Raw genomic sequence first — 114,553 nt, forward strand, 5'->3', positions numbered from 1 at the left:
TTCGCCACCTTGCTGTGCAAAATCGACGATACGGTAGTCGGCATCGTCATCGAAGCCATACGTCACGAACTGCCGTTTTACTTGCTCACATAAACCGCGCACATGCGGGTCATCTATGCACAGCACGGCCAATCCATAAAAAGGCAGATTATGTAGAAATTCGATGAAGGTGCTTTTGAGCCGCTCGAAGTCACCGCCATACGTCGCCATATGGTCGGCATCGATGTTGGTCACGATCGATACCATGGGCTGCAGGTGCAAAAACGACGCGTCGGACTCGTCGGCCTCGGCCACCAGATAATCGCCCTCGCCCAAACGGGCATTGGCGCCTGCACTCGTCAGCTTGCCACCGATGACGAACGTTGGGTCCAACCCTCCTTCTGCGAGTAGCGTGGCCGTCAAGCTAGTCGTGGTGGTTTTACCATGGGTACCCGCCACGGCAATGCCGTGGCGAAAACGCATCAACTCTGCCAGCATCTCGGCACGACGCACCACCGGCACCCGGTGCTCATGGGCCCAGCGTATCTCAGGGTTGGTTTCATCGATGGCGCTGGAGACGACGACCACGTCAGCCCCTCGAACATTTGCTTCTGCATGGCCGATCGCCACCGTGACACCGCACTGGCGCAGCCGCTCTACTACGGGGGATGCTTTCATATCGCTACCGCTGACTTGGTAGCCTTGGTTCGCCAATACCTCGGCGATTCCGCACATGCCTGCCCCACCGATACCCACGAAATGCAGCCGCTGAATACGACGCATACCGGGGCCCGACGGACGGACCCCTTGCGGCGGCATGTTAGTCACTGAATCGGTCACGCAGTTTCTCCTTGCTTCGCCAAGCCCAAACAGCCTGCTGCAAGACGCTCTGTAGCGTCGAGGTGCGCGGCCTGTCGCGCCTTCGACGCCATGTCTGCCAGCCTGTCAGGGTCTAATAATTCATCGAGTAATCGAGTCAAACGCTCCGGCGTGAGGGCCGATTGCACCACGCACTGCGCCGCTCCCGCCTTGACCAACACATCGGCATTGACACGCTGATGGTCATCGACAGCAAAGGGAAAAGGCACCAACAGGGCAGGCTTGGCGGCAGCCGCCAGCTCGGCCACTGTCAACGCCCCCGCACGGCAGACCACTAGATCAGCCCATGCGTAGGCTGCTGCCATATCATCAATAAAAGGGCTAACGTCCGCGACAATGCCCCGTTCCGCATAGGCTTGAGCCGTGGCGACATCACGCTCTTTACCGGCTTGATGACGAACATCGGGACGCCGCTCTGGCGGTAGCGCAGCCAGCGCTGCGGGAAGCCGCTCATTGAGCGCAACGGCACCCAGAGAGCCACCGACTACCAATAGCCTCAGCGGACGGCCCTCCAGCTCGGTCGTCTGTCTGGGGCACTCTCCCAACGCCGCGATATCTTCGCGCACCGGGTTACCGATGACCTCGGCGCGGTGGCCGAACGCATCGTCGAAAGCCGCATAGGTTCGAGTCGCCAGCCGAGACAGCACCTTATTGGTGAGACCCGCGACGGCATTCTGTTCATGAATGACCAGCGGCACCCGTGACAACCACGCCGCTAACCCGCCAGGACCACTGGCAAACCCCCCCAGACCCACGACGACATCGGGCTTGAAACGCTGAATAACACGTCGGGCCTGCAACACCGCCTTGGAAAGATTGAGAGGGGCTTTGCACCAGCCAGCGAGCCCTTTACCGCGCAGCCCTCCGATGGCAATGGTGTGTAGTAGAATACCTGCCTTGGGCACCAACTGATTTTCGATGCCGCGCGGGCTTCCTAGCCATTCCACGTCGACACCCTTGGCCTGTAACGCATGCGCCAACGAGAGCGCAGGAATGACGTGCCCGCCGGTTCCCCCGGCCATGATCAATATCCGTCGACGTGAGTTGGTCACTACAAACGGCTCCTTGAATAATTACGATAAACGCGGCTCTCGGCGAGCGCGGTAGGGCGTCGGCGTACGACGCGGGCGATGACGGGTCTCGGCATCGACCCGAAGCAGCAGCCCAATCATCATACCGGTCACCAGTAGGCTCGAACCGCCATAACTAATCAGCGGCAACGTTAGCCCTTTGGTAGGGAGCAATCCTGAGCTCACCGCCATATTGATGAACGCCTGAGCGGCCACGATGAATCCAATGCCATAGCTGACGTAGGCACCGAATAGATGACCTGCCAGCTCTGCCCGGCGGCCTACCCACATCGCGCGTACAATGAATAGGGTAAACAGCAGGACCACGGCAATAGCGCCTAACATGCCCAACTCTTCGGCCACCACGGCAAAAATGAAGTCCGTATGCGCTTCCGGCAGGTAGTGAAGTTTTTGCACGCTATTGCCAAGGCCAGTGCCGGTGACATGGCCACGACCAAAGGCAATCAATGCCTGGGTCAACTGATAACCGGTGGCGAACTGATCGGCCCAAGGATCGAGAAAGCTGGTCCAGCGCGCCAAGCGATAAGGCTCCATGACGACCATCATGACCGCGCCAAACCCCAACACCCCGCCGCTGCCCAGTAGTAGCGTCAACGAGGCACCACTCATCATCAGCATGCCGATGACACACACGGTATAGACCACCATACCGCCGAAATCTGGGGCGAGAAACAATAGGCTAGCGGGCACGGCCAGTACGGCCAACGGCCGCCACATGGTAAATGCCCGTTGACGCAATTCGTAAGTGAAGCGGGACATGAACGCCGCCATGTAGAAAATCAGCCCCACTTTTGCCAGCTCCGAGACCTGCAGGCTCGGTAGTGGCCCCGGCAGAGAAATCCAGCGCTTACTGCCGTTCACTTCTTGACCGACGATCAGTACCACCACGAGCATGAAAATACTGACGAGCAGGATGAGCGCCGCGTTCTGACGCCATAGCTCCAGCGGCACGCACAGCATGAATAGGCAAGCCGTAATGGCCAGCACGAGAAAAATGCCGTGCTGCCGGGAATAGTGGTAGCTATTTTCTAGCAGTCCTATGGATGCAGAGCTGACCATGATCCAGCCCAGCCCAGCCAACGCTACGACGGCAAGAATCAACCAGATATCACAGGGAAGATGCTGGGTCGTCAGAGCAGCGCGCAGGCGCTGTAGCCGGCTAAGTGACTCGTCGCTCATATCGTCAACTCATTGCGTTTATGTATCACCCACTGACGAAAGGCATCACCACGGGCTTGATAGTTAGCAAATTGATCCAAGCTGGCACAGGCGGGAGACAGCAGCACACAATCACCGGGCTCGGCCATGGCAAAGGCGACTTCCATGGCCTGCGTCAAGTGCTCGACCCGCTCCACGGGCAGTGCCCCTGCCAGCGTTTCCATCAAACGAGGCGCATCGGTGCCAAACACGATCGCCGCACGGGCACACTCAGCAAGTGGAGCCGTTAGGGGCGTAAAGTCAGCGCCCTTGCCCACGCCCCCCGCCAGCAGGATGAGCTTTCCATCGAGAGTGGGACCAATACCGTTGATGGCCGCCAGCGTGGCCCCAACGTTGGTTCCTTTGGAATCATTGACCCAGCGGACCCCGTTAATATCGGCGATCCATTCGCTTCGATGGGGCAAACCCGCGAATGCTCGCAGAGCACGGCACATGTCCGCGCGGCCAAAGCCTAGCGCGTTTCCCATCGCCAGTGCAGCCAGCGCATTGGCATAATGATGCCGACCCGCCAACTGAAGCTCGTCAGCCGCCAACCAAGGCGTCTGCCCATGCATCAACCACCAGCGCCCCTGGCGCTCGTCGAGCCCCCAGGACTGGCCGATGGGTGGCTCACTGCTGAAATACTCGACATGGTTTAGCATCGACTCTGGCCACGTCTGGTCGTCGTCTGCGTTCACCACGGCGTGATCGGCCCCCAGGAAGATGCGCTGCTTGGCCTGACGGTAACCCGCCAGGTCGCCGTGCCGATCCAGATGGTCGTCGCAAAGATTCAAGAACGCTACCGACGCAGCGCCTAGCCACGGGGTCGTTTCTAGCTGAAAGCTGGATAGCTCCAAAATGAAGAGCTCAGCGTCCGGCTGCTCCGCCAACAGATCGAGCGCGGGTGTCCCTAAATTGCCCCCCACCGCGGCCTTGATTCCCGAGGCAGCGGCCATCTCGCCGAGCAGTGTGGTAACGGTGGATTTGGCATTTGACCCGGTAATCGCGGCGATGGGTGCCTTGACGGCACGCTTGAACAGCGCAATTTCCCCCACGAGCATAGGCTCTCCGGTGGTCGGGTTATGACGCTCTAACAACCCCTCCAAACCTGCCGTATAGGGATCGACACCGGGACTGACGACGACCTCGTACGCATCGCGCATATCCAACAGTGTCAAGGCACCGCAGTGTACGTGAACAGCAGGGTGCGCTTGCTGAAAGGCTTCGAGTCCCGGCGGGGTCTCGCGGGTATCCGCCACCATGAACGGCCTACCCAACTGGGTAAGATGACGGCAAATGGCCTGGCCAGAAACTCCTAGCCCGACGACCACCGTAAATCCGTTGGGTACCTGCACCATGTGGCTCCTTCTGCCTTGCGCTAAAGGCGGCCCTAACGCCGCCTATCGGGTCTAAACTTATCGCAGTTTCAGCGTGGCGAGGCCGAGTAGTACCAGCACCACCGTAATAATCCAAAAGCGCACGATGACCCGCGGCTCCGGCCACCCTTTCAACTCATAATGGTGGTGTAACGGGGCCATGCGGAAGATACGGCGACCGGTGAGTTTGTAGGAGCCCACCTGTAAGATCACGGAGACGGTTTCCAACACGAAAATACCGCCCATGATGAACAGCACGATCTCTTGACGAACGATGACCGCCACCACGCCGAGCGCCGCGCCCAGCGCCAGGGCACCGACATCCCCCATGAACACTTGGGCGGGGTACGTGTTGAACCACAGAAAGCCAAGACCGGCGCCCGCGATGGTGGCGCAGAAGACCGCCAGCTCACCGGTACCGTGAATGAAAGGAATATGGAGATAGTTCGCGAATACCGCGTTGCCGCTGGCGTAGGCAAAGACCGAGAGCCCCATGGCCACAAGCACAGTCGGCATGATCGCCAAACCATCCAAGCCATCAGTGAGGTTGACGGCATTCGAGCTACCCACGATCACAAAGTAACTCAGCACGATGTAAAAGACGCCCAGCGGAAGCGCGACGTCCTTGAACATGGGAATGAGCAGGCTGGTTTCTGCAGGCGTGGTGGCCGTTGCGTAGAGCACCACGGCCGCTCCAATACCCACGACCGACTGCCAGAAGTATTTCCAACGCGCTGGCAGGCCTCGGGGATTCTTCTCGACCACTTTACGGTAATCATCGACCCAACCAATCGCCCCAAACCCCAGTGTCACCAGTAGCACGACCCACACATAGTGGTTGGTCAAATCGCCCCAGACCAGCGTACTAATGGCAATTGCCAATAGAATCATCGCGCCCCCCATGGTCGGGGTGCCCGCTTTCGAGAGATGCGACTGGGGGCCATCATCTCTCACTGCTTGGCCAATTTGGCCTTCTACCAGTCGGCGAATGACCCACGGTCCTAACCAAAGACACAGCATCAATGCCGTTAGCGCTGCCAAAATCACGCGTAACGTCAAATAGTTAAAAACTTGAAACGTAGACTGATATTGGGCTAAGAAATTCGCCAAATGAAGTAACATGAACGGCGCTTACCTTGTTTCATCCGCGCGCAATGCCGTAATGACCGTTTCCATGCCAGCACTACGCGACCCTTTCACCAGCAATGTGGCGTGGGGTGGAAGAGAATGAATAATATGACGCACAAGCGTCTCGTGATCGTCAAAATGCTGCCCACGACCAAAGGCATCCGAGGCCGCACGGGCTGCTTCGCCGTAGGTCACCAGCATATCGATGCCCAGCGACGCAGCGTAGCGACCCACCTCGGCGTGAAGGGCTTGCGACTCGCCGCCTAACTCCCCCATCGCCCCCAACGCGCACCAGCGTGGCGCTGGAAAGCTGGCTAGCGCGTCTAGCGCGGCTTTCACTGCGCCGGGGTTGGCATTGTAGGTGTCATCGAGCAGCGTAGAATGACGTAGACCAGCCACTAGGCTTAGGCGACCTGACAGTGACGTCAATCCGCCCAACCCGGCCACCACGTCTTGCGATGACACGCCGAGCGCCAGTGCCGCTGCCGATGCAGCGAGTGCGTTGCTGACGTTATGCTTCCCAATCAGTGGCAGATTGACGTCACCGAGGCGCTGGCCGTGCGCAACAAGCGTGAAAGCATACCGCCCCTGAGGGTCGCAGGAAAGTGCCTGGGCGTGAACGTCGGCATCCTCATGTAAGCCGTAGCTGATACAACGCCTAGGGGCGGCACAAGCTGACCAAAAATCGTGGTAGCGATCGTCTCGGTTGATGACGGCCGTGCCATCGGACCCAAGCCCAGATAAGATCTCACTTTTTGCCTGAGCAATCTGCCCCATGCCGCCAAATTCGCCAACATGCGCCCCGGTCACGTTGGTTATGATCGCTACTTGCGGTGCGGTGAGCTGGCTCGTCCAAGCGATCTCGCCCAGATGATTAGCCCCCAGCTCGATCACGCCCGCTTGATGCTCGTGAGATAAACGCAACAGCGTCAGCGGCGCACCGATATCGTTATTCAAATTGCCCGAGGTCGCTAGTACGTCACCGAGCGGTGACAGCAAGGCAGCGGTGATCTCTTTTACCGTGGTCTTACCGCTATTACCGGTGACGGCGATGAGCGGGAGGTCGAACCGACGACGCCAAGCCTTGGCCAACAACCCCAGCCCAAGCCGCGTATCCGAACACACCAACTGCGGCAGAGCGCTTTCCACCGGACGCTCCACCAACGCGGCGACAGCCCCCTGCTCCCTTGCTTGCTCGACGAACGCGTGGCCATCGAAACGCGGTCCTTTTAACGCGACAAACAGGCATCCAGGAATGATTTTCCGCGTGTCGGTCACGACAGACGACACCCATTGAGCGCCGTTGATGGGCGACACGCCGACACCCAGTGCAGCGGCCACTTCTGTTAACGTCCACATCAGACGACACCTCGAGTCGCTAATGCATCTCGAACCTGCTCGTCATCTTGAAACGCATGACGCACGCCATCGATCTCTTGATAGGCTTCGTGACCTTTACCTGCCACGAGAACCACATCTTCCGGCGAGGCCTGATGTACCGCGTGGAGAATAGCTTGGCCACGATCACCGACCTCGTCGACCGTCGCACGTTCGGTAAAGCCAGTGAGAATTTGCTCACGAATACGCGCCGCCGACTCCCCGCGAGGGTTATCATCGGTCACCACGATGTGGTCGGCTAGCTGCTCAGCGACGCTGGCCATTTCGGCGCGCTTTCCCGTATCGCGCTCTCCCCCACAGCCAAACACACACCACAACTTGCCCCGGCTACCCAGATGGGCGCGCAGCGCGCCTAGCGCACTCTGTAGCGCATCTGGCGTGTGGGCGTAATCTACTACCACGCTGGGTGCACGATCACCACCGAAGCACGCCATACGTCCCGGCACTGGGGAAAGGCTAGCCGCTGCCGCGAACAGCGACTCCAATGACTCGCCCAATCCATACAGCACGGCGATAGCCAGCAACACGTTGTCCAGATTGAACCGCCCCATGAGACCTAGCTGCAGCGCTTTCTCACCTTCCGGGGTCGCAATCAGCGCCTGCTGTCCAAGGGCATGCGGCTGCCAATCCAACACCCGTAGCGTGACGGCGTCATCGCTGCCAGTCGCCAACACGCGCACGCGCTGGTCACACCCGGCCAGCATCAAGCGAGCCAAGGGGTCGTCACCGTTCACAACGGCCAATGTCAACTCGGCTCGACGGAAGAGTTTTGCCTTTGCCGCTGCGTAAGCGGCCATACTGCCGTGATAATCCAAATGATCCCGGGTCAGATTGGTAAATACCCCGACGTTCACATCCACCGCGTCCAAGCGCTGCTGATCCAGCGCGTGGGAAGAGGCCTCCAGCGCAACCCGCTTGACGCCCTGGCGCGCCAACTCACCCAGCGTCGATTGCAGGGCAAGGGGACCAGGCGTCGTCAACCCGCTTTCTAACAGCTGACCCGGTCGTCCTACGCCCAAGGTCCCAATCACACCGGCAGGTGTCCCCAAGCGTTCGCTGAGCTCGGCAATGTAGTGGGTCACCGAGCTCTTGCCGTTGGTTCCCGTGACTGCAATGATCTCAAGCCCACTCGGCACGTCAAACAACGCCCGACCCAGCTCCCCCAGACGCAGCGACAAATGCGGCAAAAACAGCACGCGTTCGTCCAGGCTCACGTCACTCTCTTTGGTATGCGCCAGCACGAGGGCGGCTCCACTTGCCAACGCTTGTTCGATATACGCTCGGCCATCACTCTGGCTGCCGGGCACGGCAACGAACACATCGCCTGCCTGGAGCTTGCGAGAATCGGTGATCAGATGAAGCTGCTGAGGTAGGTCAGGCAGCGCTGGCAGTTCGGCGCTCGGCCATACCAAGCGTAACGCTTTCCGTAACTGGTCTGGGCATAGAGTCATGCCATCTCCTTAAACACTAATCGACCTCGTAATCCGGCGGCACATCCAACAGCCGCAGAGCGTTGCCGGTGACACTCGAAAACACCGGAGCGGCTACGGCGCCACCATAGAACTCGCCCGCTTTAGGGTGATCGATCATGACCACCGTCACGATACGCGGGTCCGAAATCGGAGCAATGCCAGCAAACACGCTGCGATACGCATCGGTGGCATACCCTTGCTGCCCCGTTTTACGCACGGTGCCGGTTTTACCGCCCACGCGATACCCCTCTACCCGAGCTCGTCGACCGCCGGTGTAAGCGCCCACCGACGTCTCCAAGATATCGAGTAGGTCGTTGGCAACGCTAGGCTCGATGGCAGGAATACCTGGCGGGGGCTCTGACAACCTCAACAACGAAGGAGGTAGACGCTGACCGTCATTGGCTAACGCCGTGTAGGCACTGGCCAATTGGACCGCCGTCACCGAGAGCCCATACCCATAAGAGAGCGCGGCTCGCTCGCTGCGTGACCACTGAATCCGCGCCGGTAACGTTCCCGTAGACTCTCCAGGAAACCCTGTACCTGGGCTTTGACCTAGGCCCAGTTGGTTGTATTTTTCCCAGATGGCCGTATCGCTGAGCTGAAGCGCCAAACGTGACATACCAATATTCGAGGACTTTTCGAGAATACCCGCCAGATCCAATTCGCCATAGTTACGGAAATCGCGAATCGTGAACTGGTCGAGCCGCATCCACCCCGGCGAGGTATCTACGACCGCATCGCGCCCAACGATGCCGCTTTCCAGCACAGCGGCCATAGCAAGCGGCTTCATCACCGATCCCGGTTCAAACACATCGACCAGCGCTTGATTGCGTAAGCCGCGAGGGTCTAACCCGGCGCGATTGTTGGGGTTATAAGAGGGAAAGTTGGCCATCGCCAGTACTTCACCGGTACGGGCATCCATCATCACAAGCACGCCACCGTCTGCTTGGTGCTCGGCAACGGCGGCACGCAGCTCCCGATAGGCCATGTACTGAATACGTTGATCGATCGCCAGGGTTAATTCTCCACCCGGCTGCGCTTCACGAATCACACCCAACTCTCGCACCAAGCGGCCGCGCCGGTCTTTGATGACGCGACGCTGCCCCGGGTGACCCGCTAGGTAGGGCTGATAAGCGAGCTCTAAGCCCTCCTGACCGACGTCGTCTACGTTGGTGACGCCGAGTATTTGGGCCGCCACCTCTCCAGCCGGGTAGTAGCGCTTGTATTCACGCTGGGGATAGACACCCGGCGTGCGCAGATCGAGGATGCGCTGCGCAGCGTCTGGGGTCATCTGTCGGCGCAAATACATGAATTCGCGGCTACTGTAGCGCGCCACTCGGGACTCGAAGTCATCCAGTGACATCCCCAGCGCCTGCGCCAGCATGACACGCTGGATGGCGTCTGTAGGCAACTCTTGAGGGTTCGCCCAAAGCGTCACGACCGGCGTCGAAATCGCCAGCGGCTCCCCGTTACGATCAGTGATCATCCCGCGGTGGGCGGGAATGGTTTCGTGGCGCAGCGTGCGGGCATCACCCTGGCTCTGCAAGAAGGGGCGGTCGATGACCTGAAGCAGCGTAATCCGTCCAATCAGAATCGCCGATGCCAAGCCAATGGCCAATAAGATGAAGAAAAAGCGCCCACCGGCAAGCGGCGGCGCGATGGGATATTGGCGGGACGTCCCTCCCCGACCTTCACGCCTCATGGCCGAATCACCTCGACATCGTTTACGTCAGGAATGCGCATCTCTAGCCGTTCCGTGGCAATTTGTTCAATGCGGGCCGGCGTTGACCAGGCCCCCTCCTCCAGCAATAACTGCCCCCACTCGGTTTGCAACTGATTCTTTTCCTGCTCCAACCGCTGCAACTCGGCAAACTGCGTGCGCGTCATGTGAGTCGTCGTGACCACGGCCAAACCGGTCAGCAAACAGGCCATAAACAGCCCGATCATCGTCATGGGCCACCAACGAAGACGTAGTTTGAATGGCCACTCTGCCCTTAGCGTGGAAGCCCAGAGCCCTAACCGCTCCATACTCATGATTAGCCTCGCTTACGCGCCGCCCGCATGACGGCACTTCGCGCGCGGGGGTTGGCATCGACTTCCTCGTCACTTGGACGACTGCCTTTACCCAGCGCTTCCAGACGGCGGTTCAACTGATCGTCACGGATGGGAACCCCTCGGGGTAGATGGGTATCTCCACGCACGTGATGTCGAATAAAACGCTTCACACGACGGTCTTCCAACGAATGGAAGCTGATCACCACCAAATGACCACCGGGGGCAAGCGCTTCGAGCGCTGCTTCTAAGGCGGCATCGAGCTGGTCGAGTTCCCCATTGAGATAAATGCGCAGCCCTTGGAATGCCTTGGTGGCCGGATGGCGTCCTTTTTCCCACGCAGGGTGCGCGGCTTTCAGCACCTCAGCCAAGTCCACCGTATGCGTAAAGGGCTTCTCTACTCGACGCTTTATCACGGCATTCGCTAGACGTTTGGCGTAGCGCTCTTCCCCGTAGGCTTTGAAGACATGGGCAATATCGGCTTCATTGGCGCGGGCCAAAAACTCGGCGGCGCTCTCCCCTTGGGTAGGGTCCATGCGCATATCCAGCGGACCGTTACGCATGAAGCTAAACCCGCGTTCGGGGTCATCGAGCTGGGGGGATGAGACGCCCACATCTAGCAGAATGCCGGAAAGCTTGCCATAGAGCCCTTGCTCTTTGGCAAACTCCGCCAGCTGGGCGAACTCGCGCTGAGTGATAAGAAACCGAGAATCATCTATGTCAGCGGCCGCTGCGATGGCCTGTGGGTCGCGATCCATGGCCAGCAAGCGACCTTGATGACTCAAACGGGAAAGAATCAACCGGGAGTGACCACCACGACCAAAGGTGCCATCTAGGTAAACGCCTTCTGGATCATGCACCAGGGCATCTACCGCTCCTTCCAATAAAACGCTGGTATGACGAAAACGGGTGACCTGATCAGCGTCAGCAGAAGGCATGGTACTCTCACACAAAATTTGGGAAGGCGCGCTGGGCACGCCTTTCATGGAAATGGGGAGTCGGCCGATAAGCCGGGTTCTGTCGTGGACAGTCATTCCTCTAGGCGCTGCGTCACCGCAGCGCTCAAGCAACCTACCCGGACCCAGCGCGGGCCACGCCGTTGGGTCCCTATTTGGTCTTGCTCCGAGTGGGGTTTACCATGCCACGCACTGTTGCCAGGCGCGCGGTGCGCTCTTACCGCACCCTTTCACCCTTACCGGCCCCTGAGGTTGATGTCAGAGACTTAGGCGGTCTGCTCTCTGCTGCACTTTCCGTCGGCTTACGCCGCCCAGGCGTTACCTGGCACTCTGCCCTATGGAGCCCGGACTTTCCTCCCCCGGCGGCCCTAACGGGCACACCAGCGGCGACTGTCTGGCCAACTCCGGCGGCAAGCATACCAGTGCCCCGCGTTCGCCTCAATGCTGACCTTTCATTGCCTGCAACCGGGCATACCACTCCTGCTTGCGCCCGCCTAGCATTCGTGCCGCAACCGACGCCCCCTGCTTGACGCCAATACCTTCGGCCAGCAAAGCAGCGAGCAGTTCGTCGGCCGACATCGTCTGCTCATCGCTTGGCTCCATCTTGGGTGCACCCGAAATCATGATCACGAATTCGCCACGACTCTGGTTAGGATCATCCGCGAGCCGATCGCGCAGCGATGCCGGAGAGCCCTGCAGAAACGTCTCGTACGTTTTGGTCAGCTCACGGGCCAACACCACGGATCGATCGGGCATCTGGTCGCACAACGCTTCCAGCGTGTGAACAATGCGGTGGGGCGATTCATAGAACACAAGCGTTTCCTCACGACACTGCCACTGCTCGAGCGTTTGGCGGCGAGCGCTTGGCTTGGCAGGTAAAAAACCGCCAAACGTAAAACGATCAGTAGGCAGGCCCGCAGCGGATAGCGCCGTAATCAGCGCACAGGGACCGGGCAATGGCACGACGCTTCGGCCTCTAGCGCGTAGCTCACGCACCAACACGAATCCTGGGTCGCAAATCAGCGGCGTGCCCGCATCACTAATCAACGCAATGTTTTCGCCCGCCAACAAATAGCCATCCAGGGTATCTACTCGCTGGGCTTCGTTATGTTCGTGCAACGACATCATCGGCGTATTCACACCAAGATGGCCGAGCAGGCGCGCACTATGCCGAGTATCCTCAGCCGCAATACGTGATACGTCGGCCAAGACGCGAGCGGCGCGCGGGGTCAAATCGTCCAAATTCCCAATTGGCGTGGCAACCACGTACAATGTGCCCGGATGTTGGTGTGTCATCATGACTCCCGATTTGTTGATGGCTTGCCCTGACGGTGCGCTATGCTTGTGAAAAAGCCACGCTAACCAGCTGATAGACCGCGACAGCGCAAATGGAAACTAAGGAAGGATACATGAAACAGTCACTTCGTGGCCTATTGGCCACTGCCTTCATGGCACTTCTCATCACCGGGTGCGCCATGCAGCCCCCCAGCGTGGTTGATCGAGTGCCTGATCAGGATGCAGGACGCTTGCTCAGTCAGGCCGAGCAGCAAGCGCCGGAGCAAGCTGCCCGCACCCGCTTGGAAGCGGCCAACATTCTGGCCCGCCAAGGCCAGCGTGAAAACGCCTTCGATGCCGCCAATAGCATCGACGAGGCGCAGCTCAACGATACCGACCGTGTTCGCTGGGCCATGCTGTTCTCGGAACTTGCCCGCGGCCTGAACGATCCGCGTGCCGTCCTTCGCGCCACACAGGTATTGGATGACGAGCTGCCCATGCAGGCGAACCAGCAGCAGACGCTGGCCGAGCGTCGTCAGTGGGCACAACAGGCTCTAGACCAGCAGCCGGGCTCTGTTCAAGTCGCGCTTCCTGAACTGGACGGCACCGAGGTTCGACGTATCATTGTTGCACTGCCAGAGTCCGGCCCACTGAGCAGCGTTGCCAACACTATAGCCAGCGCCATGCGCCGCCATCACGAGATTAGCGCTGACGGCGTTCAGCTAAGCTTCATCGACGCTGCGCAATTCTCCCTCGACGAGCTCTATAGCCGGGCGCAACAGATCAACGCGCAACTCATGATCGGGCCGCTCGATAAAGACCAAGTCACTCAGCTCGAACAGCGTGACAGCGTGCCACTACCTACGTTGGCACTTAACTACGGTAGCAGCGCAAACAACCAAGCCCAGCGTCTGCTGCAATATGGCTTGTCGGCGGAAGACGAGGCGCGCCAAGCGGCACGCCGCGCCTACCAGGATGGACAACGCCAAATGTCGCTCATGGTGCCCGATAACGACTGGGGCCGCCGAGTCGGTGAAGCCTTCTGGAACGAGTATCAGCGCTTAGGTGGCGAAGTCACGAATGCCGTGCGCTATAACCCCAGCAGCCCGGTATCGAATGCGGTGCAAACGGCACTCAATGTCAGCGGAGAACGCGCTCGCCTTGGCAACATTGATGCCCTTTTCCTACTGGCGCTCCCGGACTATGCACGCCAAGTGCCGCCCACGCTGGATTACTACTACGCGCCGGACCTGCCCATCTACGCTACGTCACATCTCCATGAAGGCCGCTTACAAACGCGCCTGGACCAAGATCTCAATGACGTCATGTTCATGGATATCCCGTGGCAAATTCCAGATGCCGCGGTAGGCGGTGAAGAAGTACTGCCGTTCTACCCCACTTACCAAGCGCTACGCGATGAGGCGGACGCCTCCATGTTCCGCTTGATGGCCATGGGCGTGGACGCCTACGAACTGGCTAAACGCATGTCGGATCTGTCTGACCTGAACGGTTTGAACGGCAGCACCGGCACGCTATCGCTCTCCAATGATGGGCGCATTCACCGCGAACTCCCCTGGGCCAAGTTCCAGAACGGTACGCCTTCCCCCATTTTGATCCCCGGTTTACGGGATAATGAGCAGTAGCCCACAGACCGCTCGTTCACGCGGCGCAGCCATTGAGCAAATAGCGGCTCAATGGCTGCAGCAGCGTGGCCTCAAGCTCGTGACCAGCAATCACCATGTAAAGGGCGGCGAATTGGACTTGGTGATGTACGACCGCGACACGCTGGTCTTTGTCGAAGTAAAACATCGCGCCACGACACGTCATGGGCATCCACTCGAAATGGTCAACGCGCAAAAGCGCCGCCGGTTGATTCGTGCGGCAACGCTCTATCTTGCACGACATGATCTCGCATGCCCCTGTCGCTTTGATATCCTAGCCATCACAGGCAGACCGCCCGCTCTCGAGTTCCAATGGGAGCAAGCGGCTTTCGACGCGTATTAATACTCTTAACTAGGAAGCCCTGATGGACTTTCAATCTCGTATACTCAGCCATTTCAATGCCAGCATCGATACCAAAACCTACGCCAGCGAAGTCTTGCCTCCGTTCATCGAGGTCGCCAGTCAAATGATGGTGCAGTGCTTGGTCAACGAAGGGAAAATTCTCGCTTGTGGCAACGGTGGTAGCGCTGGCGATAGCCAGCACTTTTCGTCTGAGTTACTGAATCGTTTCGAGCGCGAGCGCCCCAGCCTACCTGCCTTGGCTCTAACGACCGATACATCGACACTCACCTCCATTGCCAACGACTACAGCTACAACGAAGTCTTTTCCAAACAGATCCGCGCACTGGGCCAGCCTGGCGACGTCTTGCTGGCAATCTCCACCAGCGGCAACTCGGCTAACGTCGTTCAAGCCATCCAGGCTGCTCACGACCGTGACATGACCGTGGTGGCGCTCACCGGACGTGACGGTGGCAACATGGCCTCGCTGCTAGGCCAAGATGACTGCGAAATTCGCGTACCCGCCACCTCCACCGCGCGCATTCAAGAGGTGCATTTGCTCGTCATTCACTGTCTTTGTGATTTAATTGACGAACAACTGTTTGGCGGCGCTGACTAATCACGCGCGTTTTGCGAATCCCTACTGATCAAGGAGTCATTCTCATGGCCCTGCGCTTCTCCTCCAAAACCTTACTGGCTGCAACGCTTTGTGGTGCGATCGCACTCAGTGGTTGCGCCAACAATAGCGCCTCCAACCCGTCCAACTACGGCCAACGCAGCAATGACGTAGAAGCCGTCGATGCCACCATCGAGCGAGAAGTAGAGCGCGCCCTAGCCCGCGCAGATGCCCGCCTTGGCGATGCCCGCATCCGCGCTCACAGCTACAATGGTGCCCTACTACTCGTCGGACAAGTACCCAGCGAAGAACTAAAAAACATGGCCGGTAGCGTGGCCTCCAACCTGCGTGGCGTGCAAAAAGTCCACAACGAACTGACCGTGGCGGCCAATCTACCCGCGACTCAGCGACTGACGGACACTTGGCTCACCACCAATGTCATCAGCCAGCTCGCCACCAATGACCGCATTGACTCTTCAAAGCTGAAGGTCACCACGGAAAATGCCAGCGTCTATTTGATGGGCATGGTGACGCGTGAAGAGGCTGACCGCATCGTCAATGCTGCCTCATCGGTAGGGGGCGTTCAGCGCATCGTGAAGGTGTTCGATTACCTCGACTAGTCCCCATAAACGGAAAAACCTCGCCAGATGCCTGGCGAGGTTTTTATGTATGACGCCCCAAGAAGTTACTTAACGACACGCAACGTGGGCTTCTTCTTGGGCTTTGCAGCGCTAGTGTCAGCCTCGGAAGAGTCGCTGGACGGCGTGTCCGGCGTGGACTCCGTTAGGGTCAGCTCAGGTTTCGAAGCCTCCGAACCCGCGCTTTCCGACTCGTCAGACGAATCATCATGCTCATCGAAGCCTTCTGCATCTAGCTCAGGCTCATGACCAAACACCATACCCGCACCATTCTCACGGGCATAAATAGCAATCAGCGCAGGCGTTGGGATCATCACCTGCATGGGCTGACCGCCGAAACGCGCATTGAAACCAATCGCCTGATTTTCCATGAACAGGTCGCGAACAGCCATCGGCGCCACGTTGAGTACGATTTGTCCGTTTTGTACGAACTGCCTCGGCACCTCGACACCAGGCTGAGTAGCGTCCACCACGAGGTACGGTGTCAGCTCATTATCCAACAGCCACTCGTAAAGAGCTCGGGCGAGATAGGGACGACTCGACTTCATAAGGCTCCCTCCTCCTAACGTGAATGGCCTCTAACAGGAAGAGGCCGAATGAATTCAAGCGCGCATCTCTTTTTCACGCTCGTTCAGAGATGCTTTAAACGCTTCACGCTCGAATACCCGAGACATGTAACCCAGCAGCGGTTTGACCTGTTTTTCGGGCAGTTCGATGTTCAGCTCCGGTAAACGCCATAAAATCGGCGCCAAACAGCAATCCACCAGCGTGAATTCTTCGCTCATGAAGTAAGGCATGTCTTCGAAGATCGGTGAAATACCGATCAGACTCTCGCGCAGCTCTTTACGCGCTTTCTCGGCCTCTTTTTTACCGCCAGTGCGAATCTGCTCGAGCATCGGACACCACTCCCGCTCGATGCGATGCATCCATAGTCGGCTTTGTGCACGCGCTACCGGATAGACCGGCAGCAGCGGCGGATGAGGAAAGCGCTCATCCAAGTACTCCATCATGACCTTGGACTCGTAAAGCACCAGATCACGGTCCAGCAGCGTCGGGACGCTGTTGTACGGGTTGAGGTCTGCTAACTCTTCAGGCGGCTGCTCTTCGGTGACATCAACGATGTCGACCGCCACTCCTTTTTCAGCCAAAACAATGCGCACTCGATGACTGAAATGATCATCACTACCTGAGTAAAAGATCATTGACGACCGCTTGGCCACAACACCCATGAAAGCATCCTCGCATCAAAACAATTTTCCATAATAACATGCCAGCACCCTCTTATGGGAAGGTAGCCAGCGATACAAAGCGATACTACAGACAAGCAAAAGGCGCACGGCTCTCGCCGTGCGCCCGAACGACCTATCAGACTTTATCGATCAGTGGACGTCTCGCCAGTACTCACGCTTGAGCAGGTAAGCAATCACACCAAAAATAAAGATGAAGATGAGCACTTTAGGTGCCAGGGCTTGCGCCTGCAGCTTGGAGGGCTCACCCACGTAGGCCAGGAAGTTGGTCAAGTCATATACCGCTTCCTCGAACTCAGCTGGCTCCATCGCCCCTGGTTGAGTCACTTGCAGCACATCACAAGACTGATACTTACCTGATAGCGGGTCGGGAGACTGCCCCGCCACCGGCTGATCGGTTTCGGCACACACCAATTCCTGAACGCCTTGGAGAGGCTCCAACACGTTAGGCATCGCCACCAAATCAAAGACCGTATTGTTGACACCGGTTGGGCGGCTAGGGTCTTTGTAAAACCCTAACAGATAGGAGTAGATCCAGTCGGTGCCACGTAAACGCGCCTCCAGCGTCAAGTCAGGCGGCGGAGCGCCAAACCAAGACTCTGCATCCCCACGGTCCATGGCAATGTGCATTTGGTCATTGAATGCCAGGTCCGAGGAGAAGATCAGGTTCTCTTCCACTAGATCTTGCGGAATACCCAAATCATCCGCAGCACGTGCAAAGCGTTGATGCTCTAGTGAGTGACAGCCCATGCAGTAGTTGACGTAGAGCTTCATACCGTTTTGCAACGACGCCTGGTCGTGCAGGTCAGGCTCCATGCTGTGGGGCACGCTTGCGCCACCAGCCGCCATCGCGGTGACTGGCACGATTGCGAAGAGCAGTGCTAATAGTTGCTTTTTCATTAGCCAGTCACCCTTTCCGGAACGGGTTTGGTCTTCTCCAGCTTGGTGTAGAACGGCATCAGCAGGAAGAAGGCGAAGTAAATGGCTGTACACACTTGCGCCAAGATGGTGCGACCTGTCGTTGACGGCAACACACCTAGAACGCCCAAAATCACAAAGCTAATGCAGAACAGCAGTAGCATGACTTTGGACATCCAGCCTTTGTAGCGCATCGAGCGCACCGGGCTACGGTCGAGCCACGGCAGCACGAACAACACCGCGATGGCCGCACCCATGCAGACGACACCCAAGAACTTAGCGTCAAGACCAAACAGCGAGAAGGTAATCGCACGCAGAATGGCGTAGAACGGCGTGAAGTACCAGACCGGTGCAATGTGGTCAGGCGTTTTCAGCGGGTTAGCCGGCTCGAAGTTAGGCCGCTCGATGAAGTAGCCCCCCCCTTCCGGGAAGTAGAACACCACGACACTGAAGACAAACAAGAACACCGCAATACCCACCAAGTCCTTCACGGTGTAGTACGGGTGGAAAGCGATGCCGTCGAGCGGCTTGCCGGTCTCGTCTTTCTTCTGCTTGATGTCGATACCATCAGGGTTGTTAGAACCCACTTCATGCAGAGCAATGATGTGAAGCACGACCAATGCCAAAATCACGATGGGCAACGCAACGACGTGAAGCGCAAAGAAACGGTTCAACGTGATGCCTGAAATCAGGAAGTCACCGCGCACCCACTGCGCTAGATCAGGGCCAATACCCGGGATGGCCGAGAACAGCGAGATAATGACCTGCGCCCCCCAGTAAGACATTTGACCCCATGGGAGCAGATAGCCCATAAAGGCTTCGGCCATCAGCAGAAGATAGATGGCCATACCAAAAATCCACACCAGCTCACGTGGCGCTTTGTAGGAACCATAAAGCAAGCCGCGGAACATATGCAGATAGATGACCACGAAGAAGGCGGATGCCCCCGTCGTATGCATGTAGCGAATCAACCAGCCCCATTCGACATCACGCATGATGTACTCGACGGAGGCAAACGCGCCTTCGGCAGAGGGATTGAAACTCATGGTCAACCAAACGCCAGTCAGGATTTGGTTGACCAGCACCAGCAGCGCCAAAACGCCAAATATATAGAAGAAGTTGAAGTTCTTCGGCGCGTAGTACTTCGTCAGATGGTCTTGCATCATTTGCGTGGCGGGGAATCGGTCGTCCACCCAGCGCATGATGCCACTCTCGGCCTTCGCCTTATTTGGATTAGCCATTAGGCACTCTCCTCATCTTCGCCGACCACGATGATGTCATCGCTTTCAAAGCGGTAGGGCGGCACTTCAAGGTTCGTCGGCGCAGGAACGTTGCTAAAGACGCGACCGGCCAAGTCAAAACGAGAGCCGTGGCATGGGCAGAAGAAACCACCCGGCCAGTTATCGACGCCCACCCCTTCCGCATCCGGCTCGGGCCGATACAAGGGAGAACAGCCCAAATGGGTACAGATGCCGATCAAGACACCAATCTCAGGCTTGATCGAGCGCAGACCACCCTGGATATAGGCAGGCTGCTGTGGCACTTCGGACTCTGGATCCGCCAAGCTGTCAGCCCCTAGCGCTTCGGTCCGTTCGATCATCTCAGGCGTACGATTAATGATCCAAATCGGGCGACCACGCCACTCGACGGTCATACGCTGACCTGGCTCAAGCTTGGAAATATCCGCTTGAACCGGCGCGCCTGCCGCTCTTGCCTTGGCACTAGGCTGCCAAGATGCCACAAAGGGGACCGCAACCCCGACAGCGCCCACCGCCCCCACAACGGAGGTGGCGCCCACGAGGAAACGGCGCCGTCCCTTGTTTACGCCGTTATCTGCCATTTCTGGTTTCTCCCATCAGCTTACCCGTTCCGTCGCAAAGGCGTCTTGCGACGACGAATATCAAATACAGTCTATGTTAAAAAAACAAAACGCTCTGCACAAGAACAACCGCCCCGGACCATGGTGGTAGGAGCGTTATAATTTTTTGATATTCCAATAAAAAACGCCCAGGTCTTTGACCTGGGCGTTTTTGCCGCATAGCGTAGAATTAACGCTTGGAGAACTGCGGACGACGACGTGCTTTACGCAGACCGACTTTCTTACGCTCGACCTGACGAGCATCACGGGTGACATAACCCGCTGCGCGAAGCGTAGGACGCAAGTCCTCGTTGTAATCCATCAGGGCACGTGTAATGCCGTGACGAATAGCGCCGGCTTGTGAAGAGCCGCCACCGCCTTCAACGGTGACGTACACATCGAACTGGTTCAGCGTCTCGGTCAGCTCGAGCGGCTGACGCACAACCATACGACCCGTCACACGACCAAAGTACTGGTCGAGTTCGCGGTTGTTGACGGTAATTTTGCCGGAACCCGGCTTCAGAAACACGCGAGCGGTGGAAGTCTTGCGGCGCCCGGTACCGTAATACTGCTGTGTCATGGCGAAGATTTCCTCAGATGTTCAGTTCAAGCGGCTGCTGGGCAGCGTGCGGATGCTCGGCACCGGCGTACACTTTCAACTTGGAGTACATGGCGCGACCCAGCGGACCTTTCGGCAGCATGCCTTTGACGGCAGACTCGATGATACGCTCGGGAGCGTGATCGATCATTTTGTCGAATGTCATGGAGCGCAGACCGCCCGGGTAACCTGTGTGGCGGTAGTAAGTCTTGACTTTTGCCTTGTTACCCGTCACTTGGACTTTCTCTGCGTTAACGACAACGATGTAATCGCCGGTATCAACGTGCGGGGTAAACTCGGGCTTATGCTTGCCACGCAGGCGGCGAGCAATCTCGGTTGCCAGACGACCGAGCGTTTTGTCCGTAGCGTCGACAATGTACCAGTCGCGCTGGACGGACTGCGGCTTAGCACTGAACGTCTTCATGGATGAAATCACCAGATTAAGTGTGTTGGGTAACTCACACCGCCAAGCGGTGAAGCACCATCCCTATTTTTTTTGGTTGCCGACTAATGCCAGCAACGTGCAGCGAGGCGGCATTCTACAGTAACCATCTGCTCAAGTTAAGTGTCCCATGACTTTTTTACATCCCCCACGCTAGGGCTTGTGCGCCAGCGCCAAGTATTCGCGCGACTGCATTTCCTGCAGCCGAGATAGCGTGCGCTGGAATTCGAAGGTCAGCTTCCCGTCACTATAGAGGGATTCCACCGGCACCTCTGCCGACATCAACAGCTTTACGCCACGATCATAAAACTCGTCCACCATATTGATGAAGCGTCGTGCTTGATCGTCTGTCTTGCCGTCCATACGCGGCACGTTGGCCACCAAAACGGTATGGAACTCGCGGGCTAGTTCGATATAGTCATTTTGGCTACGCGGCCCGTCACACAGCTCAGCAAACTCAAACCACACGACATCCTCATGCAAGCGACGCGTTTTAAGCACCCGGTGATTGACCTCCAATGGCGCGTTCTCCTCACCTGACTGACCAGCAATCTCTCGAAAGCTGCGCGCCAGCTCTCTTTCGGCAGCAGCGTCGAGAGGCGCATGAAAAATTTCAGCACGCTCCAGCGCCCGCAGACGATAATCGATACCCGAGTCGACATTGACCACCTCACAATGACGATTCAGCAATTCAATGGCAGGCACGAATCTCGCACGCTGCAATCCATCTTTATACAGCTCGTCGGGAACGATATTCGAGGTCGCCACCAACACCACGCCACGCTCGAAAAGCGCTTCAAGCAAGTTGGCGAGAATCATGGCGTCGGTGATGTCCTTGACGAAGAACTCATCAAAACAAATGACACGCGCTTCGGCGGCAAACTTACCCGCAATAAGCGTGAGTGGGTTTTTCTCGCCTTTATAATGGGTCAGCTCATTGTGAACTCGCTGCATGAAGCGATGAAAGTGCGTGCGCATCTTTTCAGGAAACGGCAGCGCTTCATAAAAGGTATCGACCAAGTAGGTCTTACCACGCCCCACGCCTCCCCAGAAGTAGAGCCCTTTTACTTGGGGCAACGGCGGTTTGGCAGGCGCATGCTTCTTACCCAGCAAACCTGCCATTTTGGCTTTGATTCCTTTGCTGGCCACCACAGCCTTGGGCACCGTCGTTGGCGTCGCCAACAGCTCATCATAGAGGCGCTGTAGATGCTTGACCGCCTGCTCTTGGGCCGGGTCATACTGAAAATCGCTGCGCTTGAGGTCGGCTTGATAGCGCTCAAGCGGCGTGGGGCGACGAGTGTGGCCGGAGGCCTGACGCTCAGATACTGATGGCATGAAGGTGCTCCCGCAACGCATGGCCCTTACCTTTTTGCAGGCACCGCTAGGGGCGCCTAACAAAACGGACTCGACAAAAATGGGAGTGATTATACGTCGCTTGAAGGCTAAGCGCATGAGCGGATTGACCCAACCGACTGAGACGCGCCTATAATGGGGCGGTTTTTAAAGTTACGCCCTGTACACAGCGGCGCGCATTACTTAGGGAGAAGGACTGTGGAAGCAAGCTCGCCATTTACTTTTGCACTTATCGGCTTGGCCGTAGGGTTCGTCATCGGCTTGGTATGCTATCGGCTCTTTAGCAAAGGTGCGCGAGACGTCGCTTCACTCAAGCAGACACTGCTTGAACGTGAACACCAGATCGCCGACTTGAAGAAAAACATGAGCAGCCACCTCACGGGCATACAGCAGCGCCTTGAGAACATTCGCCATGAGGCTGATCACCTCGAACAGCACATCGAAGACGAGGCCAAACAGTGGAAATTACCCAGTGTCAAAACGCCTTCTGAGCCCATTGCGATGCCAGACAGCGACTCAAGCGTTGCCATGCCAAGAGATTACGCCGCTGGCAAAAACGGTACGCTATCGGAAGATTTCGGCTTGAAAGAGAGCAAAGCAACCGACGTCGACTCTCCTCAGCCGCCACGCTACTAACCTATTCATGAGCGCACTTTTGCATGACTCAGACGCGACCAGGACAACGTGTCAGTATCACCCTGGTCTGCGCCTGTGCGACAGCTGAAGCCTTTCGCTAGGCGGGGTTATCAATGTCGACGAAGCGATGCTCAACATCGAACTCACTGGCCAGCCACTCGCCGAGCGCTTGCACACCGTAGCGCTCGGTCGCGTGATGGCCTGCTGCCAAGTAATGAATTCCCATTTCACGCGCCAAATGGGTCGTCCGTTCAGAGATCTCTCCTGAAACGAACACCTGCGCACCGGCCTCATAGGCTTCCGTAATCATGTCTTGCGCTCCACCGGTACACCATGCGACTCGCTCGATTGGCTTCTGATACGGCGCCTCGACCAGCAGCGGCTCGCGGGCGAGAACACCCGCTACTTGGCGGGCCAACTCGCCAATCGATTGTGGAACCACCAACCGGCCCGACCAGAGCAGCCCCTCTCCCAACTCACCGTCTAGGCATCCCTCGACTTTCCAGCCCATTCGCTTGGCCAACTGCGCGTTATTGCCCATCTCTGCATGAGCATCAAGCGGCAAATGGTAAGCCAGCAAGTTGATATCGTTGGCCAGCAACGTTTTGATCCGACGCTGCTTCATACCGGTGATAGCAACAGGCTCGTTCTTCCAGAAATAGCCATGATGAACGAGCACCATATCGGCCTGCCATGCGACGGCCTCGTCGAGCAGCGCTTGGCAGGCCGTTACCCCCGACATGACGCGACGCACTTGCTCTCGTCCCTCGATTTGCAGGCCATTGACCGTGAAATCTTTGAATTGAGCAGAGCGCAACTGGTGGTCACAGGCAGCGACCAGTTGATCACGATGATTCACGTTCCCTCCTTTTCACAATTAAGACAGCCCCGTGAGGCGCAGCGTCATTCGGTGTTACCATAGCGCCATTGTAAAACTCGCTTTACGTTATCGCGAACCTCGCGACCGTTTAGACTGCCACACGCTGAGGAACTTTCGCATGCACCGTTCAGTGCTGCCTTATCTCTGGCCCGTACTTACGGGGCTTCTGTTAGCGGCCGTTATCCTGCTCGCCTTTCCTGAGCAGCTACCCAACCCGTTCCGCCACACGCCCCCCGTATCGGAGGCTCCGCCTGCTAACGCCGAGACTCCGCCCGCATTGGTGCCCACCACTAGCAGTGAATCAAGCGCGAATCGCCCGGCACCGGATATCAGGCAAGCGGCTCCGCTGACCCGACATCAAGGCCCAGCCAGTTACTCCAATGCCGTCAACCAAGCCGCTCCCGCCGTGGTGAACATCTACTCCTCACGCATCGTCGAGCGCGATCAACATCCGCTGATGTCTGATCCGTTCTTCAACCAGTTTTTTAGCGGCGACGACGCCACCACCCACCAGCGTATGCTGTCGAGCCTCGGATCGGGCGTCATCGTTAGCAATGATGGCTATGTACTGACCAACCATCACGTCATCAACGGCGCCGACCAAATCCAGGTCGCGCTTCGCGACGGTCGCGAAACCCTGGCAGAGGTCATCGGCACCGATCCAGAGAGCGATTTGGCCGTGCTGCGGATCGGTCTAGAAGACTTGCCGGTCATCGAGCTTGCTGACTCGGAGGAGGTCGCCGTCGGCGATGTGGCGCTGGCCATTGGCAACCCCTTTGGCGTGGGGCAGACCGTCACCATGGGCATCATCAGCGCCACTGGACGAAGCCATTTGGGCCTGAACGCTTACGAAGACTTCATTCAGACCGATGCAGCCATTAACCCCGGTAATTCGGGCGGGGCACTGGTCAATCCAGAGGGCGCTCTGGTGGGTATCAATACCGCCATTTTCTCTCGCTCCGGGGGCTCTCAGGGAATTGGTTTTGCGATTCCCGCCAACCTCGCACACAGCATATTGGATGAGTTGGTGACGCGCGGAAGAGTCATTCGGGGATGGCTGGGCATCGAGGCCCAAGCGCTTTCGCGCGAGCTGGCCGCGTCGTTTGGGTTGCGTACGCCCCAGGGCGTCATCGTCGCAGGCGTGGTGAGTGGCGGACCTGCCGCCCAGGCAGGCTTACAGCCAGGCGACGTACTGCTCTCCATCGATGGACAGGTCATTCTGGATGCTAGGGCGACCATGAGCGATATCGCGTCGATCCCACCAGGGACGTCGCTGCCGCTGACGATCGTACGCGGCGGCGAACGCATGGAAATGACCGTTGAGGTAGGCGAGCGTCCCGTGCCGACCAATGCCACATCGGCCGACCGGCAGAGCGGCTCCTAGCGCCGCCCTGCCCGACCGAACTGCTCATCGATTGCGAATGCGATACTCCGCTGAACGGGCATGAGCCGTAAGGTATTCGCCACGCGCCAGTACGGAGGCCACCTTACCCAGCTCGGATGCCCCTTCAGGTGAGCAATGGATGATCGAGGAGCGCTTCTGAAAGTCGTACACGCCTAGCGGGGAGGAGAACCGCGCAGTTCCCGACGTCGGCAGAACGTGGTTCGGGCCTGCACAGTAGTCGCCCAACGCTTCTGACGTGTGTCGCCCCATGAAGATCGCCCCTGCATGGCGAATATCATCCAGCCATGCGCCGGGCTCGGCCACTGACAGCTCGAGATGCTCTGGCGCAATACGATTGATCATCTCGACGGCTTCTGCCTGATCGCGACACAGAATCAATGCACCGCGGCGATTCAGCGACGCGCGTGCAATTGGCTCCCGCTCTAGCGTCGGCAGCAATCGTTCGATGGAACTCGCCACAGCATCCAAATGCTCGGCGTCCCAGCTCACGAGAATGGCTTGCGCATCTTCATCATGCTCTGCCTGAGAAAAGAGATCCATGGCGATCCAATCCGGGTCGGTTTTCCCGTCCGACACCACCATGATTTCCGAAGGCCCCGCAATCATATCGATACCGACCTGCCCAAATACGGCCCGTTTAGCCGTGGCGACGTAGATGTTACCCGGCCCCACGATCTTATCGACACGTGGAACGCTTTGTGTCCCGTAAGCCAGCGCGGCGACGGCTTGAGCGCCGCCAATGGTGAACACGTAGTCCACGCCCGCCAGATGCGCTGCCGCTAATACTAGATCATTCAACACGCCATCGGGCGTAGGTACCACCATGACGATTTCACGCACGCCCGCCACGTGGGCAGGGATGGCATTCATCAATACGGAGGACGGATAGGCAGCCTTCCCACCCGGCACATAAATACCGGCCCGATCGAGCGGCGTGACTTTCTGGCCGAGCACCGTCCCGTCAGCCTCTTCGTATTGCCAGGAGGTCGGTTTTTGCCGCTCGTGGTAGCGCTTGATGCGCTCGGCGGCAATCGCTAGCGCATCCCGTTGCTCGGCAGGCAATCCGTCATACGCTTTTTTTAACTGGTCAGGCGTGAGGCATAGCTGCTCCATGGCGTCGACGGACAAACGGTCAAAACGATTCGTTGCCTCGATGACCGCCTGATCGCCACGCTGTTTGACGTCTGCCAAGATTTCCTCAACACGAGCCTGCACCGCTTTATCAGACACGCCCTCCCAATCCAACAGCGCATCTAGGCGCTGATGAAAAGCCGCATCACGGGTCGATAGGCGGGCAATGGTGGCTGTGGTTGTATCGCTCATGATGAACCTCTTGTCATTCAATAGGCTGCGCCTGACGCGATTTTACGGCGCTTTCCAGACGCGCTAGCAGCGGCTTGATACGGTCGTGCTTCATGGTCATAGCGGCTTTGTTGACCACCAAACGCGTGCTGATGTGGGCAATGAGCTCGCGCGGCTCCATACCATTGGCGCGCAGCGTGTTACCGGTATCGACGATATCGACGATCTCATCGGCCAAATTCATCAGCGGTGCGAGCTCCATGGCACCATAAAGCTTGATGACTTCTGCTTGGATACCCTGCTCTGCGTAGTAGCGACGTGCCACGTTGACGAATTTGGTCGCTACTCGGCGTCGCGCTTTGGCGGGCGGCTGCCCCGTCACGCCTGCCGTCATCAGCTTGCACCGCGCAATATCCAGGTCGAGCGGCTCGTAAAGACCTTCCGCGCCGTGCTCCAGCAGCACGTCTTTACCGGCGATACCTACATCCGCCGCGCCTAGCTGCACGTAGGTTGGCACGTCAGTGGCACGAATAATCACCAGTTTGACGTCCGGCAAGTTGGTATCGAACAAAAGCTTGCGGCTTTTACTCAGATCCTCGGCAGGTGTAATGCCCGCATCTGCCAGTAGCGGAAGGGTTTCTTCCAAGATACGCCCTTTCGAAAGGGCCAAAATCAGTTGCTTACTCATGGTCAAAGGCCAGTGTTGTCCGCGTGGCTTAGCCGGGGATACGGCGAATCTTCGCCCCCAGCAGCTGTAATTTTTCCTCGATACACTCATAGCCGCGATCGATGTGATAGATCCGATCGACCAAGGTTTCCCCTTCGGCCATCATGGCAGCAATGACGAGAGACGCTGACGCACGAAGATCCGTCGCCATGACGGGAGCGCCCGAGAGTTTATCAACGCCATTGATCAACGCGGCGTTACCCTCCAGGACGATGTTGGCGCCCATGCGGTTCAGCTCTTGAACATGCATGAAGCGATTCTCGAAGATGGTCTCCACGACCCTTGAATGCCCCTCGGCAACGGCATTCATGGCAACGAACTGGGCCTGCATGTCAGTAGGAAATGCGGGATACGGCGCCGTACGAATATTGACGGCCTTCGGGCGTTTACCGTGCATATCCAATGATATCCAATCGTCGCCACTCTCGATCGTCGCGCCCGCCTCTTCCAATTTGGCAAGCACGGCTTCCAGGATATCGGCTCGCGTACGCTTCACTTTGACTCGCCCACCCGTCATGGCGGCGGCCACTAAAAACGTGCCAGTCTCGATACGATCGGGCATGACATCGTGCTCGCAGCCATGCAGCGACGCAACACCGTCGATGACGATGGTGTCGGTGCCGTGACCTCGAATCTGCGCGCCCATTTTGATCAGGCACTCGGCGAGATCGACGACCTCGGGCTCTCGGGCGGCGTTCTCGAGAACGGTCCGCCCGTCTGCCAGGGTCGCTGCCATCAGCAGGTTTTCCGTGCCGGTCACGGTCACGGTGTCGAAAAAGATCGTAGCGCCTTTTAAACGCCCATCAACACGGGCACGGATATAGCCTGCTTCGACATGGATCTCCGCCCCCATGGCCTCCAGGCCACGCAGGTGCAGATCCACCGGGCGCGAACCAATGGCGCAACCACCAGGCAGCGACACGTCCGCCTTACCGAAGTGCGCCAGCAGCGGCCCTAACACCAAAATGGAGGCGCGCATTTTTTTCACTAGCTCGTAGGGCGCATGGCACTGGGACACTTGGGAGCCATCAAGCTGAATGCTCAACTTCTCACCCATGACCGGCTCAACGCCCATCCGCCCAAGCAGCTCTAGCGTGGTCGTAATATCTTGAAGATGCGGCAAATTACCGATGACTACCGGCCCATCTGCCAAAAGGCTCGCACATAAAATGGGCAGCGCCGCGTTTTTGGCACCGCTTGCCCACACTTCTCCATCGACCGAGCCATTACCCGTAATAATGAGTTTATCCATGGGGCGACCGTTACTGAGCGTTTTCCGACGCAGTTTGCCACTGCGTCGGTGTAAACGTTTTGATGCTGATCGCGTGTAGGGCACCCGATGCGATTTCGTCGCTGAGCGCGGCGTAAACGAGCTGCTGGCGCTTAACGGGAGAAAGACCTTCAAAGGCTTCACCAACCGCAATCACCTGAAAATTGCAGCCTTCACCCTGGATGTGAAACTCACACCCATCGATGCGGGATTCAAGCAGTGCTTTTACCTCGTTGGGTTGCATGAGACAGGAAACTCCTTTGGGGTCGTTGAAATAGTGAGTAATGGGCGAACATGATAAAGAAAAGCGGCTCGCTTGGCGATGCCGAGCCGTGCCCACTATGAAGAGAGCAGCCCGGGGGCTGCTCTAGAGATCACGCGATGTCTGCAAAAACGTCTTGTGAAACCAAGGTATCGAGTTCTGCCAAAGACGCCAAACGCTGCAGCGGCGGCGACAGCACGATGGATCGCACCTTGACCTGGAGCGCCTGGCAGGCACGTAGCCACTCAAACAGCACGCTCAGCGCTGCGCTGCTCGCTTTATTGATTTTCGCAAAATCCAGACAGACCTCAGAATGATCGGACTGACGCAGCCACTGAACGCCGCGAGCGGCCACGTCGGCGGCGACACTCATGGTCAAGTCGCCTGCGACCATCAGCGAATCGCCCTGTGCTGACAGCGTCACCTCTGAGCGAGAGAGGAGCGATGTCACGCATCGCCTCCCTGCTCCAGCTCATCGACACCGATTTCAGGCGCCCAACCACGTATGACTGCATCGTAATCGCGGTTATTGTCACGCATGGCTTGATCGAACTGATTACGGAAAGTCAGCCCCAGGTTGATGCCGTTGACGATGACGTTCACTACACGCCACTCACCATCCGACAGACGAAGGCTATAGCTCACTGGGTAGACCTGACCATTGTTTGCCACGACTTCCATATCCACGCTGGCCTGGTCTTCGTAGCGCTGGCCGCGCTGCTGGTTCAGCACACGTAGCTCGTTGTAATCAAACGTCACCAACCCACGCGTGTAAGTATCGATCAGCGTTTGGCGGAACACGTCGGCAAACCGGCTCCGCTGCTCGGGCGTTGCATTGCGGAAATAGCTACCCATGACGCTAGCGCCGATGTAACGAAAATCCGCCACGTCATCGAGGCTCTCGTCGACCAATGCTTTTAGCTCATCGAGGTTATCGGCATAGTACGCTTTCTTACCATCGAGTTGGCTCATAAAGGATTCGACATTGTCACGAACCACTTCTTCGGGGGACTGCGTTTGCGCTTGCGCCATTAGCGGCGCCAGCATCAGCACAGCAGCCAACGCGAAGCGCTGAATAAAAGCAGAATAAAGGTTGAACATCTTCATGACCTCTTGCAGGAAAAAACCGATGGCAATGAGTGACTGACCATCATCCGTTGCTGACCATATTGGATACGAATTGCTGAATAAGTTCTTCCAACACTAGAGCGGACTGTGTGTCGCGAATCACGTCGCCCTCTTCCAACACCTCTGGCGCTCCGCCAACACTCAACCCAATGTACTGTTCACCCAGTAAGCCAGCCGTCAAGATGGCAGCCGTGGTGTCTTGAGACAGCTGCCCTTCGAGCGCACTATCCAGCGTCATCGTTACACGGGCGTCGTACCACTGGGTATCGAGTTCGATGGCCTCTACTCGGCCTACGGTCACACCCGCCATAGTGACCCGAGCACGCGGCTTCAACCCGCCGATGTTGGCAAAATTGGCCTCAAGGCGGAACGTATCGGAGGGAGCCGACAGCGTTAAGCCGCTGACCCGCAAGCCGAGAAATACCAGCCCGACGATGCCAGCCAACATAAATAGGCCAACACCGAACTCCATGGTTTTGCTGCGTTTCATGACATTACTCCACCCTTAAAGACCGCCGAACATCACGGCAGTTAAAACGAAATCCAATCCAAGCACGGCCAGCGAGGAATATACCACCGTGCGGGTGGTGGCTCGGGAGATCCCTTCGGAAGTCGGCACGAGGTCATAGCCTTGAAACACGGCGATCCAGGTTACGACGAGGGCAAACACCACGCTTTTGATCATACCGTTACCAACATCGTCGAGAAACGACACGCTGGCCTGCATGTTGCTCCAGTACGAGCCCTCGAACACGCCCAGCCACTCGACACCGACCAAGTAGCCGCCCCAAATGCCCACGACACTGAAGCCCACGGTCAACATCGGTAACGCCACGAAACCCGCCCACAGCCTAGGCGCCACCACACGCCGCAGCGGGTCGACGCCAATCATCTCCATACTAGTGAGCTGCTCGGTGGCTTTCATCAGTCCGATTTCGGCGGTCAAAGCAGACCCGGCTCGCCCCGCAAACAGCAGCGCAGCCACCACAGGGGCAAGCTCACGCAGCAGTGAGAGCGCCACCATTTGGCCCAGCGCCTGTTCGGCACCAAAATCCACCAAAATGGTATATCCCTGTAGCGCCAGCACCATGCCAATGAACAGCCCCGACACGAGGACGATGGCCAGCGACAGCACTCCGACGAAGTGCATTTGGCGCATCCAAAGCGACCACCCTTCCCGTGACGGCACGCCTATCGCCGACTGCGCTAGAAACACCGTCGCGCGCCCCAGCGCCTCGACGACATCGCAGCTTTTTCGCCCCAGACGGGCCACGCGCGACGCATATTGTGTCAATTTGCCCTGCATCTACCCTGCCTTTGTGACTGAATCGTGACCGAAGATATCCCGGTGAAGTGGGTCTGCGGGATAGTGAAACGGCACGGGACCGTCTGGCTTGCCGTGCATGAATTGGTTGACGCGAGGATCCTGGTTCGTTTCCAGCGTGCTGGGGGTCCCGTGAGCAACGACTTGACCATCGGCGATCAAGTAGAGGTAATCCGCGATGCTCAGCGTCTCTTTGATGTCATGCGACACTACCACCGAGGTGAGTGACAGCGCCTGATTGAGCCGTTTGATCAGTTGCACCAGCACGCCCATGGAAATAGGGTCCTGGCCGACGAATGGCTCGTCGTAGAGTATTAGCTCAGGATCGAGTGCCACGGCACGCGCCAACGCCACCCGACGCGCCATCCCACCGGACAGCTCGGCGGGCGTTAGGTGCTTCGCGCCGCGCAGCCCTACCGCCTGAAGCTTCAATAGCACCAGATCGCGAATCATTGCGTCCGGCAGGTCCGTATGAACGCGCAGCGGAAACGCAACGTTTTCAAAAACGTTCAAATCCGAAAACAGGGCACCGCTCTGAAACAGCATGCCCATGCGTTTGCGCAGCGCGAATAGCGCTTTACGTGAGAGCCGATGCACGTCCTGCCCATCGATGAGGATACGTCCACGGTCGGGTGTGAGCTGGCCACCGATGAGCTTCAACAACGTCGTCTTACCGGTACCGCTTGGCCCCATGATGGCCGTCACTTGCCCGCGAGGTATGGTCATGCTGACACCGCGAAAAATCTCGCTCTCACCACGGGAAAAGTAGATGTCTTCGACCTGTATGAAGGGTACATCCGTCATATGATGTTTGACCTTCCTCGTTGATGCCAGAACGCGTCAGTATAAACCGACAAGCCACAGGGCAGTTTAAAAAACAGTGTTTTCGAAATAGTATCGAACATCATGATCCAACGCTACTCTCAACAGCAGCGACGCTAACAGTGAGCGCACCATCGTTCATGCAATGGAGCCCTCCATACCATCGACGACCTTGTCGTGATTTAGCTAAATAGCGCCGCAAGATGTTATTCTTACCAGCTACCCATTCACATCATGAAAACGAGACATGCCATGGGCCAGCCACTCTCTACACCCAGCCAACTGCGTGAAAGTGCGCTGCGCACGCTGCAAATCGAGCAAGCAGCCATCGGCGGCCTCCAAGCCAAGCTAGACGACCAATTCGACCATGCCTGCCAGCTCATTCTCGCCTGCCAAGGCCGCGTGGTGGTGACCGGCATGGGCAAGTCGGGTCATATTGCAGGCAAACTGGCTGCCACGCTGGCAAGCACCGGTACGCCCGCCTTTTTCGTACACCCAGGTGAAGCCAGCCACGGCGATCTCGGTATGATCACCCGTACCGACGTGGTGTTGGCGCTCTCTAACTCCGGCGAAACAGCTGAAGTCACGGCGCTACTCCCTCTGCTTAAAAGGCTTGGCACCCCGCTGGTGAGCATGACTGGACGTCCAGGCTCTACCCTGGCACGCCACGCCGATGCCCATTTGGACAGCGGCGTCGAGCGCGAAGCATGCCCGCTGGATCTTGCCCCTACAAGCTCGACCACCGCCGCGCTAGCACTGGGGGACGCCCTTGCCGTGGCCTTGCTTGAAGCACGTGGCTTTACAGCGGAGGATTTTGCGCTCTCTCATCCGGGCGGAAGCCTCGGCAAGCGGCTGCTACTGCGAGTCCGCGATCTCATGCACGACGGCACGCGGCTGCCTCAGGTTGCATTGGGTAGCCCGCTACGCGATGCGCTTTTAGAGATCACACGCCAAGGGCTTGGGTTCACCTGCGTCATCGATAGCGAAGGCCGTTTGGCAGGTGTATATACCGACGGTGACCTGAGACGCACATTGGACCAATTTCATGACTTGCGCGATGTGCGAGTCGACGACGTCATGACGCGCCCAGGCAAACGCATCGGTCCTGACGTGCTAGCAGCCGAAGCGGTACGTATTATGGAAGATAGCCGGATAACCGCGCTGGCCGTCGTCGACGAGCAACAGCGTCCCATCGGCGCGCTACATATGCATGACTTACTGGCCAGCGGTGTGATTTAACTGCGTGATAACGCTTTTTGCCATGGATGTTAAGGAGGCTATATGGCCCTACCCGATGCACTACTCGACCGGCTCCGCCGCGTAAAACTACTTGCACTAGACGTAGATGGCGTTTTGACGGACGGCCGACTCTACTTTCAAGCCGACGGCATCGAGATCAAAGCGTTTCACACTCAGGATGGGCATGGCTTGAAACTGCTCAAACGCGTTGGCATTCATGTGGCGCTCATCACCGGCCGCGATTCGCCGATGGTCAGCCAGCGCGCTGCGGCACTAGGTATCAGCCATGTGCATCAAGGCTGCGAAGACAAACTCACGACCCTGAGAGCCCTCTGCCAGCGGCTGGATATTACGCTCGAACAAGTCGCTTACTGCGGGGACGACCTGCCAGACTTGGCACCCATCAAGCGCGCAGGCGTTGGCATCACGGTCCCCAATGCACCCGATTATATGCATACCCACGCCGATTGGATCACCGAACGGTTGGGCGGGCACGGCGCGGTGCGTGAAATTTGCGATACGCTGCTCACCTCCCAAGGGCATTGGGATGCCGTACTCGACACCTATCTTCACAGGCACTCATGATGGGCGTAAAGCTCAGAAAACGAGTTTGGGTAACGGCACTGGTCGTCGTCCTGGGCATGCTTTTGGTTTGGCTCGACCCGCGCAGCGCCCAAGAGCGAGATATCGACGAGCAAGCGCGCGCTCAGGAGCCAGGTCATGTATTAGAGAATGCCGAAATCACCCTATTTGGGGAATCGGGGGCGATTCAGCAGTCGCTGGTCACTCCCCGGCTAGTGCATACACCTCAAACGGCCATGACAGATGTCGTGTCGCCACGTGCTACGCTGTTCGATAGCGAACAGCGGGAGTGGTTGGCGACCGCGGATACCGGCACCCTGAATACCGATACTCAGGCCTTGACGCTGCGCGGGTCTGCCCGGCTGCTCGCGCCTGAAGAGGGTTGGCAGCTCGATACACAGCAACTCAACTACGATGGCGTGACCCGCCACGCCTGGAGCACTACGCCCGTGCTGTTGCAGCAGCCCCCTCAGCGTATGGAAGCTTCCCGCATGGACGTTTGGCTGGATGACAGCCAGGTCCGCCTGACCAACAACGTGCGCGGCGTGCATCCGCCGGCCACTCGTACCCCCTAGGAGTCGCGATGAATGCCTCTCTCCGCACCACCCTCTTTGCTTTAACGCTACCGCTGGCGACGGCTGCCATGGCGCAAAGCCAAGCACCCATCGAAGTAGAAGCCGACCGCCTGGACCTCGACCAGCGCGCGGGCACCGCAGTTTACTCAGGTAACGTGGATATTCGTCAAGGCGAAATGCAATTGCGCGGCGAACGCGTAGAGATTCAGCGCAATGATGCAGGGGAACTTTCTCAAGCCATTGCCACGGGTGAGCGTGCCTACTTGCGCAATCGTCTCGACGACCAGGAGCCCCCCATGGAAGGTTGGGCGCGGCGCATCATCTATCACGTCGCCGAACGCCGCGTGGAGCTGATCGACCAAGCCGAACTGACCCAGCAAGGCGACCGCTTTCAAGGGGGCCGCCTAGAGTACTTCATCGACCAGGAAGTGGTGCAAGCTCGCTCCGACGTGAACGGTAGCGACAACCAGCGCATTCGCATGACCCTTCAGCCGGAACAATAGGGAGCGCCCACGTGGCAGCATCAACGTCTGCAGATTCCGCACCTGTCAAAACGCTCTACGCCCACCACCTAGCGAAGAGCTACAAACGCCGCCGCGTCGTCAAGGACATCAACCTGGAAATCGCCCAGGGCAGTGTCGTTGGACTGTTGGGCCCCAATGGAGCCGGTAAAACCACCTCGTTTTACATGATCGTCGGACTGGTCAAATCCGATGCGGGCAATGTGGGTATCGACGATCTGGATTTGACCCACGCGCCCATGCACGAACGCGCCATGGCAGGCATTGGGTATCTTCCCCAAGAGGCCTCGATTTTTCGCAAGCTCTCGGTAGCCGATAACATCATGGCCATCCTCGAGACGCGCAAAACGCTCGATCGCAGCGACAGAGAAGCTCGCCTGGAGTCACTGCTCGAAGATTTTCATATCACCCATATTCGTGACAACCTAGGCATGAGCCTCTCAGGAGGCGAGCGCCGTCGAGTAGAGATCGCGCGGTCGCTGGCCACCGAGCCCGCGTTCATTCTACTCGACGAACCCTTTGCCGGGGTCGACCCTATTTCGGTCGGCGAAATCAAAACCATTATCCGCGCACTCAAAAAACGCCACATCGGCGTCTTGATCACCGACCACAACGTGCGTGAAACCCTGGATATTTGCGATATCGCCTACATCGTTGGCGATGGCCACATCATCGCCAGTGGAAACGCCCAGGAGATTCTCAATAACCAAAAGGTCCGCGACGTCTATCTGGGCGCTGATTTCCGGCTCTAAACCGAGGCCTGACCAAACTTTTCTTTTAGTGGCATGCTTATTGCACTTGCACGTAGCCATAACTCGCTCTAGGGTGGAGCTTTCTGATTAACGAGTGGTTCTCAGATGGTCATGAAAGCTTCTCTCCAATTGCGTATCGGCACACAGCTGACCATGACACCCCAGCTGCAACAGGCCATTGCCTTGCTGCAGCTCTCTACGCTGGACCTCCGTCAAGAAATTCAGCAAGCGCTTGACGCCAACCCTATGCTCGAGCAAGAGGACGAGTTTGGAGAGCAGGCAGTCAGCGAGCCGCAAGAGGCCGAGTGGTCTGACAGCATTCCCAACGAACTCTCCGTCGACAGCGACTGGTCGGACACCTATCAAGACATGGGCAGTCTGAGCGGTGGTAGCGAAGGACCCGACTTCGAGCGTCAAGCCGCTGGCCAAAGCCTTCATGGCCATTTGCTGTGGCAACTGGCCATGACCGATGTCAGCTCACGGGAATATGCAATTGCGGAGAGCCTGATCGATGCGCTGGACGCCAATGGTTATCTTACCCAGCCGCTCAACGACATTCGTGAAGGGCTCAAAGCACAAGGTCATGACGGCTTGAGCCAACGGGAAGTGGAAAATACCCTACTGCGCTTGCAGCAGTTCGAGCCGACCGGCGTATTCGCTCGCGACCTGCGAGAATGTCTGATGCTTCAACTTGCTGCGTTGCCGGAAGACACCCCGCTATTGATGCCAGCCAAACGGCTGGTACGACAGTTTTTGGAGGCGCTAGGCAAAGACGATATGCGCCTCCTCAAGCGCCGTTTGAGCCTGGACGATGAGCAGCTGGATGACGTCATTCGATTAATTCGCAGCCTCGATCCCCGACCCGGCAGCGCCTACGGCGTGACCGACGATAGCTACATCACTCCCGATCTGGTCGTGCGCCATGACAACGAAGGCTGGCATTTAGAGCTCAACCCGGACGCTCTTCCACGGCTACGCATCCAACCCGACTACGCCAGCTTGATCAAACGCGCCGACAAGAGCCAGGACAACCAGTTCTTGAAAGAGCACCTTCAAGAAGCGCGCTGGCTGATCAAAAGCCTCTCTAGCCGCAATGACACCTTGCTGCGCGTGGGGCGTGAAATCATCGCTCGCCAAATTGGCTTTCTAGAGCACGGCGAAGAGGCCATGAAGCCGCTGATCTTGGCCGACATCGCCGAAGCCGTAGAGATGCATGAGTCGACCATCTCACGCGTGACGACACAGAAGTTCATTCATACACCGCGTGGCGTGTTCGAGTTGAAATACTTTTTCTCCAGTCAAGTCAGTGGCCAAGACGGCGGCGACAGCCACTCGAGCACGGCCATTCGCGCACGTATCAAAAAGCTCATTCAAGAGGAGCCCTCAGGCAAACCGCTCTCCGATAGTCGCTTGGTGACGCTTCTCGAAGAGGGCGGAATAAGCGTGGCACGACGTACCGTCGCGAAATATCGCGAGTCGATGGGCATTCCCTCTTCGAGCGAGCGCCGCCGTTTACGCTAGTTAAACGTTTGGTCGTGACAAACTCACCGCAAGGGCTTTGCAATAGCGTAAAAAGGGTTACAATCGAAGTACAGCCCGATGGATAAGGAGCACGTCAATGCAAGTAAACATCACTGGTCATCACGTTGAACTGACTGACGCCTTGCGTGACTACGTTAACGAAAAGCTGGAACGCGTCGAACGACACTACGACAATATCACCACGGTACAAGTGACCTTATCTGTCGAAAAGGAGCGCCAGCAGGCAGCGTGCACGCTACATGCCGCCGGTGCTGACCTTCATGCCGAGGCACTCGATAACGATATGTATGCCGCCATCGATGCCCTTGCGGACAAAATCGATCGTCAACTCGTCAAACACAAGGAAAAAGCACAAGCTCGCGCTCAAGGCGCAGGCGTGCGTTAACTCAATGACGTTGGAAACCATTCTCCCCCCGGAGCGCGTGCTTTATGACGTACCCGGGGGCAGCAAAAAGCGGGTGCTGGAGTTTTTCAGCACCTTCATCGCCCAAAACACGCCCAGCCTCGACAGCCAAGAAGTGTTCAGTCGTTTGATTGGGCGCGAGCGTCTTGGCAGCACGGGGATTGGCAACGGTGTTGCCATTCCCCACGCAAGAAGCCCGCACTGCAGTGCCCCCATTGCTGGCTTTTTGAAACTGGCGGAACCCGTCGATTTCGATGCCATCGATGGGGACCCGGTCGATCTCGTGTTCGTTTTGCTGGTGCCTGAAGAAGCCGATGACACGCACCTTGCTTTGCTCGGACAAGTCGCGACGATCATGAACGACGCCGATACTCGCCAACAGCTGCGCAAAGCAGGCAGTCAAAAAGAACTGTTGACGCTGATAACGGCCAAGATACGCGAACAAGCTGCGTAACAGATCTACTCCTTCAATTTGTCTTTACTTCTTACGCTCAAACGCCAAGAGAGACGCTATGCAACTGGTGATCATTAGCGGCCGTTCAGGTTCCGGTAAGTCTATCGCCTTACAAGCGCTGGAAGATCTTGGCTATTACGCGATCGATAACTTGCCTGCCATGCTGTTGGGCTCGCTTATCGACGAGTTGCGCGCCCAGGGTGAGCGCACCCGGATTGCCGTCAGTATCGACGCACGCAACTTACCTACTGCGCTGGAGCGTCTGCCAGCGCTACTTGAAGAATTGCGCCACCGGGAAATTCGTTTTCAGGTGATCTACCTGACAACCGATGCGCGTATTTTGCTGGAGCGTTACTCGGCCACCCGCCGTCGTCATCCCCTCACCCGTGATAGCGACATGACGCTGGAAGAAGCGATCAACAAAGAAGAAGAAACGCTGAATGACATTCGCGACCTCGCCGATTTATTGATCGATACGTCTCGACTCTCCGTACACGATCTGCGACGCCGCATTACCGACCAAGTAGCTCATCAGCGCCAGCATCAACTGACGCTCACCTTCGAGTCCTTTGGCTACAAACGCGGCGTTCCGCTGGATGCCGACCTCGTGTTCGACGTACGCTGCTTGCCCAATCCTTATTGGGACCCTACTCTGCGCCAATATACCGGTCGCGACGCCAACATCATCGACTTCTTGAGCGGCTACCCCGTGGTAGAGGCCATGGCAAGCGATATTGAAACGTGGCTGGAGAAGTGGCTACCGGCCTATCAAAATAGCCATCGCAGCTATATGACCGTGGCCATTGGCTGCACGGGCGGCCAACACCGGTCCGTTTATATGATCGAGCAGCTTGCACAGCGGCTCGTCAAACAAACAGGGGAAGTGCAGTTGAGGCATCGCGAGCTAGGGCTGCAGTACACGCTCAGCGAAACGCCGACAACCCAACATACGGCGGCGACGCCCAGTACTCCCTGAGCCCTCCCTAAAACCCCACTCGGCAAAAAGGAACCAGAGTGCCCGAAAGAACGTTGACCCTTACCAATCAGCGCGGCCTTCACGCCCGCGCAGCCACCAAACTGGTTCAGTGTGGCCAGCAGTTCTCTGCCCAGATTCATGTGTACAAGAAGCAGCAAAAAGCGGATGCTGCCAATATCATGTCACTGCTCATGCTCGCCGCGCCCTGCGGGACCGAGCTCACCGTCATTGCAGAAGGGGAAGACGCCGAACGAGCGCTCGATGCTATCGAGGCGCTATTCGACGCTCGGTTTGAAGAAGATCAGTAATCGATGCAGCGTACGCTTAGCTGCCCGCCACGGTCATCGCATCCACCAGCCAGCTCCCCGTGTGAATGCTGCCCCGTGTATCCGTGTCATCCCCTACGCCGCTCAGCCCGGCAAACATCTTGTTCAGGTTACTGGCGATCGTGAACTCCTCGATTGGGTACTGAACTTCACCGTTTTCAATCCAAAAGCCTGCCGCTCCCCGCGAGTAATCACCGGTCACACCGTTCACCCCCTGCCCCATGAGCTCGGTGACCCAAATACCTTGCCCCATCTGACTCAACAGCTCGGCTCGTGGCGTTAACGGAGCCAGCAGGCGTAAATTGCGCGCGCCACCTGCATTTCCAGTCGAGTGCATACCTAAACGCCGTGCGCTATAAGCAGAAAGCATGTAGCTGGCAACCTGCCCCCGATCGATGAATCGATTATTACGGGTTTGCACCCCCTCGGCATCGAACGGCGAGCTCGCCGTCGCCCCCACTTCCATGGGTCGCTCTTCCAAGCCAAACCACTCGGGGAAAAGCGGCGTTCCCAGACGGTCACACAGAAAAGAGGCTTCTCGGTATAGCGCACCGCCTGCCAAGGCGCTCATTAGATGACCGATCAGGCCGCTGGCTAGCGTAGGGTCGAACAGCACCGGAAAGGTACCGGTCGGTGGCCGACGCGCACCCAGTCGGCGAAGCGTGCGAGTTGCCGCTTCTCGACCGACCTCTTCCGGGCTGCGTAAATGGTGTGGATTACGTGCGGCGGTGTAATCATAGTCGCGCTGCATACCCTGATCGTCCTGGGCGATCAGCATGCATGAGAGCGAGTGATTGCTGCCTTTTTGAGTGCCCAAAAATCCGTGGCTGTTGGCATAAACACGGACACCCTCGCCGCTGGAGAGTGACGCACCCTCCGACTGATGAATTCCCTCCGCGCTGCGTCCAGCCTGCTCGCAGCAAAGGGCCAGGTCGATGGCCTCATCCGTGGTGAGCGTCCAAGGGTGGTGGACTTTCAAATCGGGTAGCTCGGTGGCCATCAGCGACGCGTCTGCCAAACCGGCGGCAGGATCTTCTCCGGTATAGCGCGCGATCGCGAGCGCTTTTTCGACCGTTGCGCGAATCGACGCGCTGCTGGCATCGGTAGACGAGGCGCTCCCCTTTCTCTTGCCCACGTATAGCGTTACCGCAATTCCCTGATCGCGCGACAGCTCAACGGTTTCCACATCGCCTAAACGAACGCTGACGCCCATGCCTTGATCGACGCTGGCACCCACTTCAGCAGCATCTGCTCCTAGCTGCTTTGCTAGGGCAAGCGCTTCTTCAGCGCGCTGTGTCAGTAATGCCTGCTGCGCCGATGCATCAAATGCCTGTGCCATGTGGCCTCCTTTTCGCCTGAAACGCGTTGGCGGATCAATGTTGTGGTCACAGCCTGATATAATGCTGCGAACGAATCTAATCTGTGAGTAGCTATATGCCCAAGCAACGTCCCGAGCCAATTGACATCGACGAACAGGTAGAACGCCCCAGTAAATCGCAGCTAAAGCGAGAAATGCACGCCTTACAGGCGCTTGGCGAAACCCTGATTGCCATGAACCCCACCGAACGCTCACGCTTTCCGCTGTCTGACGATATGCTGCGCGCCATCGATGAAACCGCTCGCATTCGCTCCCATGAGGGCCGCCGACGTCATATGCAGTACGTTGGCAAGCTCATCCGCAAAGAGGATCTAACGGCCATTCAAGGCGTTTTCGACGCCATCGAACAAGAAAAAGAGCAGCGCGATCATGCTTTTCATCGCCTGGAAAAGTGGCGAGACCGCATGATCGACGAGGGCGACGATGCCGTCGATCTCTTCATGGTCGATTATCCCAATGCGGATCGGCAAGCGCTGCGCCAACTCGTGCGCAACGCGCGTAAAGAACGCGAACAGGGCAAGCCCCCCACCAGCTCGCGCAAGCTGTTCAAACACCTGCGTGAGACGCTAGCGCTGTAAGCCAGTCATGAAGACTGCGTACCGCCGACGGTCAGCTCATCCAGCTTAAGCGTGGGCTGACCGACACCGACGGGCACGCCCTGCCCCTCTTTACCACACACGCCAATGCCGGTATCCATCGCCATGTCATGGCCAATCATCGACACTCTGCCCATGGCTTCGGGCCCGTTGCCTATCAGCGTCGCGCCCTTGACCGGCGCTGTGATCTTGCCATCTTCGATCATGTAAGCTTCGCTGGCCGAAAAGACGAACTTACCCGAGGTAATGTCTACTTGACCGCCGCCAAAGCTGACGGCATAGATACCCCGCTTGACGCTTTTGATGATGTCGTCAGGATCATCCTGCCCCGCCAGCATGACCGTGTTGGTCATACGTGGCATTGGCAAATGCGCAAACGACTCGCGACGCGCATTACCGGTGGGCGCCATTTTCATCAAGCGCGCATTCAGCTTATCCTGCATATAGCCCGTCAAAATACCGTCTTCGATCAACGGCGTGTACTGACCGGGCGTGCCTTCGTCGTCCACACTGAGCGCGCCACGGCTATCGGCCACCGTGGCATCGTCGACCACCGTGACGCCCTTGGCGGCGACCTGCTGCCCCATCCGCCCGGCAAACGCCGAGCTGCCTTTGCGGTTGAAATCGCCTTCCAATCCGTGCCCAACGGCTTCGTGCAAAAGAATACCAGGCCAACCCGCCCCTAACACCACCGGCATCTGCCCGGCCGGTGCGTCGACGGCCTCCAGGTTGACCAGCGCTTGACGCACCGCTTCTTTTGCGTAGCGCTCGGCCACGCCTTCATCACGCAGACGCGACATCGAGTAACGACCACCGCCGCCCGCGCCACCGCGCTCCCGGCGGCCGTTTTTGGCCGCAATCACACTGACGTTGAAACGCACGAGGGGGCGAATATCGGCGGCAAGGGTGCCGTCACTGGCGCGCACCAACACGACTTCGTAGGTGCCAGAGAGCGACGCGCTCACTTGGCTGATACTGGGATCTGCGGCTCGCGCTATGCGATCGGCCTCTTTCAACATCGCGACCTTTTCTTCCGCTGATAACCCGGCAAGCGGATCGATTCCTGAATAACGCGCGGCGGCGCTGACCGGCGTTACGTTCTGACCGGGTAACTGTTTTCCGCTGCGAACGATACCAGCCGCCGTTTGCCCGGTGTCCATCAACGCATCGGCGGTGATTTGATTGGAGTACGCAAACCCCGTTTTCTCACCCGCCAGCGAGCGCACGCCCACGCCACCATCAATGTTATAGCTGGCCTCTTTGACCTCGCCATCCTCCAGCACCCACCCTTCTTGCCAAGTTCGCTGAAAATAGAGATCGGCATAATCGATGCCCGCTCCCAGGGCATAACCAAGGCCAGTATCCAGGGCGTCAAGATCGAGACCACCAGGGGTAAGCAAAATGGAAACGGCAGACTCGATATCGCTTGTTTGTGGGGTCATTGGGGGCCTTCTAAAGTCACTTGCGGCGAGGTCCAAGGACCTCGCACGCGATAATAGAGAGTGGTTGCTTGATCCAACGCATCGCCGAATAGCTGGTCGGCAATGAATAGCGCGCCGCCAACGATGGGCGCGCCGACCGCAATGGCGGCGATGGGTAAACTTTGGCTCACAGGCAGTGTGACGCCGAGACGCTGATCGAGTTCACGCTGTAAGAGGTTAACACTTCCTGTCAGCGTCAGCGTGGTCGCAGGGGCATCAATTTGTAGGGGGCCGCGCAGCAGCAGCTGCCCCTGGGCCACGTCAGCGGTACCGTGCACACGATCGAAGGCGGTGCCTTGACCCGTCAAATCGGAAAAATCGAAGCGCAAGCGGCGCAGAATGTTATCGAAATTGAGCAGTCCAACCAGGCGGGCTGGCGTCGATTCGAGCGTCACGAAACGCCCATCACGAAGATCCGCGCTCATCTCTCCACCGGCTCGGCTCAAATCCACCTGCCAGGGTGCGCCGGGCCACGTGAGGTTGGCGGATACATCCGTCGTACGGCTTCGCATGGCCACCGGCTGCCCTAGCCGCTCTAGCGCCGTACCGACATCGCCTCCCTGAATAGAAATATCGGCGCGGGTTCGACTGTTCACCGCATTGCCCTCCCACACCAGTTCGCCTCGCGCAGAGAGCTGACCGAGTGTCAGCCCCACCGGCGCAAGCGTAAAACGATGCTCACCGGCTTGCCAAAACGCGGTAAGCGGTCCGTAGCGGCGATTACCCACACTCACTTCCGCCAGTCGCAACCGGCCATTAGGCAGCGCCGCCAAGCCGTCTGGGATTGGCACGGGATCTGCGTACTGGGTATCGACCGCCTCGATCCAGGAGTCGGGAGCAGCGACGCTAGCATCATGGGTGTTGGCGGGGAGATCGAACAATGAATCCAGCATCAGCGTGGTGATGGCGATGTCCAGCGGACGCTCGCTGGCAGGTTGGTAGTCGACCCGGCCGTTCAGCACATCACCATTGAGGGTTAAGGCTGCACGCCGAGGTTCGATCGTTCCTGAGGCCGTCATCGCGCCCAGACAGGTCTCACGATACATCAGACACTCAGTGCGCAGCCGCACGTCGAAAGGCGAACGGTCACCACGGCTGGAAGCGTTTTCCAGATTTCCTGACATCAGCGGAGCAAGGGCTGCTTGCCACGCCAACGGGTCCAGTGTGTCAAGACCTGCATCCAAGCGCCAGCCCGGCTGTCGGGGCCAGCCGGAGCGCGATACCGCGCTGCCTAGCGCTACTTGCCCTGCCTGTGCACCACCCTCTAAAGAGTGTACCTTGGCCACGAGCTTATCGGCCAACTCAACGGAAGTACGCCCAGAGGCCAACTCAGCGCGTAACTGTAACGGCCAGGCCTCTTCGCTGCGCTTGGCAAATGGCTCGGGCAGCTCGCTCGTCACGCCGAGAAGGCGACTTTGCAACGTCACCACGGGGCTAGGCGTCAGCGTGACCTCCCCTTGCCACGGCGTGCTACCGTCGATGATTTGACGAGCTTGTTCGGCAGGCACGCTCGCCAGCGACCAGAGCGCTGAGGTCGCTACGCTCCCTTCAAGGGCGATGCGCTCATCGGCCAAGAATGTCGCCCGCAGATCCCCTCCCTGCCACTGACTACTCAAGTCGCCGGTCAGGGTATGCGCCTGCCCCACTTGTTGCCAGTGAAGTTCCCCCCCCAGTTCACGCAGCGTAATAGGCAGCGGCGCATAGCCGACAGCCGATAGCACCGGGCGGACATTGATCTCGAGCTGAAGCGTCTCTGGGGATTCGAGTGGCAGCTCCAGCGCGACGTCACCGTCAAGATGTCCCTGCGCCGACAGCGCGTCGAGGGGTAGCGTATCCATGTCGGGCATGGCGCGAAGGAAACTCAGCAACGCAGCGCCATGACTATGTACGTCTGCCGACAGCGTCAGTGGCTGCTTCTCTTCCATACGTACCACACCATTGGCGACTTCCACACCCTGACTCTGCGCATGCGCCACTTCGGCTTGCAATACGCCTCCTTGCCAGAGCAAGCGTCCCTCAAGATCCTCTAGTAGGGGCCAATCAGGCGCTATCGGTAGATAGCCCTGCTCGATCGCCAGTGCCAACGTTGCCGATAGCTGATCCGATGACGCGCGCGGCCCCAGCGGCTGGCTGAGCTTCAAAGAGCCCTGAGGCACCATGCCCCCTATATCGCTGGCCAACCAATCGCGCAGCGCTGGGTCGAACGCTTTCATCGGCAGCCACTGCGAGAGCGGACGAGCGCGCGCATCCACGTCGGCAAAGGCGATGTCGAGACCGAACTGGCCGTTTTGCTGCCCAGTGATCAGGCCAAAGCCACCGCTGACACGAGCTCCCTCCCAATCGACGTTCAGATCGCGACCGCTGATCATGGTATTGGGGCCGTCGTAAACCCACTCGACGACCCCTTCTGCATGGCCAAGCTGCATCGGCGCATCAAACAGTTCAGGGAAGTAAAGCGCGCTATCGCCCGCGCTATTAAAGGTCACACGCCCACGCAAATCGCGCGCCTGAACCCAGGCATCCAGCGGCCCGCCGCCCGGTGCCTGCTGCCATGGCAAAACGGCAACGTTGGTCAGGGCTGCATCGACCCCCCAACGGCCGTCACGCTGGCCTAGACGTAAGCCCTGCACCTGCCCGCGGGGTGAAAGTGTTTGCAGAACCCGCGTCACCGACTCAGGCAATAGTGCATACTCACGCCACGCCGCCAAAGAGGCGAGCTCGAATGCGCTGGTGCGCAATTCCCACTGTCCGGGTTGATGCGATAGATACCAGTGACGTGGTAGTGCCGGGCCAGCGCTGCCCCCCTCGGGTTGTGCCCACTCGACGGTCTCGGCACTGCCGCTGAGCCATGCCTCCCCCCCATCGCCATCACGCAGCCACTGTCCGCTGGCCTGAATATTGCGAAGCACGGCGTATTCGACATCCTGACGCAGGGTGAGCTCAGGAACATCCAGTGCCAGCCGCGCATCGGCCAAGGCACCCTCTTGCCAACGGCCCCAAAGCTGTACCTGGCCACCCACCTGCTCCAAAAAGGGCATCCGATCCGGCCGAAACAGGGCGGCCAGTACCACCAAGTGGTCAAGCTGCATGTCCAGCTGAAGAGCCGCCGAAAAGTCGCTAAACCCCTGCTTTCCTGGCTGCATTTCGGCACGAAGGGTCATAGCCGGAAGCTCGGCATTCGCCGCATCAGGCGTATCGACGATGGTCAGTGCGCCCTCTAGACGCGTCCGTCGCCGATCACCGCTCAACAAGAGCGTGGGCGCGTGTAGCATCACGGTTTGCTCCTCGCCATGCAGGGTGACACGACTATCATCCACCCAGACGCGCTGGCGCAGTAACAGGCCCGCCCAAGCATCTAAGGCGTCGAGGTCGACGTCGGGCTGGGGCGTCACGCCCAGGGGGAGTTCGGCCGGAGAGGGCCACCCCCATCCGCTATCCTGCTGTTGGTAAAGATGAAAGCGCAGCCCAAACATACGCGCATCGCTGAAGATGGGTGCCAACCGACGCAAGCTCTCCCAGACATCGAGACGTAGCGACAGGCGGTCGACCTCCACCAAGGCCGGTCCCTCAGGGGTTTGCGCCTTAAGTTCATCGAGCGCTAGGTGCAGAACATTACGTTCTAACGAGAGTGCTAGCCGGTCGACGTGTACCGGCACCCCGATGCGCGCTTCGAGCATTGCTTCGATACGTGGGGTCAAGGCATCCGCCTGGCTGGCCAATAGACGAAACGCCAGCATCACCACAGCCAGCGTCGCCAGCACGGCAGCGACGCTGATCCAACAGCCGCGAACGAGAGAGCGTGATGACATCATTACATCAGTACGATGTCGTACTGCTCTTGAGAGTAGTGCTGCTCGACCTGGAAACGGATCGTTTTATTGATGAAGGTCTCCAGATCGGCGACAGCGGCAGACTCTTCATCCAGCAGGCGATCCACCACCGGCTGCGACGCCAGCACCATATAGGTCTCTGCGCTATAGGCACGCTCTTCGCGGAGGATCTCCCGGAAGATTTCGTAACAGATGGTTTCTGGAGTTTTGAGGGTCCCGCGGCCGCTACAGGTCGGACATGCTTCGCAGAGAGTCTGCTCTAAGCTTTCCCGAGTACGCTTACGCGTTAACTGCACCAGTCCAAGCTCGGTAACACCGGTGCATTTGGTTTTGGCGTGATCACGCTCTAACGCTTTCTCTAACACGCGCAACACTTGACGCTGGTGCTCGACATCCACCATATCGATGAAGTCGATGATGATGATACCGCCCAGATTGCGTAAACGAAGCTGGCGCGCAATGGCAGTGGCGGCTTCCAAATTGGTCTTGAAAATCGTCTCTTCGAGATTGCGATGCCCCACGTAGCCACCGGTATTCACATCGATGGTCGTCATGGCCTCGGTCGGGTCGATGACCAAATACCCGCCCGATTTGAGTTGCACCTTGCGCCCCAGCGCTTTCTGAATCTCGTCTTCGACACTATAGAGATCGAAGATCGGACGCTCACCGGGATAGTACTCTATACGGTCGACCGCATCGGGCATGAACTCTTCTGCGAACTCCACGAGCTTGACGAAGTTTTCCCGGGAATCGATGCGCACCTTCTCGATGTCATCGCGCATCACGTCTCGGAGCGTGCGCATGAACAGCGGCAGGTCGTCATAAATGACGCTGGGCGGTGCAGCAGTGATTTTGCGCTCGCTGACTTTTCGCCAAATGCGCAACAGGAAGTACATATCGCTGGCCAGTTCTTCATCGCCCACGCCCTCTGCGGCAGTCCGCACGATGAAGCCGCCTGTCACCTCGAGGGTTTGCTCCTCGATGCTCTTGTCTAGCAGCATCTTCAAGCGTTCACGCTCACGCTCGTCCTCGATGCGCTGCGACACGCCGTGGTGTGGCGAGTCAGGCATGTAAACCAAGTACCGCGAGGGGATCGATAAGTGCGTGGTTAGACGTGCCCCTTTGGTGCCGATGGGATCTTTGGTGACCTGAACGACCAGGGCTTGGCCTTCGTGGAGCAGTTGCCCAATGGTTTGCTGCTCCTCGCTAGGAGTGCCGGGCGGCATGACTTCGTGTGCATGGATGAACGCCGCACGCTCCAAGCCAATATCGACAAAAGCAGCCTGCATGCCAGGCAGTACGCGAACGACTTTGCCTTTGTAGATATTGCCTACGATACCGCGCCTGCGAGAGCGCTCGATGAGCGCCTCTTGCAATACGCCGTTTTCTACCAGCGCAACGCGGGTCTCCATGGGCGTTAAATTGATGAGGACTTCACCGCTCATGCAAAATTCCTTATTGGGTGTCCAATTCCTTGCCAGCGCAGCGGGCGATGAGTCGGTGGTTACGTAAGATAACGGCCCGCCCAAATGGGAACCCCTTGCTGGCGAAGCAAGCGCGTGGTTTCAAAAAGAGGCAGTCCTACCACGGCGGAATGACTGCCCTGAATTCGTTCGATAAAAATAGCGGCTAGCCCCTGGATGGCATACCCGCCCGCTTTATCGACAGGTTCACCGGTATGCCAATAGCATTCGATCTCGTCTGCCGTTAACGCGCGCATGATGACCTCGGTGGTCACACAGCAGGAGAGTATACCCCGCGACCCGCTGACCGCTACTGCCGTGAGTACTCGGTGCGACCGCCCTGCTAACAGCGATAACATATCAGCCGCGTGCTGCTGGTCGCGCGGCTTGCCCAGAATCGTATCGTCGACGACCACTGCCGTGTCCGACCCTAGCACGGGCAGCGTGGTTTTCCCCGTCGCTGCCTCTGCCTTGGCAATGGCCAGCCGCTCTACATAAGCGGCGGGGGATTCTCCCTCGATGGGCGTTTCGTCGACGTTACTGGGCATGACGGTGACGGGCACGCCGATCGACGCGAGCAGCGCCTGGCGTCGCGGTGAAGCAGACGCCAAGCAGAGCACGGGAGTCGTGGCAACGTCACGCATTGGCCATGCGCCGTTCGATGGCGTGGAACATCGTCGCCAGCCACGGCCACAGCAGCGCGCTCACCAGCGAAGGAATCAAGAAAGAGAGGTGGATCGAGAAGTCGCCGGTCAACGTGCGCAGCCACTGCTCGATGAGCTGAACCAACCCCAGCAGCACCAGCACCAGCACCGATTGCTGTACCAACGAGTAAGCGCGAAAACGGGGATAGACCAGCGCCGCTAAAAACGCCAGTAACGACAGGATGAGCGCGTGCTGCCCTAGTGCCGTCCCCTCGATGAGATCCATCAATAGGCCAAATACGAAGCCATGAAAGACACCGACTCTATCAGGGGCACGCATGCACCAGTAGATGAGCATGAGCCCCACCCATTCGGGGCGAAACACTTGCCAACCATCAGCAAGTGGCATGACCTGCAGGCACAGCGCCAATACGAGACTGAGCCAGACCACCACGAGCGGTACCATCGGCGCACGTGCCATTAGCGCGCCTCCTCTTCGGACGGGGGGGCTGGTTGCCCAAGCCGCTGAGCAGCATGGAGCGCGTCGGCTGAAATCTCCATGGACTCATCCCAAATAGACGGATCCAACTCTTCGCGGGGAGGTGGAAAAAGCAGCAAAAAATGTCGCGAACGCTGGAGCTGGGCAGATGGTTCAGCGACCACACGAGCAAACGGCTGGCCAGGATCGTGATAAACCTCAGTTACCCTCGCCACGGGGTAGCCCGGCGGAAAGCGCCCCGCCAATCCGGACGTGGTCAGCAGATCACCTTCACGGATATCGGCCGTATCCGGTACGTGAAGCACGTTCACACTGCCGTAGCGGCCAGTGCCCTGAACGATGAAGCGCAGACCGTTGCGATTGACCTGGACCGGCAGCGCGTGGCTGGCATCGGCCAGCAACAAGACCCGACTCGAGTATGCCGAGACGGCCGTCACCTGGCCGACGAGTCCTGATGCATCGATCACCGGCTGCCCCACGTAGGCACCGTTACGATGCCCACGGTCGACCACCATCTGATGGCTAAAAGGGTCGTTGTCCAACGACAGCAGTTCCGCCGTCATATAGGGAATGTCCCGCCGCTCGGCGGCGCCCAGCAGTTGGCGCAGCTCCGCGTTCTCAGCAGTCAAATTCGCCAAGCGTTGACCACGGTGGGAAAGTGTCAATATTTGCTCGCGCAAGCGTCGATTTTCATCCACCAGCGCCTGCTGGTCGGAGAGCGCCAGCGCCCCCCAGTTCAGCAGGTCGCTGGGCACACTAACCGCCCACTGAATGGGTGCAACGATCGTGGTCATTTGGGCGCGCAGATCTTCCATGCGAGTGAAACGGTGGTCGACAAACATCAATGCGCTTGCCGCCACAACACAGAAGAATAGCCGGTAACCGGGTAGCGGCCCGTGTGAAAACAGCGGTTTGATAGGCAATCCCCCGCGATAAACCGCTGCGATCAGTCGCTCGACAGCAACTCAAACGTGTGCTGATCGATCATCTCCAATGCCTTGCCGCCACCCCGTGCAACGCAGGTCAGCGGATCTTCCGCCACGATCACCGGCAAGCCGGTCTCTTCGGCGATCAACTTATCCAGGTCACGCAGCAGCGCGCCACCGCCGGTCAGCACCAAGCCGCGCTCGGCGATATCCGAGGCCAGCTCGGGTGGAGACTGCTCCAGCGCGCTCTTGACGGCGGCTACGATAGAGCCCAGCGTCTCTTGCAGTGCTTCGAGAATTTCGTGGGAGTTCAAGGTAAAGCTGCGTGGAATACCCTCGGCAAGGTTACGGCCACGCACATCGATCTCGCGCAGCTCGCCACCTGGATAAGCACAGCCAATCTCTTCTTTGATACGCTCGGCCGTCGCTTCACCAATCAGGCTGCCATAGTGACGGCGCACGTACGCGGTGATCGCCTCATCAAAACGGTCACCGCCTACGCGGATCGATTCTGAATATACGACGCCGTTGAGCGATATGATCGCGATTTCCGTGGTGCCCCCACCGATATCCACGACCATCGAGCCCTGCGCTTCTTCCACCGGCAAGCCAGCACCGATCGCTGCCGCCATGGGCTCTTCGATCAGGAACACTTCACGCGCGCCGGCGCCTTCCGCCGATTCACGAATGGCGCGTCGCTCCACCTGCGTCGACATGCAGGGCACGCAGACTAGAACGCGCGGACTGGGGGTGAGGAACGTACTTTGATGCACTTTGCGGATGAAGTGCTGAAGCATCTGCTCGGTAACGGTGAAGTCGGCGATGACACCGTCTTTCATCGGACGAATGGCCGTAATATTGCCAGGCGTGCGACCAAGCATGCGCTTGGCATCGGCACCCACCGAGGCGACGCTGCGCATGTTGCCAGACTGGCGGATGGCGACTACGGACGGTTCATCGAGCACGATGCCACGACCGCGTACATAAATCAGTGTGTTGGCCGTACCCAAGTCGATCGACAGATCGCTGGAAAACAGCCCCCTCAAACGTTTGAACATGGATGTTGTTACCTAGTGCAGACCGGGAACCCTGTGCGGATGCAAACGGTATCACCGCAACCCCTTGGCAGCAAGCACGAGTCGTCCCGAACACTGCCCGCCAAGGCCAATATGTGGTACCTTTTGCGGCTATTTTCCACGTCTGCTCCGTCAGACGAATTTAAGATGACCGTACGTATACCGCTCAAAGCGAAATATGTTCCATCACCATTGCGAGGAAACCTCGATCATGGCGCTTGAAGAATCTCATGTGCGCCGGGCCGCACACTTGGCCCGACTCGCCGTTAGCGACGACCAAGCCAGCGGCTTCGTCGACGATCTTAGCCGCATTCTGGACATGGTCGACCAGCTCCAGAGCCTGGACACCGAAGGCGTCGCGCCGCTGTCCCATCCGCTCGATGCGACCCAGCGCCTTCGCGCCGACGAAGTCACCGAAACGAATCAGCGCGATACGTTCCAACACTGCGCCCCGGCAGTGGAAAACGGCCTTTATCTGGTCCCGCGCGTGGTCGAATAAGCCGCGCTCATCGTTCGTTTCCACTCCTTCCATCCGCCTCTGAACGGAGCTTCCGGGTCATGCATGACAAAACCGTAACGCAGCTCGCCGCCGCCTTAGACAGTGGTGAACTCTCCTGCCGAGAGCTGACGTCTGATTTTTTACAGCGCATCGAGAAAACCGACGACCAGCTGAATAGCTTCATTACCGTGACCGCCGAGCAGGCGCTCATTAAAGCCGACGCCGCTGATAAAGCACGAGCCAGCGGTAAAGCAGGCAAGCTCACCGGAATTCCTCTAGCGCTAAAAGATATTTTTTGTACCCAAGGCGTGAAAACTAGCTGCGGCTCCAAAATGCTCGATAACTTTATCGCGCCTTACGATGCCACCGTGGTCGAAAAACTGAGCGCTGCAGGCACCATTAGCCTGGGTAAAACCAATATGGATGAGTTCGCCATGGGCTCTTCCAACGAAAACAGCCACTACGGTGCCGTCAAAAATCCTTGGGATCTCTCAGCCGTGCCCGGTGGAAGCTCGGGCGGTAGCGCTGCTGCCGTGGCTGCCGGGCTCGTACCCGCGGCGATGGGCACCGACACTGGCGGCTCCATACGCCAGCCAGCAGCATTTTGTGGCATTACCGGTCTGAAGCCCACTTACGGACGTGTCTCTCGTTACGGCATGATTGCCTACGCCTCCAGTCTCGACCAAGCAGGCCCCATGGCACGCACTGCCGAAGATTGTGCGCACCTGATGAACGTGATTGCCGGTCACGATGTACGCGACTCCACCAGCGTCGCCCGTGGCGTGCCGGACTACACCGAGACGCTCAACGCCCCGCTCTCTGGCCTCAAAATCGGCCTACCGACGGAGTATTTTGGTGACGGCCTGGACCCCGAGGTCGAGAAGGCCGTTCGTGACGCGGTGAAAGTGTATGAATCGCTGGGCGCTTCGGTGCGCGACGTCAGCCTGCCGCACACCCACTACGCGATTCCGGCTTACTACGTCATCGCCCCTGCCGAGGCTTCGTCGAACCTATCGCGCTTCGACGGCGTGCGTTTTGGTCATCGCTGCGATGCGCCTGCGGATCTCGTCGACCTCTACACCCGCTCACGGGCGGAAGGGTTCGGTGAAGAGGTGAAACGCCGCATTCTCATTGGCACCCACACGCTATCGGAAGGCTTCTTCGACGCCTACTACACCAAAGCGCAGCAGGTTCGTCGCTTGATTCGTCAAGATTTTCTCGATGCTTTCGAGGATGTCGACGTGCTCATGGGCCCCGCCTCACCGACGCCTGCCTTCGACCTGGGTGCCAAGAAAGACCCGGTTTCCATGTATTTGCAAGACATCTACACCATCGCCGTCAACCTGGCAGGCATCCCAGGTATTAGCGTTCCCGCTGGCTTTGCTGGTGGCCGCCCGGTAGGCCTGCAGATTCTGGGCACCCACTTTGCCGAAGCGCAGCTGCTCAACGTTGCTCACCAGTTCCAGCAAGCGACCGACTGGCACCTTCAACTGCCTGCTTTTGCCGAGGAGAACGCCTAATGCAATGGGAAACCGTGATCGGGCTCGAGGTCCACGTTCAGCTCGCAACGCGCTCTAAGATCTTTTCCGGCGCCTCCACTGCGTTTGGCGCCGAGCCGAACACCCAGGCCTGCGCCGTCGACTTGGGCCTGCCGGGCGTGCTGCCGGTGCTCAATGAGCAGGCCGTCGCCATGGCCGTGCAGTTTGGCCTCGCCGTCCACGCCGAGATCCCTGAAGTCTCGGTGTTCGACCGTAAGAATTACTTCTATCCAGATTTGCCGAAGGGCTACCAAACCAGTCAGATGTACCACCCCATCGTGGGCGCGGGTGAAGTCGAGATCACGCTGGATGACGACACCACCAAACGGATTCGTATTCACCACGCCCACCTGGAAGAGGACGCCGGCAAATCGCTGCACGAAGACTTCCACGGCATGACCGGGATCGACCTGAACCGGGCGGGCACGCCGCTTTTAGAGATCGTCTCCGAGCCGGACATGCGCAGCGCCAAAGAAGCCGCCGCCTATCTAAAAGCGATTCACTCCATCGTGACCTACCTGGGTATTTCCGATGGCAACATGGCCGAGGGCTCGATGCGCTGCGACGTCAACGTGTCGGTACGTCCAAAAGGCCAAGACGCGTTTGGCACCCGGGCGGAGATCAAGAACGTCAACTCCTTCCGCTTCGTCGAGCGCGCCATTGCGTTCGAAGTCGAGCGGCAGATCGAGCTCATCGAAGATGGCGGTAAAGTCGTCCAAGAGACTCGCCTGTTCGATCCAGAGCGTGACGAGACCCGCAGCATGCGGACCAAGGAAGAAGCCAACGACTACCGCTACTTCCCCTGCCCCGACCTGCTACCGGTGGTGTTGGACCAGGCCTATCTGGACCACCTGCGCAGCCAACTGCCGGAACTGCCCGCCGACAAGCGCGCCCGTTTCCAGAGCGAACTAGGCCTCTCGGCGTACGACGCCAACGTGCTGTCGGCCAGCCGTGACATGGCGGAGTTCTTCGAAGAAGTGCATCGCGTCTGTGGCGACGCCAAGCAGGCAGCCAATTGGGTACAGGGCGAGCTCTCTGGTGCATTGAATCGGGAGAACCTGAGCATTCAACACAGTCCGGTATCCGCCCAACAGCTGGGTGAGTTGATCAGCCGCGTACTGGACGACACCATCAACGGTAAGGCAGCGAAGCAGGTCTTCCAAGCGCTTTGGAACGGCCAGGGCGAGAGCGCAGATGCCGTCATCGAGGCCAAAGGCCTAAAACAGGTCACCGACACCGGCGCCATCGAAGCAATGATCGACCAAGTCATTGCCGAAAGCCCGGCACAGGTGGCGCAGTACCGTGACTCCGAGCCGGAGAAACGCGGCAAGATGATTGGCTACTTCGTGGGCCAGGTGATGAAAGCCTCACGCGGCACCGCCAACCCCCAGCAGGTCAACGGCTTGTTGAAAGAGAAGCTGGATGCGCTGCTCTAGCCACGGCTAGTCGGCACGGCCATCAACCAAAAGCGGCTGCCTCGGCAGCCGCTTTTTTGGTCTCGAGCGTCTCGTTAAGCCAGTTGACTCGGCTGAGTAAAACGCTTGAGCTGCGCGCAGCCTGCCGCCCAGACGTCAGCCTCTAGCTCGGCAATGGCCGCCGTGGGAAAGCCAACGCCCTGGCTTGGCGCGCCTTCGACCAACAGCCCAGCCAAGTCGCCCACCAGCGGCATGTGGCTAACCAGCATGATCGGCGAGTCAACGGGATGCCTGAGCAACCAGTCGCTGACATCGCCGGGCGAATCTTCCGGGGTAATGAAGGACAGCGTATTGAGGGGTGCGCCCAGGGCATCGCTGATTCGCTGGGCGGTTTGCTGAGCACGGACGTAAGGGCTGGCGTAGAGCGTTGGCCTAGACAGCTCGCCTTGATCGATACGCGTCGCCAGCCAGCGAGCCATGGTCTCGGCCTCGTGCTCCCCCCTGGGCGTCAGCGGCCGGGCGTGGTCTGGAAAACCTGGCGCGGCTTCGCCATGACGCATGATCAATACGCTGCAACTACCTTGCTGTCGGTGGCTATTCATGGGAACCTCCGCTGCCTTGCTGATCCTGATGAGCCTGCTCGCGATGCGCCTGCTGGACCGCTTCGCGGGGCAGAATGAACTCCACGTCGCTACTCTGCTCGCCCATCATGAGCGTTCCCGCCATGTCCTCGGCAGGCACGCCTTCGAAGAGCACACGATTCAACCCTTCGGCCAACGGCATATAAACCCCCATCTCGCGCGCTTTTGCGCAGACCAGCTTGACGGTATTGACGCCTTCCGCCACTTGGCCAAGCGCAGCCACCGCTTCCTCTAACGACAGCCCCGTACCCAGTGCATGGCCCACGCGGTAATTGCGCGACAAGTTAGACGAGCAAGTGACGATCAGGTCGCCCACGCCTGCCAAACCAAGAAACGTCATGGGGTTGGCCCCCTGGGCAACGGCGAAACGGCTCATCTCGGCCAGCGCTCGGGTCATCAGCATGCTGCGGGTGTTCTCCCCCATCCCCAGCGCCGCGGCCATGCCCGCTGCAATGGCGTAAATATTCTTTAATGCGCCCCCCAGCTCCACGCCGTGACGATCATTACTGGCGTAAACGCGGAAATAGCGACAGCCCAGCACTTGCTGTACTCGAGTGCGCGTTAGCGCATCCGCACTGGCGATCACCGTGGCGGTCAACTGCTTGTCAGCAATCTCGGAGGCCAAATTAGGCCCTGCAATGACGCCAATATGGGGGAAGCCGGTCTCTTGCTCCAGCACTTGGCTCATCAGTAAAAAGCCATCTTGCTCAATCCCTTTGGTGGTGCTGACCAGGATTTGTTCGGGCGAGAGCCAAGGCTTGGCCGCTTGCACCACGCTGCGAAACGCTTTTGACGGGATGGCAATCAGCACCAGTTCGGCACCCGTCAGCACCGTTTTCAAGTCGGTCGATGCGGTGACGGCAGGGTTGATCGCATAGTCGGGAAGATAGCGGCCGTTGCGGTGCTCTCGGTTGATCTGCGCGACCAGCGCCTCGTCGCGCAACCATTGACGCACGTCAGCGCCATTGTCGGCAGCGATACTGGCCAGCGCGGTACCAAAACTCCCGCCCCCCAGCACCGCGACGTTACTTTGCTGCTCTGCCATAGCCATGTCCTGAGTTCTTTTACGTAACGGTGGGCCTCAACACCCCCCATTTTGATAAGCACTACCTTAACAAAACAAGCGGCCCGCTTGGTTGACCAAGCGGGCCGCGACTAGCGAGCTTAGGGCATTAAGCCGTCAACACACTATTGAGACGCTTCACGTAGGCAGCCGGGTCGTCCAGATGACCGCCCTCGGCAATGATCGCCTGATCCAGAAGGATGTGGGCTAACTGGCCAAATAGATCACCCTCTGCATTTTCCAAACGGGCCACTAGGGCATGGTTGGGGTTGAGCTCGAGGATGGGTTTCACATCCGGGAGTTTTTGCCCGGCCGCTTCCATGATACGGCGCATCTGATAGCCCATTTCGTGCTCGGGCAATACCACGCAAGCTGGCGAATCGGTCAGACGATGGGTGATTTTGACCTCTTGAACGCCATCGCTCAGCGCTTCTTTGACGCGCTTTACGAGATCTTCCTTCGCCTTGGCCGTCTCTTCCTGGGCTTTTTTCTCGGCTTCGTCCTCGACGTCCCCAAGATCCAGCTCACCTTTTGCCACATCGGCAAAGGACTTGCCGTCAAATTCTGTCAGATGGCTCATCAGCCACTCGTCGATCCGGTCAGAGAGCAGCAGCACTTCGATGCCTTTCTTGCGGAAAATCTCCAGGTGCGGGCTGTTCTTCGCTGCATTGAAGCTATCCGCCACCACGTAGTAGATCTTCTTCTGGCCCTCTTTCATACGTTCGACGTAATCCGCCAGAGAGTGTTCTTGCGTGGCGGTATCGGTATGGGTAGAGGCGAAACGCAGGAGGCCAGCGACTTTTTCGCGGTTAGCGAAGTCTTCACCTGGGCCCTCTTTCAGCACACTGCCAAAGGTGTTCCAGAACGTTTGATACTGCTCGCTATCTTTGGACAGTTTCTTGAGCATGTCCAGCGCACGCTTGGTGAGCGCCCCTTTGATCTTGTCGACCTTGGGATCTTGCTGCAGCAACTCACGGGAGACGTTCAATGAGAGATCGCGCGTATCCAGCACACCCTTGATGAAACGCAGGTAGAGGGGCAGGAACTGCTCGGCATCATCCATGATGAAGACACGTTGCACGTAAAGCTTCACACCGCGCGAGCCGTCACGGTCGAACATGTCGAACGGTGCGCGGCCCGGCACGTAGAGCAAGCTGGTGTACTCGAGCTTACCCTCGACTTTGTTGTGACTCCAGGTAAGCGGGTCACTGAAGTCGTGGGCAACGTGCTTGTAGAACGCCTTATACTCGTCGTCGCTGACCTCGCTCTTCGGGCGCGCCCACAGCGCGGTAGCTTCGTTGACGGTTTCCCACGTCGTCACTTCGCTACCTTCGATCTCGTTACCGTCGTCATCCTTGGCGGTTTCGACCTTGGGCATACGCACCGGCACTTCGATGTGATCAGAGTACTTGCGCACCAAGCTTTGCAGGCGGTAGTCGTCGGCGAACTCTTTTGCATCGTCTTTTAAATGCAGAGTGATTTCCGTGCCGTGAGCGTCACGCTCGATGTCGGCAACGGTAAACTCGCCTTCGCCTTTGGAGCGCCACTCGACGCCTTCCGATGCAGCGGTGCCCGCTTTACGAGTACGTACGGCCACTTCGTCGGCCACGATGAAGCCCGAATAGAAACCAACCCCGAACTGACCGATCAGCTTGGCGTCTTTTTGCTGCTCGCCGGAGAGCTGCTTCAAAAACTCTGCCGTACCGGAACGCGCGATGGTGCCCAAGTTGGCAATCACATCTTCGCGGTTCATGCCGATACCATTATCGCGCAGCGTGATGGTGTTGGCGTCGCGGTCGTGCTCGATCTCGATACGCAGCTCGCTATCGCCTTCGTATAGAGCGTCGTTATCGAGTGCGGCATAGCGCAACTTGTCACAGGCATCGGCGGCGTTGGAAATCAGCTCGCGTAGAAAAATCTCCCGATTCGAGTACAGGGAGTGGATCATCAGATTCAGGAGCTGTTTGACTTCCGTCTGAAAGCCAAGAGTTTCTTCATGGGTCGCAGTGGTCATGCGCTTAGCCCTCATTGATCACGTGTTGCTTGACGCCTCTGCCCATAGGCAGAGGCGGAAAAGGTAGTGAACTCAATATGGGGATAAGCGAAGGGATTTCAAGAAGGTGTGTGTGAAGAAGCGGTGGCTGCCTCAGTAGCCGATTTCCAAGCGCGATAGTCGGCCAACTGAGTATCGACGCGGTTTAGTAACCAGCCCACGATCAATACGTCATCGACCACACCTAGCAGCACCAAAAAGTCGGGGATCAGATCGAATGGCATGACCAGGTAGGCCAACGCCAGCGCCATGGTGCCAAACGCAGACCAGGGAATCGGTCTGAAATCTCCTTTCAGCACATCGCGGGTCATGGGTAAAAATAGCTTGAGCGCACGGGCGATACGTTTAACGGCCCATACGCGTGTTTTCAATCGACGAAACAATCCCCAAACGGATAATCGTGCCATCGTTATCGAATCCTCTTAGTGTCACGATTGTCAGAACCTTATCTGTGCGTATAGTTCACTTGTCCGTATAGTTCACTATTGCGCCTTTGACCCTACCAGCGAGCAAGAGGGAGTGCCATGCCGGCTACGCCATTACGTTCTACCCTTCGCACTCTGTGTGCAGCAGCCATCATCGGCCTACCGACGGAGAGTTGGGCAGCCACTGATGACGCTATGCGTGATGCGCTCAACGCCGCACGCCAGCAGCAGTGGCAACACATCGATGAGCGCGCCATCGAAGGACACATACTCAGAGGTTATGTCACCTATCACCGCTTACGCAACCAGTTGCCCAACGTGGCCGCCAGTCAAGTGCTGCAGTTCATCGAACAGCATGCCGACTCTCCGCTATCGGAATGGATGCGCGGCCAAGCCATTGCCAAATATGGTCATGCAGGACGTTACGGCGATCTACTCACCGTCGCCGATGGCGAGCCTGCTGGAACGGCACGTCAGTGTTACTACTACATGGCGCTCATCGACCGTGCCCCAGAAGAGTCGCGCCGCGCGGGCTTGGCGCTTTGGCGAGTAGGCAGCTCACAGCCCGATGCCTGTGACCCCCTTTTCAACCGCCTACGGGCCGATGGCACTATCGATGCGACCGCCATCTGGGAACGCAAGATGCTAGCTTGGCAAGCGGGCGAATCGCGCCTGAGTAACTACCTAGGCGGACTGCTGAGCAGCGAGTGGCAAACGGCCCTCGACACGGTGGACGCGGTCAGCAACAACGCCAGGGCCATCACCAGCGCCCCCACCTGCCTAGGCCCGGAGTGCAGGGCCACGGCGGCTTTCTACCAAGCCGCCATGCAGCGCCTGACCCGAGATGACACGCCTACCGCTTTCGCCGCTTGGCAGCAGCTCTCGCCTCGCTTGAACTTGACGGCGCAAGAGCGCCAAGTCATCGAGGAAGAGCTAGCGTTTTACACCCTCGTTCGGGAGGTGCCCGGCACGCTCGGCTGGGTCGATAGCGTGCTGCCCTCGCTAGCCAGCGAGCGCGTACTGGAGCTGCGCGTGCGTCGCGCGCTGGCCGACCGCCAGTGGACCGACGTCGTACACTGGATTGCCGAAATGCCCGCGAGCCAGCAAGCGAGCAGTCGCTGGCAGTATTGGCTGGGGCGCGCCAACGAGCAGCTTGGCAACCCCGAGGCGGCCATGGCACGTTATCAGCAAGCAGCCACTGACCGCAGCTTCTACGGCTTCGCCGCCGCCGATAGAATCGACCAGCCTTACCGACTCAACAACGAGCGCCATCACTTCGACGAGGCTACCCGCGAGCAGACGGCACGACTACCGGTCGTGCAGCGCACCGAGGCGCTGCTGCGTATCGGTGAAGACGGTTTAGCCAACAGCGAGTGGCTTTACGCCATCGAGCACGGCACGCCCCAGCAAGCCCGCGCGCTGGCCGACTATGCCGCCCAGCAGCAGTGGCACGCACGGCTAGTACAAACCACCATTGCAGGCAAAATGTGGGACGCCCTGGAGTGGCGCTTTCCTCCCGCCTACCGCGAGAGCTTCCTTCAATGGGGCGCTCAAACAGGGGTAGACCCTTACCTATTAATGGCAATTACCCGCCGAGAAAGTGCGTACAACCCGGTGGCGCTCTCACCCGCAGGCGCTAGGGGCTTGATGCAGTTGATGCCCGGCACGGCCGCCCAAGTGAGCCGTCAACTGGGGCTGAACGACCCCGGTCCCTACGGCGTGCTGGATCCTGAGCTGAACATTCGCCTTGGAAGCACCTACTTGCGCGACAAGCTCGCGCGCTACCGAGGCAATCGTCTTGCGGCCACAGCTGCCTACAATGCAGGACCTGGACGCGTCGATCAGTGGTTAGGCACTCAGAGCATGGAGTCGTTCGATCTCTTCGTGGAGAGTATTCCATTTCGCGAGACACGCGATTACGTACAGGCAGTGCTGAGCTACCGGGTGATTTTTGAGAGCTTAGCCAACGGCGGTAGCAGCGATGGGGTCTCGCTACTCAACGAAAGCGAGCAGGCCGTGCGCTACGACCGCGCCCTCGTACAGCGCTAGTCCCAGCGACGCGTATCGCGATCCCCCCACAACGCCCGGTTACACCGGGCGTTGCTCCAGCGCCAGCCGCACGCCGAAAACGACCAACACCGCGCCAGTGGCAGCATTCAAGGTTTGCGCAAAGCGTGCGCTGGCCAGCCATTTGCTCGCCCCACCAACCATTAATACGACGCTAATCTGCCAAATATTGGCAATCACGAAGTGCACGCCCGCCAACCAGAGGGATTTGACGAGTGCGGGGTCAGTGGGCGCGATGAACTGGGGTAAAAACGCCATGTAGAACACCACGGTTTTGGGGTTGAGCACGTTGGATAGCAGCCCTTCTTTGACTGGCTGCCACAGCGGAACGGGCGCCCCCTCCTTCAGGACGCCCTTCACCGGCAGCGGCGTTCCTCGGCGGGCTGCCAGCAGGCTCGTGACCCCCAGCCAAATCAAATACGCCGCCCCTGCCAACTTCAGCATGTTGAACGCCCAGGACGACTGCAGCAAAATGAACGAGATACCCAACGCCGAAACGGTGGCATGAACGAACAAACCACAGCAAATGGCTACGCTCGTGGCTATGCCGTCTCGGATACCGCCTCGCGCGGTGTTGCGAATCACCAGAAGCGTGTCGACTCCTGGGCTTATCGACAGCAGCGTGATGGCCACTAAAAAGGGAATGAACTGCGCATCGATGAGGTTGAGTTCCATCATGTACTTGGCTCGCTGAGTGATAAAGAATCTTAATCACGTGACTGGACGTGCTGATTATTTGCTTCTAAAGTGAATTTGGCAGGTTGGCAGAGCGTCGCCTGCTCAATCATTAAGCACGTTAAGGATATGAACGATGGCAACTGGCACTGTCAAGTGGTTCAACGACACCAAAGGTTACGGCTTCATCTCTCCCGATGACGGCGGTGACGATCTCTTTGCCCACTTCTCTGAAATTCAAGCTGAAGGTTTTAAGACCCTGCAAGATGGTCAGAAAGTCAGCTTCGAGGTGACTCAGGGTAAAAAAGGCCTTCAGGCTTCCAACATTCGCGTTGCTTGAACCGCACCGAATGGATAAAGGCCCGCGAATGCGGGCCTTTTTTATAGGTTGGGGTTTCCTTCTTAAGACGATGTATCCAACGTGTCGTCCGAGGAGCTTTCGGCCTCTTGCGCTTCGCTATCGTCATTGGTAGAGCGCTCTTCAACAGGGTGGTCGTCACCAACGTCGCGGTCTTGGAGTTCGTCAGACGCCAGGGGTGCACCATTGGTGGGGCGCTCACTCTCCAAGGCTTGGAACTGCTCTTCTAGGCGCTGCTGGGCCTCTTCGAATTGACGTTCGGTATCTTCGATGAGCGCATCCACATCTTGCGCTTCTAACCCTCCTTCCACGGAAGTGCCTTCGGGTAAGCTGCTTTCGCGCTCCCAGCTTGGCTCGATGGGGTCGTTCTCCATGGGCGCCAGTTCGGGCGACTGCTGCTCGATTTCTTGAAACTGTTGCTCCAACTGACGCTGTGCCTCTTCGAAACGACGCTCGGTCTCGGCAATCACGTCATCGACATCAGAACGCGTGGTTTCACCCGGCATTGCGCTAGCTTCGTCAAGGGCTTCGTCGGGGTCGGCGGCCAGCGTCTCTTCGTCCGCCTGCAGGGGCTCCGAGGTTGACTCACTGGCGGTGGAAGACGGGTCTTCCTGAGCATTGGAAGGCTCGGACGCCTCGGACGCCTGACGTTCAATGTCGTCTTCCACCTGGGAGGGCGAAGGAACATCGTCACTACCGGTGTCAGGTGCAGCGGCTGGCGTCTCACTGGGCTGCTCGGCCGCGCTCTCTTCCGGTACGACGTTTGCCTCTTCTTGACTGTCGCCGCAGGCACTCAGCAGTAGGGCCAAACTGGCCAGTAGCGGCATCCATACACGGTAGCTCATCGAGTCATGCTCCTTAATGGTTCGAATTCATTAGTGGCGGTCGTTGGCAGACAACAGCGAACAGCCTTCTGGTAAGCGTACCTTCAACGCTAGCGGGACGACTTCAGCGGTAAATCGTTGATAGCGTTTTGCCTCACCATCCAGGGTCAGCGGCCAAGGTTCATCATCGGACCGAGTGGTAACGGTCAACTGGCTGGCAGTGAAGTAGCGCACATAACGCCCTTCTGCGGGGAACTGCTGTAGCTCGCCGAGCAGCGCAGGAAGCTCCGTCACCGAATGAAAATCTTTGACTAGCAGAACGTCCAATCGCCCATCATCGAGCTTGGCACGAGGGGCCAGCACCTGCCCCCCACCCGATTGACGCCCATTGCCCAGTGCCAGCAGCAGCAGTGACGCGGCCTGCTCATGATCGCCCCAGTGCAACGTGCCGCGATAACTGCGATGACGCCACGCCTTGAGCGCACCCATCAGTGAGTAGGCTCCTCCCCCTAACATGCGTTTTAACGTTTTGGGGGTAGAGGAGGTAATTTCTGCGCCGAAACCACCGGTGGTCATATTGATGTAATAGCATACCGACGGTTCGCCACTGGCTTCCGCCGTCATACGAATCACATCGATGGGCGCAGACGGCAAGCGAACGGCATCCGCCAGTGCGCGATCCAGCTCCAAAGGTAACCCCACCGAAGTGGCAAAATCATTCGCGCTGCCCATCGGCACCACGCCCAAGCTCGGACGATGGTCATGGGGCAGCCGCATGAGTCCATTGACGACTTCGTTGACGGTGCCATCACCACCGCATGCGATGACGCATGTCGCGCCCAAATCGAGCGCTTGGGCTGCAAAATCAGCGGCATCGCCACCTTCCCACGTCGCGCGAACAATGATGGACGTCCCTGCCTTGCGCTGCGCTTCGACGGCGTCGCGCAGCGCCGGATTCCCGGCCGACTTACCGTTGATAATCAATAAATAACGCTGTTGTGGGTCTGTCACCGGTGTCTTCCCTCTCCATGGTTAATTCACTGGATGCACGTTATGCCAGCGCTTTCTCGACCACCTCGAACACGTTGGACGACAGCGGCTCGCGTTTGATTCTTTCGAGTTCTGCTCGCATCAACTGCTGTCGTGTCTCATCGAACCGCTGCCAGCGCGTCAATGGGGTAATCAGCCGCGCGGCAATTTCAGGGTTGAGGCGGTTGAGCTCGATCACCGCATCCGCCAACAGGGCATACCCTTTGCCATCCAGGCGGTGGAAATTGATACGGTTTTGCGCAAAAGCGCCAATCAACGCACGCACTTTGTTGGGGTTCTTCATCGAGAACGCAGGGTGCTGCATTAAGTACTCCACGCGCTCCAGTACATCGGGCTGAGGGCGCGTTACCTGAATCGTAAACCACTGATCCATCACGAGTGGATCGTGAGCCCAGGCTTCCCCAAAGGCTTTCAAAGCCGGTGCCGACACGTCGTCACGATCACTGTGCACGAGCAGTGTCAGCGCGTGGCGAACGTCGGTCATGTTGTGATCCGTCGCAAACTGCGCTTCACACAGCGCGACGCTCTCGTCGTCCTCAATGGACATCAAATAAGCGAGCGCTACGTTTTTGAGGCTGCGCTGAGCCATTTGTTCAGGCGTAGGCGCGTATGGGGCGTCACTGACGTTCGCCTTATAGACGGCCAAGAACTCATCACGCAGTGCCAGCGCCAGGGATTGGCGCACGAACTCGCGGGCAGCGTGAATGGCATCCACGTCGACGATTGGCTGCTGTTCGGCGATATAGGCTTCCGAGGGCAGTGTCAGCATCTCGGCCAGCACCGCTTTATCGTCCATGGAAGAGGTCAAGAGCAAGCGGAATGCCTCGATCACTCGGTTGTCCATCACTTTTTCGACGCCGTTTCGATGGGCAGCAATCAGGTCGTCCAGCGCCAGTAGCGCCAATCGCTGACCGGCATCCCAGCGGTTGAAACCATCGCTATCGTGGGTCAATAGAAAGGCCAAATCTTCGCGGGAATAAGGGAAGTGCAGCTTGACCGGTGCGGAAAAATCGCGCAGTAGCGACGGCACGGGTGCCTCGGCCACTTCCGTGAAGATGAAGGTCTGCTCATCGTCGGTCAGGTGAATGACCGCGTCTTTCCCAATCTTGTTGCCGTCGAGCGTGAGCGTTAAATCCTGACCGGATTTGGTGCCCACCAGGCCCATGCGTACCGGAATGTGCAGCGGCTGCTTGTCCGGCTGTCCGGGCGTGGCTGGCGTGCGCTGGCGAAGCGTCAAATGGTACTCGGCGTTGGCGTAGTCGTACTCACCGTGGGCATCGATTTCCGGCGTGCCCGCCTGGGAGTACCAGCGCATGAACTGGCTTAAATCGATGTCCGATACCTCGGCCATGCAGCCCACGAAGTCTTCGATCGTCACGGCCTGCCCGTCAAAGCGCTCGAAATAGAGATCCGAGCCACGGCGGAAGGCCTCCCAGCCCAGCAGGTTGCGCAGCATGCGCACCACTTCTGCCCCTTTTTCATAGATAGTCAGCGTGTAGAAGTTGGTGATCTCGATATAGTGATCCGGACGAATCGGATGCGCCGTGGGACCTGCGTCTTCGGCAAATTGCGCGGTGCGGAAAAACGAGACGTCTTGAATGCGCTTGACGGGGGCTGAATTGGTATCCGCAGAAAAACACTGATCGCGGAATACCGTAAAACCTTCCTTTAGCGAGAGCTGGAACCAATCGCGGCACGTCACGCGATTCCCCGACCAGTTGTGGAAATACTCGTGGGCAACGATCCCTTCGACATTTTGAAACGCCGCATCGGTGGCGGTCTTGGGGTGCGTGAGCACCGCCGCGGAGTTGAAGATGTTGAGGCCTTTGTTCTCCATTGCGCCCATATTGAAGTCGTTGACCGCCACGATCATGAACAAGTCCAGGTCGTACTCACGGCCGTAAGTTTCCTCGTCCCAACGCATGGAACGCTTGAGAGACGCCATGGCATGGTCGGTTTTATCGAGATTCTCCTCCTCTACCCACAGCTGAAGCGTTACCTCGCGGTCGCTCATGGTCGTGAAATGATCTTCGACTTTTTTCAAATCGCCGGCCACCAGCGCAAAGAGATAACAGGGCTTAGGGTGAGGATCTTCCCAGGTAACGAAGTGCCGGTCGCCTTCTAACGAGCCCTGCTCGACTGGATTACCATTGGCCAACAGCACCGGCTCTTTTTGCGCATCACCGATGACCGTGACCTTGAACGTGGCCATGACATCGGGGCGATCCGGATAATAGGTAATACGTCGAAAGCCCTCTGCTTCACACTGCGTGCAGTACATGCCATTTGATTGATAAAGCCCTTCCAAAGCCGTATTACTACTGGGCGAGATCGCCACGTCGCTTTCTAACGTAAAGGCAGCAGGTACACGGGTAATCGTCAGCGTTTCATCAGTGAGCTGGTAATCGGCATCGCTCAACGCTTGACCATCGATGGCAAGCGCGCGCAGCGATAGATGCTCACCATCGAGCACCAGCGGCGCAGCCGCGTCAGCGCTTGGGTGGCGCTGCATGGTCAGACGTGCTTTCACACGGGTCTCGGTGGGGTCAAGATCAAACGTCAGCTCGGTATGAATTACGTGGTAGGCGGGTGGCTGGTAGTCGCTTAAATAAACCGGCTGCGGATCAGACATAGCGCGAAACTCCTGTAAGCTTTTCAGTAGTCGAGTAGCGCCTATACGGCGCTACTCAATGAATATTTTTTTGTGATCGTCAATCGCGGAAGTTGTCGAACTGTAATGGCAAGTCAGGCCCCTCTTCGCCACGCAGTAGCGCCATGACACTCTGCAGGTCATCTCGCTTTTTGCCCGTCACGCGCACTTTTTCACCCTGAATTTGAGCCTGCACTTTTAACTTACTGCCTTTGATGCGCTTGACCACATCCTTGGCTTCAGCTTGATCGAGCCCCTGCTTGAGTACCACCTCTTGACGCGCCTTGACACCGGACAGCACGGCATCTTTGACATCCATGCAACGTGCGTCGATACCGCGGGCAATCAGTCGGTTACGCAACACGTCCAGCATTTGCTTGAGCTGGAAATCTACTTCGGCCTCGAGCAGCACCTTATCGCCTTCCAACGTGAAGCTGGCATCGACGCCTTTAAAGTCGAAGCGTGACTGGACTTCACGATTGGCCTGGTCCACCGCATTGGCGGCTTCGTGCTGATCGAATTCTGACACGATATCAAATGAGGGCATGACACTATTCCTAACAAGACATGACCCACCATTCTAGAGCAGCAAGCCCCCAACCGGCCAATTCTCTTAGAAAAAGCTGGACAAAAACTCTGCAAGCCGGTCACATCAAGCTTAAAAGCTATACAAACACCTCTCAGGGCGATGTTAAATTGTGCGCCTCTGTCGTAACCTGCTGACATAGCCTTGTACTCTTTCAACGAGGAGAGACCATGAGTGATCGCGATACCCGCCATAAAGCATCGATGGAAAAACTCAAAGCGCGAGTGGACGAAAAAGTTGCCAATGCCACCGAGCAGCGCGGACTGCTGCTCATCAACACGGGTAACGGAAAAGGCAAAACCACCGCCGCCTGGGGCACCGTCACGCGCGCGCTGGGTTATGGCTACAAAGTAGGCGTGGTGCAGTTCATCAAGGGGTTATGGGAGTGTGGCGAGCGCAATCGGCTGGAAGACGATCCTCATTTGAGCGTCGCTATCATGGCAACCGGCTTTACCTGGGATACGCAAAATCGCGAAGCGGACACCGCCGCCTGTCTGGAGGTCTGGCAAGAAGCGCAGAAAATGCTGGCAGACCCCGAGACGTATCTCGTGGTGTTGGACGAACTCACCTACATGCTGAAGTTTGGATATCTCGATATCGCCACCGTCAAACAGGCGCTACTGGACCGTCCGCAGGAACAAACCGTGATCATTACCGGGCGAAATGCCCACCGTGAGCTAGTGGCCATGGCGGACACCGTGACCGACATGCAGGAGGTGCGACACGCTTTCAACAACGGCCTTCAGGCCCGGCGAGGCATCGATTTCTAAGCACGAAAAAGGGCGGCCAAGCCGCCCTTTTGATATCACCGGAGGGTGTGCAACCTAGCCTTCGAACGGGTTGCGCAGCACGATGGTTTCAATACGATCGGGACCGGTAGAAATGATATCGATGCTGGTGCCTACCTGCTCTTCGAGGAAGCTGATGTATGCACGGGCATTAGCCGGTAAGTCTTCCACCTTCTTAGCGCCCAGCGTGGACTCTTTCCAGCCTGGCAGATCGTGATAGACCGGCTCTACCGCTTCGTAGCCCTCTGAATCCACCGGGTTATCCAGCACGTCACCATCCTTGCTGCGGTAGCCAACACACACACGGATGTTTTCCAAACCGTCCAGCACGTCCAATTTGGTCAGGCAGATACCGGAAACCGAGTTGATTTGCACCGCATGACGCAGCGCTACCGCATCGAACCAGCCGCAGCGACGTGGACGCCCGGTGGTCGCGCCAAACTCGTGCCCACGCTCGGCTAAGTGACGGCCATGATCGTCGAACAGCTCGGTGGGGAACGGACCCGAGCCAACACGCGTGGTGTAAGCTTTGGTGATACCCAGCACGTAGTCCAAATAGAGCGGGCCGACGCCAGAGCCGGTTGCCGTGCCGCCAGCCGTGGTGTTGGAGCTGGTGACGAACGGGTAAGTACCGTGGTCGATATCCAACAGCGAGCCTTGGGCGCCTTCGAATAGAATGTTCTCACCGGCCTTGCGCAGGTCGTGCACCATGCTGACGGTATCGCTGACCATGGGGCGCAGCTCTTCGGCCATCTGCATGGCGCTATCGAGCACTTCCTGGAAATCCACCGCCGGTTCGCCGTGGTAATTCACTAGCACGAAATTATGGTAGTCGAGCACCTCACCGAGTTTGGAGGCAAAACGCTCACGGTGGAGCATGTCTCCCAACCGTAGACCACGGCGCGCCACCTTGTCTTCGTATGCCGGGCCAATGCCGCGACCGGTGGTGCCGATCTTAGCCACGCCACGGGCCTTCTCACGTGCCTGGTCGAGACGCACGTGGTAAGGCAGGATCAGCGGACACGCCGGGGAAAGACGCAAACGCTCACGAACGGGAACGCCCTTCGCTTCCAGTTCGCGGATCTCTTTGATCAGCGCTTCCGGTGACAATACGACCCCGTTACCGATCACACAGGTTTTACCGGGACGTAGCACACCCGAGGGGATCAGGTGTAGGACGGTTTTCTCACCGTCGATGACCAGCGTGTGACCGGCATTATGCCCCCCTTGGAAGCGCACCACGGCAGCAGCGGATTCGGTGAGCAGGTCAACGATCTTGCCTTTGCCTTCATCGCCCCATTGGGTACCCAGGACTACGACATTCTTACCCATTATGCACTCGTCTCTTGTGTCAGGGCCGTTGTCTGCCAACGACCATCGATAAACTCAAGACGGCGGTCACAGCTGTGCTCCGCCGGCCCAGTACGCTGCCCAGGCAGCGCTTGAATTACGCGTTCACCCTGCTCACGCAGCGCGACGATGGCAGCGTTGAGCGACTCTTCTTCTTGGGCTGGCGCCCAAATGGCCCCCTGGCTGGGTGACGCCAATGCCAGCGATGCCAACTGCTTCAGGTCCATGGAGAAGCCGGTAGCGGGTCGGGCTCGGCCAAACGCACGCCCAGTATCATCATAGCGCCCACCTTTGGCCAGCGCATGACCATAGCCGGGCACGTACGCCGCAAACATCATACCCGTGTGATACTGATAACCGCGCAGCTCCGCTAGATCAAAATAGAGCGATACGTCAAAGCGCGCCAAAACGCCTTTGTAAAGCGCCTCGAGCTGATCTAGCGCCGCCGTCACAGGGGCAGGTGCGCCAGCAAAACGCTCGCGCGCCTCGCTCAGAACGCTGGCATCCCCGTGCAGCTCGCCTAGCGCCACTAGCATATCTGCCAACACAGGGTCGCTAACGCTGGCACTGACCTGCTCGGCCAGTTGCCCCGGCGATTTAAGCGCCAACGCTTCGAACAGCGCACGCTCTTGCTCATCGTTAAGGGCAGCGGCTTCCACCAGGCTACGGTAGATCCCGATGTGCCCTAATGCCAAATGTATCTCGTCAGCGCCTGCCGCATGAAGACTGGCAAGCGCCAGATGAATGATCTCACTGTCAGCTTCGAGGCCAGCATGGCCAAACAGCTCGACTCCGACCTGCACGGGGCTGCGTCCCCCTTGATGCTGGTCGGCTTTGGCACGCAGCACATTGGTGCAGTAACACAGCCGAACTGGCCCCTGGCGTTTTAGGGAGTGGGCGTCCATCCGCGCCACCTGCGGTGTGACGTCTGCCGAGGCGCCCATCATGCGGCCCGTCAGTTGGTCGGTCAGCTTGAACGTTTGAAGATCGAGGTCCGTACCGGTACCGGTCAGCAAGGAGTCCAAAAACTCCACCGGCGGCGGCATGACCTGGTCGTAGCCCCAGCAATGGTAAAGATCGAGCAGCGCACGGCGCAGCTCTTCCATGCGGCTTGCCTGAGGCGGCAGCACCTCATCCATGCCGTCGGGCAGTAGCCAGCGGTCAGCGATGGTCATGTGAACAATCCTGCGAGACGATGAAGGCCCTTTCTAACGACACCACTCGCTGCCTCACGAGGCGCTGTGTGGAACGTTCACGAAACGAGGGCCACAAAAAAACCGGGCGACGCCCGGTAAGTAAAGTCTATCACGTTTATGCGCTATATGAACCCCGCCAAGCGCAGTGCTTGGCGGGATGGGCGCATCACTCGGCGCTGTCGGGAACGGCGCTGCGTAGATAGCGGAAGAAGTCGCTATCCGGTTCTAGCACCAGCAGATTACCATCGCCAGAGAAGCTTTCACGATAAGCGTTCAGGCTGCGCCAGAAAGCGAAGAACTCTTGGTCCTGGCTATAAGCCTGCGAGAAGATAGCGGCTGCTTCGGCATCTCCCTCACCGCGCAGCGTCTCGGCACGCTCGTTGGCTTGAGCAAGCAGCACCTGACGGCGACGGTCGGCATTAGCGCGAATCCGCTCGGCCTCTTCCTGACCCTGTGCGCGCCACTCGCGGGCCTCACGCTCACGCTCTGAGCGCATGCGCTCGAAGACGGCTGCCGAGACATCTTCAGGCAGGTCGATGCGCTTGATACGAATATCGCGAATCGCCACGCCGAGTTCGTCACGCATGAGCTGATCGAGCTCTTCGGTAGGTCCTGTCATCAGGTCATCACGGCGCTCGGCAATGATTTCCTGAAGATTCAAACGACCGAATTCATTACGCAGACTCTCATCCACTCGCGGCTGAATGAGGCGGATCGCCATCAGTTCATCGCCTGCGGTAGCCTCGTAGTAGCGGGTCGGGTTGACGACTTGCCACTTGACATAGGAGTCGACGATGACCGCTTTCTGCTCAAGAGTCAGATAACGGCTAGTATCGGTATCCAGCGTCAGCAGCCGCACGTCGAACTTGCGGATGGTCTGCGCAATCGGAATTTTCACATGCAGACCCGGCTGAATATTCTCTTCGATGACTTCACCAAAGCGCAGCTTCACAGCGCGTTCGGTTTCATCCACGACATAGAGACTGTTGCTCGCTAGCCACGCGACGGCGGCCAAACCACCTACGATAAGCAGGGATCGGTTATTAATCATTTAGCGGCCCTCCCTGCGAATGGGGTTATTGCTGGACGACGATGAGGAGCTACTTTGGCTGCCTCGCAGCGACTCTAACACGCGCGGATCGACCGTATCGCTGCTGTTAGCACCGCTATCATTGCTCGCCGAACGACTGTCGTTACTGCTACCGCCGCGCATTTGATCGAGTGGCAAATACATCAGCGGCGCATTGTCGCTCACGTCCATCAGAACTTTCGGCGTCCCACCAAAGACTTCTTCGATGGCATCCAGGTACATACGTTCGCGCATCACTTCCGGCGCGTTGCGATACTCGGTCAGCAGCGCATTGAAACGGTTAGCTTGACCCTGCGCTTCGGCCACCACCGACTCACGATACCCTTGGCCCTGCTCGACGATACGCTGAGCCTGACCCTGTGCGGCCGGAATGATCGCATTGGCGTACGCCATACCTTCGTTGATCGTTCTCTGACGATCTTCACGGGCACGGATAACGTCATCAAAAGCATCGATGACGGGCGCAGGTGCCGACGTGGATTCGATGTTGATGGTTTGCAGGCGAATACCGGCGCCATAGGCATCCAGATACGTTTGCAGACGGCTCGCGACGGAGCTACCGAGTATCTCACGACCAGAGGTCAGGATATCGATCATGTCCGTGCCACCGACCACGTGCCGCAGCGCAGAGTCCAGTGCGTTCTCGATGGAGAGCGCCGGATCACGAACGTTCAGCACGAAATCGCGCGGATTCGCGACCTGGTACTGAGCAGAAATTTCCACTTCGACGATGTTTTCATCACGCGTCAGCATGGACTGAGTTTGAGAGACAGAGCGTACGCGCGTCACGTTGACCATGCGCACGTCATCGATGAGCGGCGGGTTCCACTGGAGGCCCGGCTCGACGATGCCCTGGTACTCACCAAAACGCAGCACGACGCCCCGCTCCGACTGGTCCACCAGATAGAAGCCCGAGGCTCCCCAGATGGCAAGCGCCACGATGAGCAGAAGGCCTGGCAGAGCAAACGAGTTACGAGGCTTACCGCCACCACTCTTGCCGCCACCACCGCCGCTCTTCTTGCCGCTGCCGCCTAGCATGCCGTTGAGCTTGTCTTGGAACTTTTTCAGCGCTTCATCCAGGTCAGGCGGCCCCTGGTTGTTGCCACCATTATTGCCGCCGTTGTTTCCACCACCATTGTTCCCACCGCGATCGCCGCCATTACCGCGTCGGCCACCACCGCTCCAGGGGTCGTGCTGGTTGCCACCACCGGGCTCATTCCAGGCCATACTTCGTCTCCACTAAGGTGTTCACCTGCACTTTGCCTTGATACTGAATGCAAGGCCGGGTGCTTTTGATATTATTGCTATATCAATCTTGTACCATACCTTTACAGTCGATGACTATGGGGTAGGTACTTGATGGGCTACCATTCGTCAGATTCGCGTAATGCTTCTGGTAAATAGGTATTGGCACGCTCTCCCAACTGAGCCATCAACTGGTTGAAGTCGCGCCTCGGCAAGCGCACATCCAATACGGAGCGCCCCTGCTCGTCAAAACTCTCTTCGCGCACGGCATTGAGTTCATGCAGGCCTGCGCGCAGCTTACCTTGCTCTGGCGACAGGGTGAGCGAAAAACCAATCACGTCGTTGGCGAGCCGCTCGGTCAACGCTTCATGTAACAGCTCAAGCCCTTGACCTTGCTGAGCCGATAGCCAGACCACCTCAGGTACGCCGTGACCATCTCGCTCGATACGTGGCGCACTATCGAGTTTGTCGATCTTGTTCATCACTTTGAGTACCGGAACGCTATCCGCCCCAATCTCTTTCAGTACGCTATCGACCTGCTCAACGTTGAGATCGCGGTCGGGGTCGGCCGCATCGATGACATGCACCAACAGCGTCGCTTCCGCCGCTTCTTGCAGCGTCGCCTGAAAAGCTTCCACCAACTTATGCGGCAAGTGGCGGATAAAACCGACGGTATCGGCCATGACGACAGGCCCTACGTCTTCGATTTCCAAACGACGGAGGGTCGGGTCTAGGGTCGCAAAGAGCTGATCCGCTGCGTAGACCTCAGCGCTGGTCAGCGCATTGAATAGCGTCGACTTACCCGCGTTGGTATAGCCCACTAGCGACACGCTATGAATTTCTGCACGGGCTCGAGCACGCCGGTTCTGCTCACGCTGGCTGCGCACTTTATCCAAGCGCTTATGAATCGATTTGATACGGCCGCGTAGCAAACGACGGTCGGTCTCTAGCTGTGTTTCGCCGGGACCGCGCAGGCCGATACCGCCTTTTTGACGCTCGAGGTGCGTCCAGCCGCGAATCAAGCGCGTGGACATGTACTCGAGTTGAGCAAGCTCTACTTGCAACTTACCTTCATGCGTTCGTGCCCGCTGCGCAAAAATATCGAGTATCAGACCGGTACGGTCCAACACGCGGCACTTGAGCTCTTGCTCCAGGTTGCGCTGCTGGGAAGGACTTAAACTGTGGTTGAAGATGACCAGTTCAGCGTCATGAGCTGCGAGCATTGCCCGCAGCTCGTCCAACTTACCTGACCCTATGAAGGTGCGGGAATCAGGCCGCTGTCGACTCGCTGTGAGCAATGTCGCGGGCTCTGCGCCAGCAGAGCGCACGAGCTCCAAGAACTCACCCGGGTCTTCACGTGCCTGCTCATCGTAGAAATCTACGTGAACAAGTACTGCCGTTTCACCGGCGTCTGGGCGTTCAAAAAACAATCAATACCTCATGGACTCTTTTGCTATCCAGCGGTGTTAGATGTCAGCGTCGGGTGCTGACGGATCCTGTGCCGGCAAACGCACGTTGCGCGAGGGCACCACCGTGGAAATAGCGTGTTTATAAACCATCTGACTGACGGTATTGCGCAACAAGATGACAAACTGGTCAAACGATTCAATCTGGCCCTGCAATTTAATGCCGTTTACCAGGAAAATAGAGACCGGAATGCGCTCCTTGCGCAAAATGTTCAGGTACGGGTCTTGAAGGGACTGCCCTTTGGACATGTTGCTCTCCCTAAAACTGTCGTTGGGGTTGGTTATCAAATGGCGTGCCCTACTGGTGCTACGCCGCAATCTTGTTGCCCGAAAGGCCTAATGTGTCAAACGCGTTAGCCGGCCACTCGAAAACACTTGCTTACGAAATCACTATCTTACGCTAAGCACCGCTTTCACGCACGAATTTCAGAAGCTTATCCAGCGCATCTGGCTGCTGCGAATCGATCCATGTCAAGGACGGCCAGCTTCTCAGCCACGTCAATTGACGCTTGGCAAGCTGACGAGTGGCAATAATACCTCGTGCCACGAGTTCATCGCGATCATAAGCACCGTCTAGATACTCCCATACCTGACGGTAGCCAACGCTCTTCATGGATGGCAAGTTAATATGAAGATCACTACGCTTTTTGAGGGCAGCGACCTCGTCTATCAAGCCCTCTGCCAACATCATTTCGAAACGCCGGGCAATACGCTGATGAAGCACCTGTCGTTCGTTGGGTGCTAGGGCTATCGACAGCACCCGCCATGGAAAGGTTTCCGGCTGCTGCTCTGCCCATAGCTCGCTCATCGGCCGACCGCTCGCATAGTACACTTCCAACGCGCGCATCAGCCGTTGAGGATCATTAGGGTGTATACGTGCCGCTGAGGATGGGTCGACTTCGGCCAGCGTGCGATGCAGGCCAGCCAATCCCTCATGCTGACGCTGTGCCTCCAGGCGTTCGCGAATGGCAACGTCTGCTCCTGGCAAATTATCCACGCCTTCGACCAAGCGCTTGTAGTAAAGCATCGTGCCACCCACTAATAGCGGCACTCGACCGGCTGCGCTGATTTGACGCATTTCACGCAGGGCGTCTTCACGAAAATCTGCCGCTGAATAGGGGGCTGCAGGATCACGAATATCGATCAAACGGTGGGGCGCCCGCGCCAGTTCTGCCGCGCTGGGCTTGGCGCTACCCACATCCATGCCTTGGTAGACCATGGCAGAATCGACGCTGATCAGTTCATGGCCTAGCTGCTCATGGAGCGCTATCGCAGCGTCGGTTTTGCCAGCAGCCGTCGGCCCCATTAGAAATATCGCCCAGGGGCGTGTATCAGCCATATGCTCGACGCACTCCGTTAGTCGTTTTCATCGTCACTGGCCGCGCAAAAATAGACGGTCGAGCGCTTTCATGCTCATTTGCGTCCAAGTGGGACGGCCATGATTACATTGATCGCTGCGCTCAGTGCGCTCCATGTCACGTAGCAACGCGTTCATTTCATCGAGCGTCAAACGCCGGTTGGCCCGCACGCTGCCGTGGCACGCCATGGTAGAGAGCAGTTCATGAATACGCGCCTCGACCTGATGCGTGCGACCATAGCGTGACAGCTCTTCGAGCATTTCACGCACCAGCTCCTCGGGGTCGGCCTGGGCCAGCAGCGCGGGCAGCTGGCGTACTAGCAGCGTTTCTGGACCAGCCACATCCAGCTCGACGCCTAGCTGAGCAATGGCGTCACGCTCGCTCTCTGCGATGGCCACTTCGCTGCGGCTGGCCGCCAGCGACACGGGCACCAGCAGCGGCTGGGTATCGATCCCCTTTGCCGCTGCCAGCTGGTTTTTCATGCGCTCGTAGACGATCCGCTCGTGGGCTGCATGCATATCCACCAGAACGAGTCCCTGTGCGTTCTGTGCCAAGATGTACACGCCATGCAGCTGGCCCAGCGCAAAGCCAAGCGGCGGCGCTGTCGTGGCATCATGCTCCGGCATGACAGGAGGCTGCGCCTCACGTACTTCCGATGCGGTTGTGTGCGGGTGGGGCGGGCTAGGTTGTGGCGTTAACAGCGTCTCTTCGTGATCGGGATGCAGCGCCTGATACCCCTGCATGAAGCGGCGCACCCTCTCAGCGCCGGGGTGTCGCTCGGACGCTTCCGACAGCGGCATACCCTGCTGCTGCCAGCGGGGAGTCTCTGGCGCAGCGCCCACGCTAGAGACGGTTTCGACCTGGCCCGTCGGAGCGGCCACCTCATTTTGCTCCTCATCGGTGGGTTTGGAGGCCGCCAAGCAGTGGTGCAAACTGGAATACAGGAAATCATGCACCATACGCCCATCACGAAAACGTACTTCATGCTTGGTTGGGTGGACGTTGACATCCACCACGTCGGGATCGAGCTCAAGATAAAGCACGAACACCGGGTGGCGACCGTTATAGAGCACGTCGCGATACGCCTGACGAACCGCATGCGCAACGAGGCGATCGCGGACCACGCGGCCATTGACGAAGAAGTACTGCTGATCGGCCTGGGAGCGCGAGTGAGTTGGCAATCCCACCCAGCCACTGAGCCGCAGGCCACCCGCTTCGCGTTCGATGTAGCGGGCGTGTTCGATAAAATTCTTGCCCAACAGCGATGCAATACGCCGCTCACGAGAGGCGGGTGAATCTCCCTGGGGAAGTTGATGCACCACTTTCTGATTGTGCTTCAACACCCAGGCAATGTCATAACGCGATAGCGCCTGACGACGAAAGGCCTCCTCCACATGGGCAAATTCGGTCTTTTCAGTGCGTAAGAACTTGCGCCGCGCGGGCGTGTTGAAAAACAGGTCGCGCACCGAGACACTGGTGCCCCGGGGGTGCGGTGCAGGTGTCACCCGGGCCTCCATACCGCGCCCTTCGGCTACGACCCGCCACCCCTGGCGGGGATCTTCCTCCGCGTTGGAGACCAGCTCCAAGCGCGACACAGAACTGATCGACGCCAGCGCTTCTCCACGAAAGCCCAGTGAGCTAACCCCTTCCAGATCCTCGAGGCTACTGATCTTACTCGTGGCATGGCGCGCTAATGCCAGCGGCAGATCCGCCTCGCCGATACCGATACCGTCATCGCGCACTTTGATCAGCCTTGCGCCGCCCTGTTCGATCTCTACTTCGATCCGCTGACTGCCCGCATCAATGGCATTCTCGATCAGCTCTTTTGTGACTGACGAGGGGCGTTCGACCACCTCACCTGCGGCAATTTGGTTGGCCAGGCGAGGGTCGAGCACATGGATACGACCAGAGAACGAGTTCAATTCAGTCAACCAACACCTCAACATTCAGCATCTAAGTGGTTTATTAAGCATGCGTGTCACGAACTGGGGATACGTAGCACCTGCCCCACACGAATGATGTCGCCATTCAAATCGTTGGCCTGTTTCAGCTGGTTCACCGGGACACCGTGGCGAACGGCAATCGAGGAGAGCGTGTCGCCTGATTGGATGCGATATTCGTCGCCCGTGGGGCTGCGCTGATGATCCCGCTGCCACGCCAGCAGGCTGGCTGGCGGTGGATTACGCTGAAAATGGTCGCGCAGGCCGCTGAAAATGGCCGTCGAAAGCCCCTGTTGGTGCACTGGGTCGCGCAGGCGACGCTCTTCGTCGGGATTCGATATAAAGCCCACCTCAATCAGCAGCGATGGAATATCCGGTGATTTCAGCACCATAAAGCCCGCCTGCTCGACCCGGGATTTATGCAACCGGTTGACTCGCCCAAGCTGTTCGAGTACCTGCCCGCCAATCGACAGCGAGTCGTTGAGCGTCGCGGTCATGGTAAGGTCCAGCAGCACCCCGCGCAGCACTTGGTCTTTGTCACGCAGCGACAAACTGCCATCGACACCGCCGATCAGATCCGAGCGATTTTCACTATCGGCCAGCCACTGTGCCGTTTCTGATGTCGCCCCACGCTGTGACAGCGCATACACCGAGCTACCCTGAGGGCGGGGACTAGTGAAGGCATCGGCGTGAATCGAGACGAAGAAATCGGCCTTCTGCTCACGAGCCAGTTGGGTGCGCTGGCGTAAACCGAGGTAGTAGTCGCCATCGCGAATCAGCACGGCTTTGAACCCCTGCGTGCGATTGACGTCGGAGGCGAGCCGACGGGCAATTTCCAGCACGACATCTTTTTCACGGGTGCCCGCCGGGCCAATGGCACCCGGGTCCTCGCCACCGTGCCCGGCGTCGATGGCAATAATAATGTCCCGCTGTGGGTGCGGCTGAGCGGGCTGCACCTCTACCGGCGGCTGATCTGGCGCTGGAGATGGCACGTCGGCCTCTACGCCGGGTAGCCGCGCCTGGGCCGAGCGCTGTGCCATCATCTCTTGGTCACGAATCATCGCTTCGATGGGATCGATGGGATTTTCCACTGCACTCTCGCCGGGATACTCCAGATCGACCACCAGACGATGCCCATACTGGTCGTTAGGCGGAAGCGTAAAATGACGAGGCTCGATAGCACGGTTAAGCTCGAGCACCACCCTCAAGCCGCCCTCGTCTCGCACCCCCGTGCGAACGGCGGAAATGGCGCTGCCTTCCAGTGGCAGCGTGGAGGCATCGGTATTGAGCTGACTGTCGTCTAGATCGATCACCAGACGTGACGGATTGTCCAACGAAAATACGTTGGCTTGCGTGGCCCCCGTGAGATCGAACACCAAACGCGCGTGATCGGGTGCCGCCCAAAGCCGCATACTCTCGACGTTGGCCGCCTGCGCGGTGGTCGCACTGGCGGTCAATAAAAACGCACATCCTACTGCGCAGCGGATGAATAGCCGAACGAGGGGTCGTTTCATATCCATTGAATCCCACCACTCTCCCGCGAATTATCGATGATCCTTGCCTCCAACGGCGCTAAGACACGCTGGCCAAAGGCGGTTTCGGCCGTCAAACGCGCCGTTCGACCCTGCGCCGCTACGCAGAGCTGAATGCGCACATCGGGTGCGGGTAACCAACCCTCGCCTCTGCTGGGCCATTCGATCAGACAGAGAGCATCATCGGCGAGAACGTCTCGTCCGCCCATGAATTCAAGCTCTTCTGGGTCTGCCAAACGATACAAATCCAGATGGTAAATGCGTTGATCGCCCAGCTCGTAAGGCTCCACCAAAGTATAGGTTGGGCTCTTAACGGCTCCCTGATAGCCGTATGCTCTCAAAATGCCGCGCGTCAGGGTGGTTTTACCTGCCCCTAAATCGCCTTCCAAATAAACGCGCCCGCGACCACTTAGCGCTCGACCCAGCGCCTCACCAAAGGCAACGTGGGCCACTTCATCGTTCAATTGCACCTGCATGTTGGCCGCCTTCACGGGTTAATGAGCACTCGTGCATAGGATGCCAGATCACTGGCTAACAGGCCACGCTCTCCGGCGGCTTTGGCCGCCTCGTCGCCTGCCAGAGCATGCAGCATCGTACCCAGCCAAGCGCTCTGCTCCAAGCCGCCCAGTTGAGCCATCAAGGCGCCCAACATGCCGCTCAGCACATCGCCCATACCGCCGCTCGCCATGCCGGGATTCCCGTAAGGGCAGACGACCAGTCCGCTGGGACCCGCCACCAGGCTGCCAGCACCTTTCAGAATCACGACGCCCCCACGGGCGCGCTGCAACGCCCGGGCGGCCGCCGGACGATCCGCCTGGACATCGGCCACACTGCAGCCCAGCAGTCTGGCCGCTTCGCCAGGGTGAGGCGTCAATATCCAGTCGTCCCGACAAAGCGTTGGCCAGCGACTGGCCAGCAGGTTGAGCGCATCGGCATCGATGACGAGCGGTGTCGATGCCTGTAGCGCACTTTGCAGCACTGCCTGACCCCAGGCCTCTTGCCCCATCCCTGGCCCAACCACCACGACATCCGCATTGGCGGGCAACTCGGCCACGTCGGCCCCGCTACGCACTGCACGCGCCATGACTTCTGGGCAGCGCACGAGACTGGCAGTCAGGTGTTCCTGTGCGGTAGCGAGCGTCACCTTACCTGCTCCTAAGCGCGCTGCCGCCTGAGAGGCTAGCAGCGCCGCACCACCAAACCCCGGCGCGCCGCCCATCACCAGTACGTGCCCTAGGCTCCCCTTATGGCTGGTGCGCGAACGAGGTGGCAATGCCTCGCTGAGCATTGCCTCATCCAACCGCCAAGCGGTCGGCGGAATATCGAAAAACGCCTGCGCTTTGACGCCCAGGGGGCGAAAATCGATGTCACCGGCGTAGGCAGGCGCCTCGCCAGTATGTAGGCCGATTTTGTCGCCAATGAACGTTACCGTGCAGGTGGCCTCGACCGCCGTACCCAGCATCGCGCCGGTATCGGCCGACACTCCCGAAGGGATATCCAGCGCCAGCACGGGCTGAGACGCGGTGTTAATGGCCGTAATGGCCTGCTTGACGCTGCCTTCGACCTCACCGGTCAATCCCGTACCCAGCAGCGCATCGACGATGACCTCGCCAGTCAGCGTCGTGCTTGGCTGCCACTCTTCGAAGCTGACGCCTGCAGCCGTGGCCAGCTCGGCGGCGCGCGCCACGTCACCAGAAAGCGTATCTAGCGGCTTCAGAGAAAGACGCTGCACTTTGAGGCCCGACTGCATGGCCAGCGCTGCCAGCACGTGACCGTCACCGCCGTTGTGACCGCCGCCACACAGCACGGTCACGCTGCGCGCCTGGGGCCAGCGCGAGCGAAAACTGTGCCAAGCGCTGGAGGCCGCTCGCTGCATCAAGGCAAAGCTGTCGATCCCCCCGGCAATGGTACGCCTATCCAACTCACGGACCTGTGATGCGGTGTAGAGAGGACGAAGTGAAGAGGTGTTCAACGTAGACACAATGACTCCTTGTAAAGGCCTTAAATCAACCCTCATGCGCATACCTTACCCGCGTCGTCATACGCGGCATGTCGTGCCAGCGGCTAATGCGTTAGCATAGCGCGCTTAACGCATCACCGTTGACTGACCATGCCAAGTTCCATCACATTTCCACCCTCCAGCGACGCTCTGACCCATGACCACCTGCATCGGCTGGCCGAGCAGATCAAGCAGTGGGGACGCGAGTTGGGCTTTCAACAGGTCGGCATCGCCGACACGGACCTAGCTGCCCACGAGGCGCACTTGAACCGCTGGCTGGAGAGTGGCTATCACGGCGAGATGGCTTTCATGGCCAAGCACGGCACCAAGCGCACGCGCCCCGAGGAGCTGGAACCCGGCACACAGCGAGTGATCAGCGTGCGCATGGACTATCTGCCCGCCGAAATAGAGAGTGCCAAAGTATTGGGGCAACCGCACCGCGCCTACGTATCTCGCTATGCATTGGGGCGTGATTATCACAAATTGATGCGCAAACGTTTGGCGCAGCTAGCCAAGCAAATCGAGCAGGAAGTAGGAAAATTTGGCTTCCGCGCCTTCGTGGACTCGGCGCCGGTGATGGAGCGCGCGCTTGCCCAGAAGGCGGGTTTGGGGTGGTTCGGCAAAAACGCCATGCTACTGAACCCCAAAGCAGGCTCGCTGTTTTTTCTTGGCGAGCTGTATACCGACCTCCCCCTGCCCGTCGATGCGCCCTTCGAGCAGGAGCACTGCGGTAGCTGTAGCGCCTGCCGCACCGCCTGCCCCACTGGGGCCATCGTGGACGATAAGGTCGTCGATTCGCGCAAGTGCATCTCATATCTCACCATCGAGCTACCCGGCGCCATACCCGAAGAGTATCGGCGCGCCATGGGCAATCGCGTGTATGGCTGCGACGATTGCCAGCTCGTTTGCCCGTTCACACGCTTCACGAAAATCACCCAAGAAGCAGACTTCGCGCCACGCCACGATCTCGATCGCGCCTCGCTCATCGCGCTGTTCAGTTGGGGCGAAGAGGAGTTTCTCGACAAAACCGCCGGTAGCCCCATTCGCCGCATCGGTTACGAGCGCTGGCTGCGCAATCTCGCCGTTGGCCTGGGCAACGCCCCGTGGAGCGATGCCGTCGAGGCCGCGCTATGGGCCAGACGGGCCTACCCAAGCGACCTAGTGCGTGAACATGTTGCCTGGGCACTCGCGGAGCAGCGCCGCAAGCGTGATGCGCGTATCGCCACGCGCGCCTGAACGCTACTCCTCTTCGTCGCTGCCCTCTTCCACGCGTAAAAACGTGCGACGATAGTGGGCCAGTTCCGCGATCGACTCCTTGATGTCGTCCATGGCCAAGTGGGCGTTTTGCTTCTTGAAGCCCGCCAGCGCACCAGGGTTCCAGCGCTTGGCCAGCTCTTTGACGGTCGAGACATCCAGGTTGCGGTAGTGGAAAAACGCCCACAGTTCGGGCATTTCCCGCTCCAAAAAGCGGCGGTCCTGGTGAATACTGTTGCCGCACATCGGCGAAGAGCCCGCAACGACGTACTGGCGTAAGAAATCGAGTGTCTGACGCTCTGCTTCTTGCGTCTCGACGGTGCTCGCTTTCACGCGCGCCACCAATCCAGACTCACCGTGAGTTTTCTGGTTCCAATCGTCCATATTGGCCAGCAAGCGATCGGGCTGCTTGACGGCGATCACCGGCCCTTCTGCCACGACCTTCAAACGAGCATCGGTGATCAGTGTCGCCACTTCGATAATACGCTCTTTGTCCGGTTCCAGACCGGTCATTTCCAAATCGATCCACACCAACAGGTCACTACGCGGTGCGCCGTTTTGCTCGCTCATTACATTCATTCCTTGGTCAGGGTCGCCCTTGTTTCGGCGCAGTGAACAAAAGTGTCGCTTATCTTGCGCCAACCCGCACCCCATACAGGACAGTGGGCCGCCTAGATGGGTACAATGCCCTCTATTGTAACGATCATCGGGTGGTCATGAGCAAACGTAAATTAAGCCGTCAGCAGCAGTGGCGCGTCGAGAAAATCCAAGCCGAACGCGCCCAGCGTGCCGAAAAACGTGATGCCAAGGACGCCGAAAAGCTCTCCGCGGGCGAATATGGCCCCGAACAGCCGGGCCGCGTCATGGCCCATTTTGGCCGCACGCTGGAAGTTCGTGACGCCGACGGGACGCCCATACGCTGCCACCTGCGCGCCAACCTCGAGGGTTTGGTGACCGGTGACCGAGTCATCTGGCGGGCAGGCCAGGACGGCTCGGGGGTGGTCGTTGCCCGCGAAGAGCGCGACAGCATCTTAAAGCGTCCCGACCCCCGCGGTCAGCTCAAGCCGGTCGCGGCCAACATCGACCAGCTGCTGATCGTGTTTGCCGTGGAGCCCGCGCCCCACCCCAACCTGATCGACCGTTATCTGGTCGCTGCCGAAGCGACGGGAATCGCGCCGGTACTGGTACTCAACAAAACGGATCTGCTGCCCGACGATGGCGGCGAACTAGGTAAGCTCTTGGAGCGTTATCGTGCGCTGGGCTATCCCGTCATACGCACGACAACGGCCAATCCCCACGGTTTGGATGCGCTGCGCCAGCAGTTAGAGGGGCGCACATCGGTCTTCGTCGGCCAAAGCGGGGTGGGCAAGTCTTCATTGATCGACCTGCTCTTGCCCGATGAAACCCTACGCATTGGCGCGCTGTCGGAAGATTCACGCAAAGGGACCCACACGACCACCACGGCAAGGCTCTACGCCATGCGCCGCGACGAGGTCAGCAATGGCGAGCTGATCGACTCACCAGGGATTCGGGAATTTGGTCTGATCCATCTGGACGAGCAGGACGTAACCGAGGGCTTCATCGAGTTTCATCCCTATTTGGGCCTGTGCCGTTTTCGCGACTGCCGCCACCGCAATGAGCCAGGCTGTGCTTTACTAGAGGCCGTCGAGGCAGGCAAGATTCATCCAGAGCGCTTTGCCAGCTACCGACGCATACTCGATAGCTTGAACCCGTAGTAACGAATTCTCCATGATGGGGTGGCATCGCTACACCCTGTCGTGTTCGTTTTACCATCCAGGACAGGGAACCGGACATGAGCACTGCCAGCCACTCATCAGAGCACAACCTACTCCCGCTCATCGTCGAGCCGGAGCAGCTACACGCGCACCTGCAGGCGCCCCAACTGCTCATCATCGACGTGCCCGTCAACGGCGACAGCTACCGCCAAGGCCACGTTCCTGGCGCCGTCTATCTCGATTTCCGCTACCTGATGCGCGGGGAAGGTCCAGTCCCCAATGACGTGCCATCGGTCGCATTTCTCTCTAGGCTGTTTAGCGCGCTGGGATTGACCCGCGACACCCATGTGGTGGCCTACGATGACGAAGGCGGCGGCTGGGCGGCACGGCTGCTCTGGACGCTGGAACTGATTGGCCACACCCGCTACTCCTACCTGAACGGCGGCATTCACGCCTGGCGTGACGCAGGGCTGGAAGAGAGCACCGAGCTGACCGCCCCGACACCCAGCGACTACCACGCCGAGATTCTCAACCCCAACGTCGCCATCACCTGCGACGAGATCAAAGAGAAGCTCGGCGACAAGCGGTTTGCCATCTGGGACGCCCGCTCCAAGGCGGAGTACGACGGCGAACGCGGTAATAACAAACACTTAGGACACATTCCTGGTGCAGTGAACATGGATTGGCTGGACGCCATGGATCGCAGCCGCGCGCTGAGAATCCGCGACTACGCCGAGCTGATGACCGAACTCAATGCGCTTGGACTCACTCCCGACATGGAAATTGCCACTCACTGCCAAAGCCATCACCGCAGCAGCTTTACTTGGCTAGTCGGCAAGGCGCTTGGCTTCAACATGCGCGGCTATGCGGGATCTTGGGGCGAGTGGGGCAATCGCGACGACACACCTATCGAGAAATGAAGACATTACTGTGACTCTTTCCCAAAAAGCCTTTTCACTGCTGCAGTACCCGCTGCCTCAGCACGCCCTATCACGCCTAACGGGTAAGTTTGGCCAGTGCGATCACCCTTGGGTAAAAAACACCCTGATCAATGCGTTCATCAAGCGCTTCAACGTGGATATGAGCCAGGCGCTCGAGCCAGACCCGACCGCCTACTCCACGTTCAACGACTTCTTCACCCGGGCGCTAAGAGCCGATGCGCGCCCACTGGGTGACGGTGTGCTGAGTCCTGCTGACGGCACGCTCTCTCAGTTTGGCCGCCTCACCACGGCGGGCATGCTAGTGCAGGCCAAGGGGCACACGTTTTCCGCTCAAACGTTGCTGGGCGGCGACAAAAGGTTGGCCGATGAGTTTTTGAACGGCAGCTTTGCGACGGTCTATCTCTCGCCAAGCGATTATCACCGCGTGCACATGCCGGTAACCGGCACGCTCCGGGAAATGATCTACGTGCCTGGGCGTCTCTTCTCGGTCAATCAAGCTACCGCTAACCATGTGCCCGGCTTGTTCGCCCGTAATGAACGCTTAGTCTGTATCTTCGATACCGAACACGGCCCGATGGCCATGGTGCTGGTGGGCGCCATGATCGTGGCGGCCATCGAGACGGTTTGGTCTGGTCAGGTCACGCCGCTGTCGGGCCACCCGCAGCGTATGCGCTTCGGGCAGCCCATCGTGCTGGAAAAAGGCGCGGAGATGGGCCGCTTCAAGCTGGGTTCCACCGTGGTCATGTGCTTTGCCAACCCCATTATGTTCGGCAACCATGCGCTAGGGACGAAAATCCAGATGGGCCAGTCCCTAGCGACAGCCACGCCTTAATGCAAGACGGCCAACGCTATTGGTCAGCAGTTGGCCGTCGAAAACGCCAAGACCTCTTCCAGACGTGCTTTGCCCAGCGCCAGCTGAATCAAACGATCCAGCCCTAGCGCTACGCCGGAAGAGGCGGGCAGCCCCTGCTCTAGCGCTGCCAGCAAATGAGCATCGACCTCCACTTCCGTCAGCCCTAACCGGCGGCGCTCGGCATTATCCGCATCGAAACGCTGGCGCTGCTCTTCGGCATCGGTCAGCTCATCGTAGCCGTTGGCCAGCTCGATGCCGTTCATGTATAGCTCGAAGCGCGACGCCACCCACTCACCGTCGGCATCCTGGTGGCGTCGCGCCAGCGCCGCTTGGCTCGCCGGGTAGTCGACGACCACGCTCAGTTCCTGCTGCCCAAGCGTGGGCTCGATGACCATGCCCATCAATAGATCCAGACACGTATCGCGCCCCTCTTCGGCTAGCGCTTGGGCCGACATATTGCCCCGCTGCGCCGCTAGCGTTCGCAGCGTTTCCAGCGACGTGGTGAACGGGTCGACTTCCAAGTGACGATGGAAAAGTTCACGATAACGATAGTGCACCACCGGGCCCGGTGAATGCGGCAGTACGTGCGCCACCAACGCCGTCGTTTCCTCGATCAGCTGTGCGAGTGTGAATCCAGGGCGATACCACTCCAGCATGGTGAATTCGATATTGTGTCGTGCCCCCACTTCACCATCACGAAAGCTTTTGGCCAGTTGAAAGATGGGGCCGCTGTCGGCTGCCAGCAGCCGCTTCATATGAAACTCGGGCGAGGTTTGCAGCCATAGTTTGCGCTGACCTTTATCCGTGCGGGCAAGCGTCGCTAGCGACACCAAATGCACATCGGTACTCCCCCCCTGGCCGAGCACTGGCGTCTCCACTTCCCATATGTCCCGCGCGGCAAAAAAGGCGCGCACCGTAGCGATCAAGCGAGCGCGCTCGCGCAAGGTGTCCACCGTTGCCGTTGGCTGCCAGTTCAGTGTCATTCCCTTCTCCCTAACAGCATAAAGCCACGCAATAGTATCGCGTGGCTTTATCAATGAAATGCTCGAGCGACTACGTCTGCCGCTTTGGTTATCGCGCGATCAAGCGCGTGATACGTACTCACCAGAACGGGTGTCGATTTTCAGGACTTCCCCCTGGTTAATGAACAGCGGAACGCGAACCACGGCACCTGACGACAGTGTGGCTGGCTTCGAGCCGCCCTGGGCCGTATCGCCCTTCAAGCCGGGATCGGTTTCGACTACTTCCAGCTCGATAAAGTTGGGCGGCGTGACCGAGATCGCCTTGTCGTTCCAAAGGGTCAGCGTATACGGCACCTGCTCTTTGAGCCATTTTTCAGTATCACCGAGCGCTTTTTTCTCGACGGCATACTGCTCGAAAGAGCCGTCGGTCTTCATGAAGTGCCACATATCACCGTCGGTGTAGAGGTACTCCATTTCCAGGTCCATGACGTCGGCACCTTCCAGCGAGTCGCCAGACTTGAACGTACGCTCACCGACACGACCCGTCATCAAGTTGCGCAGCTTGACGCGGTTGAACGCTTGGCCTTTACCCGGCTTGACCAGCTCGTTCTCGACGATCGAGCAAGGGTCGCCGTCGAGCATTACTTTCAGACCGGCCTTGAATTCGTTGGTAGAATAGTTCGCCATAATGTTTCTCAATCATCCATTTCAGTTATTGGCTTCGACAGGTGATGCGCGATGCCATACGTTGCCTATGGCGTCGCTCAATAAGTGCGCGCATGATAACCCGAAGGAGGGCTTTTTTGCAGGAGAACATCATTATTGCCGCGTCTGAAGCGCAAAGCCATCGTGACGCACGGGTGCCTTCCACTTGGCAGCAGCAGCTTACTCACGCCATTCGCGACCCACAAATACTGTGTGAACGGCTGGGTTTGAGCCGTGACTGGCTAGCGGGCGCTCGAATAGGGCATGACCTTTTCGACGTGTGCGTGCCGGAAGCGTACCTCACACGAATCGCCCATGCCGACATCAACGACCCCTTGTTGCGCCAAGTGATGCCGCTAAGCGAAGAGGCGCTGACGCCTCAAGGCTACGTCGTCGATCCTCTGGAAGAGGCCGACCATCGGCCAGCGAAAGGGTTGATCCATAAGTATGCGGGCCGGGTGCTGCTGATCGCCAGCCCTAACTGTGCGATCAACTGTCGTTACTGCTTTCGCCGCCATTTCCCCTACAGCGATAACTCCCCCTCAAGAGCGCAGTGGCAGGAAGCACTCGACTACCTACGTAGCGACACGACCCTACACGAGGCAATTTTGTCGGGTGGTGACCCGTTGGCGGCCAATGACCGCCAACTGGCCTGGCTGGTCGAACAGTTAGAAAGCATTGCTCACCTCAAGCGACTGCGCATTCATACCCGTCTACCGGTGGTGATTCCTGACCGAGTAGATGACGCTTTACTCAGCTGGCTCACATCGACACGCCTGCAAACGGTCGTGGTATTGCATATCAACCACGCCAACGAGATCGATCAGGCGGTCGTCGATGCCTGCGCGCGACTCAAACGAGCGGGCGCAACGCTCCTCAACCAGAGCGTGCTGCTGCGCGGCATCAACGATGACGTCGCCACCTTGGCAGCGCTGTCGGAGCGGCTGTTCGAGGCAGCCATTCTGCCCTACTACCTGCATGTACTCGATCCTGTACAGGGCGCTGCCCATTTCGATGTGCCCGACGACGAAGCCCGCGACTTGGTGGCTGCACTGCGCGATCATTTGCCCGGTTTTTTGATGCCGCGCCTGGTGCGGGAGATCCCCGGAAAAGGGAGTAAAACGCCGCTGTGATACATTTGGTAAAACTGCGGCTCTCAGTAGCTCGGGTGACTCAGCAATGAAGCGACGAACGAGACGTTAGTTTACATCTTTCAGATAGGCCCAGCGTACAGCCACCAGTCATCCGCCGTGATGAGCAACACCTCCTGCCTATGCTTGGGCCTCTAAGGTTTGATCAACAGAGCCTTCATAAATACTGGGTAAACCAGCGACGCTCTGCACATGTATTGAAATAATGAGCGTTTTAAATAGCTACTTCTCGTCATTGATCCGCGATGACGCCTCCTTCGAAAGCTGTTCCGGGGATGCCGCCGACCAAAGAGGCCTAGTCTTGTCGCAAGTAGAACCATATCAGGCACCCAACATGCACGCGCTATCCCTCTGCTTACGAAAACGGGATAGGCGACTTTGGAGCCTTTGCATGTTTCCAAATCGTAAGGATGAGGTTTTCTGCTAGGTTTATAAGTCTAACTCTGCTTGATGCGGCGTTAGATTTCAGATCAGGAACCACCCACGGCAGGAGGCCAACTCGTCATGTCGTCATCTTTTCCCTCAAAATCGGGCGCGATCGTCCTGCTAATCGCGTCGCTTACGGGGCTTGCCATCGCGCTGTATGCCTATTTTACTCCACTGACCGGCGTCACTGGAACACTCGGTGCATTGGTAGCCATCTTGGCCTGTCTCGCGCTTGCCATATTGGCCCTGCTACTGGCGTCTACTCAAGGTCCCGGCACTGCCATTTTCCTACGGATACTCATTCTGCTGGGTCTCGGCGGCACGGGATTCACCGCTGTGCTACTTCATCAATGGTGGATAGGCGTAGCCATGGTAGTAGGCCTAATAGGCCTGATACTCGACCTGATGCGCCCGTCGCGCCTTGCGCATTCTTAAGGAGCTGCTCATGACGACCCGTTTATCCCTCTCCAGCGCTCCACTGATGTCCTTTAAGCCTGGTTTAAGCGCGATGACCGCTTTGACCCTCGTCCTAACTCCGTTGCCGCTCATGGCTCAGGAGGACTCAGTCGAGAACGAACCATCAACAGCGCAAGACAATGCTTCATTGGAAACAGCTTCTAGCGCCTCGCCCATCCCATTGGTACCTGAAGAGCCCATCTGGGACAGCTTCCACGGCCAGCTCAACGCCCAGAAGTACAGCCCGCTCGATCAGATCACTGCAGATAACGTCGCCGATTTGGAAAAAGTCTGGGAGTTGCATACGGGCGATGTGGCCGATGGCTCAGGCGATCTGCCCGCGACGGTTTGGTCAGCCACGCCGGTGTTTGCCAATGATACGCTGTACATCGGCACGCCGTTTTACCGGATCCTGGCACTTGACCCTGCAAGTGGTGAAGAGAAATGGAGTTTCGATACACAATCCTCCTTGGAAGCTCTCACCCAGCCCGCCTTGAAGAATCGCGGTGTCGCCTATTGGGAGGCGACTGATTCAGAAGCAGGCGAGCCCTGCCAAAAAATAATCTACATGGGCACCATGGATGCCCAGCTGTTTGCAGTCGACGCCGATACCGGCGAACAGTGCGCAGACTTTGCCGAGAACGGCGTGCTCGACGTCAATCAATGGAACGACACCCACGATAAATGGCCCTTGTCATTACTGCAGCCACCCACCGTTGTGGGCGACCACTTGATTCTTGGCTGGGCAGGCAATGATTGGGCCTATGAGCAGGCGCCCCCTGGCACGGTCTTCTCCATCAATGCGCGCACTGGCGAGCGCGAATGGACATTCCAGGCGCTCTCTGATGAGGTGCGAGAGCAGAGCGGAACGGCTAACGTGTGGACACATATGTCCGCTGATGAAGAGCTAGGGTTGGTATATTTACCCGTGTCTTCGCCATCGCCCAACTACTGGGGCGGCAATCGCACCGAGGAAGTGCCCTTAGGAACATCCACCACCGCCGTGGATATCGAGACAGGCGAGGTGGTGTGGTCACGCCAATGGGTTCACCACGATATCTGGGATTACGATACCGTTGCGGCCCCGACGTTGATGGACATTACCGTCGATGGTGAAGAGATCCCGGCGCTGCTTCAGGCGACCAAAATGGGCTTTCTCTTCGTGGTGAATCGCGAAACCGGCGAAGACGTGTGGCCTATCGAAGAGCGGCCAGTGCCGAGCGGCGACGGTAGCGTCGAAGGTGAGGTTTACGCGCCCACCCAGCCATTCCCGACCAAACCGGTACCGCTGTTGGATCAATCCGAGAAACCCAACGTTTGGGCGCTTGCCGACGCAGTCAGCTTTGGCGAATGCTCGGCGCTCTGGGATGAACTCCGCTACGAAGGCATGTACACCCCACCGACGACTCAAGGTGAAGGCACGCTGGGCTATCCCATTAGCGCCGGCGGCGTGCAGTGGGGTGGAGTGGCCTTCGAGCCTGACAGCCAGACCGCTATCGTCAATACCTCGCACATCGTGCAGTACATCAAGCTATATGAGCGCGAGGCCTATGAAAAAGCAGATAGCGGATCAGGCAACGAAAGCGGCTTCGCCCCTCAGGAAGGAGCGCCCTACGGTATGCGTTTGGAAGTCGCGCTCAATCGCTGGGGCATGCCTTGCTGGGAGCCGCCCTTCGGCGAACTCGTTGCCATCGATATGACCACGGGAGACATCAAATGGCGCCGCCCAATGGGCGTTTCTCAACAGTATGGCTTCTTCATGCCCGAACGTTGGGGCTCGCCTACCATTGGCGGTCCAGCCGTCACCGCAGGTAACGTCATTTTCATCGGCGCCTCGATGGATGCCAAGGTACGTGCCTACTCGCTGGAAACCGGTGAGGAGCTATGGTCGGACCAAACCGAAGCCCCTTCCGTCTCCAACCCCGCGGTCTATGAGTACGAGGGCCGGCAATACGTCGCCTTCGTCTCTGGTGGCAATACCATTCTGAAAAATCAGGTAGGTGATCAGATCGCCGTTTACGCCCTGCCAGAATAGCGTCGGCGGTTGAGGCATCCATTAACGGAGCGGCCTATAGGGGGCAGCTCCGTTTTGATTAACGCCCACTGTCAGTGCGTTGATATCCTTTTTGGAGGAATCGTCTGAGCATTTATCCCAATGTCGCTGCCGTCACGTTCGCCGCTGCGGGCTGAGTGGAACAGTGGCGATTAATGGCGCTCAGCACTCCCTTCATGGAGGCGCTGGTGATGCTCTCATCGGTGCCTACGCCGAACACCGCTTTGCCATCGATACGCACCTCGACGTAGGCGATGGCCTCGGCATCGGCTCCCTGGCCACGGGAGTGCTCGTGGTAGTCGATGATTTCCACCTCTTGCCCGCTTGCCACCAGCGCTTTGATGAACGCGGCCAGCGGGCCGTTGCCTTCGCCGGTCAGAGTTTGCCGCTGACCACCATTCTCGACCGTCGCTTCCAGCGCCACTTTAGGGCTATCTGGCTCGGACGAGAGGCGATGGTTGACCAGTGCCAGGGGTGAATGCTGTTCCAAGTATTCGTCGGCGAAGGCTTGGTAGATCATCTGCGAGGTGATCTCTTTACCCGTGCGGTCGGCGACTTCCTGGACCACTTGGCTGAACTCGATAGAGAGTCTGCGCGGCAGTTCGATCCCGTACTCCTGCTCTAGTAAGTAGGAGATACCGCCCTTGCCCGACTGGCTATTCACGCGAATGACCGCTTCGTAGCTACGGCCAACGTCTAGGGGGTCGATGGGCAAGTAGGGAACATCCCACGGCGCCTCAGGGTGAACGCGACGGTCGGCCATGCCCTTTTTGATGGCATCCTGGTGAGAGCCCGAGAACGCGGTGAAGACCAGATCGCCCACATAGGGGTGACGTGGATGAACGGGCAACTGGTTACAATACTCGGCCTCACGCATGATGGGAGTGATGTTGGAGAAGTCGAGCTGCGGGTGAACGCCTTGGGTATACATATTCATCGCCAGCGTGACGATATCCACGTTACCCGTACGCTCGCCGTTGCCAAACAGCGTGCCCTCGACGCGATCCGCTCCCGCCATCAGCGTTAGCTCGGCGGCCGCCACGCCAGTGCCACGGTCGTTGTGCGGGTGAACGCTGACGATCAGGGTATCGCGCTTTTTCACATGGCGGCAGAACCACTCGATCTGGTCGGCGTAGTTGTTCGGCGTGGCGACTTCCACCGTGGCCGGCAGGTTGACGATCATTTTATTGTCGACGCTAGGGCCAAAGGTATCCATCACCGCCTCGACGATCTCGACGGCGAAGTCCATCTCGGTGGTGGTGAATAGCTCGGGGGAGTACTGAAAAGTCCAGTTCGTCTCCGGGTTGGCCGCCATCAAGTCACGAATCTGCGCCGTCGCTTCGACAGCAATCTGCACGCACTCGGTTTTATCCACGTTGAACACCACCCGACGAAACATCGGGTCGGTGGCATTGTAGACGTGAACGATGGCGTTCTTGACGCCCTTCAACGCCTCGAAGGTGCGCTCGATCAAGTGTGGACGCGCTTGGGTCAGGACCTGAATGGTCACGTCCTCAGGAATTTTGTCTTGCTCGATCAGCGAACGTACGAAGTCGAAGTCGGTTTGCGAGGCGGAAGGGAAACCCACTTCGATCTCTTTGAAACCGATTTTCAAGAGCATGTCGAACAGGCGCTGTTTACGCTCTTGATCCATCGGATCGATTAGCGACTGGTTGCCATCGCGCAGGTCCACGCTGCACCAGATGGGCGGTGTGTCGATACGCTGGCTTGGCCACTGGCGGTCAGGCAAGTCCACGGCCACGAAGGGGCGATACTTTTTAGAGGGGTCGGACAGCATCATAGTGGCGCTCCTGTCGTTAATCGGTTGTCGCAGAGTCTGAAGGGCGATGTGGAGGCGTCGTAGCTGCATGACGCTCTGCCATGGCGGCTTCCATACGATCGAGCTGCATTTTCAGCGAGTGGACGTCATCACGCAGCGCCTGCAGCTGTGCCGGATCGCCTTCCTCATGGTCGGCATCGAGTTGCGCGCTCTCTTTTTGCATCACGTCCAGCACGATACCTATCATCATATTAAGAAAAATAAACGCCGTAAGAAAAATGAACGTCAAGTAGTAAATCCAGCTCCAAACGTACACTTCCTGAGTGGCGTACATCACGTCCGTCCAGTCCTCGAACGTCGCAATGCGAAACAGCGTCAACATGGCAATGGAGATGTTGCCCCATAAAAACTCATCCACGTCGTGAAAAAGAAAGCTTCCCAGCGCCGCATAGATATAAAAGATGATGAACATGAGCAGCACGACGTAGCCCATGCGGGGAATCGACTTGACCAGCGCCGCGAGCAGCATCTGTAGCTCGGGAATCATCGATACCAAGCGCAGTACACGGAAGATCCGTAGCAGTCGCGCTAGCAGCACCATCTCCGAATCGTCCATAGGAATCAGGCTGGCGGTGACGATCAAAAAATCAAAAACGTTCCAGCCCTTCTTAAAAAAGCTGACTAAGTTGCGCTCGGCTGCCATTCTGATCAGAATCTCGACCAGGAAGAACACCGTGACGGCAACATCCAGATAGAGCAACCACTGCTCTATTCGGGACGTTTCTTCGTAGGTTTTCGCGCCAATCACCAGCGCAGAGATCACGATAATGGAAATGACCAACCCTTCAAAAAACTTGTTGCTACGCAGCTTTTCAAAGCGGGCTTGCCAGGTATTAAAGGGTTCACTCATGGAGCAAGGAGTCTCTTAACGATTAACGTCGACACTTTATACTAAAATCACGCACCTTCCATACAAGTGATATCCTGTTGTTTCACTTGATGTATCTTCGCCTCCTGGGCAACGCTCGTTGCTTGGGTGACTTTTTGATTTTTTGCGCTGGATGACCTCATGACACTGCTGTGGATGGCCTTACTGCCGTTACTGGGCGTACTGGTGCCGGCACTGACTGCCCAACGCGGCCGCACTTGGTGCTCGCTTGCCACGGGCATACTGCCAGCAACGGCGCTACTACTCACGCTGCTGCAAATTCCGGCCCTGCTGGAGGGCGAAGCGCTGCGTTTTGCAGCCGACTGGATGCCCGCCCTTGGCCTGGAGCTGGCGTTTCGCCTTGATGGCCTGTCGCTGCTTTTCAACCTGCTCATACTGGGCATAGGACTGCTAATTCTATTGTATGCCCACTTTTATTTGGCAAGCGATGAGCCTTTTGGACGTTTTTACGCCTTCTTGATGCTGTTCATGGCATCGATGGTCGGCATTTCCATGTCCGACAATTTGATCCTACTTTGGCTGTTCTGGGAGCTGACCAGCCTATCGTCGTTTCTGCTGATTGGTTTTTGGTCCTACCGAAGCGATGCTCGTAAAGGGGCACGCATGGCACTGACCGTGACCGGTGCAGGCGGACTGGCTCTGCTGGCGGGCCTGCTTCTGCTGGGCGATATGGCGGGCAGCTACCGCATGGATGTCGTGCTGACTAGCGGCGCTGCCATCGTCGAGGATGCGCGCTACCCCCTGATGCTGGTGCTAGTATTATTGGGGGCGTTCACCAAGTCCGCACAGTTTCCTTTTCAGTTCTGGCTTCCCCACGCCATGGCGGCTCCTACGCCGGTATCGGCTTACCTGCACTCGGCCACCATGGTGAAAGCGGGCATTTTTCTCATGGCGCGTTTGCATCCGGCCATTGCCGATAGCGCGCTGTGGAGCGTGATCGTGCCACTGGTGGGTACCATCACGCTGCTCTATGGCGCGTGGTTTGCGCTGTTCAAAACCGACTTGAAAGGCATTTTGGCGTTTTCGACTGTCAGCCACTTGGGCTTGATCACCGTACTGCTGGGGATTGGCAGCCCCATGGCCGTGCTGGCGGCGCTGTTCCATATCCTGAACCACGCCACCTTCAAAGCAGCGCTGTTCATGAGTGCGGGTATCATCGACCATGAAACCGGCACCCGGGAGCTGAAGCAGCTTGGCGGGCTAAAAAAAGCGATGCCGGTCACCGCCCTGCTCACCACCTTGGCCGCCGCCGCCATGGCGGGGGTACCGCTGTTCAACGGCTTTTTATCGAAAGAGATGTTTTTTACCGAGACACTCGCCACTCCCGTGCTGGGCGGCTTGAGCTGGGTACTGCCCGCGTTGGCGGCGCTGGGCGGCATTCTCTCGGTGGCATACTCACTGCGACTGGTCCATGCGGTCTTCTACAAGCCCGCCCGCGAGAAGACGCCCAAAGCCCCTCACGAGCCGCCTCACCTCATGCGTTTGCCCGTGGAGCTTTTGGTTGCGCTATGTGTCTTGGTGGGCCTATTCCCTGCTTTTTTTGCGACCGGTATTTTGGAGCTAGCCACCCACGCCGTGTTGGGTGAGCCGTTATCGTTCTATCTCGCCATCTGGCACGGCGTGAATTTGCCATTGATGATGAGCTTGCTCGCCTTTGCAGCGGGCATTGCCATGTACTGGCGCCATGCCGATCTGCGTCGTTTCATGCAGCCCTTCGACAGCGTCGATGCCCGTCGCGTTTTCGAGCGTTTGATCCTTTCCACCGGCTATCGCGCCGAACAGGTCATGACCAAGCTGGAAGGCAATTCGCTACAGCGCTACATGGGCTGGTTACTGGGGGCCGCTCTACTCATGGGGGTGATCGGTCTTGCCAGCATCCAAGAACTGACGGGGAGCCAAGGCAATCAGCCCATCGATGGCGTCGTACTGCTCGGCGCAGGCATGCTGATGTTTGGAGGTGTCGCTACTGCAGCCACCCACCGCTACCGTTTGATATCACTATTGATGCTGTCGGTAGTGGGCCTGTTCGTCGCCCTGACCTTTGCCCGCTTCTCCGCACCGGATCTCGCGTTGACCCAGCTGTCAGTCGAGGTCGTGACGATGATTTTGCTAATGCTGGCACTCTTCTTTCTGCCGCAAAAAACACCAACCGAATCGAGTCCGATGCGCAACGTACGCGACATCCTGCTAGCCGGTGCGCTGGGCCTCGTGGTGGCCAGTTTGAACTACGCGGTGATGACTCGCGAGACGCTTTCGATTTCCAACTTCTTCGTGGAGAACAGCAAGCCTGGCGGCGGCGGCTACAACGTGGTCAACGTCATCCTGGTCGACTTCAGGGGCTTCGATACGCTGGGCGAAATTACCGTATTGGCGATTGCCGGCCTGGCCATTTTCAAACTGCTCAACCGCCTGCGCCTGTTCATGCCACACAGCGATGGCGAGGGGCGCGTCTGGTCACCGGATCGCTACCCGGCCATTTTGACCTCGATCTCCATGGCACTGCTGCCGTTGGCACTGCTGGTATCGGCCTTCATCTTCTTACGCGGCCATAACCAGCCCGGCGGCGGCTTCATTGCCGGTTTGATCACCGCGGTTGCGTTGATCCTGCTGTACATGGCGCGGGGCGTCGAGTGGGCACAGGAGCGCCTGAACTTTCCCTTCCAGCCCGTCGCCGTGGTCGGTGTGGCCATTGCCACCCTCACCGGGCTGGGTAGTTGGCTGCTGGGTTACCCCTTCCTAACCTCGTCGTTTGGCTATTTCAGTCTACCGCTGATTGGCACGTTCGAGCTTGCCACGGCGCTGCTGTTCGACTTGGGTGTGTATCTTGCGGTGGTGGGCGCCACACTGATGATTTTGGCCAATTTGGGCAAGGTGACGACACCGCACCGACCGGTGACCGATCCGAAGATGTCCGACCACCACGACACGCCGAACGAAAAGGAGTCCCACTAATGGAAATGCTCTACGCCATCACCACGGGCGTTTTGACCGCCTGCGGGCTGTATCTGACGCTGCGTGGAAGGACGTTCCCGGTCGTGGTGGGCCTTACGCTGCTCTCTTATGCAGTCAATCTGTTCTTGTTCTCCATGGGCGGGCTGACCACGGATGGCGCCGCGTTAGTCAATGAGGGCTCTCAGTTCGCCGACCCGCTTCCTCAAGCACTGGTCCTCACCGCCATCGTCATCGGCTTTGCCATGACGGCGTTCGTCGTCATTCTCGCCATGCGGGCGCGTAGCGAAGTCGGTAACGACCACGTGGATGGTAAAAAGGAAGACCGCGAATGATTCAGCATCTGATTGTATTGCCCGTGGTACTGCCGCTGGTCGCAGGTATTTTGTTGCTTTACCAACGCCAGGGGCTCGTGCATTACAAGCGCGCCGTCAGTGTCGTTGCCACGTTTCTATTGCTGCTAGCTTCGATTGCCCTGCTGCACCAAGCCGCCAGCGGCGATATCACCTACTACGCGTTGGGCGACTGGCAACCCCCGTTTGGCGTCGTACTGGTGCTCGACCGCCTCTCCGCGCTGATGGTGCTCCTGACGTCTCTGTTAGCCGTGGGCGCTGTGGTGTTTGCCTGCGGTGGCGACGACGAGAAAGGCAGTAACTTCCACGGCTTGTTCCAGTGGCAGTTGCTGGGTATCAACGGCGCGTTCTTGACCGGCGATCTGTTCAACTTGTTCGTTTTCTTCGAAGTGCTGCTGTTGGCTTCCTACGCACTGCTGCTACACGGCGGCGGCAAAGCGCGCATTCAGGCCAGCGTTCACTATGTGGTGCTCAACCTGGCAGGCTCGTCGCTGTTCTTGATTGCGGTTGGCATTCTGTACGGGGCCACCGGCACGCTCAATATGGCGGATATGGGCTATAAAATCGCCAGCCTGCCCGCCGAGCGTGAAGGGCTTGTAACGGCCGGTGCGTTAATGCTGCTGGTGGTATTTGGCCTGAAAGCAGCCATTTTGCCGCTCTATTTCTGGCTCCCCCGCGCCTACGCAGCGGCACCTGCCCCGGTGGCAGCCCTGTTTGCCATCATGACCAAGGTGGGTATCTACGCCATTCTTCGGGTCTATTCGCTGATGTTTGGCGAGCAGGCAGGCGGGCTCGTCGCGCTGGAACAGCCGTGGGTATGGTGGCTAGCCCTTGCCACCTTGGCAGCGGCTGGCGTAGGCGTGATGGCCGCCCGTGACCTACGCCTGTTGGTGGCTTACTTGGTGTTGATTTCGGTTGGCACGCTGCTGGCGGGTGTAGGCATGCGCTCCGCCGAGGCCACGTCTGCCCTGCTCTACTACCTCATCCACACGACCCTGGTGACCGGTGGCCTGTTCCTACTGGCGGAAATGATTGGCTTACAGCGCGGCAAGGCCGGCACGCGGATCGTCAAAGGGCGCCCACTGGTACAAGGCAATGCGCTGGCGATCGCCTTTTTCATCGGTGCGATTGCCGTGGTGGGAATGCCACCGCTGTCGGGTGCTTTGGGGAAAGCGATGGTCCTGGTAGCGGCCGAGGGTACCCAGCGCGTGTGGCTATGGCCGCTGCTGCTGCTGGCCAGTCTCGCCTCGCTCATCGCCCTCTCCCGGGCGGGCTCGACGCTGTTTTGGCGCAGCCACCGGGGCAGCCCTAGCGGCAGTCCGCTATCCCGCTATCAGTGGATGGGCATGCTGTGGCTACTCAGCGCTGCGCCGCTGCTGGTGGCCTTTGCCGGGCCGGTAAGCAGCTACACCCAAGCCACGGGTGAGCAGCTTGCCAACCCTCAGCGATTGATCGAAACGCTGCTGCCCGACGCAGGAGAAACACCATGATTATCCCACGCAAATGGCTACCCACACCGGTGCTATCGTTACTGCTGCTTCTGGTATGGCTGCTCCTGGTACGCAGCTACGCTTTTGGTCAGCTGGTATTGGGGGGCGCGCTGGCCATAGTGATTCCTTTGTTGACCCATCGCTTTTGGGATGCCCGGCCACGTATCAACAAACCCATACTGCTACTGCGCTTTGGATTGCGAGTATTAGGCGATATCGTGACCGCCAATTTCGAGGTGGCGTACCTGATCGCGAACCCGTGGCGCAAACTCAAACCCCACTTCATCGAGTACCCCCTGATGCTGGAGGAGCGTTTTACCATCACGCTGCTCGCCAGCACGATCAGCCTGACGCCGGGAACCGTATCGGCCAACCTGCGTATGGATGGCAAATCCCTGCTGATCCATGCGTTGAATGTGGACGATGAAGAGGCGCTCATCGAGCAAATTCGCGAACGCTACGAACGGCCGCTCAAGGAGATTTACGAATGCTGAGTATTGCGCTCTATATCACCTTAGCGCTGGTGGTGATGGCTCTACTAATGAACCTTTACCGACTGACGGTGGGCCCCGACCTCCCTGATCGGGTGCTGGCGCTGGACACTATGTACGTCAACTCCATCGCCTTGATCGTGCTGCTCGGGTTATGGCTCAACAGTAAGACCTATTTCGAGTCGGCCCTGCTGATCGCCATGCTCGGCTTTATTAGCACCGTGGCCGTGTGCAAATACATTCTGCGCGGAGATATTATCGAATGAACCTGATCGATGGGGTGCAGTGATGCCATTTTTCGTTGAAGCGATCATTTCTTTGCTGCTGTTAGCGGGCGGTGTATTCGTATTCATCGGCTCGTTAGGTATGGCACACCTGCGCGATTTCTACATGCGCTTACATGGCCCTACCAAAGCCACCACGCTCGGCATCGGCTGCATGCTGATTGCCTCCATGGGCTATTTCTGGAGCGTCGATGGTAAACCGGATATCCAGGAGCTGCTGATCACGCTCTTCCTCTTCATCACCGCACCGGTCAGCGCCCATCTGCTGGCCAAAACCGGCCTTCATATGCAGTTGAAGCATACTCAAAAGACCCAGGGCAAACCGATTGAGTTACGTTCAGAAGAAGTCGGTGAGAAGCCGGTGCCCCACCCGGACAAAGGGCACGGCTAGGCATCGCCTCTCTCTGCGAGCGTTGGCATCTCGCCAGCGCTTTTTTTTGGTCGGCTGCTAAACCGCTGACCAAGCAGCAAAAGACTTGGCGATCAGCCTGAGAAGTACTCGACAGAAAGTAGTGGCAAATGCCACTTTCCGGTAAGCTCTTGCCGATCGATTTTATGAGGTAACGTAACTATGTGGCGCCTACTCAGGCTATCTGCACTTTCTTTGTCTGCCCTGATGCTTGCGGGCTGCTCCGACCCCAAGGTGGATACGAGCTCCATGCCTGCCGCGGTGGTATCGATCGAAAAAGTGCGCGAGTCGCTGCCCACTTACAAGCGCGACGAGTTCGATACCGCGGTCAAAATCATTGCCATGTCATCGTTTAGCGGTATCGATCCCTTCAATCCCCAGCGCATGAACGCGGCTGAAATTGCCGAATCGGCCAATGCGTACATGCATGGGCTGACAGGAGATGAAATCATCGAGCGCGCCGACAGCATGCTACGCGAACGACGCGCGCGTGAACGCGAGCAAGCGTTGCGCACGCTCAATCGTCTCGAAGCCAAACAGGCTAACGCTCAGCGTGACCAGGAGCGCTTGGCACAAATCCGCATCGATAACGCTCGCTACTACCTTGCCACTAGCCCCTTTGGCGCGCTGGAGCCAGTGATCGAATTGGCCGTAACGAATGGCACGGATCACGCTATCTCAGAGCTCATGCTGCGTGGGTTACTGGAAAGCCCCGAGCGGGATATCGCCTGGGTGGATCAAACCTTCTACTACGTGATTTCAGGGGGGCTAGCGCCCGGCGAAAGCGCCACCTGGAGCCTAGCGCCCAACCGTTTCGGGCCCTGGGGCAACGATCAAATTCCCCGCAATGCCGAACTATCGCTGACCCTCTTGGGCGTCAACGATGCCAACGGCGAGCCGCTATGGAACGCGCCACCGCTCACCGACAGCGAGACGGAACGACTCACATCGCTGCGCGAGGAGTATGAAGGAATACGCCCTCAAACCGCAGATAGCGGCGCTAGCGACGATTAACAGATAGCCACTCATAAAACGGCGGCGCTGAGCAGATCAGCACCGCCGTTTTTCACCGTTCCGTCACCGACTTAGAGAAGCTCAGCGTCGCTATAGCCCAGCAGGTACAGCACGCCATCCAGCCCCGCCACGGAAATGGCTTGTCGCGCTTCTGCCCGCACTAGCGGTTTGGCGCGAAAGGCCACGCCCATGCCTGCCGTCGCGAGCATTTTTAAATCGTTCGCGCCATCGCCCACGGCAACGGTCTGCGCCAACGGCACCCCTTCCCGCTTGGCGATCTGCGTCAGCAGCGCCGCTTTACGCTCCGCATCGACGATGGGCTCCTGCACCGCGCCGGTCACTTTGCCCTGCTCGATGACCAACTCGTTGGCATGAATTTCGTCGAAACCCAGCCGCTCCTGCAAATAGCGAGCGAAATAGGTAAAGCCCCCGGAAAGAATCACGGTTCGGAAGCCCAAGCGTTTCAAATTGACCAGCAGGCGCTCGACGCCCTCCATGAGCGGCAGCTCTGCGGCAATGTTCGCCAGTACCGACTCTTCGAGACCTTCCAGCTTGCTCATGCGCTCGCGGAAACTGGCTTTGAAATCCAGCTCGCCGCGCATGGCTCGCTCGGTCACTTCTGCTACTTCTTCACCGACGCCATGGCGCCGGGCCAGCTCGTCGATCACTTCCGCCTCGATCAGCGTCGAGTCCATGTCGAAGCAGGCCAAACGCGGCGCCTCGCCGGAGCGGAGTGGCTGTACGACGAGATCCACACCATGGGTATCTCCTAGCGCCAGCGCCGCCTGGCGCAGCGCCGTGAGAGATTCGGGCGCGCCGCTGACGTGAAGCTCCAAACAATCCATGACGCTGCCACGTGCCGTGTCAGCCAACGTCTGGCGACGCTCCTCCTGTAGGCCAAACTGCTCCATGAGCGACGCCACTGCCAGCTCCACCGTTGCCGTCAGGCGCGGCGCTATCAGCGTGACCACCACATTCCCGCGTGCCATCCGTTACTCCCCTGCTTCTAAACGATCGACTTTTTGGAAACCACGCGGCAGCTTACTGCCCCGCCGGCCGCGCTCACCGCGATAATACGCGAGATCGTCCGCTTTGAGCGTCAATTTACGTTTGCCCGCATGAATGATCAGCTCGCTGCCTTCCGCCACGATGGCGATGTCGCGCACGAACTCTTCCCGGCGCGACGCGCGGGGGCCGGGGATATCGAGCATTTTGTTGCCCTTGCCCTTGGCCATTTCCGGCAACTGATCCAAAGGAAACAGCAGCAAGCGCCCCTCATTGGAGACCGAGGCGACCCAAAGTCCCTCGCCCTCCGGCACCTCGATGGGAGGCATGACGCTACACCCCTTGGGCACGCTGAGCACGGCTTTACCCGCCTTGTTTTTGCCCGTGAGCGCTTCGAGCTGAGCCACGAACCCGTAACCGCCGTCGCTGGACAGCAGAAAGCGCGTGGTAGGCGGCGCAAGCATCAACCCCGCCATTTGTGCCCCGGCGGCGACATTCACGCGGCCCGTCACCGGCTCGCCCTGCCCTCGGGCACTGGGTAAGTTATGTGCCGCCAAGGTATACGCGCGGCCCGTATCGTCCAACAGCACCAATGGCTGGTTGGTCTTGCCACGCGCAGCGAGACGAAAGCCATCGCCCGCTTTATAAGAGAGCCCCTCCGGGTCGATATCGTGGCCTTTGGCCGCACGAATCCACCCCTTATCCGACAGCACGACGGTAATCGGGTCGGCGCCCAGCAGCTCCACTTCTGACAGCGCCTTGGCTTCGCTGCGCTCGACCAGCGGCGAGCGGCGGTCGTCGCCATGTTCTTTACCCGCAGCGCGAATCTCTTTTTCGATCAGCGTGGTGAGCTTGGCGTCGCTCGCCAACAGCCCTTGCAGGGTCTTACGCTCTTTCTCCAGCTCGTCCTGCTCACCGCGAATCTTCATCTCTTCCAGCTTGGCGAGATGGCGAAGACGCAGCTCGAGAATCGCTTCTGCCTGACGCTCGGTCAGGCCAAAGGCACTCATCAGCGCAGGTTTGGGCTCATCCTCTTCACGGATGATACGAATCACCTCGTCGATGTTCAGATACGCCGTGAGCAGGCCTTCCAGAATATGTAGCCGATCTTCCACCTTGCCAAGGCGATGCTCCAAGCGGCGGCGCACGGTGGCACGGCGGAAACGCAGCCACTCCCCCAGCATGTCGGTCAGCGGCATCACCCGAGGGCGGCCATCCAGGCCAATCACGTTCATGTTGACCCGCACGTTCTTTTCGAGATCCGTGGTGGCAAACAGGTGCGCCATCAGAGATTCGACATCCACACGGCTCGAGCGCGGCTCGATCACCAGCCGGGTTGGCTCTTCGTGGGTCGACTCGTCGCGCAGATCGGCGACCATGGGCAGCTTCTTCGCCTGCATTTGCGCGGCGATCTGCTCCAACACCTTGGCACCGCTAACCTGATAAGGCACGGCGGTAATGACGATATTGGCCTCTTCGCGCACGTAGCGGGCGCGCAGCTTGACCGAGCCACGGCCGGTCTCGTAGAGCTTACGCAGATCCGCTTTCGGCGTGATGATCTCTGCATCCGTCGGGAAATCCGGGGCAGGGACGAACGCCATCAAGTCCGCCGTGGTGGCCTCGGGGTGACGCAGCAGATGGCAAGTGGCCTCCACCACCTCGGAGACGTTATGGGGCGGAATATCGGTGGCCATGCCCACGGCAATCCCGGTGCCCCCGTTGAGCAGCACGTGGGGCAGCCTCGCGGGCAATACCACCGGCTCCTGCATGGTGCCATCGAAGTTGGGCGCCCACTCCACGGTGCCCTGGCCCAATTCACTCAGCAACACCTCGGCAAATTTGGAAAGCTTGGCCTCGGTGTAGCGCATGGCCGCAAACGATTTGGGGTCATCGGGGCTCCCCCAGTTGCCTTGGCCATCCACCAGCGGGTAGCGGTAGCTGAACGACTGCGCCATCAGCACCATGGCTTCGTAGCAGGCGCTGTCCCCGTGGGGATGGAACTTACCCAGCACGTCACCCACGGTACGCGCCGACTTCTTGTACTTGGCATTGGCGTGCAGCGCCAGCTCGCGCATGGCGTAAATGATGCGCCGCTGTACAGGCTTCATGCCATCGCCAATGTTGGGCAACGCGCGGTCTAGAATGACGTACATCGAGTAGTCGAGGTACGCTTTTTCGGTGTAATCGCGCAGGGACAGACGCTCGACGTCGCCCTCCGCTACCTGAATATCCATGGTCATCGGGGGGTCATACCTCAATGTCTGCCAAGTTACCGTAATCTTCCAACCACTTCTTGCGGTCGCTGGCGCGCTTTTTGGCGAGCAGCATGTCCATCATTTCCAGGGTGCCGTCGCCCTCGTCCAGCGTGAGCTGTACGAGACGGCGGGTTTCCACGGCCATGGTGGTTTCGCGTAGCTGCAGCGGGCTCATCTCCCCCAGCCCTTTGAAGCGCTGGACGTTGGGGGTGCCGCGTTTTTTCGCCAGCTGCTTCAAAATGGCGGCTTTCTCGCTCTCGTCCAGGGCGTAATGCACCTCTTTACCCAGGTCGATCCGGTAGAGCGGCGGCATGGCTACGAAGACATGCCCGGCATCGACCAGAGCGGGGAAGTGTTTGACGAACAGCGCGCAGAGCAGCGTGGCGATGTGCAGCCCGTCGGAGTCGGCATCCGCCAGGATGCAGATCTTGTGATAGCGCAGCTTTTCGAGGTCGGCGCTGCCGGGGTCGGCGCCAATCGCCACGGCAATATCGTGCACTTCCTGGGAGCCGTAAATATCGTGGGAGTCGACTTCCCAGGTGTTGAGGATCTTGCCACGCAGCGGCAGGATGGCCTGAGTATCGCGGTTACGCGCCTGCTTGGCGCTGCCACCGGCCGAGTCCCCCTCGACTAAAAACAGCTCGCTCTGCGCCGGGTCCTGACCGGAGCAGTCCGCCAACTTGCCGGGCAGCGCTGGGCCTGACGTGACCTTCTTCCGCGCAACCTTCTTCGACTTCTTTTGACGCAGCTGGGCGGCGCTGATCACTAGCTCGGCTAGCTGTTCGGCCTGCTCGACGTGATGGTTCAGCCACAGCGAAAAGGCGTCTTTGACGACCCCGGACACGAACCCCGCAATGGTGCGCGACGAGAGGCGCTCCTTGGTCTGTCCCGCAAACTGGGGGTCGAGCATTTTCACCGAAAGCACGAAGGAGGCGCGCTCCCATAAATCCTCGGCGGTCAGCTTGATGCCGCGTGGCAGCAGGCTGCGGTATTCACAGAACTCCCGGAGGGCGTCTAGCAGGCCGGACCGAAAGCCGTTGACATGCGTGCCACCCTGGGGCGTGGGAATCAGGTTGACGTAACTTTCGAGCAGCGCCTCGCCGCCCTCCGGCAGCCACTGAATGGCCCAGTCCACGCCGTGCTCGTCGTCGCTGAAGTGGCCGACGAACGGCTCTTTGGGCAGCACCTCGTAACCATCGGTGGCTTCGGCCAAGTAGTCGCGCAGGCCATCGGCGTAGGCCCACTCGGTTTTGGTGCCATCCGGCTCGACCAGGGTGACCGCGAGCCCTGGGCACAGCACCGCTTTGGCACGCAGCAGGTGTTTCAGTTTGGAGAGCGCGAGCTTCGGGCTGTCGAAGTAGCTCTCGTCCGGCCAGAAGCGCACCAGGGTGCCGGTGGCACGTTTGGCGGCCTTACCGACTTCGTGCAGCTCTTCGACTTTTTCGCCGTGCTCGAAGGCAATGGCGTGACGGGCGCCGTCGCGGGTGACTTCGACTTCCAAGCGTCGCGACAGCGCATTGACCACCGAGACGCCCACGCCGTGAAGGCCGCCCGAAAAGCGGTAGCTCGACGAAGAGAACTTACCGCCCGCGTGCAGCTTGGTGAGAATGAGCTCGACCCCCGATACGCCGTGCTCCGGGTGCAGGTCGATGGGCATGCCCCGACCGTTATCCTGCACCTCGATGGCGCCGTCACTCTGCAGCACCACGCTAATGCTCGACGCATGCCCGGCCAGCGCCTCGTCGACACTGTTGTCGATGACTTCTTGCGCGAGGTGATTGGGACGCGAGGTATCGGTATACATACCGGGACGCTTGCGCACCGGCTCGAGCCCTGAAAGGACCTCGATCGAACTCGCGCCGTACTGGGAGGCATCAAACTGGGTCATGTAACGTCGGTTCCTGAAAAAACGGACTGAACAAAAGCGCAGAAGCGGTCTGGCTGAGTGGCGTGCAAAGACGCCACCTCGAACACTTATCACAGAGGCTCAACACGATAGACCGCGCCTAAACGCACACAGGATAGCGGAAAAGCAAAAAGCTGTATATCCAGCCATATAGATCGAACGGCCTACGCCTGCTCTGCTGCCCACAATGCCTCGATGAGACCGCGGCTAGACGCATCCATACGAGCGATATCGCCCTCGCCATCGATGATGGCCTGGGTATCGGTGGCAATCTGCTTACCCAGCTCGACGCCCCACTGATCGAAGGGGTTGATGTCCCAAATGACGGCCTGAACGAAGACCTTGTGCTCGTAAAGTGCAATCAGCGCGCCCAACGTGGCGGGCGTCAACTGATCCAGCAGCACCGTGGTCGAGGGCTGATTGCCCCGGTATCGCTTGTGCTCGGGGCGCGGGCCATCCTCGTCCAACGCATCGTCACCCAGCATCAGCACGCGGGATTGGGCAAAGCAGTTGGCCAACGCCAAGCGATGCTGGGCCTTCAAGTGGCGGCGGGTATCCGGCTCCTCGACCTCGTCGTAACGCTTCAGGGGAGCAATGAAATCGCAGACCACCGGTTGGGTGCCCTGGTGCAGCAACTGATAAAAGGCGTGCTGGGCGTTCGGGCCGAGCTGCCCCCAGAGTACCGGGCAGGTGGAGTAGTTGACTGCTTGGCCCTGTCGGGTGACCGACTTACCGTTGGACTCCATCTCGAGCTGCTCTAGGTAAGCGGCAAAGTACTCCAACCGTCCATCGTAGGGCAGAATCGAGTGAGCGCGAATATCCAGAAAGTTGACGTTCCAGATGCCCGCTAAGCCCAATAGCACCGGCAGGTTGTCGGCCAGCGGCGCATCGCGGAAGTGGCTATCCATAGCGTGGGCACCCGCCAACAGTTCTCGAAAATGCGCCATGCCTACCACCAGCGCGATCGGCAGCCCAATGGTACCCCACAGCGAGTAGCGCCCGCCGACCCACTCCCAAAACATCAGCTGATGGTCAGAGGCTATCCCCCATTCACTCATCTTTTCAGGGCTGGCCGATACACCGATGAAATGCTGGCGCACGATCAGCGCCTCGCTGATCGGTTTGGCATGAGGGCTCGCGTCCGGCAGGTCGGCGTGCTGGGTGAGTCGCCCGATCAACCAGTCGCGGGCCGTGTTCGCATTGGAGAGCGTATCGATGGTGGTGAACGACTTGGACGACAGCACGAACAGCGTGGTCTCCGGGTTGAAACGGCTGAGGTAATCCGCCAACTGAGAGCCGTCCATGGTCGAGGCAAAATGCACCTCGACCGGATGAATATCCCGGGGCCGATAGTCCGATAGCGCATGGGTTACCATGAGCGGCCCCAAATCCGAGCCGCCCACGCCTAAGTTCACCACGTGACGAATCGGCTTGCCAGTGGCCCCACGCCACTGGCCAGCGTGCAGGCGCTGCACCAGACGCTCCATCTGCGCCAAGCTGTCATGCACGGCCTCGACGATATCCTCGCCTTCCACGTCCAGGCTCGCATCCGCAGGTAAGCGCAAGGCAGTATGCAGCGCCGGGCGGTTCTCACTGACGTTCACCCGTTTGCCGCTCAACAGCGCCTCGATAGCGCCTGGAACACCCGCTTCGCGCGCCAGCGCCAGCAGATGCTCCAGCGTATCGTCGTCCCAACGCTGCTTGGAAAGATCGAGGGTCAGCCCCGCTACCTGACGCGTAAAGTGCTGCCAGCGTCCAGGGTCGTCCCCAAACAGGTTTTTCAAGTGAACGTGTTTAAGCGCTTGCGCATGCTGCTGTAACGTTTGCCAAGCGGGAAGCGTATCGGGAGTTGCTGTTGCGAAAGCCATGTGCCCTCTCCTGTGGCGTCGTTCCGTGAGGCAGGAATCTGAATGGATCAGGCCTGTTCTGCGATAACAAGGGCGCGTAAACTACGCAACCTCATTAACCATCCTGGCTTGCCCATGAGTGATGCATCTTACCGCGACGCTATCTTTTCAACACCCCTAGACAAGGTGGCTAGGTTCTCCTTTGATGAGCAGGTCGTCGCATGCTTCCCTGATATGATCCGCCGCTCGGTGCCCGGCTATGGCCAAATCCTGGGTATGCTGAGCCTGATTGCCAAACGCCATCTGCGCCACGGTGCCCACGTGTACGATCTGGGCTGCTCGCTGGGCGCCTCCGGCCTTGCCCTAGCAGGCGCCCTGCCCGCCGATGCGTTCCGCTATACCGGTATCGACCTTTCCCCGGCCATGGCCGCCCGCGCCAAGCAGACCTTTCTCGAGGAGTGCCCCGACCATGCGTTGCAGGTCGAAGAAGCCGATATTCGTACCTACGAGTATGCGCCGTCGGGGATGATCATTCTCAACTTTACGCTGCAATTCTTGCCCCCGGCCGACCGGGATGCGCTGCTCGAGCGCCTTTATGATGCACTGGAGCCCGGCGGCGTGCTGATTTTGTCGGAAAAGACCGTCGATGCCGACGAGCGCGACAATGCCTGGCGGGTCGAGCGCTACCACGACTTCAAGCGTGCCAACGGCTATAGCGATATGGAGATCAGCCAAAAGCGCACCGCGCTCGAGAACGTGCTGATTCCCGATACGCTCGATGCGCTGCACGAGCGCTTGTCGCTGGCGGGTTTCCCCCGCTCCATGACCTGGTTCCAGTACCTGAACTTCACCTCGCTGATCGCCTTCAAGGAGGGTTAAGGTGGCGCTACTCCCCGACGATCATCGCGTGCTGTATCAAGCGTTTCTGGACCAAGCGGCCCAGGATGCCTCGCTGACGCCTTGGCTGGCCAAACTCCCCGAGCAGCTCGCCAGCGGACTGGACCGCCAGCGCCACGGCGACCTCTCTGCCTGGGAAAAAGCCGTGGCCAAACTGCCGCCGCTGCCGGACGAGCGCCGTGTGGATTTGAACAGCGATACGCTGACAGTCGAACTCGAGCTCACCGACAGCCAGCAGCGTCAGTGCTTCAACCTGCTGCGCAAGCTGGCCCCATGGCGCAAAGGCCCGTTTAGCCTGGGGGGTATCGAGATCGACACCGAGTGGCGCTCGGATTGGAAATGGCAAAGGGTCTCCCCGCATCTGGCACCGCTTAAGTATCGCAAAGTGTTGGATGTCGGCGGCGGCAGCGGCTATCACGCTTGGCGGATGGCGGGTGCAGGTGCCGCTTTCGTGTTAGTGATCGACCCATCGCCGCGCTTTTACTGGCAGTTCCAGGCAGTGCGCCATTTCGTTGGCAACGCCGACGACGGCCGCACGCAGTTTCTGCCGGTGGGTATCGAAGACGTACCGGAGAACCTGGGTTTCTTCGATACGGTGTTCTCCATGGGCGTGCTTTACCACCGTCCCTCGCCGCTCGAACACCTGCAGCAGCTAAAAGACGCTTTGGCCCCCGGCGGCGAGCTGGTACTGGAAACCCTGGTGGTGGAAGGCGACGAGCAGACCGTGTTCGTCCCCGGCGAGCGTTACGCCGCCATGCCTAACGTCTACTTTCTGCCCTCCTCCAAAGCGCTGTGCCACTGGCTTTCGCGCTGCGGCTATACCAATGTGCGGGTCGTTGACGAAGCAGTGACGACACTCGACGAGCAGCGCTCCACCGAGTGGATGACCTACCAGTCGCTGGCGGACTTTCTCGACCCCCATGATCGCAGCCGCACCATCGAGGGCTATCCGGCGCCGCGCCGGGCGGTGATTCTGGCAAACAAGCCGACGTAGGCAATCTCAGCTTCGCCTAACGCCGGAGAATCACCAGCCAGCGGCCTAGGTTCATCACGCTGGCCAGTGACGCGGCCACGTAGGTAAAGGCGCAGGCGGTGAGAACGTGGCGGGCACCGGCCATATCGGCGGGAGGGACGTACTCTTTGAGCAGAGGCAGCGCACGATTGAAGCTGGCATCGAACTCCACCGGCAGCGTGACGAGATGCACCAGCGCCGCCGTGCCGAAGCTGATCACCGCCATGGCAATGACCATGGCCAGCCCACCGGGTAACCGCGTGAGTAGGAAGAGAAAAGGCGCGGCCATCATCAAAATGGCGCCCAGCTTTTCGGCTTTTTGCGCCAGCGTGACCAAGCGGCTGCGTGCCAGCAGCGGCGCGTAGCCTTCATGGTGCTGAATGGCATGACCCACTTCATGGGCAGCAACGGTCACCGCCGTGAGCGAGCGGCCATCGTAATGGTCGGGGGTCAAGCGCACGCAGCGCGATTCGGGGTCGTAATGGTCCCCCTGCTCGGTACGCTCGACTCGCACGCCCTCGACGCCCAAGCGGCGCAGCAGATGCTCGGCCAACTCCGCGCCGGTGCCCGGGTAGTCGTCACGCCTACGGGTATGGCGCTTCAACACCCACTTCGCCCACAGATTGGGCAAGACGAAAATGGCCAGTGCCAATACGACAAGAAGAATCAGCATCGCAACACCGCAGACCTGCCAGTTAGGAATACGCCAGCATCACCCTATCGATGGGTAATGAGAGGACCGTTCGAGTAGCGTTTCGTTATTCGAATAGGGTTTTCGATAATAGTTTTCGAGAATCGCTCTTCGAGATTAGTTTTTATCACGAATGGCGGGGAAACACAGCTTAGGCAGGCTCGTTGCGATGCGCTTCCACATCACGCTGAACGGCCTGCAAGCCACGCGCCGAAATATCGCCTTGGGCGTGGGCGTGTTCGGCAATCAAAATGCTATCTGCCGCCAGAACGAGCTCACACTCGGTATGGGCTAACTCATCGCGCAAGCGCTGAATGGCGGCCTCCCGCTGTGGATTGTTATCGACACGACGTATGTAGATCGATTTGATCCGATCCGGGTAGGCTTTGACGACCTCCGTATAGACTTCGGGGTCATGTTGACCGCTGTCACCAATCAAGATGCAAGGCATATCGTCATAAAGCGCCAGCATACGATCGATGAGCTCGCGTTTGTGCGTCTCTGCGCGGCGGGGCCATGGCTTGCGCCAGGAGATGCCCCACTCGCGCAAAAACAGTATTGGCCCAATCGGAATCCGGTTCATTTGGAAAAAGGCTTCCAGCATCTCATAAATAGCCCAAGGACCCCGGGAGACGTATAGGATCGGGCGTTCACCCTTTTCGGTTTGGCCACGGTAAAGCGCTTGGTAGAGAGACGCCACACCGGGGAATGCCGTTCGGCGGTGCGGCTTACGCACGAACAACCGATAGAGCATTTTGAGCTTTTCCGCGACACCCGTGAACATCACCGTATCATCGATATCGCTAATCACTAGCAGATCCGCTTCAGGAGGCGGAACATAGACCTCGACGCTGGTACGAACGGGTGGGTGTCCCTTGGCGCGCACCAAAATATCGGCGCGGTGCCAGGAAACGTCGACCGGCAAGGGCGTCTTGATAGGCAAGTGAGCATCAAAGTAGCCGTCGCGGTCGGTGGTCAAGCAGAGCTGGTTGTCGCCAATTCGTAGATCGACCTGGGCATTGGCGAGGCCACGACGAAAGACACGACGCGCCACATCGGCGGTATCGCGCAGCACGCCGCGCCTAGGAATGGCGCGACCGAGTGCCGCTTGGCGGAACACTCGGCCCATAACGAAAACTTCCTGCTGGGAGCCATAGCCACGATAGGGATGTACCATCACCCCACTGCGGCCGCTGTCCCGCTTCATCGGTTTTGCAATGACGTGGGCAAGCCTTTTGGCGAAGCTTGCCCACTGGTGGTACCACGCCATTAAGCGTGCTGACCTGAATGCCGCCCTTCCTGCAGCTCCTCCAGCAGTTTGGCGTTGAAGGCGTCCAGATCTTTAGGAGTACGGCTGGTCACGAGACCGCTATCGACCACTACCGGCTCGTCGACCCAGTTGACACCCGCATTGCGCAGGTCTTGGGCGACGCTGGGCACGGAGGTCATCTTGCGCCCGTCAACAACGCCTGCATTTATGAGAATCCAGGGTGCGTGACAAATGGCAGCAACGGGCTTGCCCGCTTGAAAGAACGCTTTGACGAAGCTCAGCGCGTCTTCATTCAAACGCAGCTCGTCAGGGTTGAACAGGCCGCCTGGGAGGACCAGCGCGTGATAGTCCGACTCGTGGGCATCGGCTAGCGCCTTATCGGCATCGTAAGTATCGCCCCAATCGGTTTCGGCCCAGGCGCGAATGCCCTTGCCTTCCGGGGACACGACATGCACCTCGACACCTTCTTTTTGAAGCGCTGCGCGAGGCACGCTCAGCTCGGACTCTTCGAAACCGTCGGTGGCTAAAATAGCCACGCGTTTACCGTTCAGTGCTTGATTCATCATGCTCTCCTTTTCGTGATGAGTGTGCGTTTACAACGCCTCTCCCAGTGTGGCGCATCTTATACAATCGTCAAGCGCAGATACCGAAATCGTCCAGCCGCTAGGCGCTTAAGCGTTGTACAACACGCGACCCAGCAGGCGCACATCGTAACCGCTCAGCGTACTGGCCCGCTGGGCAAAACGGGCCGTACGGGCAAACGCAAAGAGCGCCTGTACGGCAGGCTCGAAATAGCTGCGTCGATGCATCACTACATCGAACGACTCCTCTACGAGCGGGACGAACGCCAACTGCTGGCGCTGTGCCGCGGCCTGCATACCAAGGCCGACATCGGCATCGCCCTGAGCGATGGTCAGCGCCAAGTCGTCTTCGCTGAGCGCAGGGTGCGCCGCCCATCTCAAGGCTTCCGGCGGGATGCCCGCCTGCTCTAGCAAGCAGCTCAAGAGTTGCGCGGCCCCGGCACCCGGCTGGCGATGGGCCAGCACGGCTTTGCGCTTGGCAATGTCGTCCACCGATTGAATGCCCAGCGGATTACCCGGAGCTAACAGCAGGCCCTGGCGTCGTGTGGCCCAGTGCAATACGATCAAATCGCGCACGCCCCCAAGGCCCAACGCGGCCGGTTCGTTATAGCGCCCGGTAGCTGCGTCCAGCAAATGAATTCCCGCCAGCATCGCCTTGCCCTCCAGCAAGCGGCGCACGCCGTCGCCACTGCCCTGACACAACGAGGCCAGATCGCTGCCACTTTCGCGCACGGCCCACTCCAACAGCGGGTCCTGGCTGCCCACCAACACGGGCGGCGGCGGCTGCCGCTGCGCTTGGTCGCCCTCCAAGTGGCTAAGCACCCACATATCGATGTGCTGCCGAGGAAACAGCAGCTTTCCCGTAGCACGGCTGCAGGGAATATGACCTTGTCGGACGAGGTCGTACACCTTGCGCTCTTTCAAACGCAAATAGTCTGCCACTTCAGCGGTGGTCAAATAGTCGTTCGGCATGGTTCATCCTGCATCCAACTGCGTATGACTGCATATATTTCAGCAACCAATGCATTACATCAAGTAAACGTACACTATGCAGCTTGACGAACATGCTGAATTTTTCTCTTTATTCCGCGGCAATCGCACTGGCGTGTGCGCAACCCGGTGCTATTGAATCAGGTCCTTATGGCAGCTAGTGATAATCCTTTCTACACGGCGCTCACGCTGATTCTGAGCATGGACTCGAACTTGATCGACATCGTGGCGCTTTCGCTGCAGGTGTCGCTGAGCGCCGTGCTGATCGCCAGCGCTTTGGCGCTGCCGGTGGGTGCCGCGCTGGCGTTGTGGCGCTTCCCTGGTCGCAACGGCATGATCGTGGTGCTCAACGCGCTGATGGGGTTACCGCCGGTCGTGGCGGGTCTATGCGTCTATTTGATGCTCTCCAGAGCGGGGCCGCTGGGATCGCTTGGCCTGCTGTTCACACCCAGCGCCATGGTGGTTGCCCAAGTCATCCTGGTCTTTCCCATTATCGCTGCGCTGACACGCCAACAAGTGGAAGCCTTGCACCACGAGTATGA

Annotated in this window: 110 protein-coding genes and 1 other RNA gene (2 of these 111 only partly in view); 40 read left to right on the top strand and 71 right to left on the bottom strand. The window is 58.6% G+C overall.

The genetic code is table 11. The features are described 5' to 3' along the window. The 12 genes from murC to rsmI form a co-directional block, all read right to left on the bottom strand. On the bottom strand, positions 1 to 798 hold the 5' portion of the coding sequence (gene murC, locus MHM85_RS01905; RefSeq protein ID WP_153842919.1) for a UDP-N-acetylmuramate--L-alanine ligase. The gene continues 651 nt to the left of window position 1, outside the view; only the first 798 of its 1,449 coding nucleotides appear in the window; the start codon lies at positions 796 to 798; its stop codon lies beyond the left edge, outside the window. A gap of 17 nt (positions 799 to 815) precedes the next feature. Continuing rightward, a complete protein-coding gene (gene murG / locus MHM85_RS01910) occupies positions 816 to 1,910 on the bottom strand; it encodes an undecaprenyldiphospho-muramoylpentapeptide beta-N-acetylglucosaminyltransferase (RefSeq protein WP_219861093.1) in 1,095 nt (364 codons plus the stop codon). 21 nt (positions 1,911 to 1,931) lie between these two features. Next, the gene (gene ftsW / locus MHM85_RS01915) at positions 1,932 to 3,128 is read right to left on the bottom strand and encodes a putative lipid II flippase FtsW (protein WP_139527196.1); all 1,197 of its coding nucleotides are present in this window, start codon (positions 3,126 to 3,128) and stop codon (positions 1,932 to 1,934) included. After that, on the bottom strand, positions 3,125 to 4,504 hold the full coding sequence (gene murD / locus MHM85_RS01920; protein WP_153842879.1) for a UDP-N-acetylmuramoyl-L-alanine--D-glutamate ligase: 1,380 nt from the start codon (positions 4,502 to 4,504) through the stop codon (positions 3,125 to 3,127). Before murD ends, ftsW begins: the two co-directional genes overlap by 4 nt. Positions 4,505 to 4,561: 57 nt before the next feature. Further along, positions 4,562 to 5,644, bottom strand: a complete 1,083-nt coding sequence (mraY, locus tag MHM85_RS01925; RefSeq protein WP_139527194.1) for a phospho-N-acetylmuramoyl-pentapeptide-transferase — start codon at positions 5,642 to 5,644, stop codon at positions 4,562 to 4,564. 9 nt (positions 5,645 to 5,653) lie between these two features. Further along, a complete protein-coding gene (gene murF / locus MHM85_RS01930; RefSeq protein ID WP_239284492.1) occupies positions 5,654 to 7,012 on the bottom strand; it encodes a UDP-N-acetylmuramoyl-tripeptide--D-alanyl-D-alanine ligase in 1,359 nt (452 codons plus the stop codon). Beyond that, on the bottom strand, positions 7,009 to 8,499 hold the full coding sequence (locus tag MHM85_RS01935; protein WP_153842877.1) for a UDP-N-acetylmuramoyl-L-alanyl-D-glutamate--2,6-diaminopimelate ligase: 1,491 nt from the start codon (positions 8,497 to 8,499) through the stop codon (positions 7,009 to 7,011). The genes murF and MHM85_RS01935 overlap by 4 nt, the downstream gene beginning before the upstream one ends. A 16-nt stretch (positions 8,500 to 8,515) precedes the next feature. Further along, positions 8,516 to 10,222, bottom strand: coding sequence for a penicillin-binding transpeptidase domain-containing protein (locus MHM85_RS01940; RefSeq protein ID WP_139527191.1), 1,707 nt, complete (start codon positions 10,220 to 10,222; stop codon positions 8,516 to 8,518). Further along, positions 10,219 to 10,554, bottom strand: a complete 336-nt coding sequence (ftsL, locus tag MHM85_RS01945; RefSeq protein ID WP_139527190.1) for a cell division protein FtsL — start codon at positions 10,552 to 10,554, stop codon at positions 10,219 to 10,221. The genes MHM85_RS01940 and ftsL overlap by 4 nt, the downstream gene beginning before the upstream one ends. 2 nt (positions 10,555 to 10,556) lie before the next feature. Further along, on the bottom strand, positions 10,557 to 11,510 hold the full coding sequence (rsmH, locus tag MHM85_RS01950; protein WP_168444454.1) for a 16S rRNA (cytosine(1402)-N(4))-methyltransferase RsmH: 954 nt from the start codon (positions 11,508 to 11,510) through the stop codon (positions 10,557 to 10,559). 52 nt (positions 11,511 to 11,562) lie between these two features. Then, positions 11,563 to 11,934: RNase P RNA component class A (gene rnpB, locus MHM85_RS01955), an RNA gene on the bottom strand. Positions 11,935 to 11,966: 32 nt separating this feature from the next. Further along, positions 11,967 to 12,824, bottom strand: coding sequence for a 16S rRNA (cytidine(1402)-2'-O)-methyltransferase (rsmI, locus tag MHM85_RS01960; protein ID WP_139527188.1), 858 nt, complete (start codon positions 12,822 to 12,824; stop codon positions 11,967 to 11,969). A gap of 113 nt (positions 12,825 to 12,937) precedes the next feature. On the opposite strand from rsmI, the gene MHM85_RS01965 reads away from it, so the two are divergent. Genes MHM85_RS01965 through MHM85_RS01980 form a run of 4 tightly spaced genes read left to right on the top strand, consistent with a single transcriptional unit; the run spans position 12,938 to position 16,040 of the window. Next, on the top strand, positions 12,938 to 14,446 hold the full coding sequence (locus tag MHM85_RS01965; protein WP_139527187.1) for a penicillin-binding protein activator: 1,509 nt from the start codon (positions 12,938 to 12,940) through the stop codon (positions 14,444 to 14,446). Next, entirely contained in the window at positions 14,436 to 14,807 is a 372-nt protein-coding gene (locus MHM85_RS01970; RefSeq protein WP_139527186.1) for a YraN family protein, read from the top strand. The genes MHM85_RS01965 and MHM85_RS01970 overlap by 11 nt, the downstream gene beginning before the upstream one ends. A 22-nt stretch (positions 14,808 to 14,829) precedes the next feature. After that, on the top strand, positions 14,830 to 15,423 hold the full coding sequence (locus MHM85_RS01975) for a phosphoheptose isomerase (RefSeq protein ID WP_139527185.1): 594 nt from the start codon (positions 14,830 to 14,832) through the stop codon (positions 15,421 to 15,423). A gap of 44 nt (positions 15,424 to 15,467) precedes the next feature. Further along, complete coding sequence (locus MHM85_RS01980) at positions 15,468 to 16,040, top strand: BON domain-containing protein (RefSeq protein ID WP_139527184.1); 573 nt, start codon at positions 15,468 to 15,470, stop codon at positions 16,038 to 16,040. Between the two features lie 65 nt (positions 16,041 to 16,105). Here the strand turns inward: MHM85_RS01980 and MHM85_RS01985 are convergent, their stop codons facing one another. The 8 genes from MHM85_RS01985 to zapE all read right to left on the bottom strand — a co-directional run bounded on the left by MHM85_RS01985 (position 16,106) and on the right by zapE (position 22,456). Continuing rightward, positions 16,106 to 16,606, bottom strand: a complete 501-nt coding sequence (locus tag MHM85_RS01985) for a ClpXP protease specificity-enhancing factor (protein WP_139527183.1) — start codon at positions 16,604 to 16,606, stop codon at positions 16,106 to 16,108. A gap of 54 nt (positions 16,607 to 16,660) precedes the next feature. Next, positions 16,661 to 17,287: a stringent starvation protein SspA gene (sspA, locus tag MHM85_RS01990; protein WP_139527182.1), complete on the bottom strand. Its 627-nt coding sequence runs from the start codon at positions 17,285 to 17,287 to the stop codon at positions 16,661 to 16,663. A 150-nt stretch (positions 17,288 to 17,437) separates the two neighbouring features. Next, positions 17,438 to 18,205: a cytochrome c1 gene (locus tag MHM85_RS01995; RefSeq protein WP_139527181.1), complete on the bottom strand. Its 768-nt coding sequence runs from the start codon at positions 18,203 to 18,205 to the stop codon at positions 17,438 to 17,440. Then, the gene (locus MHM85_RS02000) at positions 18,205 to 19,464 is read right to left on the bottom strand and encodes a cytochrome bc complex cytochrome b subunit (RefSeq protein ID WP_139527180.1); all 1,260 of its coding nucleotides are present in this window, start codon (positions 19,462 to 19,464) and stop codon (positions 18,205 to 18,207) included. The genes MHM85_RS01995 and MHM85_RS02000 overlap by 1 nt, the downstream gene beginning before the upstream one ends. Then, positions 19,464 to 20,063 (bottom strand): ubiquinol-cytochrome c reductase iron-sulfur subunit, encoded by a 600-nt coding sequence (gene petA / locus MHM85_RS02005; RefSeq protein ID WP_044629967.1) that lies wholly within the window; start codon positions 20,061 to 20,063, stop codon positions 19,464 to 19,466. The genes MHM85_RS02000 and petA overlap by 1 nt, the downstream gene beginning before the upstream one ends. Positions 20,064 to 20,271: 208 nt before the next feature. Continuing rightward, entirely contained in the window at positions 20,272 to 20,661 is a 390-nt protein-coding gene (gene rpsI / locus MHM85_RS02010; protein WP_139527179.1) for a 30S ribosomal protein S9, read from the bottom strand. Positions 20,662 to 20,674: 13 nt separating this feature from the next. Next, positions 20,675 to 21,103, bottom strand: a complete 429-nt coding sequence (rplM, locus tag MHM85_RS02015) for a 50S ribosomal protein L13 (protein WP_239284025.1) — start codon at positions 21,101 to 21,103, stop codon at positions 20,675 to 20,677. A 171-nt stretch (positions 21,104 to 21,274) separates the two neighbouring features. After that, positions 21,275 to 22,456 carry a cell division protein ZapE gene (gene zapE / locus MHM85_RS02020; protein WP_139527177.1) on the bottom strand — a complete coding sequence of 394 codons (1,182 nt, stop codon included), beginning with the start codon at positions 22,454 to 22,456 and terminating at the stop codon, positions 21,275 to 21,277. A 216-nt stretch (positions 22,457 to 22,672) separates the two neighbouring features. On the opposite strand from zapE, the gene MHM85_RS02025 reads away from it, so the two are divergent. Continuing rightward, positions 22,673 to 23,110 (top strand): DUF1043 family protein, encoded by a 438-nt coding sequence (locus MHM85_RS02025; protein WP_139527176.1) that lies wholly within the window; start codon positions 22,673 to 22,675, stop codon positions 23,108 to 23,110. Between the two features lie 97 nt (positions 23,111 to 23,207). On the opposite strand, the gene MHM85_RS02030 is transcribed toward MHM85_RS02025, so the two are convergent. Beyond that, a complete protein-coding gene (locus tag MHM85_RS02030; RefSeq protein ID WP_139527175.1) occupies positions 23,208 to 23,969 on the bottom strand; it encodes a Nif3-like dinuclear metal center hexameric protein in 762 nt (253 codons plus the stop codon). 139 nt (positions 23,970 to 24,108) lie between these two features. Here MHM85_RS02030 and MHM85_RS02035 point away from each other — a divergent pair, with 139 nt between their 5' ends. Beyond that, positions 24,109 to 25,374, top strand: coding sequence for a Do family serine endopeptidase (locus MHM85_RS02035; protein WP_139527174.1), 1,266 nt, complete (start codon positions 24,109 to 24,111; stop codon positions 25,372 to 25,374). 24 nt (positions 25,375 to 25,398) lie between these two features. Here the strand turns inward: MHM85_RS02035 and hisD are convergent, their stop codons facing one another. From hisD to MHM85_RS02080, 9 genes are all read right to left on the bottom strand, one after another. Beyond that, positions 25,399 to 26,718: a histidinol dehydrogenase gene (gene hisD, locus MHM85_RS02040; RefSeq protein ID WP_139527173.1), complete on the bottom strand. Its 1,320-nt coding sequence runs from the start codon at positions 26,716 to 26,718 to the stop codon at positions 25,399 to 25,401. Positions 26,719 to 26,731: 13 nt separating this feature from the next. Beyond that, positions 26,732 to 27,385 (bottom strand): ATP phosphoribosyltransferase, encoded by a 654-nt coding sequence (hisG, locus tag MHM85_RS02045; RefSeq protein ID WP_139527172.1) that lies wholly within the window; start codon positions 27,383 to 27,385, stop codon positions 26,732 to 26,734. 28 nt (positions 27,386 to 27,413) lie between these two features. Then, complete coding sequence (murA, locus tag MHM85_RS02050) at positions 27,414 to 28,676, bottom strand: UDP-N-acetylglucosamine 1-carboxyvinyltransferase (protein ID WP_139527171.1); 1,263 nt, start codon at positions 28,674 to 28,676, stop codon at positions 27,414 to 27,416. Between the two features lie 10 nt (positions 28,677 to 28,686). Then, positions 28,687 to 28,938 (bottom strand): BolA family protein, encoded by a 252-nt coding sequence (locus MHM85_RS02055; protein WP_139527170.1) that lies wholly within the window; start codon positions 28,936 to 28,938, stop codon positions 28,687 to 28,689. Between the two features lie 130 nt (positions 28,939 to 29,068). Next, positions 29,069 to 29,407, bottom strand: a complete 339-nt coding sequence (locus tag MHM85_RS02060; RefSeq protein ID WP_139527169.1) for an STAS domain-containing protein — start codon at positions 29,405 to 29,407, stop codon at positions 29,069 to 29,071. After that, entirely contained in the window at positions 29,404 to 30,063 is a 660-nt protein-coding gene (locus tag MHM85_RS02065) for an ABC transporter substrate-binding protein (RefSeq protein WP_139527168.1), read from the bottom strand. Before MHM85_RS02065 ends, MHM85_RS02060 begins: the two co-directional genes overlap by 4 nt. A gap of 43 nt (positions 30,064 to 30,106) precedes the next feature. Next, entirely contained in the window at positions 30,107 to 30,574 is a 468-nt protein-coding gene (gene mlaD / locus MHM85_RS02070) for an outer membrane lipid asymmetry maintenance protein MlaD (protein ID WP_139527167.1), read from the bottom strand. 15 nt (positions 30,575 to 30,589) lie between these two features. Next, entirely contained in the window at positions 30,590 to 31,390 is an 801-nt protein-coding gene (mlaE, locus tag MHM85_RS02075) for a lipid asymmetry maintenance ABC transporter permease subunit MlaE (protein ID WP_139527166.1), read from the bottom strand. Continuing rightward, positions 31,391 to 32,212, bottom strand: a complete 822-nt coding sequence (locus MHM85_RS02080) for an ATP-binding cassette domain-containing protein (protein WP_139527165.1) — start codon at positions 32,210 to 32,212, stop codon at positions 31,391 to 31,393. It abuts the gene before it with no gap. A gap of 270 nt (positions 32,213 to 32,482) precedes the next feature. Here MHM85_RS02080 and MHM85_RS02085 point away from each other — a divergent pair, with 270 nt between their 5' ends. The 10 genes from MHM85_RS02085 (at position 32,483) to MHM85_RS02130 (ending at position 39,582) form a co-directional block, all read left to right on the top strand. Beyond that, the gene (locus tag MHM85_RS02085) at positions 32,483 to 33,469 is read left to right on the top strand and encodes a KpsF/GutQ family sugar-phosphate isomerase (RefSeq protein ID WP_139527164.1); all 987 of its coding nucleotides are present in this window, start codon (positions 32,483 to 32,485) and stop codon (positions 33,467 to 33,469) included. A gap of 42 nt (positions 33,470 to 33,511) precedes the next feature. Then, on the top strand, positions 33,512 to 34,054 hold the full coding sequence (locus tag MHM85_RS02090; protein WP_139527163.1) for an HAD hydrolase family protein: 543 nt from the start codon (positions 33,512 to 33,514) through the stop codon (positions 34,052 to 34,054). Then, on the top strand, positions 34,054 to 34,626 hold the full coding sequence (gene lptC / locus MHM85_RS02095; RefSeq protein ID WP_139527162.1) for an LPS export ABC transporter periplasmic protein LptC: 573 nt from the start codon (positions 34,054 to 34,056) through the stop codon (positions 34,624 to 34,626). The genes MHM85_RS02090 and lptC overlap by 1 nt, the downstream gene beginning before the upstream one ends. Positions 34,627 to 34,634: 8 nt before the next feature. Next, positions 34,635 to 35,129, top strand: a complete 495-nt coding sequence (lptA, locus tag MHM85_RS02100; RefSeq protein ID WP_239284036.1) for a lipopolysaccharide transport periplasmic protein LptA — start codon at positions 34,635 to 34,637, stop codon at positions 35,127 to 35,129. 11 nt (positions 35,130 to 35,140) lie between these two features. Continuing rightward, positions 35,141 to 35,899, top strand: a complete 759-nt coding sequence (lptB, locus tag MHM85_RS02105) for an LPS export ABC transporter ATP-binding protein (protein WP_239284045.1) — start codon at positions 35,141 to 35,143, stop codon at positions 35,897 to 35,899. 105 nt (positions 35,900 to 36,004) lie between these two features. Then, positions 36,005 to 37,420: an RNA polymerase factor sigma-54 gene (locus MHM85_RS02110; RefSeq protein ID WP_139527159.1), complete on the top strand. Its 1,416-nt coding sequence runs from the start codon at positions 36,005 to 36,007 to the stop codon at positions 37,418 to 37,420. A gap of 97 nt (positions 37,421 to 37,517) precedes the next feature. Next, positions 37,518 to 37,826 carry a ribosome-associated translation inhibitor RaiA gene (gene raiA / locus MHM85_RS02115; RefSeq protein WP_027335376.1) on the top strand — a complete coding sequence of 103 codons (309 nt, stop codon included), beginning with the start codon at positions 37,518 to 37,520 and terminating at the stop codon, positions 37,824 to 37,826. Between the two features lie 4 nt (positions 37,827 to 37,830). Next, positions 37,831 to 38,298 carry a PTS IIA-like nitrogen regulatory protein PtsN gene (gene ptsN, locus MHM85_RS02120; RefSeq protein ID WP_139527158.1) on the top strand — a complete coding sequence of 156 codons (468 nt, stop codon included), beginning with the start codon at positions 37,831 to 37,833 and terminating at the stop codon, positions 38,296 to 38,298. Positions 38,299 to 38,356: 58 nt separating this feature from the next. After that, positions 38,357 to 39,274, top strand: a complete 918-nt coding sequence (gene rapZ / locus MHM85_RS02125) for an RNase adapter RapZ (RefSeq protein ID WP_139527157.1) — start codon at positions 38,357 to 38,359, stop codon at positions 39,272 to 39,274. 38 nt (positions 39,275 to 39,312) lie between these two features. Further along, a complete protein-coding gene (locus tag MHM85_RS02130) occupies positions 39,313 to 39,582 on the top strand; it encodes an HPr family phosphocarrier protein (protein WP_139527156.1) in 270 nt (89 codons plus the stop codon). Positions 39,583 to 39,598: 16 nt separating this feature from the next. On the opposite strand, the gene pmbA is transcribed toward MHM85_RS02130, so the two are convergent. Continuing rightward, positions 39,599 to 40,939: a metalloprotease PmbA gene (gene pmbA / locus MHM85_RS02135; RefSeq protein WP_239284054.1), complete on the bottom strand. Its 1,341-nt coding sequence runs from the start codon at positions 40,937 to 40,939 to the stop codon at positions 39,599 to 39,601. Between the two features lie 95 nt (positions 40,940 to 41,034). On the opposite strand from pmbA, the gene yjgA reads away from it, so the two are divergent. After that, positions 41,035 to 41,556, top strand: a complete 522-nt coding sequence (gene yjgA, locus MHM85_RS02140; RefSeq protein ID WP_239284056.1) for a ribosome biogenesis factor YjgA — start codon at positions 41,035 to 41,037, stop codon at positions 41,554 to 41,556. A gap of 5 nt (positions 41,557 to 41,561) precedes the next feature. On the opposite strand, the gene tldD is transcribed toward yjgA, so the two are convergent. The 7 genes from tldD to MHM85_RS02175 are packed head-to-tail and all read right to left on the bottom strand — an operon-like array spanning position 41,562 to position 51,475. Further along, complete coding sequence (tldD, locus tag MHM85_RS02145) at positions 41,562 to 43,016, bottom strand: metalloprotease TldD (protein WP_239284066.1); 1,455 nt, start codon at positions 43,014 to 43,016, stop codon at positions 41,562 to 41,564. Further along, positions 43,013 to 46,864: an AsmA-like C-terminal region-containing protein gene (locus MHM85_RS02150; protein WP_239284068.1), complete on the bottom strand. Its 3,852-nt coding sequence runs from the start codon at positions 46,862 to 46,864 to the stop codon at positions 43,013 to 43,015. The genes tldD and MHM85_RS02150 overlap by 4 nt, the downstream gene beginning before the upstream one ends. 2 nt (positions 46,865 to 46,866) lie before the next feature. After that, a complete protein-coding gene (rng, locus tag MHM85_RS02155; protein ID WP_219861099.1) occupies positions 46,867 to 48,330 on the bottom strand; it encodes a ribonuclease G in 1,464 nt (487 codons plus the stop codon). A gap of 59 nt (positions 48,331 to 48,389) precedes the next feature. Next, positions 48,390 to 48,992: a Maf family protein gene (locus MHM85_RS02160; protein WP_153842863.1), complete on the bottom strand. Its 603-nt coding sequence runs from the start codon at positions 48,990 to 48,992 to the stop codon at positions 48,390 to 48,392. After that, positions 48,985 to 49,473 (bottom strand): rod shape-determining protein MreD, encoded by a 489-nt coding sequence (gene mreD / locus MHM85_RS02165; RefSeq protein ID WP_139527149.1) that lies wholly within the window; start codon positions 49,471 to 49,473, stop codon positions 48,985 to 48,987. Before mreD ends, MHM85_RS02160 begins: the two co-directional genes overlap by 8 nt. Then, entirely contained in the window at positions 49,473 to 50,414 is a 942-nt protein-coding gene (gene mreC, locus MHM85_RS02170; protein WP_153842862.1) for a rod shape-determining protein MreC, read from the bottom strand. The genes mreD and mreC overlap by 1 nt, the downstream gene beginning before the upstream one ends. 23 nt (positions 50,415 to 50,437) lie before the next feature. After that, positions 50,438 to 51,475, bottom strand: coding sequence for a rod shape-determining protein (locus tag MHM85_RS02175; protein WP_018915723.1), 1,038 nt, complete (start codon positions 51,473 to 51,475; stop codon positions 50,438 to 50,440). Between the two features lie 229 nt (positions 51,476 to 51,704). Here MHM85_RS02175 and gatC point away from each other — a divergent pair, with 229 nt between their 5' ends. Genes gatC through gatB form a run of 3 tightly spaced genes read left to right on the top strand, consistent with a single transcriptional unit; the run spans position 51,705 to position 54,966 of the window. Continuing rightward, entirely contained in the window at positions 51,705 to 51,992 is a 288-nt protein-coding gene (gene gatC, locus MHM85_RS02180) for an Asp-tRNA(Asn)/Glu-tRNA(Gln) amidotransferase subunit GatC (protein ID WP_219861103.1), read from the top strand. Positions 51,993 to 52,051: 59 nt separating this feature from the next. Further along, the gene (gatA, locus tag MHM85_RS02185) at positions 52,052 to 53,512 is read left to right on the top strand and encodes an Asp-tRNA(Asn)/Glu-tRNA(Gln) amidotransferase subunit GatA (protein ID WP_239284078.1); all 1,461 of its coding nucleotides are present in this window, start codon (positions 52,052 to 52,054) and stop codon (positions 53,510 to 53,512) included. Next, entirely contained in the window at positions 53,512 to 54,966 is a 1,455-nt protein-coding gene (gatB, locus tag MHM85_RS02190; RefSeq protein WP_139527145.1) for an Asp-tRNA(Asn)/Glu-tRNA(Gln) amidotransferase subunit GatB, read from the top strand. Before gatA ends, gatB begins: the two co-directional genes overlap by 1 nt. Before the next feature lie 74 nt (positions 54,967 to 55,040). On the opposite strand, the gene sixA is transcribed toward gatB, so the two are convergent. From sixA to MHM85_RS02210, 4 genes are all read right to left on the bottom strand, one after another. Beyond that, entirely contained in the window at positions 55,041 to 55,547 is a 507-nt protein-coding gene (sixA, locus tag MHM85_RS02195; RefSeq protein WP_239284084.1) for a phosphohistidine phosphatase SixA, read from the bottom strand. Further along, a complete protein-coding gene (locus tag MHM85_RS02200; RefSeq protein WP_239284101.1) occupies positions 55,540 to 56,631 on the bottom strand; it encodes an NAD(P)H-dependent glycerol-3-phosphate dehydrogenase in 1,092 nt (363 codons plus the stop codon). Before MHM85_RS02200 ends, sixA begins: the two co-directional genes overlap by 8 nt. 127 nt (positions 56,632 to 56,758) lie before the next feature. Then, entirely contained in the window at positions 56,759 to 58,663 is a 1,905-nt protein-coding gene (htpG, locus tag MHM85_RS02205) for a molecular chaperone HtpG (RefSeq protein WP_139527142.1), read from the bottom strand. 98 nt (positions 58,664 to 58,761) lie between these two features. Further along, positions 58,762 to 59,109: a DUF1232 domain-containing protein gene (locus MHM85_RS02210; RefSeq protein ID WP_139527141.1), complete on the bottom strand. Its 348-nt coding sequence runs from the start codon at positions 59,107 to 59,109 to the stop codon at positions 58,762 to 58,764. 117 nt (positions 59,110 to 59,226) lie between these two features. Here MHM85_RS02210 and MHM85_RS02215 point away from each other — a divergent pair, with 117 nt between their 5' ends. Further along, complete coding sequence (locus MHM85_RS02215; protein WP_239284118.1) at positions 59,227 to 61,176, top strand: transglycosylase SLT domain-containing protein; 1,950 nt, start codon at positions 59,227 to 59,229, stop codon at positions 61,174 to 61,176. Positions 61,177 to 61,215: 39 nt separating this feature from the next. On the opposite strand, the gene MHM85_RS02220 is transcribed toward MHM85_RS02215, so the two are convergent. Then, complete coding sequence (locus MHM85_RS02220; RefSeq protein ID WP_139527139.1) at positions 61,216 to 61,872, bottom strand: LysE family translocator; 657 nt, start codon at positions 61,870 to 61,872, stop codon at positions 61,216 to 61,218. 133 nt (positions 61,873 to 62,005) lie between these two features. Between MHM85_RS02220 and MHM85_RS02225 the strand changes: the two genes are divergently transcribed. Beyond that, positions 62,006 to 62,209, top strand: a complete 204-nt coding sequence (locus tag MHM85_RS02225) for a cold-shock protein (RefSeq protein WP_044630763.1) — start codon at positions 62,006 to 62,008, stop codon at positions 62,207 to 62,209. 62 nt (positions 62,210 to 62,271) lie between these two features. On the opposite strand, the gene MHM85_RS02230 is transcribed toward MHM85_RS02225, so the two are convergent. The 4 genes from MHM85_RS02230 to MHM85_RS02245 all read right to left on the bottom strand — a co-directional run bounded on the left by MHM85_RS02230 (position 62,272) and on the right by MHM85_RS02245 (position 67,298). Continuing rightward, positions 62,272 to 63,072: a hypothetical protein gene (locus tag MHM85_RS02230; protein ID WP_139527138.1), complete on the bottom strand. Its 801-nt coding sequence runs from the start codon at positions 63,070 to 63,072 to the stop codon at positions 62,272 to 62,274. Between the two features lie 30 nt (positions 63,073 to 63,102). Next, a complete protein-coding gene (gene yegS, locus MHM85_RS02235) occupies positions 63,103 to 64,062 on the bottom strand; it encodes a lipid kinase YegS (protein WP_139527137.1) in 960 nt (319 codons plus the stop codon). A gap of 40 nt (positions 64,063 to 64,102) precedes the next feature. Further along, complete coding sequence (gene pepN / locus MHM85_RS02240; protein ID WP_239284142.1) at positions 64,103 to 66,733, bottom strand: aminopeptidase N; 2,631 nt, start codon at positions 66,731 to 66,733, stop codon at positions 64,103 to 64,105. Between the two features lie 79 nt (positions 66,734 to 66,812). Further along, a complete protein-coding gene (locus MHM85_RS02245) occupies positions 66,813 to 67,298 on the bottom strand; it encodes a YajQ family cyclic di-GMP-binding protein (RefSeq protein WP_139527135.1) in 486 nt (161 codons plus the stop codon). Between the two features lie 209 nt (positions 67,299 to 67,507). On the opposite strand from MHM85_RS02245, the gene cobO reads away from it, so the two are divergent. Then, a complete protein-coding gene (gene cobO, locus MHM85_RS02250; RefSeq protein WP_153842852.1) occupies positions 67,508 to 68,107 on the top strand; it encodes a cob(I)yrinic acid a,c-diamide adenosyltransferase in 600 nt (199 codons plus the stop codon). A gap of 54 nt (positions 68,108 to 68,161) precedes the next feature. On the opposite strand, the gene MHM85_RS02255 is transcribed toward cobO, so the two are convergent. The 11 genes from MHM85_RS02255 to MHM85_RS02305 form a co-directional block, all read right to left on the bottom strand. Then, positions 68,162 to 69,457 (bottom strand): adenylosuccinate synthase, encoded by a 1,296-nt coding sequence (locus MHM85_RS02255; RefSeq protein ID WP_139527133.1) that lies wholly within the window; start codon positions 69,455 to 69,457, stop codon positions 68,162 to 68,164. Then, positions 69,457 to 70,650, bottom strand: coding sequence for an ATP phosphoribosyltransferase regulatory subunit (locus MHM85_RS02260; protein WP_139527132.1), 1,194 nt, complete (start codon positions 70,648 to 70,650; stop codon positions 69,457 to 69,459). Before MHM85_RS02260 ends, MHM85_RS02255 begins: the two co-directional genes overlap by 1 nt. Before the next feature lie 187 nt (positions 70,651 to 70,837). Beyond that, positions 70,838 to 71,722 carry a protease modulator HflC gene (gene hflC, locus MHM85_RS02265; protein ID WP_219861121.1) on the bottom strand — a complete coding sequence of 295 codons (885 nt, stop codon included), beginning with the start codon at positions 71,720 to 71,722 and terminating at the stop codon, positions 70,838 to 70,840. After that, positions 71,723 to 72,988 carry an FtsH protease activity modulator HflK gene (hflK, locus tag MHM85_RS02270; protein WP_239284152.1) on the bottom strand — a complete coding sequence of 422 codons (1,266 nt, stop codon included), beginning with the start codon at positions 72,986 to 72,988 and terminating at the stop codon, positions 71,723 to 71,725. Between the two features lie 137 nt (positions 72,989 to 73,125). After that, on the bottom strand, positions 73,126 to 74,436 hold the full coding sequence (hflX, locus tag MHM85_RS02275) for a ribosome rescue GTPase HflX (protein WP_139527129.1): 1,311 nt from the start codon (positions 74,434 to 74,436) through the stop codon (positions 73,126 to 73,128). Between the two features lie 36 nt (positions 74,437 to 74,472). Next, a complete protein-coding gene (gene hfq, locus MHM85_RS02280; RefSeq protein ID WP_139527128.1) occupies positions 74,473 to 74,721 on the bottom strand; it encodes an RNA chaperone Hfq in 249 nt (82 codons plus the stop codon). Between the two features lie 151 nt (positions 74,722 to 74,872). Further along, positions 74,873 to 75,811, bottom strand: a complete 939-nt coding sequence (gene miaA / locus MHM85_RS02285; protein WP_139527127.1) for a tRNA (adenosine(37)-N6)-dimethylallyltransferase MiaA — start codon at positions 75,809 to 75,811, stop codon at positions 74,873 to 74,875. Positions 75,812 to 75,844: 33 nt separating this feature from the next. Next, entirely contained in the window at positions 75,845 to 77,761 is a 1,917-nt protein-coding gene (mutL, locus tag MHM85_RS02290) for a DNA mismatch repair endonuclease MutL (protein WP_239284165.1), read from the bottom strand. A 47-nt stretch (positions 77,762 to 77,808) separates the two neighbouring features. Continuing rightward, positions 77,809 to 79,290, bottom strand: a complete 1,482-nt coding sequence (locus MHM85_RS02295) for an N-acetylmuramoyl-L-alanine amidase (protein WP_139527126.1) — start codon at positions 79,288 to 79,290, stop codon at positions 77,809 to 77,811. After that, complete coding sequence (tsaE, locus tag MHM85_RS02300; RefSeq protein WP_153842847.1) at positions 79,281 to 79,778, bottom strand: tRNA (adenosine(37)-N6)-threonylcarbamoyltransferase complex ATPase subunit type 1 TsaE; 498 nt, start codon at positions 79,776 to 79,778, stop codon at positions 79,281 to 79,283. Before tsaE ends, MHM85_RS02295 begins: the two co-directional genes overlap by 10 nt. An 11-nt stretch (positions 79,779 to 79,789) precedes the next feature. Then, positions 79,790 to 81,283 (bottom strand): NAD(P)H-hydrate dehydratase, encoded by a 1,494-nt coding sequence (locus MHM85_RS02305; protein ID WP_239284176.1) that lies wholly within the window; start codon positions 81,281 to 81,283, stop codon positions 79,790 to 79,792. A gap of 129 nt (positions 81,284 to 81,412) precedes the next feature. Between MHM85_RS02305 and queG the strand changes: the two genes are divergently transcribed. After that, positions 81,413 to 82,537, top strand: a complete 1,125-nt coding sequence (queG, locus tag MHM85_RS02310; RefSeq protein WP_219861131.1) for a tRNA epoxyqueuosine(34) reductase QueG — start codon at positions 81,413 to 81,415, stop codon at positions 82,535 to 82,537. A gap of 3 nt (positions 82,538 to 82,540) precedes the next feature. Here queG and orn read toward each other — a convergent pair whose 3' ends face one another. Beyond that, on the bottom strand, positions 82,541 to 83,125 hold the full coding sequence (orn, locus tag MHM85_RS02315; protein WP_153842844.1) for an oligoribonuclease: 585 nt from the start codon (positions 83,123 to 83,125) through the stop codon (positions 82,541 to 82,543). Positions 83,126 to 83,271: 146 nt separating this feature from the next. Between orn and rsgA the strand changes: the two genes are divergently transcribed. The 3 genes from rsgA to asd all read left to right on the top strand — a co-directional run bounded on the left by rsgA (position 83,272) and on the right by asd (position 86,064). Continuing rightward, a complete protein-coding gene (gene rsgA, locus MHM85_RS02320; RefSeq protein WP_219861133.1) occupies positions 83,272 to 84,291 on the top strand; it encodes a small ribosomal subunit biogenesis GTPase RsgA in 1,020 nt (339 codons plus the stop codon). Between the two features lie 77 nt (positions 84,292 to 84,368). Continuing rightward, the gene (locus MHM85_RS02325; protein WP_219861135.1) at positions 84,369 to 85,211 is read left to right on the top strand and encodes a sulfurtransferase; all 843 of its coding nucleotides are present in this window, start codon (positions 84,369 to 84,371) and stop codon (positions 85,209 to 85,211) included. A 10-nt stretch (positions 85,212 to 85,221) separates the two neighbouring features. Further along, on the top strand, positions 85,222 to 86,064 hold the full coding sequence (gene asd, locus MHM85_RS02330) for an archaetidylserine decarboxylase (protein WP_153842841.1): 843 nt from the start codon (positions 85,222 to 85,224) through the stop codon (positions 86,062 to 86,064). Between the two features lie 23 nt (positions 86,065 to 86,087). On the opposite strand, the gene epmA is transcribed toward asd, so the two are convergent. Together epmA and efp are read right to left on the bottom strand one after the other, a co-directional pair. Next, on the bottom strand, positions 86,088 to 87,068 hold the full coding sequence (gene epmA / locus MHM85_RS02335; RefSeq protein ID WP_239284197.1) for an EF-P lysine aminoacylase EpmA: 981 nt from the start codon (positions 87,066 to 87,068) through the stop codon (positions 86,088 to 86,090). 99 nt (positions 87,069 to 87,167) lie between these two features. Further along, entirely contained in the window at positions 87,168 to 87,734 is a 567-nt protein-coding gene (gene efp / locus MHM85_RS02340) for an elongation factor P (RefSeq protein ID WP_139527117.1), read from the bottom strand. A 116-nt stretch (positions 87,735 to 87,850) separates the two neighbouring features. On the opposite strand from efp, the gene epmB reads away from it, so the two are divergent. The 3 genes from epmB (at position 87,851) to MHM85_RS02355 (ending at position 91,820) form a co-directional block, all read left to right on the top strand. Continuing rightward, entirely contained in the window at positions 87,851 to 88,885 is a 1,035-nt protein-coding gene (gene epmB / locus MHM85_RS02345; RefSeq protein WP_239284208.1) for an EF-P beta-lysylation protein EpmB, read from the top strand. Between the two features lie 522 nt (positions 88,886 to 89,407). Beyond that, positions 89,408 to 89,764, top strand: a complete 357-nt coding sequence (locus MHM85_RS02350) for a hypothetical protein (protein ID WP_239284210.1) — start codon at positions 89,408 to 89,410, stop codon at positions 89,762 to 89,764. A gap of 46 nt (positions 89,765 to 89,810) precedes the next feature. Then, positions 89,811 to 91,820 (top strand): pyrroloquinoline quinone-dependent dehydrogenase, encoded by a 2,010-nt coding sequence (locus MHM85_RS02355; protein ID WP_239284494.1) that lies wholly within the window; start codon positions 89,811 to 89,813, stop codon positions 91,818 to 91,820. Between the two features lie 112 nt (positions 91,821 to 91,932). Here the strand turns inward: MHM85_RS02355 and leuA are convergent, their stop codons facing one another. Together leuA and MHM85_RS02365 are read right to left on the bottom strand one after the other, a co-directional pair. Then, a complete protein-coding gene (leuA, locus tag MHM85_RS02360) occupies positions 91,933 to 93,639 on the bottom strand; it encodes a 2-isopropylmalate synthase (RefSeq protein WP_239284218.1) in 1,707 nt (568 codons plus the stop codon). A 16-nt stretch (positions 93,640 to 93,655) separates the two neighbouring features. Then, positions 93,656 to 94,528, bottom strand: a complete 873-nt coding sequence (locus MHM85_RS02365; RefSeq protein WP_153842828.1) for an ion transporter — start codon at positions 94,526 to 94,528, stop codon at positions 93,656 to 93,658. Between the two features lie 159 nt (positions 94,529 to 94,687). Between MHM85_RS02365 and MHM85_RS02370 the strand changes: the two genes are divergently transcribed. The 7 genes from MHM85_RS02370 to MHM85_RS02400 all read left to right on the top strand — a co-directional run bounded on the left by MHM85_RS02370 (position 94,688) and on the right by MHM85_RS02400 (position 101,557). Then, on the top strand, positions 94,688 to 97,519 hold the full coding sequence (locus MHM85_RS02370) for a monovalent cation/H+ antiporter subunit A (protein ID WP_239284229.1): 2,832 nt from the start codon (positions 94,688 to 94,690) through the stop codon (positions 97,517 to 97,519). Further along, positions 97,519 to 97,851, top strand: coding sequence for a Na+/H+ antiporter subunit C (locus MHM85_RS02375; RefSeq protein WP_139527099.1), 333 nt, complete (start codon positions 97,519 to 97,521; stop codon positions 97,849 to 97,851). Before MHM85_RS02370 ends, MHM85_RS02375 begins: the two co-directional genes overlap by 1 nt. After that, on the top strand, positions 97,848 to 99,359 hold the full coding sequence (locus tag MHM85_RS02380) for a monovalent cation/H+ antiporter subunit D (protein WP_139527098.1): 1,512 nt from the start codon (positions 97,848 to 97,850) through the stop codon (positions 99,357 to 99,359). Before MHM85_RS02375 ends, MHM85_RS02380 begins: the two co-directional genes overlap by 4 nt. Beyond that, positions 99,356 to 99,853, top strand: a complete 498-nt coding sequence (locus MHM85_RS02385; RefSeq protein ID WP_153842825.1) for a Na+/H+ antiporter subunit E — start codon at positions 99,356 to 99,358, stop codon at positions 99,851 to 99,853. Before MHM85_RS02380 ends, MHM85_RS02385 begins: the two co-directional genes overlap by 4 nt. Continuing rightward, on the top strand, positions 99,847 to 100,116 hold the full coding sequence (locus MHM85_RS02390; RefSeq protein WP_044629074.1) for a K+/H+ antiporter subunit F: 270 nt from the start codon (positions 99,847 to 99,849) through the stop codon (positions 100,114 to 100,116). Before MHM85_RS02385 ends, MHM85_RS02390 begins: the two co-directional genes overlap by 7 nt. Before the next feature lie 22 nt (positions 100,117 to 100,138). Then, positions 100,139 to 100,525 (top strand): Na+/H+ antiporter subunit G, encoded by a 387-nt coding sequence (locus MHM85_RS02395; protein WP_139527096.1) that lies wholly within the window; start codon positions 100,139 to 100,141, stop codon positions 100,523 to 100,525. Positions 100,526 to 100,705: 180 nt separating this feature from the next. Continuing rightward, positions 100,706 to 101,557 (top strand): DUF6694 family lipoprotein, encoded by an 852-nt coding sequence (locus MHM85_RS02400; protein WP_343218323.1) that lies wholly within the window; start codon positions 100,706 to 100,708, stop codon positions 101,555 to 101,557. Positions 101,558 to 101,628: 71 nt separating this feature from the next. On the opposite strand, the gene serB is transcribed toward MHM85_RS02400, so the two are convergent. From serB to pgi, 4 genes are all read right to left on the bottom strand, one after another. After that, on the bottom strand, positions 101,629 to 102,546 hold the full coding sequence (serB, locus tag MHM85_RS02405; RefSeq protein ID WP_153842823.1) for a phosphoserine phosphatase SerB: 918 nt from the start codon (positions 102,544 to 102,546) through the stop codon (positions 101,629 to 101,631). A 3-nt stretch (positions 102,547 to 102,549) separates the two neighbouring features. Next, positions 102,550 to 104,802, bottom strand: coding sequence for a DNA topoisomerase IV subunit A (gene parC / locus MHM85_RS02410; protein WP_239284256.1), 2,253 nt, complete (start codon positions 104,800 to 104,802; stop codon positions 102,550 to 102,552). A 7-nt stretch (positions 104,803 to 104,809) separates the two neighbouring features. Next, complete coding sequence (gene parE / locus MHM85_RS02415) at positions 104,810 to 106,705, bottom strand: DNA topoisomerase IV subunit B (protein ID WP_239284266.1); 1,896 nt, start codon at positions 106,703 to 106,705, stop codon at positions 104,810 to 104,812. 182 nt (positions 106,706 to 106,887) lie between these two features. Beyond that, positions 106,888 to 108,591 (bottom strand): glucose-6-phosphate isomerase, encoded by a 1,704-nt coding sequence (pgi, locus tag MHM85_RS02420; protein WP_239284276.1) that lies wholly within the window; start codon positions 108,589 to 108,591, stop codon positions 106,888 to 106,890. Positions 108,592 to 108,705: 114 nt separating this feature from the next. Here pgi and cmoA point away from each other — a divergent pair, with 114 nt between their 5' ends. Together cmoA and cmoB are read left to right on the top strand one after the other, a co-directional pair. Next, positions 108,706 to 109,449 (top strand): carboxy-S-adenosyl-L-methionine synthase CmoA, encoded by a 744-nt coding sequence (gene cmoA, locus MHM85_RS02425; protein ID WP_153842819.1) that lies wholly within the window; start codon positions 108,706 to 108,708, stop codon positions 109,447 to 109,449. Position 109,450: 1 nt separating this feature from the next. Next, positions 109,451 to 110,461 (top strand): tRNA 5-methoxyuridine(34)/uridine 5-oxyacetic acid(34) synthase CmoB, encoded by a 1,011-nt coding sequence (gene cmoB, locus MHM85_RS02430; RefSeq protein WP_139527089.1) that lies wholly within the window; start codon positions 109,451 to 109,453, stop codon positions 110,459 to 110,461. A 16-nt stretch (positions 110,462 to 110,477) separates the two neighbouring features. Here the strand turns inward: cmoB and MHM85_RS02435 are convergent, their stop codons facing one another. The 4 genes from MHM85_RS02435 to MHM85_RS02450 all read right to left on the bottom strand — a co-directional run bounded on the left by MHM85_RS02435 (position 110,478) and on the right by MHM85_RS02450 (position 113,993). Further along, positions 110,478 to 111,152 (bottom strand): zinc metallopeptidase, encoded by a 675-nt coding sequence (locus MHM85_RS02435; RefSeq protein ID WP_239284286.1) that lies wholly within the window; start codon positions 111,150 to 111,152, stop codon positions 110,478 to 110,480. Positions 111,153 to 111,321: 169 nt separating this feature from the next. Further along, entirely contained in the window at positions 111,322 to 112,440 is a 1,119-nt protein-coding gene (locus tag MHM85_RS02440; protein ID WP_239284298.1) for a phosphatase domain-containing protein, read from the bottom strand. Continuing rightward, positions 112,440 to 113,003, bottom strand: a complete 564-nt coding sequence (locus MHM85_RS02445) for a type 1 glutamine amidotransferase domain-containing protein (protein WP_139527086.1) — start codon at positions 113,001 to 113,003, stop codon at positions 112,440 to 112,442. The genes MHM85_RS02440 and MHM85_RS02445 overlap by 1 nt, the downstream gene beginning before the upstream one ends. 108 nt (positions 113,004 to 113,111) lie before the next feature. After that, positions 113,112 to 113,993 carry a helix-turn-helix transcriptional regulator gene (locus tag MHM85_RS02450; RefSeq protein ID WP_219861158.1) on the bottom strand — a complete coding sequence of 294 codons (882 nt, stop codon included), beginning with the start codon at positions 113,991 to 113,993 and terminating at the stop codon, positions 113,112 to 113,114. 168 nt (positions 113,994 to 114,161) lie between these two features. Here MHM85_RS02450 and MHM85_RS02455 point away from each other — a divergent pair, with 168 nt between their 5' ends. Further along, positions 114,162 to 114,553, top strand: partial view of an ABC transporter permease gene (locus MHM85_RS02455; protein WP_139527084.1) — the 5' portion only. It continues 313 nt past the right edge of the window; 392 of the gene's 705 nt are visible here — the first part of the coding sequence; it begins with the start codon at positions 114,162 to 114,164; the stop codon falls past the right edge of the window.

The organism is Halomonas sp. McD50-4, from assembly GCF_022348135.1.
Classification (GTDB): domain Bacteria; phylum Pseudomonadota; class Gammaproteobacteria; order Pseudomonadales; family Halomonadaceae; genus Vreelandella; species Vreelandella piezotolerans.

Excerpts from the sequence above, each read along its gene's own strand:
- mlaD (WP_139527167.1), bottom strand. The coding sequence starts at position 30,574 with ATGAAACGCAGCAAAACCATGGAGTTCGGTGTTGGCCTATTTATGTTG.
- miaA (WP_139527127.1), bottom strand. The coding sequence starts at position 75,811 with ATGGCTGATACACGCCCCTGGGCGATATTTCTAATGGGGCCGACGGCT.
- pepN (WP_239284142.1), bottom strand. The coding sequence starts at position 66,733 with ATGTCTGATCCGCAGCCGGTTTATTTAAGCGACTACCAGCCACCCGCC.
- serB (WP_153842823.1), bottom strand. The coding sequence starts at position 102,546 with ATGGCACGCGGGAATGTGGTGGTCACGCTGATAGCGCCGCGCCTGACG.
- MHM85_RS01965 (WP_139527187.1), top strand. The coding sequence starts at position 12,938 with ATGAAACAGTCACTTCGTGGCCTATTGGCCACTGCCTTCATGGCACTT.
- MHM85_RS02245 (WP_139527135.1), bottom strand. The coding sequence starts at position 67,298 with ATGCCCTCATTTGATATCGTGTCAGAATTCGATCAGCACGAAGCCGCC.
- hflK (WP_239284152.1), bottom strand. The coding sequence starts at position 72,988 with ATGGCCTGGAATGAGCCCGGTGGTGGCAACCAGCACGACCCCTGGAGC.
- MHM85_RS01980 (WP_139527184.1), top strand. The coding sequence starts at position 15,468 with ATGGCCCTGCGCTTCTCCTCCAAAACCTTACTGGCTGCAACGCTTTGT.
- tsaE (WP_153842847.1), bottom strand. The coding sequence starts at position 79,778 with ATGCAGGTGCAATTGAACGATGAAGTGGCCCACGTTGCCTTTGGTGAG.
- MHM85_RS02385 (WP_153842825.1), top strand. The coding sequence starts at position 99,356 with ATGATTATCCCACGCAAATGGCTACCCACACCGGTGCTATCGTTACTG.
- MHM85_RS01970 (WP_139527186.1), top strand. The coding sequence starts at position 14,436 with ATGAGCAGTAGCCCACAGACCGCTCGTTCACGCGGCGCAGCCATTGAG.
- MHM85_RS02200 (WP_239284101.1), bottom strand. The coding sequence starts at position 56,631 with ATGGCAGAGCAGCAAAGTAACGTCGCGGTGCTGGGGGGCGGGAGTTTT.
- MHM85_RS02435 (WP_239284286.1), bottom strand. The coding sequence starts at position 111,152 with ATGCTGATTCTTCTTGTCGTATTGGCACTGGCCATTTTCGTCTTGCCC.
- MHM85_RS02085 (WP_139527164.1), top strand. The coding sequence starts at position 32,483 with ATGGGCCAGCCACTCTCTACACCCAGCCAACTGCGTGAAAGTGCGCTG.
- raiA (WP_027335376.1), top strand. The coding sequence starts at position 37,518 with ATGCAAGTAAACATCACTGGTCATCACGTTGAACTGACTGACGCCTTG.
- rsmI (WP_139527188.1), bottom strand. The coding sequence starts at position 12,824 with ATGACACACCAACATCCGGGCACATTGTACGTGGTTGCCACGCCAATT.
- mlaE (WP_139527166.1), bottom strand. The coding sequence starts at position 31,390 with ATGCAGGGCAAATTGACACAATATGCGTCGCGCGTGGCCCGTCTGGGG.
- MHM85_RS02375 (WP_139527099.1), top strand. The coding sequence starts at position 97,519 with ATGGAAATGCTCTACGCCATCACCACGGGCGTTTTGACCGCCTGCGGG.
- rng (WP_219861099.1), bottom strand. The coding sequence starts at position 48,330 with ATGAGCGGTGAAGTCCTCATCAATTTAACGCCCATGGAGACCCGCGTT.
- MHM85_RS02230 (WP_139527138.1), bottom strand. The coding sequence starts at position 63,072 with ATGAGCTACCGTGTATGGATGCCGCTACTGGCCAGTTTGGCCCTACTG.
- gatB (WP_139527145.1), top strand. The coding sequence starts at position 53,512 with ATGCAATGGGAAACCGTGATCGGGCTCGAGGTCCACGTTCAGCTCGCA.
- MHM85_RS02260 (WP_139527132.1), bottom strand. The coding sequence starts at position 70,650 with ATGACCATCGCTGACCGCTGGCTACTGCCCGACGGCATGGATGAGGTG.
- MHM85_RS02225 (WP_044630763.1), top strand. The coding sequence starts at position 62,006 with ATGGCAACTGGCACTGTCAAGTGGTTCAACGACACCAAAGGTTACGGC.
- MHM85_RS02390 (WP_044629074.1), top strand. The coding sequence starts at position 99,847 with ATGCTGAGTATTGCGCTCTATATCACCTTAGCGCTGGTGGTGATGGCT.
- rsgA (WP_219861133.1), top strand. The coding sequence starts at position 83,272 with ATGAGCAAACGTAAATTAAGCCGTCAGCAGCAGTGGCGCGTCGAGAAA.
- MHM85_RS02150 (WP_239284068.1), bottom strand. The coding sequence starts at position 46,864 with ATGTCATCACGCTCTCTCGTTCGCGGCTGTTGGATCAGCGTCGCTGCC.
- hisD (WP_139527173.1), bottom strand. The coding sequence starts at position 26,718 with ATGAGCGATACAACCACAGCCACCATTGCCCGCCTATCGACCCGTGAT.
- MHM85_RS02090 (WP_139527163.1), top strand. The coding sequence starts at position 33,512 with ATGGCCCTACCCGATGCACTACTCGACCGGCTCCGCCGCGTAAAACTA.
- zapE (WP_139527177.1), bottom strand. The coding sequence starts at position 22,456 with ATGCCATCAGTATCTGAGCGTCAGGCCTCCGGCCACACTCGTCGCCCC.
- MHM85_RS02255 (WP_139527133.1), bottom strand. The coding sequence starts at position 69,457 with ATGGGTAAGAATGTCGTAGTCCTGGGTACCCAATGGGGCGATGAAGGC.
- MHM85_RS02160 (WP_153842863.1), bottom strand. The coding sequence starts at position 48,992 with ATGCGTGACGTTGCCACGACTCCCGTGCTCTGCTTGGCGTCTGCTTCA.
- sspA (WP_139527182.1), bottom strand. The coding sequence starts at position 17,287 with ATGGGTGTTGTGGCCAAGCGGTCGTCAATGATCTTTTACTCAGGTAGT.
- gatC (WP_219861103.1), top strand. The coding sequence starts at position 51,705 with ATGGCGCTTGAAGAATCTCATGTGCGCCGGGCCGCACACTTGGCCCGA.
- rpsI (WP_139527179.1), bottom strand. The coding sequence starts at position 20,661 with ATGACACAGCAGTATTACGGTACCGGGCGCCGCAAGACTTCCACCGCT.
- lptC (WP_139527162.1), top strand. The coding sequence starts at position 34,054 with ATGGGCGTAAAGCTCAGAAAACGAGTTTGGGTAACGGCACTGGTCGTC.
- MHM85_RS02325 (WP_219861135.1), top strand. The coding sequence starts at position 84,369 with ATGAGCACTGCCAGCCACTCATCAGAGCACAACCTACTCCCGCTCATC.
- parE (WP_239284266.1), bottom strand. The coding sequence starts at position 106,705 with ATGACCCAGTTTGATGCCTCCCAGTACGGCGCGAGTTCGATCGAGGTC.
- MHM85_RS02445 (WP_139527086.1), bottom strand. The coding sequence starts at position 113,003 with ATGAATCAAGCACTGAACGGTAAACGCGTGGCTATTTTAGCCACCGAC.
- MHM85_RS02295 (WP_139527126.1), bottom strand. The coding sequence starts at position 79,290 with ATGGATATGAAACGACCCCTCGTTCGGCTATTCATCCGCTGCGCAGTA.
- cobO (WP_153842852.1), top strand. The coding sequence starts at position 67,508 with ATGAGTGATCGCGATACCCGCCATAAAGCATCGATGGAAAAACTCAAA.
- MHM85_RS02380 (WP_139527098.1), top strand. The coding sequence starts at position 97,848 with ATGATTCAGCATCTGATTGTATTGCCCGTGGTACTGCCGCTGGTCGCA.
- hflC (WP_219861121.1), bottom strand. The coding sequence starts at position 71,722 with ATGATTAATAACCGATCCCTGCTTATCGTAGGTGGTTTGGCCGCCGTC.
- mraY (WP_139527194.1), bottom strand. The coding sequence starts at position 5,644 with ATGTTACTTCATTTGGCGAATTTCTTAGCCCAATATCAGTCTACGTTT.
- leuA (WP_239284218.1), bottom strand. The coding sequence starts at position 93,639 with ATGATGCTGTCCGACCCCTCTAAAAAGTATCGCCCCTTCGTGGCCGTG.
- murA (WP_139527171.1), bottom strand. The coding sequence starts at position 28,676 with ATGGATAAACTCATTATTACGGGTAATGGCTCGGTCGATGGAGAAGTG.
- MHM85_RS02065 (WP_139527168.1), bottom strand. The coding sequence starts at position 30,063 with ATGAAGATGTTCAACCTTTATTCTGCTTTTATTCAGCGCTTCGCGTTG.
- queG (WP_219861131.1), top strand. The coding sequence starts at position 81,413 with ATGCCAAGTTCCATCACATTTCCACCCTCCAGCGACGCTCTGACCCAT.
- MHM85_RS01940 (WP_139527191.1), bottom strand. The coding sequence starts at position 10,222 with ATGAGGCGTGAAGGTCGGGGAGGGACGTCCCGCCAATATCCCATCGCG.
- rapZ (WP_139527157.1), top strand. The coding sequence starts at position 38,357 with ATGCAACTGGTGATCATTAGCGGCCGTTCAGGTTCCGGTAAGTCTATC.
- tldD (WP_239284066.1), bottom strand. The coding sequence starts at position 43,016 with ATGACCCCACAAACAAGCGATATCGAGTCTGCCGTTTCCATTTTGCTT.
- cmoA (WP_153842819.1), top strand. The coding sequence starts at position 108,706 with ATGAGTGATGCATCTTACCGCGACGCTATCTTTTCAACACCCCTAGAC.
- MHM85_RS02350 (WP_239284210.1), top strand. The coding sequence starts at position 89,408 with ATGTCGTCATCTTTTCCCTCAAAATCGGGCGCGATCGTCCTGCTAATC.
- orn (WP_153842844.1), bottom strand. The coding sequence starts at position 83,125 with ATGAGCGAGCAAAACGGCGCACCGCGTAGTGACCTGTTGGTGTGGATC.
- sixA (WP_239284084.1), bottom strand. The coding sequence starts at position 55,547 with ATGAATAGCCACCGACAGCAAGGTAGTTGCAGCGTATTGATCATGCGT.
- MHM85_RS02450 (WP_219861158.1), bottom strand. The coding sequence starts at position 113,993 with ATGCCGAACGACTATTTGACCACCGCTGAAGTGGCAGACTATTTGCGT.
- petA (WP_044629967.1), bottom strand. The coding sequence starts at position 20,063 with ATGGCAGATAACGGCGTAAACAAGGGACGGCGCCGTTTCCTCGTGGGC.
- ptsN (WP_139527158.1), top strand. The coding sequence starts at position 37,831 with ATGACGTTGGAAACCATTCTCCCCCCGGAGCGCGTGCTTTATGACGTA.
- MHM85_RS02080 (WP_139527165.1), bottom strand. The coding sequence starts at position 32,212 with ATGACGGATGTACCCTTCATACAGGTCGAAGACATCTACTTTTCCCGT.
- MHM85_RS01995 (WP_139527181.1), bottom strand. The coding sequence starts at position 18,205 with ATGAAAAAGCAACTATTAGCACTGCTCTTCGCAATCGTGCCAGTCACC.
- pgi (WP_239284276.1), bottom strand. The coding sequence starts at position 108,591 with ATGGCTTTCGCAACAGCAACTCCCGATACGCTTCCCGCTTGGCAAACG.
- rplM (WP_239284025.1), bottom strand. The coding sequence starts at position 21,103 with ATGAAGACGTTCAGTGCTAAGCCGCAGTCCGTCCAGCGCGACTGGTAC.
- MHM85_RS02210 (WP_139527141.1), bottom strand. The coding sequence starts at position 59,109 with ATGGCACGATTATCCGTTTGGGGATTGTTTCGTCGATTGAAAACACGC.
- MHM85_RS02000 (WP_139527180.1), bottom strand. The coding sequence starts at position 19,464 with ATGGCTAATCCAAATAAGGCGAAGGCCGAGAGTGGCATCATGCGCTGG.
- MHM85_RS02370 (WP_239284229.1), top strand. The coding sequence starts at position 94,688 with ATGACACTGCTGTGGATGGCCTTACTGCCGTTACTGGGCGTACTGGTG.
- MHM85_RS01935 (WP_153842877.1), bottom strand. The coding sequence starts at position 8,499 with ATGACTCTATGCCCAGACCAGTTACGGAAAGCGTTACGCTTGGTATGG.
- murD (WP_153842879.1), bottom strand. The coding sequence starts at position 4,504 with ATGGTGCAGGTACCCAACGGATTTACGGTGGTCGTCGGGCTAGGAGTT.
- MHM85_RS02220 (WP_139527139.1), bottom strand. The coding sequence starts at position 61,872 with ATGATGGAACTCAACCTCATCGATGCGCAGTTCATTCCCTTTTTAGTG.
- MHM85_RS02175 (WP_018915723.1), bottom strand. The coding sequence starts at position 51,475 with ATGTTCAAACGTTTGAGGGGGCTGTTTTCCAGCGATCTGTCGATCGAC.
- MHM85_RS02215 (WP_239284118.1), top strand. The coding sequence starts at position 59,227 with ATGCCGGCTACGCCATTACGTTCTACCCTTCGCACTCTGTGTGCAGCA.
- MHM85_RS02035 (WP_139527174.1), top strand. The coding sequence starts at position 24,109 with ATGCACCGTTCAGTGCTGCCTTATCTCTGGCCCGTACTTACGGGGCTT.
- ftsW (WP_139527196.1), bottom strand. The coding sequence starts at position 3,128 with ATGAGCGACGAGTCACTTAGCCGGCTACAGCGCCTGCGCGCTGCTCTG.
- mreD (WP_139527149.1), bottom strand. The coding sequence starts at position 49,473 with ATGGCACGTGCGCCGATGGTACCGCTCGTGGTGGTCTGGCTCAGTCTC.
- gatA (WP_239284078.1), top strand. The coding sequence starts at position 52,052 with ATGCATGACAAAACCGTAACGCAGCTCGCCGCCGCCTTAGACAGTGGT.
- lptA (WP_239284036.1), top strand. The coding sequence starts at position 34,635 with ATGAATGCCTCTCTCCGCACCACCCTCTTTGCTTTAACGCTACCGCTG.
- parC (WP_239284256.1), bottom strand. The coding sequence starts at position 104,802 with ATGACCATGGATATTCAGGTAGCGGAGGGCGACGTCGAGCGTCTGTCC.
- pmbA (WP_239284054.1), bottom strand. The coding sequence starts at position 40,939 with ATGGCACAGGCATTTGATGCATCGGCGCAGCAGGCATTACTGACACAG.
- MHM85_RS01985 (WP_139527183.1), bottom strand. The coding sequence starts at position 16,606 with ATGAAGTCGAGTCGTCCCTATCTCGCCCGAGCTCTTTACGAGTGGCTG.
- rsmH (WP_168444454.1), bottom strand. The coding sequence starts at position 11,510 with ATGCCTTCTGCTGACGCTGATCAGGTCACCCGTTTTCGTCATACCAGC.
- htpG (WP_139527142.1), bottom strand. The coding sequence starts at position 58,663 with ATGACCACTGCGACCCATGAAGAAACTCTTGGCTTTCAGACGGAAGTC.
- epmA (WP_239284197.1), bottom strand. The coding sequence starts at position 87,068 with ATGACACTGAACTGGCAGCCAACGGCAACGGTGGACACCTTGCGCGAG.
- MHM85_RS02355 (WP_239284494.1), top strand. The coding sequence starts at position 89,811 with ATGTCCTTTAAGCCTGGTTTAAGCGCGATGACCGCTTTGACCCTCGTC.
- MHM85_RS02395 (WP_139527096.1), top strand. The coding sequence starts at position 100,139 with ATGCCATTTTTCGTTGAAGCGATCATTTCTTTGCTGCTGTTAGCGGGC.
- MHM85_RS01975 (WP_139527185.1), top strand. The coding sequence starts at position 14,830 with ATGGACTTTCAATCTCGTATACTCAGCCATTTCAATGCCAGCATCGAT.
- MHM85_RS02110 (WP_139527159.1), top strand. The coding sequence starts at position 36,005 with ATGGTCATGAAAGCTTCTCTCCAATTGCGTATCGGCACACAGCTGACC.
- MHM85_RS02400 (WP_343218323.1), top strand. The coding sequence starts at position 100,706 with ATGTGGCGCCTACTCAGGCTATCTGCACTTTCTTTGTCTGCCCTGATG.
- efp (WP_139527117.1), bottom strand. The coding sequence starts at position 87,734 with ATGGCGAACTATTCTACCAACGAATTCAAGGCCGGTCTGAAAGTAATG.
- MHM85_RS02440 (WP_239284298.1), bottom strand. The coding sequence starts at position 112,440 with ATGGCGTGGTACCACCAGTGGGCAAGCTTCGCCAAAAGGCTTGCCCAC.
- MHM85_RS02055 (WP_139527170.1), bottom strand. The coding sequence starts at position 28,938 with ATGCAACCCAACGAGGTAAAAGCACTGCTTGAATCCCGCATCGATGGG.
- hfq (WP_139527128.1), bottom strand. The coding sequence starts at position 74,721 with ATGTCCAAAGGGCAGTCCCTTCAAGACCCGTACCTGAACATTTTGCGC.
- hisG (WP_139527172.1), bottom strand. The coding sequence starts at position 27,385 with ATGAGTAAGCAACTGATTTTGGCCCTTTCGAAAGGGCGTATCTTGGAA.
- MHM85_RS02365 (WP_153842828.1), bottom strand. The coding sequence starts at position 94,528 with ATGAGTGAACCCTTTAATACCTGGCAAGCCCGCTTTGAAAAGCTGCGT.
- ftsL (WP_139527190.1), bottom strand. The coding sequence starts at position 10,554 with ATGAGTATGGAGCGGTTAGGGCTCTGGGCTTCCACGCTAAGGGCAGAG.
- yjgA (WP_239284056.1), top strand. The coding sequence starts at position 41,035 with ATGCCCAAGCAACGTCCCGAGCCAATTGACATCGACGAACAGGTAGAA.